Annotated in this window: 100 protein-coding genes, 1 tRNA gene and 1 pseudogene (1 of these 102 running past the window's edge); 49 read left to right on the top strand and 53 right to left on the bottom strand. The window is 49.9% G+C overall.

Annotated features, from left to right (window positions below):
* Positions 1-264, top strand: the end of a protein-coding gene (gene lptG / locus Q1B47_RS17550) for an LPS export ABC transporter permease LptG (RefSeq protein WP_299796489.1). Its footprint begins 795 nt before the window's first position; 264 of the gene's 1,059 nt are visible here — the last part of the coding sequence; its start codon lies off the left edge, out of view; it ends in the stop codon at positions 262-264.
* Between the two features lie 592 nt (positions 265-856).
* Here the strand turns inward: lptG and Q1B47_RS17545 are convergent.
* From Q1B47_RS17545 to Q1B47_RS17520, 6 genes are all read right to left on the bottom strand, one after another.
* Entirely contained in the window at positions 857-1,366 is a 510-nt protein-coding gene (locus Q1B47_RS17545) for an RDD family protein (protein ID WP_299796486.1), read from the bottom strand.
* A gap of 81 nt (positions 1,367-1,447) precedes the next feature.
* Positions 1,448-1,702 carry a DUF2960 domain-containing protein gene (locus Q1B47_RS17540; RefSeq protein ID WP_299796483.1) on the bottom strand — a complete coding sequence of 85 codons (255 nt, stop codon included), beginning with the start codon at positions 1,700-1,702 and terminating at the stop codon, positions 1,448-1,450.
* Positions 1,703-1,824: 122 nt separating this feature from the next.
* Positions 1,825-2,310, bottom strand: coding sequence for a GNAT family N-acetyltransferase (locus Q1B47_RS17535; RefSeq protein WP_299796480.1), 486 nt, complete (start codon positions 2,308-2,310; stop codon positions 1,825-1,827).
* 64 nt (positions 2,311-2,374) lie between these two features.
* A complete protein-coding gene (locus Q1B47_RS17530) occupies positions 2,375-3,865 on the bottom strand; it encodes a carboxypeptidase M32 (RefSeq protein ID WP_299796477.1) in 1,491 nt (496 codons plus the stop codon).
* Between the two features lie 170 nt (positions 3,866-4,035).
* A complete protein-coding gene (locus tag Q1B47_RS17525; protein ID WP_299796474.1) occupies positions 4,036-4,662 on the bottom strand; it encodes a DUF2913 family protein in 627 nt (208 codons plus the stop codon).
* A gap of 79 nt (positions 4,663-4,741) precedes the next feature.
* Positions 4,742-6,049, bottom strand: a complete 1,308-nt coding sequence (locus tag Q1B47_RS17520; RefSeq protein WP_299796471.1) for a DEAD/DEAH box helicase — start codon at positions 6,047-6,049, stop codon at positions 4,742-4,744.
* A gap of 374 nt (positions 6,050-6,423) precedes the next feature.
* Between Q1B47_RS17520 and Q1B47_RS17515 the strand changes: the two genes are divergently transcribed.
* Positions 6,424-7,623: an EAL domain-containing response regulator gene (locus Q1B47_RS17515; protein WP_299796468.1), complete on the top strand. Its 1,200-nt coding sequence runs from the start codon at positions 6,424-6,426 to the stop codon at positions 7,621-7,623.
* An 88-nt stretch (positions 7,624-7,711) separates the two neighbouring features.
* On the opposite strand, the gene Q1B47_RS17510 is transcribed toward Q1B47_RS17515, so the two are convergent.
* Entirely contained in the window at positions 7,712-9,499 is a 1,788-nt protein-coding gene (locus tag Q1B47_RS17510; RefSeq protein ID WP_299796465.1) for an aminopeptidase P family protein, read from the bottom strand.
* Between the two features lie 300 nt (positions 9,500-9,799).
* Between Q1B47_RS17510 and Q1B47_RS17505 the strand changes: the two genes are divergently transcribed.
* The 4 genes from Q1B47_RS17505 to Q1B47_RS17490 all read left to right on the top strand — a co-directional run bounded on the left by Q1B47_RS17505 (position 9,800) and on the right by Q1B47_RS17490 (position 14,883).
* Positions 9,800-10,996, top strand: coding sequence for an MFS transporter (locus Q1B47_RS17505; RefSeq protein ID WP_299796462.1), 1,197 nt, complete (start codon positions 9,800-9,802; stop codon positions 10,994-10,996).
* A 92-nt stretch (positions 10,997-11,088) separates the two neighbouring features.
* Entirely contained in the window at positions 11,089-11,868 is a 780-nt protein-coding gene (locus tag Q1B47_RS17500) for an ROK family protein (protein WP_299796459.1), read from the top strand.
* A 196-nt stretch (positions 11,869-12,064) separates the two neighbouring features.
* Positions 12,065-13,378, top strand: coding sequence for a phosphatase PAP2 family protein (locus Q1B47_RS17495; RefSeq protein ID WP_299796456.1), 1,314 nt, complete (start codon positions 12,065-12,067; stop codon positions 13,376-13,378).
* Between the two features lie 287 nt (positions 13,379-13,665).
* Positions 13,666-14,883 (top strand): Xaa-Pro peptidase family protein, encoded by a 1,218-nt coding sequence (locus Q1B47_RS17490; RefSeq protein ID WP_299796453.1) that lies wholly within the window; start codon positions 13,666-13,668, stop codon positions 14,881-14,883.
* Between the two features lie 75 nt (positions 14,884-14,958).
* Here the strand turns inward: Q1B47_RS17490 and Q1B47_RS17485 are convergent, their stop codons facing one another.
* A complete protein-coding gene (locus tag Q1B47_RS17485) occupies positions 14,959-15,429 on the bottom strand; it encodes an FKBP-type peptidyl-prolyl cis-trans isomerase (RefSeq protein ID WP_299796450.1) in 471 nt (156 codons plus the stop codon).
* Positions 15,430-15,645: 216 nt separating this feature from the next.
* Here Q1B47_RS17485 and Q1B47_RS17480 point away from each other — a divergent pair, with 216 nt between their 5' ends.
* Together Q1B47_RS17480 and Q1B47_RS17475 are read left to right on the top strand one after the other, a co-directional pair.
* On the top strand, positions 15,646-16,704 hold the full coding sequence (locus Q1B47_RS17480; protein WP_299796447.1) for an OmpA family protein: 1,059 nt from the start codon (positions 15,646-15,648) through the stop codon (positions 16,702-16,704).
* An 11-nt stretch (positions 16,705-16,715) separates the two neighbouring features.
* On the top strand, positions 16,716-21,731 hold the full coding sequence (locus Q1B47_RS17475) for an Ig-like domain-containing protein (protein ID WP_299796444.1): 5,016 nt from the start codon (positions 16,716-16,718) through the stop codon (positions 21,729-21,731).
* A 63-nt stretch (positions 21,732-21,794) separates the two neighbouring features.
* On the opposite strand, the gene Q1B47_RS17470 is transcribed toward Q1B47_RS17475, so the two are convergent.
* The 6 genes from Q1B47_RS17470 to Q1B47_RS17445 all read right to left on the bottom strand — a co-directional run bounded on the left by Q1B47_RS17470 (position 21,795) and on the right by Q1B47_RS17445 (position 28,218).
* A complete protein-coding gene (locus tag Q1B47_RS17470; protein WP_299796441.1) occupies positions 21,795-22,415 on the bottom strand; it encodes a DUF1294 domain-containing protein in 621 nt (206 codons plus the stop codon).
* A gap of 96 nt (positions 22,416-22,511) precedes the next feature.
* Positions 22,512-23,798, bottom strand: a complete 1,287-nt coding sequence (locus Q1B47_RS17465; RefSeq protein ID WP_299796439.1) for an ATP-binding protein — start codon at positions 23,796-23,798, stop codon at positions 22,512-22,514.
* Between the two features lie 2 nt (positions 23,799-23,800).
* Positions 23,801-24,499, bottom strand: coding sequence for a response regulator transcription factor (locus Q1B47_RS17460; RefSeq protein ID WP_299796436.1), 699 nt, complete (start codon positions 24,497-24,499; stop codon positions 23,801-23,803).
* Between the two features lie 49 nt (positions 24,500-24,548).
* Complete coding sequence (locus Q1B47_RS17455) at positions 24,549-24,920, bottom strand: hypothetical protein (RefSeq protein ID WP_299796433.1); 372 nt, start codon at positions 24,918-24,920, stop codon at positions 24,549-24,551.
* A complete protein-coding gene (locus Q1B47_RS17450; RefSeq protein WP_299796430.1) occupies positions 24,917-27,577 on the bottom strand; it encodes a reprolysin-like metallopeptidase in 2,661 nt (886 codons plus the stop codon). Before Q1B47_RS17450 ends, Q1B47_RS17455 begins: the two co-directional genes overlap by 4 nt.
* Before the next feature lie 194 nt (positions 27,578-27,771).
* Entirely contained in the window at positions 27,772-28,218 is a 447-nt protein-coding gene (locus Q1B47_RS17445; RefSeq protein ID WP_299796427.1) for a hypothetical protein, read from the bottom strand.
* A 212-nt stretch (positions 28,219-28,430) separates the two neighbouring features.
* Here Q1B47_RS17445 and Q1B47_RS17440 point away from each other — a divergent pair, with 212 nt between their 5' ends.
* Positions 28,431-28,862 carry a MarR family transcriptional regulator gene (locus Q1B47_RS17440; protein WP_299796424.1) on the top strand — a complete coding sequence of 144 codons (432 nt, stop codon included), beginning with the start codon at positions 28,431-28,433 and terminating at the stop codon, positions 28,860-28,862.
* A 10-nt stretch (positions 28,863-28,872) separates the two neighbouring features.
* Here Q1B47_RS17440 and Q1B47_RS17435 read toward each other — a convergent pair whose 3' ends face one another.
* Entirely contained in the window at positions 28,873-29,358 is a 486-nt protein-coding gene (locus tag Q1B47_RS17435; RefSeq protein ID WP_299796422.1) for a hotdog fold domain-containing protein, read from the bottom strand.
* Between the two features lie 210 nt (positions 29,359-29,568).
* Here Q1B47_RS17435 and Q1B47_RS17430 point away from each other — a divergent pair, with 210 nt between their 5' ends.
* Positions 29,569-30,501: a DUF368 domain-containing protein gene (locus tag Q1B47_RS17430; RefSeq protein WP_299796419.1), complete on the top strand. Its 933-nt coding sequence runs from the start codon at positions 29,569-29,571 to the stop codon at positions 30,499-30,501.
* A gap of 6 nt (positions 30,502-30,507) precedes the next feature.
* A complete protein-coding gene (locus Q1B47_RS17425; protein WP_299796417.1) occupies positions 30,508-30,702 on the top strand; it encodes a hypothetical protein in 195 nt (64 codons plus the stop codon).
* 62 nt (positions 30,703-30,764) lie between these two features.
* Here Q1B47_RS17425 and Q1B47_RS17420 read toward each other — a convergent pair whose 3' ends face one another.
* On the bottom strand, positions 30,765-31,109 hold the full coding sequence (locus tag Q1B47_RS17420; RefSeq protein ID WP_299796415.1) for a DUF3634 family protein: 345 nt from the start codon (positions 31,107-31,109) through the stop codon (positions 30,765-30,767).
* A 464-nt stretch (positions 31,110-31,573) separates the two neighbouring features.
* Between Q1B47_RS17420 and Q1B47_RS17415 the strand changes: the two genes are divergently transcribed.
* A complete protein-coding gene (locus Q1B47_RS17415; protein ID WP_299796413.1) occupies positions 31,574-31,756 on the top strand; it encodes a hypothetical protein in 183 nt (60 codons plus the stop codon).
* Between the two features lie 68 nt (positions 31,757-31,824).
* On the opposite strand, the gene Q1B47_RS17410 is transcribed toward Q1B47_RS17415, so the two are convergent.
* The 4 genes from Q1B47_RS17410 to Q1B47_RS17395 all read right to left on the bottom strand — a co-directional run bounded on the left by Q1B47_RS17410 (position 31,825) and on the right by Q1B47_RS17395 (position 36,054).
* On the bottom strand, positions 31,825-32,544 hold the full coding sequence (locus tag Q1B47_RS17410) for a TorF family putative porin (RefSeq protein ID WP_299796410.1): 720 nt from the start codon (positions 32,542-32,544) through the stop codon (positions 31,825-31,827).
* A gap of 148 nt (positions 32,545-32,692) precedes the next feature.
* Complete coding sequence (locus Q1B47_RS17405; RefSeq protein WP_299796407.1) at positions 32,693-33,055, bottom strand: cupin domain-containing protein; 363 nt, start codon at positions 33,053-33,055, stop codon at positions 32,693-32,695.
* Positions 33,056-33,128: 73 nt separating this feature from the next.
* The gene (locus tag Q1B47_RS17400; RefSeq protein ID WP_299796404.1) at positions 33,129-34,619 is read right to left on the bottom strand and encodes a CoA-acylating methylmalonate-semialdehyde dehydrogenase; all 1,491 of its coding nucleotides are present in this window, start codon (positions 34,617-34,619) and stop codon (positions 33,129-33,131) included.
* A 97-nt stretch (positions 34,620-34,716) separates the two neighbouring features.
* On the bottom strand, positions 34,717-36,054 hold the full coding sequence (locus Q1B47_RS17395; protein ID WP_299796401.1) for an aspartate aminotransferase family protein: 1,338 nt from the start codon (positions 36,052-36,054) through the stop codon (positions 34,717-34,719).
* 326 nt (positions 36,055-36,380) lie between these two features.
* Between Q1B47_RS17395 and Q1B47_RS17390 the strand changes: the two genes are divergently transcribed.
* Positions 36,381-37,892: an aldehyde dehydrogenase gene (locus tag Q1B47_RS17390; protein ID WP_299796398.1), complete on the top strand. Its 1,512-nt coding sequence runs from the start codon at positions 36,381-36,383 to the stop codon at positions 37,890-37,892.
* A gap of 141 nt (positions 37,893-38,033) precedes the next feature.
* Here Q1B47_RS17390 and Q1B47_RS17385 read toward each other — a convergent pair whose 3' ends face one another.
* From Q1B47_RS17385 to rihA, 3 genes are all read right to left on the bottom strand, one after another.
* Positions 38,034-39,254, bottom strand: coding sequence for a dicarboxylate/amino acid:cation symporter (locus tag Q1B47_RS17385; protein ID WP_299796527.1), 1,221 nt, complete (start codon positions 39,252-39,254; stop codon positions 38,034-38,036).
* Between the two features lie 429 nt (positions 39,255-39,683).
* Positions 39,684-40,589: a ribokinase gene (gene rbsK, locus Q1B47_RS17380; protein WP_299796396.1), complete on the bottom strand. Its 906-nt coding sequence runs from the start codon at positions 40,587-40,589 to the stop codon at positions 39,684-39,686.
* 155 nt (positions 40,590-40,744) lie between these two features.
* Entirely contained in the window at positions 40,745-41,680 is a 936-nt protein-coding gene (rihA, locus tag Q1B47_RS17375) for a pyrimidine-specific ribonucleoside hydrolase RihA (RefSeq protein WP_299796393.1), read from the bottom strand.
* A gap of 265 nt (positions 41,681-41,945) precedes the next feature.
* On the opposite strand from rihA, the gene cyaB reads away from it, so the two are divergent.
* From cyaB to Q1B47_RS17360, 3 genes are all read left to right on the top strand, one after another.
* Entirely contained in the window at positions 41,946-42,503 is a 558-nt protein-coding gene (cyaB, locus tag Q1B47_RS17370) for a class IV adenylate cyclase (protein ID WP_299796390.1), read from the top strand.
* 666 nt (positions 42,504-43,169) lie between these two features.
* Complete coding sequence (locus Q1B47_RS17365; protein WP_299796387.1) at positions 43,170-43,772, top strand: ankyrin repeat domain-containing protein; 603 nt, start codon at positions 43,170-43,172, stop codon at positions 43,770-43,772.
* A 99-nt stretch (positions 43,773-43,871) separates the two neighbouring features.
* Positions 43,872-44,162 (top strand): helix-hairpin-helix domain-containing protein, encoded by a 291-nt coding sequence (locus Q1B47_RS17360; RefSeq protein ID WP_299796384.1) that lies wholly within the window; start codon positions 43,872-43,874, stop codon positions 44,160-44,162.
* Between the two features lie 548 nt (positions 44,163-44,710).
* Here the strand turns inward: Q1B47_RS17360 and Q1B47_RS17355 are convergent.
* A complete protein-coding gene (locus tag Q1B47_RS17355) occupies positions 44,711-46,015 on the bottom strand; it encodes an FAD-binding oxidoreductase (protein WP_299796381.1) in 1,305 nt (434 codons plus the stop codon).
* A 203-nt stretch (positions 46,016-46,218) separates the two neighbouring features.
* Here Q1B47_RS17355 and Q1B47_RS17350 point away from each other — a divergent pair, with 203 nt between their 5' ends.
* The 13 genes from Q1B47_RS17350 to Q1B47_RS17290 all read left to right on the top strand — a co-directional run bounded on the left by Q1B47_RS17350 (position 46,219) and on the right by Q1B47_RS17290 (position 60,563).
* The gene (locus Q1B47_RS17350) at positions 46,219-46,767 is read left to right on the top strand and encodes a cupin domain-containing protein (protein WP_299796378.1); all 549 of its coding nucleotides are present in this window, start codon (positions 46,219-46,221) and stop codon (positions 46,765-46,767) included.
* 620 nt (positions 46,768-47,387) lie between these two features.
* On the top strand, positions 47,388-48,149 hold the full coding sequence (locus Q1B47_RS17345) for a gamma-glutamyl-gamma-aminobutyrate hydrolase family protein (protein WP_299796375.1): 762 nt from the start codon (positions 47,388-47,390) through the stop codon (positions 48,147-48,149).
* A gap of 3 nt (positions 48,150-48,152) precedes the next feature.
* Entirely contained in the window at positions 48,153-49,502 is a 1,350-nt protein-coding gene (locus tag Q1B47_RS17340; RefSeq protein WP_299796372.1) for a glutamine synthetase family protein, read from the top strand.
* A gap of 33 nt (positions 49,503-49,535) precedes the next feature.
* Positions 49,536-49,673 (top strand): hypothetical protein, encoded by a 138-nt coding sequence (locus Q1B47_RS17335; RefSeq protein ID WP_299796369.1) that lies wholly within the window; start codon positions 49,536-49,538, stop codon positions 49,671-49,673.
* A 130-nt stretch (positions 49,674-49,803) separates the two neighbouring features.
* On the top strand, positions 49,804-50,904 hold the full coding sequence (locus Q1B47_RS17330) for a polyamine ABC transporter substrate-binding protein (protein WP_299796366.1): 1,101 nt from the start codon (positions 49,804-49,806) through the stop codon (positions 50,902-50,904).
* Between the two features lie 99 nt (positions 50,905-51,003).
* Entirely contained in the window at positions 51,004-52,140 is a 1,137-nt protein-coding gene (gene potA, locus Q1B47_RS17325) for a polyamine ABC transporter ATP-binding protein (RefSeq protein ID WP_299796364.1), read from the top strand.
* A gap of 11 nt (positions 52,141-52,151) precedes the next feature.
* Positions 52,152-53,057, top strand: coding sequence for an ABC transporter permease subunit (locus Q1B47_RS17320; protein WP_299796524.1), 906 nt, complete (start codon positions 52,152-52,154; stop codon positions 53,055-53,057).
* Positions 53,054-53,881 carry an ABC transporter permease subunit gene (locus Q1B47_RS17315; protein ID WP_299796361.1) on the top strand — a complete coding sequence of 276 codons (828 nt, stop codon included), beginning with the start codon at positions 53,054-53,056 and terminating at the stop codon, positions 53,879-53,881. Before Q1B47_RS17320 ends, Q1B47_RS17315 begins: the two co-directional genes overlap by 4 nt.
* A 167-nt stretch (positions 53,882-54,048) precedes the next feature.
* Positions 54,049-55,335, top strand: coding sequence for an FAD-binding oxidoreductase (locus tag Q1B47_RS17310; RefSeq protein WP_299796358.1), 1,287 nt, complete (start codon positions 54,049-54,051; stop codon positions 55,333-55,335).
* A 411-nt stretch (positions 55,336-55,746) separates the two neighbouring features.
* Positions 55,747-57,540 carry an FAD-dependent oxidoreductase gene (locus Q1B47_RS17305; RefSeq protein ID WP_299796356.1) on the top strand — a complete coding sequence of 598 codons (1,794 nt, stop codon included), beginning with the start codon at positions 55,747-55,749 and terminating at the stop codon, positions 57,538-57,540.
* Entirely contained in the window at positions 57,537-57,668 is a 132-nt protein-coding gene (locus tag Q1B47_RS17300; protein WP_299796353.1) for a hypothetical protein, read from the top strand. The genes Q1B47_RS17305 and Q1B47_RS17300 overlap by 4 nt, the downstream gene beginning before the upstream one ends.
* Positions 57,665-59,494, top strand: a complete 1,830-nt coding sequence (locus Q1B47_RS17295; RefSeq protein ID WP_299796350.1) for a 2-oxoacid:acceptor oxidoreductase subunit alpha — start codon at positions 57,665-57,667, stop codon at positions 59,492-59,494. Before Q1B47_RS17300 ends, Q1B47_RS17295 begins: the two co-directional genes overlap by 4 nt.
* Before the next feature lie 16 nt (positions 59,495-59,510).
* Complete coding sequence (locus Q1B47_RS17290) at positions 59,511-60,563, top strand: 2-oxoacid:ferredoxin oxidoreductase subunit beta (protein ID WP_299796347.1); 1,053 nt, start codon at positions 59,511-59,513, stop codon at positions 60,561-60,563.
* Positions 60,564-60,692: 129 nt separating this feature from the next.
* On the opposite strand, the gene Q1B47_RS17285 is transcribed toward Q1B47_RS17290, so the two are convergent.
* Positions 60,693-61,391, bottom strand: a complete 699-nt coding sequence (locus Q1B47_RS17285) for a hypothetical protein (RefSeq protein ID WP_299796345.1) — start codon at positions 61,389-61,391, stop codon at positions 60,693-60,695.
* Between the two features lie 687 nt (positions 61,392-62,078).
* A complete protein-coding gene (locus Q1B47_RS17280; protein ID WP_299796342.1) occupies positions 62,079-62,495 on the bottom strand; it encodes a hypothetical protein in 417 nt (138 codons plus the stop codon).
* A gap of 505 nt (positions 62,496-63,000) precedes the next feature.
* On the opposite strand from Q1B47_RS17280, the gene Q1B47_RS17275 reads away from it, so the two are divergent.
* From Q1B47_RS17275 to Q1B47_RS17265, 3 genes are all read left to right on the top strand, one after another.
* Complete coding sequence (locus tag Q1B47_RS17275) at positions 63,001-64,323, top strand: hypothetical protein (protein ID WP_299796340.1); 1,323 nt, start codon at positions 63,001-63,003, stop codon at positions 64,321-64,323.
* A 30-nt stretch (positions 64,324-64,353) separates the two neighbouring features.
* Entirely contained in the window at positions 64,354-64,815 is a 462-nt protein-coding gene (locus Q1B47_RS17270; RefSeq protein ID WP_299796337.1) for a hypothetical protein, read from the top strand.
* A gap of 266 nt (positions 64,816-65,081) precedes the next feature.
* A complete protein-coding gene (locus Q1B47_RS17265; protein WP_299796335.1) occupies positions 65,082-65,273 on the top strand; it encodes a transposase in 192 nt (63 codons plus the stop codon).
* A gap of 118 nt (positions 65,274-65,391) precedes the next feature.
* On the opposite strand, the gene Q1B47_RS17260 is transcribed toward Q1B47_RS17265, so the two are convergent.
* The 5 genes from Q1B47_RS17260 to rpsU form a co-directional block, all read right to left on the bottom strand.
* Positions 65,392-65,468: transfer RNA gene (locus tag Q1B47_RS17260), tRNA-Ile, on the bottom strand.
* 206 nt (positions 65,469-65,674) lie between these two features.
* Positions 65,675-67,513 (bottom strand): RNA polymerase sigma factor RpoD, encoded by a 1,839-nt coding sequence (rpoD, locus tag Q1B47_RS17255; RefSeq protein WP_299796333.1) that lies wholly within the window; start codon positions 67,511-67,513, stop codon positions 65,675-65,677.
* A gap of 131 nt (positions 67,514-67,644) precedes the next feature.
* The gene (dnaG, locus tag Q1B47_RS17250) at positions 67,645-69,366 is read right to left on the bottom strand and encodes a DNA primase (protein WP_299796331.1); all 1,722 of its coding nucleotides are present in this window, start codon (positions 69,364-69,366) and stop codon (positions 67,645-67,647) included.
* 97 nt (positions 69,367-69,463) lie between these two features.
* A complete protein-coding gene (locus Q1B47_RS17245) occupies positions 69,464-69,907 on the bottom strand; it encodes a GatB/YqeY domain-containing protein (RefSeq protein WP_299796329.1) in 444 nt (147 codons plus the stop codon).
* Positions 69,908-69,913: 6 nt separating this feature from the next.
* Entirely contained in the window at positions 69,914-70,129 is a 216-nt protein-coding gene (gene rpsU / locus Q1B47_RS17240) for a 30S ribosomal protein S21 (protein WP_012323795.1), read from the bottom strand.
* Between the two features lie 282 nt (positions 70,130-70,411).
* On the opposite strand from rpsU, the gene tsaD reads away from it, so the two are divergent.
* Positions 70,412-71,425, top strand: a complete 1,014-nt coding sequence (tsaD, locus tag Q1B47_RS17235) for a tRNA (adenosine(37)-N6)-threonylcarbamoyltransferase complex transferase subunit TsaD (protein WP_299796521.1) — start codon at positions 70,412-70,414, stop codon at positions 71,423-71,425.
* Positions 71,426-71,602: 177 nt separating this feature from the next.
* Here the strand turns inward: tsaD and plsY are convergent, their stop codons facing one another.
* Entirely contained in the window at positions 71,603-72,202 is a 600-nt protein-coding gene (gene plsY / locus Q1B47_RS17230) for a glycerol-3-phosphate 1-O-acyltransferase PlsY (protein WP_299796302.1), read from the bottom strand.
* A gap of 306 nt (positions 72,203-72,508) precedes the next feature.
* Here plsY and folB point away from each other — a divergent pair, with 306 nt between their 5' ends.
* The 5 genes from folB to Q1B47_RS17205 all read left to right on the top strand — a co-directional run bounded on the left by folB (position 72,509) and on the right by Q1B47_RS17205 (position 76,340).
* Positions 72,509-72,862, top strand: coding sequence for a dihydroneopterin aldolase (gene folB, locus Q1B47_RS17225; protein ID WP_299796299.1), 354 nt, complete (start codon positions 72,509-72,511; stop codon positions 72,860-72,862).
* A complete protein-coding gene (gene folK / locus Q1B47_RS17220; protein ID WP_299796296.1) occupies positions 72,863-73,360 on the top strand; it encodes a 2-amino-4-hydroxy-6-hydroxymethyldihydropteridine diphosphokinase in 498 nt (165 codons plus the stop codon).
* Between the two features lie 74 nt (positions 73,361-73,434).
* Positions 73,435-74,235 (top strand): undecaprenyl-diphosphate phosphatase, encoded by an 801-nt coding sequence (locus tag Q1B47_RS17215; protein ID WP_299796293.1) that lies wholly within the window; start codon positions 73,435-73,437, stop codon positions 74,233-74,235.
* Between the two features lie 51 nt (positions 74,236-74,286).
* A complete protein-coding gene (locus tag Q1B47_RS17210) occupies positions 74,287-75,183 on the top strand; it encodes a methyltransferase domain-containing protein (protein WP_299796290.1) in 897 nt (298 codons plus the stop codon).
* A gap of 158 nt (positions 75,184-75,341) precedes the next feature.
* Positions 75,342-76,340 (top strand): L,D-transpeptidase family protein, encoded by a 999-nt coding sequence (locus Q1B47_RS17205; RefSeq protein WP_299796287.1) that lies wholly within the window; start codon positions 75,342-75,344, stop codon positions 76,338-76,340.
* A 206-nt stretch (positions 76,341-76,546) separates the two neighbouring features.
* Here the strand turns inward: Q1B47_RS17205 and Q1B47_RS17200 are convergent, their stop codons facing one another.
* Entirely contained in the window at positions 76,547-76,813 is a 267-nt protein-coding gene (locus tag Q1B47_RS17200; protein ID WP_299796284.1) for an Lpp/OprI family alanine-zipper lipoprotein, read from the bottom strand.
* A 198-nt stretch (positions 76,814-77,011) separates the two neighbouring features.
* On the bottom strand, positions 77,012-78,244 hold the full coding sequence (locus Q1B47_RS17195; protein WP_299796281.1) for a multifunctional CCA addition/repair protein: 1,233 nt from the start codon (positions 78,242-78,244) through the stop codon (positions 77,012-77,014).
* A 222-nt stretch (positions 78,245-78,466) separates the two neighbouring features.
* On the opposite strand from Q1B47_RS17195, the gene Q1B47_RS17190 reads away from it, so the two are divergent.
* Together Q1B47_RS17190 and Q1B47_RS17185 are read left to right on the top strand one after the other, a co-directional pair.
* Positions 78,467-80,077, top strand: a complete 1,611-nt coding sequence (locus Q1B47_RS17190) for an ExeA family protein (protein ID WP_299796278.1) — start codon at positions 78,467-78,469, stop codon at positions 80,075-80,077.
* The gene (locus Q1B47_RS17185; protein WP_299796275.1) at positions 80,077-81,081 is read left to right on the top strand and encodes a general secretion pathway protein GspB; all 1,005 of its coding nucleotides are present in this window, start codon (positions 80,077-80,079) and stop codon (positions 81,079-81,081) included. Before Q1B47_RS17190 ends, Q1B47_RS17185 begins: the two co-directional genes overlap by 1 nt.
* Positions 81,082-81,202: 121 nt before the next feature.
* Here the strand turns inward: Q1B47_RS17185 and nhaD are convergent, their stop codons facing one another.
* The 3 genes and pseudogenes from nhaD to Q1B47_RS17170 form a co-directional block, all read right to left on the bottom strand.
* The gene (gene nhaD, locus Q1B47_RS17180) at positions 81,203-82,450 is read right to left on the bottom strand and encodes a sodium:proton antiporter NhaD (RefSeq protein ID WP_299796272.1); all 1,248 of its coding nucleotides are present in this window, start codon (positions 82,448-82,450) and stop codon (positions 81,203-81,205) included.
* Positions 82,451-82,724: 274 nt separating this feature from the next.
* Entirely contained in the window at positions 82,725-84,011 is a 1,287-nt protein-coding gene (hemL, locus tag Q1B47_RS17175; protein WP_299796269.1) for a glutamate-1-semialdehyde 2,1-aminomutase, read from the bottom strand.
* 27 nt (positions 84,012-84,038) lie between these two features.
* Positions 84,039-84,587 (bottom strand): annotated as a pseudogene (locus Q1B47_RS17170) (aspartate carbamoyltransferase); the annotation flags it as partial.
* A 190-nt stretch (positions 84,588-84,777) separates the two neighbouring features.
* Here Q1B47_RS17170 and Q1B47_RS17165 point away from each other — a divergent pair.
* The 3 genes from Q1B47_RS17165 to aspA all read left to right on the top strand — a co-directional run bounded on the left by Q1B47_RS17165 (position 84,778) and on the right by aspA (position 87,264).
* Positions 84,778-84,963, top strand: a complete 186-nt coding sequence (locus Q1B47_RS17165) for a hypothetical protein (protein ID WP_299796268.1) — start codon at positions 84,778-84,780, stop codon at positions 84,961-84,963.
* A 97-nt stretch (positions 84,964-85,060) separates the two neighbouring features.
* The gene (locus Q1B47_RS17160) at positions 85,061-85,567 is read left to right on the top strand and encodes a hypothetical protein (protein WP_299796265.1); all 507 of its coding nucleotides are present in this window, start codon (positions 85,061-85,063) and stop codon (positions 85,565-85,567) included.
* A gap of 239 nt (positions 85,568-85,806) precedes the next feature.
* Positions 85,807-87,264, top strand: coding sequence for an aspartate ammonia-lyase (aspA, locus tag Q1B47_RS17155; RefSeq protein ID WP_299796262.1), 1,458 nt, complete (start codon positions 85,807-85,809; stop codon positions 87,262-87,264).
* A 103-nt stretch (positions 87,265-87,367) separates the two neighbouring features.
* Here aspA and Q1B47_RS17150 read toward each other — a convergent pair whose 3' ends face one another.
* Together Q1B47_RS17150 and Q1B47_RS17145 are read right to left on the bottom strand one after the other, a co-directional pair.
* Complete coding sequence (locus Q1B47_RS17150) at positions 87,368-87,928, bottom strand: NAD(P)H-dependent oxidoreductase (protein ID WP_299796259.1); 561 nt, start codon at positions 87,926-87,928, stop codon at positions 87,368-87,370.
* A 150-nt stretch (positions 87,929-88,078) separates the two neighbouring features.
* Positions 88,079-89,788 carry a chloride channel protein gene (locus Q1B47_RS17145; protein ID WP_299796256.1) on the bottom strand — a complete coding sequence of 570 codons (1,710 nt, stop codon included), beginning with the start codon at positions 89,786-89,788 and terminating at the stop codon, positions 88,079-88,081.
* A gap of 96 nt (positions 89,789-89,884) precedes the next feature.
* On the opposite strand from Q1B47_RS17145, the gene Q1B47_RS17140 reads away from it, so the two are divergent.
* Together Q1B47_RS17140 and erpA are read left to right on the top strand one after the other, a co-directional pair.
* Entirely contained in the window at positions 89,885-90,748 is an 864-nt protein-coding gene (locus tag Q1B47_RS17140) for a DUF6776 family protein (RefSeq protein WP_299796253.1), read from the top strand.
* A gap of 138 nt (positions 90,749-90,886) precedes the next feature.
* Entirely contained in the window at positions 90,887-91,249 is a 363-nt protein-coding gene (gene erpA / locus Q1B47_RS17135) for an iron-sulfur cluster insertion protein ErpA (RefSeq protein WP_012141442.1), read from the top strand.
* Positions 91,250-91,344: 95 nt separating this feature from the next.
* Here the strand turns inward: erpA and Q1B47_RS17130 are convergent, their stop codons facing one another.
* The 5 genes from Q1B47_RS17130 to Q1B47_RS17110 form a co-directional block, all read right to left on the bottom strand.
* Positions 91,345-91,785 (bottom strand): hypothetical protein, encoded by a 441-nt coding sequence (locus Q1B47_RS17130; RefSeq protein ID WP_299796518.1) that lies wholly within the window; start codon positions 91,783-91,785, stop codon positions 91,345-91,347.
* Between the two features lie 89 nt (positions 91,786-91,874).
* Positions 91,875-92,246, bottom strand: coding sequence for a DUF2750 domain-containing protein (locus Q1B47_RS17125; protein ID WP_299796246.1), 372 nt, complete (start codon positions 92,244-92,246; stop codon positions 91,875-91,877).
* Between the two features lie 195 nt (positions 92,247-92,441).
* Complete coding sequence (locus Q1B47_RS17120) at positions 92,442-93,848, bottom strand: alkaline phosphatase (protein ID WP_299796243.1); 1,407 nt, start codon at positions 93,846-93,848, stop codon at positions 92,442-92,444.
* 21 nt (positions 93,849-93,869) lie between these two features.
* On the bottom strand, positions 93,870-96,440 hold the full coding sequence (locus tag Q1B47_RS17115) for a prolyl oligopeptidase family serine peptidase (RefSeq protein WP_299796240.1): 2,571 nt from the start codon (positions 96,438-96,440) through the stop codon (positions 93,870-93,872).
* An 87-nt stretch (positions 96,441-96,527) separates the two neighbouring features.
* Positions 96,528-99,290, bottom strand: coding sequence for a TonB-dependent receptor (locus Q1B47_RS17110; RefSeq protein ID WP_299796237.1), 2,763 nt, complete (start codon positions 99,288-99,290; stop codon positions 96,528-96,530).
* A 355-nt stretch (positions 99,291-99,645) separates the two neighbouring features.
* Here Q1B47_RS17110 and Q1B47_RS17105 point away from each other — a divergent pair, with 355 nt between their 5' ends.
* Positions 99,646-101,781: a winged helix-turn-helix domain-containing protein gene (locus Q1B47_RS17105; protein WP_299796234.1), complete on the top strand. Its 2,136-nt coding sequence runs from the start codon at positions 99,646-99,648 to the stop codon at positions 101,779-101,781.
* Between the two features lie 43 nt (positions 101,782-101,824).
* Here Q1B47_RS17105 and Q1B47_RS17100 read toward each other — a convergent pair whose 3' ends face one another.
* The gene (locus Q1B47_RS17100) at positions 101,825-102,934 is read right to left on the bottom strand and encodes an anhydro-N-acetylmuramic acid kinase (protein WP_299796515.1); all 1,110 of its coding nucleotides are present in this window, start codon (positions 102,932-102,934) and stop codon (positions 101,825-101,827) included.
* A 146-nt stretch (positions 102,935-103,080) separates the two neighbouring features.
* A complete protein-coding gene (locus Q1B47_RS17095) occupies positions 103,081-104,517 on the bottom strand; it encodes a peptidoglycan DD-metalloendopeptidase family protein (protein ID WP_299796231.1) in 1,437 nt (478 codons plus the stop codon).
* A gap of 140 nt (positions 104,518-104,657) precedes the next feature.
* Here Q1B47_RS17095 and tyrS point away from each other — a divergent pair, with 140 nt between their 5' ends.
* Positions 104,658-105,854: a tyrosine--tRNA ligase gene (gene tyrS, locus Q1B47_RS17090; RefSeq protein WP_299796228.1), complete on the top strand. Its 1,197-nt coding sequence runs from the start codon at positions 104,658-104,660 to the stop codon at positions 105,852-105,854.
* Positions 105,855-105,979: 125 nt separating this feature from the next.
* Here tyrS and Q1B47_RS17085 read toward each other — a convergent pair whose 3' ends face one another.
* From Q1B47_RS17085 to mtnN, 6 genes are all read right to left on the bottom strand, one after another.
* Positions 105,980-107,614: a peptide MFS transporter gene (locus tag Q1B47_RS17085; RefSeq protein ID WP_299796225.1), complete on the bottom strand. Its 1,635-nt coding sequence runs from the start codon at positions 107,612-107,614 to the stop codon at positions 105,980-105,982.
* Between the two features lie 176 nt (positions 107,615-107,790).
* On the bottom strand, positions 107,791-108,270 hold the full coding sequence (locus Q1B47_RS17080) for a nuclear transport factor 2 family protein (protein WP_299796222.1): 480 nt from the start codon (positions 108,268-108,270) through the stop codon (positions 107,791-107,793).
* A complete protein-coding gene (locus Q1B47_RS17075) occupies positions 108,267-108,893 on the bottom strand; it encodes a trimeric intracellular cation channel family protein (protein WP_299796219.1) in 627 nt (208 codons plus the stop codon). The genes Q1B47_RS17080 and Q1B47_RS17075 overlap by 4 nt, the downstream gene beginning before the upstream one ends.
* On the bottom strand, positions 108,890-109,267 hold the full coding sequence (locus tag Q1B47_RS17070; protein WP_299796512.1) for a DUF2721 domain-containing protein: 378 nt from the start codon (positions 109,265-109,267) through the stop codon (positions 108,890-108,892). Before Q1B47_RS17070 ends, Q1B47_RS17075 begins: the two co-directional genes overlap by 4 nt.
* A 128-nt stretch (positions 109,268-109,395) precedes the next feature.
* On the bottom strand, positions 109,396-110,379 hold the full coding sequence (locus Q1B47_RS17065; RefSeq protein WP_299796216.1) for a cobalamin biosynthesis protein: 984 nt from the start codon (positions 110,377-110,379) through the stop codon (positions 109,396-109,398).
* A gap of 72 nt (positions 110,380-110,451) precedes the next feature.
* Positions 110,452-111,144 carry a 5'-methylthioadenosine/S-adenosylhomocysteine nucleosidase gene (gene mtnN, locus Q1B47_RS17060; protein ID WP_299796213.1) on the bottom strand — a complete coding sequence of 231 codons (693 nt, stop codon included), beginning with the start codon at positions 111,142-111,144 and terminating at the stop codon, positions 110,452-110,454.
* Positions 111,145-111,491: 347 nt separating this feature from the next.
* Between mtnN and Q1B47_RS17055 the strand changes: the two genes are divergently transcribed.
* Both Q1B47_RS17055 and Q1B47_RS17050 read left to right on the top strand, forming a co-directional pair.
* On the top strand, positions 111,492-112,793 hold the full coding sequence (locus Q1B47_RS17055; RefSeq protein WP_299796210.1) for a diguanylate cyclase: 1,302 nt from the start codon (positions 111,492-111,494) through the stop codon (positions 112,791-112,793).
* A gap of 539 nt (positions 112,794-113,332) precedes the next feature.
* Complete coding sequence (locus Q1B47_RS17050) at positions 113,333-114,307, top strand: nucleoside hydrolase (protein WP_299796207.1); 975 nt, start codon at positions 113,333-113,335, stop codon at positions 114,305-114,307.
* Positions 114,308-114,469: 162 nt separating this feature from the next.
* Here the strand turns inward: Q1B47_RS17050 and Q1B47_RS17045 are convergent, their stop codons facing one another.
* A complete protein-coding gene (locus Q1B47_RS17045) occupies positions 114,470-115,045 on the bottom strand; it encodes a sugar O-acetyltransferase (protein ID WP_299796204.1) in 576 nt (191 codons plus the stop codon).
* Positions 115,046-115,343 lie beyond the last annotated feature (298 nt).

Below are 115,343 nucleotides of genomic sequence, written 5' to 3'. Positions count from 1 at the left end.
GAGCTGGCACTCTGGCGTAAATTGTTGCAGCCGGTGACTGTTGCGGTAATGATGCTGGTGGCACTCTCATTCGTGTTTGGCCCGCTGAGAACCGTGACCATGGGGGCCAGGGTGCTGTTAGGGGTTATCGCCGGATTCAGCTTCTATATCAGTAGTGAGATCTTTGGTCCGCTGACCTTAGTCTACGGCCTGCCGGCCTTTATCGGCGCCGGAATGCCGGCGGTGATATTCAGCGTCGGCGCCGTCTACTTTATCAGGAAGTAGGGGAGAAGGTACTAGAGTGCTGAGACGCTCATTGCATGAGCTATTATACCAATCAGTATAAGAAAGTGATCTACTCAGAGTTATTTTTGGCAAACTAATTCAAGGCGAATAGATGATGCAATGGTGATCCCTTGTGAAGTTATTCAACGAGGAAGTAGGCAGCCAAAAATACTCCTGAAAGGCGAGTTTTAGCGCTTCTGATGCTGTGTTAACGAGCTTAAACGTAGAACAACTATGCTCTTCACTCGCTGCCTTGCCTCAGAAGCGTTAAACTCTCGCTGAGCGATCACATCTTTATACTGGTTGGTATTAGACGCCAGCAAAGCTGGCTGTAAAAGCTAAGACGACACTCACTTCGCGAGCTAGTTGACACCAGCGTTGTTAGCTTCTTGGAAAGAGGCATAGCTGAATGTTTTTCGACTTGTTCTCTTAGGAGCCTGGAGCAAGCAGCTTGTCTTTACCCAATAGAGCGCAGCTCGTCGAATAGGCGTAGCCGTCCACGAAGTGATAGGCCGAAGGCCGTCTTCTCTGCTTTGTTTTTAACTCGCAACTCGATACTTTCTTAGCTCTGTCTTAAACCTCGCGGCTGCTTTTAAACCCCATGCCAGTTTCGCATCTGGTTGGCTTCCTTCGACAGGACCACGACTTCAGAGCGGGTCATCATATCCTGCAGGGCGAGCTTGTCGCCGTTGATTAAGATCCACAGGTTACCTATGCCAAGCAGTGACCATACCAGCCTGGCCGCGGCGGTGATAACGCTCAGGCTCTGGCCGTTGGGATGCTGGATCTTGAGTCTCCAGGCGCGCATGCCTAAGGTCTGTCCGCCATAACTCCAAAAGGCGATGTAGAACGCACCGACACAAAGTGCTATCCAGAGTTGATAGATCCCTTTATATAGCGGGGTCGCATTTAGCAGGTCTGATACATGCTCGAACCCTCCCATCTCAATCAGACCCGATGAGGTGAGGGCGGTAAACACGCCGAAGCCTATGGCACCGGCTATCATATATACCGCGACCGCGAGCAGCAGATCGTAGACGATGGCACCGAGGCGACGGAAGAAACCTGCACGAGGAAAGTTGGCGTGTTCACTGTTAGGCATTGAACTCTCTTTCATTTTATTATTCTCTTAACTTCATTTGAGATTTCAGGGGCTTGTTGTGGCCGATTAGGTGACCTATGGTTACTGCTGTTTAGGATCGTCTTTAATGTAGTAGATGTCGCTAAAGCCCATTTTGGCAAACTCTCTGTCTCTGAAGTCCCGCACTGCTGACTTTCCTTTCGAGGTCATCATCACCTGCTGCTCCATCATATGGTAGCTGGTCAGGTCTATCCCTTCGGCCGCCGCAACAGCTTCATGGATATTGTTGAACTTGTCATAGGCGAAGTTGATCTCTTTCGCCTGATTTTTGAATTTATAGGTAATTCTACGAGCCATAACACCTTCTCTGAAACGAGTTCTCTAAATGTATTCAATAACCGAAAGCCATGAACGGACCTCCAGCTCTATCTATTGTATCTATTAAGCTTGAACTTAAGCTTAAGCGCTGAAATTCAAAATTAATCGTTTAGTGCCAGTACCATGTAGCAGGCGTCCGCAGTATAGCTATCCAGACTCTTCTCTATGGGGTGTGCGACAAAGCCTTGCCTGCGCCAGTAACTGTCAGCCCCCTGTACCGCCACCAGAGAGATACAGGGGAGATTTCTCTCTCTGGCCTGTTCGACTAAGGCGTTAAAGGCCAGGTTCCCGGCGCCTTTGCCCTGGGCCTTCGATGACAGGGCTATGTCATGCAGGTAGAGGGTGTCCGGTCTATCTGTCGCTATCAGAAGCTGCTCCAGTGCCGGCGGAGAGCCTGCCACCCAGGGGTGTGCGAGGCAATAGCCGACGACCTGATTATCAGACTCCATAACAAAGCAGGTTTGCGGTGAAACCCGCCACTTACTCTGCAATACTTCGAGCGATTCGGGTTCAATTTGCGGGTAGCACTCCTCCTGGATAACTAAGATCTCGTTCCAGTCGGTTGAGGTTATACTTCGAAGTCGCATCTCATCTCCCAAATCACCAGCCATTGTGATGGCGCTATAATACGTTATTTCACCAACCTTTGCCTTACTTCAGGTATCTCTGCTCAAGGTGTCGCTTGAAATAATCCGGGTTAAGTGTTTCACCGCTAGCCTCAGTTACCAACTCATCCGTGCTTAACAGACAGCCCCTGGACCAGATCTTCTGTTCGAGCCAGTTAAATACCTTATGGATATTACCCTGGGTAACTAAGCTATCGATTGAGCCTAAATCCGCCTCCATGGCAAAGCGGAACTGAGCCGCATACATGGCGCCAAGGGTGTAACTGGGAAAGTAGCCCAGCTCACCGACGGCCCAATGGATATCCTGCATGCAACCATCTTTGAAGTTGCCTTGGGTGTTCACGCCTAACAGCGAATTCATCTGCTCCGCCCAGAAATCCGGCAACTCGGCGACGCTCAGGCTGCCGTCAATCAAGCCTTTCTCGGCTTCGAATCTCAGCAGGATATGACAGGGGTAGGTGATCTCATCGGCATCGACCCGAATAAGGCCCGGATTAACCCGGGTGTAGATATTGGTCAACTGCTCGGTCGAGAGCCTGCTACCTAAGTGTTCGGCAATCTTTGGCTGTAGGTGGGAGAGGAATCCCGTACCTCGTCCCAGCTGCATCTCACAAAACAGGCTCTGACTCTCATGAATTGCCATCGAACGTGCCTGTCCGGCAGGCTGTCCCCGCCAGTTAACCGGCAGCCCCTGTTCATATCTGGCATGACCCGTTTCATGGATAACCCCCATCAGGGCACTGGTGAAATCCGCTTCATCGTAACGGGTTGTCAGGCGAACATCGCCGGGGACGCCGCCACAAAATGGATGACTGCTGATATCTAACCGACCCTGAGTAAAATCAAAGCCGAGAAAGTCCATCACCTCCCTTCCCAAAAGCTCCTGCGCCTGGCAGCTGCTTCTTTCTACATTAAACTTGGGTTCACCCGCTTGTTCATGTTGAACCCGCTGAATAAGCGAGGGGAGCCAGCTTTTAAGGTGACCAAATACCGACTCCAGTCGCTTGGTGGTCATTCCCGGTTCGAACTTGTTCAGCAGGGCATCATAAGGTGACAAGCCTTGCGCCTTTGCACGTATGCTCGCCTCCTCTCTAACGAGCTCTATCAAGGCTTCAAGGTTCGGCCTGAACCCTTCCCAGTCGTTATTTTTGCGTTGATCCCGCCAGGCATGTTCGCATCGGTAGGCAAGCCTCGTCTTCTCCTGTACCAGAGAGGCGGGAATGATGTTTGCCTGAAAGAACTGATAACTCATCTCTGTCAGGTTCGCCGCCTGTTCGGCGTTGAGTGGCTCCTCCCGGGCGAGCTGCAGGGTATCGGCCAGAAAGGGGGCCGTCTTCAGCTCATGAATATGTTTTGCCAGCTCCGCCATGGCGGCGCCGCGGGCTGCGCTGCCGCCCACTGGCATCATGGTTGCCTGATCCCAGTCACCCAGTGCACTTAAATGCTCGAAGTGAGAGATTGTCTGAAAATGGCGGGTCAGGGTGTCGTAATGGTTGGTCGGGCTGGGCTGGGTCATGGCAACTCAATATGGGGACATTTGAGGGTATGGTACTGACTTTTGCGACTACAGCCAACCTCACGAACATGAGGCCGGCGGGCGGATGGGCATGAAACGAACTGATTTTATATGACAGTAACTGCCCGGAGCGCTATTTGAGCTGAGATGAGCTCAGCTCTCCATGCTGCTTAGTCGAGCAGCAAGGCCAGGGAGGGTTGCTCATTATTCGGGAAAACCCGGTAGGCCTTGTGGTGCTTGATTAAGCTGGCTTTCTTATCGCCCTGACTGAGCAGAATATTATGCTTGACGGCTAGCCGGGCCAACTCCTGCTCGTTGGCTCTAACGAACAGGGTGATAGGCTTGATGAGGTGATTGCCATCGATATGGCCCTCGTACTGTTCGTGTGATATCACCAGGCTGCTCTCCCCATCGCTGTCGAGCTTGAGCTTAGTGCTGACCTCTTCGTCGAGAATAACGACCCAGTCATTGCCCTCTAACTCACTCAGAAACAGCTTGAGAGACTGTCCAAGCTGTTGATTGCTCATGGCGCTGCGGTACTGCTCATCTATGCGCGCCAGCAGGGAGGGAAGTTGTGCACCGGCTCCCATGCTTCGGCCATCGCGGATCCACTGGGTTAATTCGTTGGCGATCAGCTTGGAGAAGCGGCGCTTTTTCAGTGCACTGGCCATCCAGTTGCAGAGGAAGTGACTCTCGGCCGCGGCTGTTTTGATGGTGTTGGTTTTTGAGGCTCGCTCTTCCAGAGCTGCGATGCCAGCCTGAGCAAACTCAAGGATGGCCTGATTATAGCTGGTCATAATTTCCTCTGTATCGTTAACAAAAAATCACCGGCAGGCGGTGATTTTCAAGTATTAAGGTGTCATAAAAAGTCAAAGTTTATTTGATCTTCTTGACCTTTCCCGGTCCTTTGTTTGAAGAGTTTTTAACTTTTACCCGTCGACTGCCCAGATTCTTCTCTGCGATCATCTGCGCACCGGTATTATCTTCTCTCTGCTGCTTCTTGGCAAAGCTGCGTCGCTTCTGAAGTTGCTTGATAAGCAGATCACGACTACCTACCTCATATCCGGGAATCGTGATGCGGCGAATCTGCTTGCCGATCAGCTTTTCGATGTCGGCTAAGGTGCGCTCCTCTTCACGGCTGACCAGAGAGATGGCGACCCCGGATTTTCCGGCACGGCCCGTACGACCGATGCGGTGTACATAGTCTTCGGCCAGGAAAGGAAGGTCATAGTTGACCACGTATTCAAGATCCTGAATATCTAATCCGCGGGCCGCAACTTCTGTGGCGACCAGGGCGCGGATCTTACCCTCTTTAAATTCACGCAGTGCGCGGCGGCGGTTGCCTTGCGCCTTCTCACTATGAACCACCGACGATTTTATGCCGTCCAGGTTGAGCTCTTTTACCAGCTTATCTGCGGCGTCACGGGTAGCGGTAAAGACCAGTACCTGTTGCCAATTCTTCTTACCGATCAACTCAGACAGTAGCTCACGCTTACGACGTTGCTCTACGGGATAGACGACCTGGCTCACGGTGTCGGCGGTGCTGTTTTGGCTGTCGACACTGATAAGCTTAGGCTTGACCAACATCTCATTGGCAAGCTTCTTCACTGCACTTGAGAAGGTGGCAGAGAAGAGTAAATTTTGACGGTTCTTGTTGACGGCCTGAAGGATCTTCTGGATATCTGACACAAAGCCCATATCCAGCATACGATCCGCCTCATCGAGTACCATGAAGTCGACATTGGACAGGTTTAAGTTACATGCCTGAAGATGCTCGAGTAAGCGCCCTGGTGTAGCGACTATGATATCGGCCCCACGTTTGAGTTTCTGCGCCTGAGTCTCAAGCTTCACACCACCATAGATGGTTAGGACTGAGACTTGCATGTACTTGCTGTAGTCGTTGATATTGTCGGCTATCTGGCTGGCCAGTTCACGGGTCGGGGTCAGGATAAGCGCGCGAGTGTTTGAGCGCTGGGTTTCGCTCGGGTTGTCCAGCATCTTCTGCAGGATAGGCAGAGCGAAAGCGGCTGTTTTACCTGTGCCCGTCTGGGCGCTGGCTAAAACATCCTGGCCACGGCGAACAGCTGGAATAGCTTCTTGCTGAACCGGCGTCATTTTCTGATAACCACAGTCTGAGATAGCACGTAAAATCTCGGGAGCAAAACTAAAAGATTCAAATCTCATCTTGGGTTTCCTGTATTTAACCAATTCATAAGCCCTGCGAAGTTGCAGGCCAGTGTCACCATAAACAATAGTCGCCAAAAAATGACGGCGGCGGAATATAGCAAATTTGCGTAGATTTTAACAGCAAATACTATCAGGTATATCCAGATATTGATGAATTCTGTCAGCTTTATCCATTTTATTATCGGCCAGGTATGGTTAAAGGTGTAAGGCGTTTGACAGTTTTGGCTTCTGGTCTAGGCTTTATAATTCTGATGGCTTGGATTGCATGGAGGCAATATGACACGACTCGCCTGTATTCAAATGGAAGCGCTCGACTATCTCGCCGGCTTTTCTCTCTCAGCTCCTCTCTCTCAATTCAATGAGGGGGAGCAATGACAGTTAATGTTCTGATCATCGATGACTCACTCAGCTCCTGCCGGGTTCTGAGCAAGCACTTTATGCAGTTGGAAGTTGATCGTATCGAGTACTGCAGCGATGGGCAAACGGCCTTGAGGACACTGACTAAATACAGAGATGATTATCAGGTAATAGTGGTTGATCTTCATATGCCTAAGATGGATGGCATCGAGTTGTTAGTCAGGCTCAGCAAGCTGGGTTTCAAAGGCGGGGTTATCATAGCATCGGGCATGGAGAGCCGGATTATCGAGGCCGCTTCACAGGTCGTGGTGAACTCGAGGCTAAGGCTGCTGGGGGCTCTGATGAAGCCTGTCTGTGCCTCTCAGTTGAAGATATGCATCGAACGCCTGTTTATGATGGATAGCGAACTTGCGCCTAAGAAGCCTGTAATGGATGTGGAGGCGCTGCAGGAGGCGATTAACGCCGATAAGGTGATCCCCTATTACCAGGCGCAGATGGATGTTAAAACCGGCGAGATAAAAGGGTTCGAGGTGTTATGCCGGATTCAGCAGGGAGAGCAGCTGCAGCTTGTCACCCCGGGTTGTTTTATCGATCTGGCAGAAGAGCATAACCTGTTAAACAGCTTAACCGATAAGCTCATCAGCAGAGCGATGGATGAGTGGAAGGATATCAGGCAGATGAACTCCTGTGTGGGGAGCAGCATCTCCATAAACCTCACCCCCAATCAGCTGGCGCAGCAAAGCTGGCCTAATCGTCTTATTCGATACTGCGAAGAGAAAAAGCTGCACCCCTCTAAGGTCACCATAGAGATAACGGAAAATCAGGTACTCAACAAGCAGAGTCAGCACTCGAGTATAAGTCGTCTCAGGATGCATAACTTCGGCGTTGCCATCGATGATTTCGGGACCGGTTACACCAATCTGTCCCAGCTGTGCAAGCTACCTATCAGCGAGGTAAAGCTGGATATGAGCCTGGTGAAAGGGATACATCTGGATCCTATGGCTCAGACTATCTTAAAGTCTCTTCAGGATATCAGCCGGGGGCTGGGGGTGGAGCTGGTTGCCGAGGGCGTCGAGGATATCCGGGATCTGAACTACCTGGAGAAGATCGATGATCTGCGTCTGCAAGGTTATCTTATCTGTCGGCCAAAACCCTTCAGTGAGATCATGCGTTGGTTGAAGGCACATGAAAAAGTTGGAGGGGGCCTGGTTTAGGACGCTCAGCCGAGCAGGGACTAGCTACAAAATCAGAGAGGGCGAAGGACCCAGGTCTGTGCCCGTCGCCCTCTCTTCATCCTGCTGACTAAATCGCCTTGGTAGCGTTTGCCAGCCAGTCAAGCTCTTCACCCTGCATAAATGGCGACAGGGTATCGAATACCTGAGTGTGGTAATCATTAAACCAGTTGATTTCGGCATCACTCAAGAGGGTTTTATCTATGAGACGGGTGTCCATAGGTATCATGGTGAGTGCCTCGAACTCGAAGATTTCACGCTCGGCACCGGCCAGGGCTTCACAGGGGCGAACCGCCACCAGATTTTCCAGGCGTATTCCGAACTCATCGGCGCGATAGTAGCCGGGCTCATTAGAGATAACCATACCCGGAAGCAGGGCGACATCATTACTGTTTTTAGCGACTCGCTGTGGTCCTTCGTGGACGCTCAGGAAGTGACCGACTCCGTGTCCGGTGCCGTGATCGTAATCGAAGCCGTGCTGCCACAGGTACTGTCTGGCGAAGGCATCGAGCTGTTGTCCGGTGGTGCCTCTCGGGAAGCGGGCCTGATCCAGGGCGATATGACCCTTAAGCACTAAGGTCACCATCTTCTTCTGTTCATCACTGACCTGGCCGATGGCCAGAGTCCGGGTGACATCGGTGGTACCGTCGAGGTACTGAGCGCCGGAGTCGACCAGGTAGATGCTGTTATTGGTCATGGTTGCCGGGGTGCCGTTATTATGGTTGTAGTGACACATGGCGGCATTCCCCCCCACGGCGGAGATAGTATCGAAGCTGGGCTCACGATATAGCTCGTCTTCGAGACGGAAAGTTTCCAATTTATCGGCCAGGACGCCCTCATCATAGAAGTTACCGGCTGAGACCTCTCTGTCCAACCAGGCCAGAAAGCGACTGACTGCGACCCCATCGCGAACATGACAGGCCCGGAGTCCGGCAAGCTCAGATTCATTCTTCTGCGCCTTTGGCAGTGAGACAGGATCTAAACCGGCAATCAATTGCGCTCCGGCCTGCTCGGCTGTCAGTTGTGACCAGGCGTTAGCTGAGTTCGGGTCAGCCAGGAGTTTGCGACCCGCTAACTTATTGAGCGCCGTCTTGAGTGTCGCCTCGTCTGAGAAGGTGACGCCTGTACCCACATGCTCATCGATACCGGCAGGAAGCTTGCTCAGATCCGTGAATAGTTCCATATCGCCATTGGCGTGCAGCAGCGCGGTGCCCAATACAATCGGCAGGCAGGGAACATCATTCCCCCGAATGTTGAGCAGCCAGCAGAAGGAGTCGAGTGACGTGATGAGCGCAGTATCTGCCCCGGCTTTGGCCACGGCTGCTCCTATCTCCAGTCGCTTTTGCAGGCTGGTCTTACCCGCACTCTTATCGTCAAAGAGTACCACAGGTGAAGTGGAAGCTGCGGGCCTGTTCTGCCAGTGAAGGTCGATTGGGTTTTCATCGACAGAGACTAACTGTATCTGCGCCTTAGCCAGTTTGCTTTCGGCACTCTTTTGCCAGCTGAGAGGGTGAAGACGCGAGTCGTAACCCACACGCGCATCACTCTTGAGCTTGTCGCTGAGCCACTCTATCTGTGGGTTGTCCGTCAGGCTGAGGTATTCAAACAGTGTTCCATCGACCTGCTGTTTAACCTGAACTGTGTATCTGCCGTCGACAAAAATAACGGCGCTCTCTTTAAGCACGATAACCATACCCGCAGAGCCGGTGAAATTACTGATCCACTGCATACGCTCATTACGCTCAGGAACATACTCTCCAAGGTACTCATCGGCACGTGGAATGATAAAGGCGTCAAGGTTGGCTTTGGCCATTTCAAGGCGGATGGCTTCCAGGCGAGCGGCGGTTGTTTGTGTCATACATACTCCGGTTATCACTGACCGTTTTGTGGGGAAATGCAGGTCCAGTGTTTATTGTAATGGAATGTTCAGCCGTCGATTATCGCAGCTCGGTGGAGGAGAGGGAAGCGAGCTGAGATATTTTCAACTAAGTGAGGCATTTTTCTTTCAAGTGTGAAGAGCTGAAAACTTTGAACCATTTAACCTGTTACATTTCGGCACAGATCAATTAGATTAGTGCAATAGGGAAGCATTCATCTCTTGAGCGGGGTTATCCGGCTCTTAGCCAGGTGTGCATGTGTTTTTTTCAGGAGTTAATTAATGCCGTTTAATGTTTGGGTGCTGACACTGGCACAAGCGTTCGCCATGAGCGCCGCTCCTATGATGATGTTACTTGGGGGGATAGTTGGTGTAGAGCTTGCTCCCAGTCCGTCCTTAGCGACTCTGCCTATCACCTCTATGGTTATTGGGGTTGCGATATCGGTAATTCCGGTAACCCAATTGATGAAGCGTTTCGGCCGAAAGAGAGTATTTATCAGTGGCTCACTGTTGGCAGCTGTGGCTGGTCTGATAGCGGCCTACGGAATAGATGAGCGTAATTTTACACTTTTCTGCTTAAGCGGCGCGATGCTCGGCATTGCCGGTGCTATCGTTCAGCAATATCGGTTCGCTGCCATGGAGGCGGTAGCGCCCGCTTTGGGCGCTAAGGCCGCATCTCGGGTGTTGCTCGGTGGCCTGGTCGCCGCGTTTCTCGGTCCTGAACTGGCCCTGCTGGGCAGTGAGCTGGTGGCGACCCCCTATGTCGGAGCCTTTCTGTTTCTGTCGCTGATTTGTATATTGGCGGCGGTTACCCTGATGTTTTATCGTGAGTCTGTGGCTATCGATCCTCTTCATGAGCAGAGGGTTTCTGCCTGTCCGAGACCCCTGCAGCTGATTTTGAGTCACACCCAGATATGGGTCGCGATTGCGGGTGCCATCATAGGCTTTGCCATGATGAGCTTCGTGATGACCGCGACGCCTCTGCATATGCATCATATCGAGCATCACTCGCTGGCCGATACTAAATGGGTGATACAGAGCCACATTATTGCCATGTATCTCCCCTCACTGTTTACCGGCTTCTTAGTGGCAAGGTGGGGAGTCGCCAGGATGATGTTGTTGGGGTTAATGGCCTATCTGGTGACTATCGTAATCGCCTTGATGGGAAGCGAGCTACTCAACTACTGGTTGGCATTAGTCTTGTTGGGACTTGGCTGGAATCTACTGTTCGTTGGAGGAACCGTACTCTTACCCCGCTGCTACGGTCCCGGAGAAGGCTTCAAGATACAGGCGGTTAACGACACCTTAGTCTTCGGAGCCCAAGCTTTCGCTTCCCTGAGTGCCGGTTGGGTCATTCACCAATTAGGTTGGGAGTTATTATTGATCATCTGTTTACCATTTATCGCTTTTCAGCTGTTGTTAATGACCTGGTGGAAATTCAGTCAAAGCAACAATTTAGAGGAACAAGTGAGCGATTAAGTCACACTCTTACTCTGTGAATTCATGTTAGAATTTTTGTTTAAATTAAGTATTTTTCTCTTTCTAAGATGATGGAAGCGGTGGTTGAGTAAATGCAAACAGTAACGGTCGATATCGGTGGTACCACAGCATTATTTGAGATGCATCTAGATGGTCGGGTCGAGCAGTATAAAATTGCGACAGGTGAAGGGTTTAATATCGCTAGCCTAAATCAGCATTTAAAGGAGTTAGAAACAGACTATGGATTTGAGGAGTATCGACTGGGGATAGCCCTACCGGGGTTGGTTCAGGATAACCGGCTACTCTCCAGCAGTTCGCTGCCGGGGTTAAGCGGCCTCACCCGTCAGGATATCTTGAGCCGGGCTAAGAACATCATTATCTCAAATGATATCGATGCCGGCATACAGGCCATCAGCGATCCTAAACACGCGTGCGAGCTGTTGATCATGAGTGGCAGCGGGATAGGGATGTCCATAGCCATGAATGGCAAATTGTTTACAGGAGCATCCGGGGTCGCCGGAGAGTTGGGTCATTGCCGGGTGATGACCGAGTCCGGTGAGTTTAGTCTCGAGCAACTGGCCTGTGGCTACTCAGACCAAGCAAGGGGAGTCGACGCCTCTGGGGAGCTGTTTCGCGCCGGAAGTTACCTGGGGATGGGGATCGCATGGTCCGTGAACCTGCTCAATCCGAATCGAATCTGGCTTGCCGGTAGCATGATGAACAGTAATGATTACTACAAAGGCTGTATCGGCGCACTCAAGGATATGGCGTTAACGGCTCCCTGGTCTCAGGTTAAAGTATCCCGTGTACATGATATGGAAACCTTAGTGTGTCGTGGATTGAAAGAGATGCTTACTCAGGATGAGAGTTAGCCTCTCAACGCCTCTTCCGCCAACTGACTGCGAGAGTCAGATGGCAGGTGGGGCGTCGGCGTCATAGTGGATATAAATCACATTTCTATATTTTCATTTAGAGACTGGATGCCACCTATGTTACATGTGTTACATATGTAATATAGGTGAATTAATACCCAATGTAGATTTAACCGCTTCCCTCGAGTGAATAACAATGAAAATAAAGATAAAACAGATAGTCGCAGCAATATCGACTGCTCTCTTGAGCACCTCGGCGATTGCCCAAAGTGAGATCTTTGCCGGCCAGTCCGGCACCTTCTCAGACATCGGAGATGTGGTTCAGATCCTACTTCCTGCAGGAGGATTGGCAGGAAGCCTCTGGATTGGCGATACCGAGGGCGCCTGGCAACTCACAAAGGGGGTTGCGACCACCGCAGCTATTACCCATACCCTGAAGTTCAGCTATGCCAGACTCAGGCCCGATGGTAGCGAGCATAACTCCTTTCCTTCCGGGCACACCTCGGCGGCATTTTCCGGAGCCGCATACATACATCACAGGTATGGTAATGCCTGGGGGATCCCGGCATACGGTGCGGCCGCGTTTGTGGGAGCCAGCCGTGTATGGGCGAATCGTCACTACCTGGATGATGTGATGGCCGGCGGCTCCATCGCCGTGCTCAGTAGTCTCTACTGGACCGAGCCATATAATCGGTCCGATTTCGTGATAACTCCTACCATAGGAGAGGGGAGCGTCGGGCTGGCGATGAACTATACGCCGGGCAGAGCCGGGCCTAAATCCGCGATCGAATCTAAGCATAAGAGTGACTGGGGTAGCGTCGATAAGAGCTATCGCAATAGCTATGAGCTGTTTATCGGCGGCGCCGACACTAAAGAGAACAGCATTCAGGACACAGGCAATCAGGCGTTCGATCTATATGATTTCAGCCGCGAGAGTGAACCTCACACCTACTCCTCGGCCAGAGTTAAGTGGGGAGTGGATGAAACTCAGTACCTCTATTTCAGCTTAACGCCGTTCGAAGCCAGAGACACCGTCAAACTCAATGAAGATATCCACTTCGGGGGAAAACAGTATCGCGCCGGCAAGGAGGTCGTTTCGGCTTATCGCCTGTATGGTCTGACCGCCGACTACCTGTTTGAGTTACTGCCCAACAGTGACTGGAAGCTCGATGTGGGGGCCGGTTTGAACATTAATCACCTCTCGATACGCTTAGATGATATCGAAGGTGATAACCTGAGTGAGCGTGATGACTGGTTTATTGCTCCGGCGGCCATGGCCGAGCTGGGATACCAATTTACCGACACTATCTCAGGGAGTATTGGCTACCGTGCATCATTTTCCGGTACGGCTGACTCTCAGGATGTTTGGGTAAGCTTAGGCTATCGGTTCGATGAGCGTTGGTCGGCCTCTTTGGTGGCCGGTCAGTTTGAGCAGCAGGTTGAGACGAAAGAGTTAGTTAATGATCTATCTCTGAGTTATGGCGGCTTCACCGTGGCATATGCCTTTTAGAGATTATTGCTCTCTTAGATAAATACCAGCTTGATTGGCCGGTATTTTTTTGCCTGTTCCAGGCCTTAAGAGGAGTTCTGCACCAGTTTCATTTACTCCCGTTCTGCCTGAAATTCAGCCATCCTATACCCATCTGAATATATTTCTACTGATACTTTGTATATTTTATGCTAGAAAGTGGTTCTGATTTCATGGCTGGTTCGGTAGCTCGAGCCTGACCTGAGTAATATGAGGTTAAAGTCGGGGGCTTGGTGTGATCCCGGCTAATTAAAGATGAGGGGAATGAGATGACCTTAGGTGTAGGCGGTTCAACCGTAGAACAAGAGCTGGCGAAACTGACCGATATGACCGAAGGTACCCAACCTATTGGTCGTGTGGAGTACCAAGCCCGCATAGAAAAGGCTCAGGAGCTGATGATATCTCAGGGGATTGAGGCTATCTACGTCAATGCCGGTACCAACTTATACTATTTTACCGGCACACGCTGGTATGCGAGCGAGCGCATGGTCGGCGCCATCATTCCGGCTAAGGGAGCGGTCGAATATATCGCACCGGCCTTTGAGGTTGATACGCTCGAGGGCTTTATGGCTATCGAAGGCCGGGTCAACACCTGGCAGGAGGATGAGAGCCCCTATGAGTTATTCGGCGCTGTATTGAACAATATGGGGATCGCCTCGGGTAAGGTTGGTATCGATGAGTCAGCTGCTTTCTTTATCTTCGATGGTGTACGTCTCTCTCATCCCGGGTTCGATTATGTTAACGCGAAAACGGTTACCGCAACCTGCCGCATGATCAAGTCAGAAGCTGAGCTTAGCCTGCTTCAGCGTGCAAAGGATATGACGCTGGAGGTGCATAAGGCGGCTGCGCGCATTTTGCGTGAAGGGATCACAGTTGCCGAAGTCGAGGCCTTCATCAATGAGGCACATAAGGCGGTGGGGATCCCCGCAGGCTCCTATTTCTGTATCGTACTTTTCGGTGAGGACAGCGCTTACCCTCATGGTGTTAAGTCACCTAAAGCCCTCGAGTTGAATGACACGGTACTTATCGATACCGGATGTCAGCTACAGGGTTACAACTCGGATATCACCCGTACATATGTATTCGGCACGCCGAGTGCTCGTCAACGTGAACTTTGGCAGTATGAGCAGGACGCGCAGATTGCCGGCTTCGAAGCCGCCAGAATCGGTGCGCCGTGTTCGAGTGTTGACAAGGCAGCAAGGGATGTACTCGTCGCGGCGGGATTTGGCCCCGACTACGCTGTGCCGGGTCTGCCACACCGTACCGGTCATGGCATCGGTCTGGATATTCATGAATGGCCCTATCTTGTGAGGGGCGATGAGACGCCGCTCGCCATTGGCATGTGTTTCAGCAATGAGCCTATGCTCTGCGTTCCGGGGGAGTTTGGTGTCCGCCATGAAGACCACTTCTATATGACAGAGCAGGGCCCTGTATGGTTCACCAAACCGGCACACTCCATCGATGACCCGTTCGGCTATGAGGCTTAGATGAGTCATTAGCCTCTAAAGCTAAAAAGCCCCGCACAGTGACCTGTCCGGGGCTTTATGCTTATTTGCGGGCAATTAATCTATGCTGATTAACTCGACATCGAAGATAAGTACCGAGCCGCCGGTAATTTTACCTGTACTGCGGTTGCCGTAGGCCAGCTCGCTTGGAATGAAGAAACGGGTCTTCTCACCCGCAACCATCAACTGAACCCCTTCAGTCCAGCCCTTGATCACGCGGTTAAGCGGGAAGGCAATAGGCTCACCCCGCTCTACCGAGCTGTCAAAGACGGTGCCATCGATCAATGTGCCATGGTAATGCACAGTTACGGTATCGCTCGCTTTCGGGTGAGTCGTACCATCCCCTTTGACTAATACCTGATACTGCAATCCGGAATCGGTTGTGACCACTCCCTCTTTGAGCTTGTTCTCGCTCAGGAAAGCACTGCCTATCTTGATATTTTCCTGCGCGGCCTTTTGATTATTCATCGAGGTGAAGTAGTAGAAGATAACACCCGCGATGACGACAATAGCTAATAGTATTTTCATTATAATTTTCGGTTAGTCAGATTTCGTAGCTCATGATAACCAATACCTTGTAAGAGGTAAATTTAGAAAAAAGGAAAGTCAGTCTTGTTTACGGTTGGAGATATTTGCTGCGCTAATGAGAGCTATTGCTGAGACAAATAGTTTATCTGGTGTAGAATCGTATATAGTTTAATGTTTTAACGTTGACTCCAATCATAAACTGTCAGGGAAGCTGTTATGTCAAATATTCGAATATCGTCTGTTTTTCCTCTTTGTGTGTTAGCCCTTTCAAGCTTGTCCTTTGTCGCTGTTGCCGATGAGCCCCGTTCCTCTCAAGCTCAGGATTCAGCCTTTTCCTCCTATTTTTATCTGGGCGGCAAGCTGGGACAGATGCACTACCAAAATGCCTGCGAACCCTGGAGTCTCAGTTGCGACGGTAATGACCTGAGTTTCGGCGCTTCTGCCGGGTATCAGCTGTGGGAACATATCGGTTTTGAGGCCGCCTACCTTGACTTAGGAGAGGCGGTGGCGGTATATCCCGAAAGTGGCGTTAATCAGACCTACATCGGCAGCATGTCGGGTATTGAACTGTCGGTATCGGCGCGCCTGCCGGTCAGTGAAAATTTTGACCTGTTTGCCAAGGCGGGCACATTTCACTGGGATGGTGAAAACCAGGGGCCTGTGAATCGTAAAACTGACAGTGATTGGGCACCGATAGCGGGCCTTGGTCTGGAGTATAAGTTGTCAGCCTCCTGGGTGGCGAGACTCGAATATCAATATATCGACAGTCTGGGCAGCGACTATATCGGCGGCAGTAATGGTCACCTGACTACCTTAGGCTTGAGCTATCGATTCGGCCAGGGTAAGAGTCAGCCTGAGCCAAAAACTCAGCCTGTGACCTTGCGGGTAGTTGTTGAGCAGGAGGTCATTCCCGCCCCAGTCGTGCTTGCGGCCATCTCAGTGACAGCCCTGTTTGATTTTGATAGCAGTGCCATAAACGATCCCCTCCAGTTTCAGCCTGTCATTGAGCGACTCAATAGTGAGCCTCATGTCAAGGTGTTGATAACCGGATATACCGACTCTAAGGGAAGCACGGATTATAACCTGGCCTTGTCTCAAAGAAGGGCGCAAAGCATAGCAGATCACTTGATGGCAAATGGCGTTATGCCGGAGCAGATAGAGGTGCGCGCTCTTGGGGAAAGCTCTCCGGTTATCGATAACTCGACAGAGTCAAACAGGCATAGGAACCGCCGCGTGATGGTTCATGTTCCCTCAACCACTACAGATGAGAGATAAGGCCGGTATAGATGAGACACCTTAAAGCGATTAATACCTATTTTATCCTGCTGCTGACCTTCCTGCTGGCAGCATGTAACGGTGATAACGATGGCTTCCCATCTTCAGAGTGTGGCGGTAGTGATAACCCCTGTCCGGCATATGCGATAGCCCTGAATATCACCCCCGAGATTAATACGCTGGCGGTAAATACCAGCGATCAATATGTTGCCATCGCTACATTCAGCGATGGTGAGAGAAGAGAGGTCACCGGGCAGGTAACTTGGTCAAGCAGTGAGCCGACTATTGCCGACTTTCTTGTTTCGGGAGGCGCTTCGGGAGTGGCGACCGCCCTGTCGGTGGGTAAGACCAGGATCACCGCAACCCTCGAGTCGGAGCAACCGGGTGGTGAACGGCTTTCTGACTCGGCTGAGCTGATTGTTACCGATGCCGCCCTTGTTGCCTTGAGCATTGAACCGGCGCAGCTTGAGGTGCTGGTTGATATGTCCAAGCGCTATAGAGCCGTTGCGCTGTTTGCAGACGCTCATAAACAGGATGTGACCGATTTTTCTGATTGGAGTATTGATGATACCGCTATCGGTTCGGTGGCAAATCAAGCTGATCAAAAAGGGCTTGCTACGGGCATAGCGCCCGGTGTCACCTCGGTCAATGCCGTCTACCTTACAGGCCGCGCCGAGGCGCAGTTGGTGGTGTTAGGTTCGAGGCCACAGAAGTTAGTCATCAATCCAACAGATATCACTGTGCCAAGAGGCACAAGCACGCAATATCAGGCCCATCTGGTTTTAGATAATGGGGCCAGTATCGATGTTACCGGGCAATCTTCCTGGCAGTCGAGTGTGAGCGATATTGCAGCTATCGACGCTGAAGCGGTATTGAGTGCACAAGAGATAGGTACCACGCGGGTGAGTGCCAGTCTGAGTTTTGCGGATATCTCGCTAAGTGACAGCACCAACGCTACCGTTGTTGCGCCACAAGTGACGGCATTGACAGTGACTCCGGCTAAAGTTAAATATCCGGTGGGTACCGAGGGAGATTATATTGCTACCGCATATTACTCCGACGGAAGCGTGGTTGATGTCAGCCGGGATGCTGTTTGGTTTGTCGAAGATAAGCAGGTCGCAGCTATCGTTGCCCAAGGGGAAGAGGCTGGTCATGCGACGGCATTGACCCCCGGGGTGACCGAGGTGTATGCCGAGTTTAATCAGCTCTCTGCTTCCGCTGTCGCCGAAGTGACCTCCGCCGTGATTGAGAGCATCGAGATATTCCCCATAGATTTCGTGACACCTGCCGGTACCTATGTTGATTATAGCGCCAGAGCCAGGTTCTCCGATGCCAGTGTGCATGATATCACCCTGCTGGGATACTGGCAGAGCAGTGAGGCTGATGTCGCAACCATAGGTGTTACTGGCGCCAAGGCGGGGAAGGCCAGAGCACTCTCACCAGGCGTTACCGACATCTCTATCGACTATATGGGGATGAGTAGCACCACAACACTAACCGTTACAGAGGCTGCAATTTCGGGTCTTCAGATAACGCCCAGAGATCTACAGGCGCCGGTCGGGACTCAGGGACAGTATCGGGCAATAGCCTATTTTTCCGATGGTCATAGCAGTGATGTAACAAAGCAGGCAACCTGGAGCTCGGGAAACAGCGATATCGTCAGCATTGTAATCTTGGGTGATATGGGCGGTTATGCAACTGCTCACACGGTTGGGAAGACAGATATCTCGGCGAATTATGCAGGATTTGATACCAAGGCTGCAGCGCTTAATTCGGAGCTAAAACAAGAAAACCCAGCCGGAACGACTTCGTCAACAACGACGGCCACGGTAACCGATGCTGTGCTTAAGTCACTTATCATCTCGCCCGCCACAGCTACTGTCGCCGCGGGAAATAGCCAGCAATACTCGCTAACGGGGATCTTCTCAGATGGCAGCAGTAAGGAGCTGACAGACTTCGCCGCCTGGCAGGTGGAGAACACCTCTGTTGCACAGATAGACGCTCACGGGCTGAGCCTGGGGTTAGTGGCGGGTGAGACAGAAATTATTGCCAGTTACTTAGGTATTAAAACCACGGCTAAGCTTACTGTTACCGATGCCGTCATTACCGGCCTACAGGTAACGCCAGTCAGCTCTATCTTAGCAGCCGGGTATCACCGGCAGTTGGTCGCCACGGCATTTTATTCCGATGGACACTCGAGTGATGTGACCAGGCTTGCGATGTGGAGCTCCGATGATACCGGGATCGCCGAGGTGGTCTCTTCAGGCATTCAGGCGGGGTATGTCACTGCCGCTGCCGTAGGGGATACTCAGGTCCGGGCAAATTTCGATGGTATGTCGGCGAGTGCAGGGATCCGAGTGACCGATGCCATTCTCGAGTCGGTTAGCCTATCGCCGGTGAAGCGGACCATAGCTGCAGGTAATACTCAGCAATATCAATTTGTTGGTATCTTCTCCGATGGTACTAATATCGATCTGACTCAACTTGCGAGCTGGCAATCGAGTGTGCAGGATGTTGCCACGGTAGACCGTCGTGGGTTAGCCCTGACTTATATCAAGGGAATGACCCGGATCTCGGCATCCTATATCGGCTTCACTTCGGATGCGGAACTGATTGTCACCGATGCCACTGTTACCGGTTTGCAGGTGACCCCGGCAAATGCCACCGTGCCTAAGGGAATTTCGGGCCAGTATAAAGCTGAGGCATTTTACTCAGACGGTCACAGCAGTGACGTGACTCAGTTGGCGACATGGAGTGCCGTAGACCCAGCCGTCATTAACATAGTCGCCGTGGGAAGTTCGGCCGGATTCGCCGAGGCGCTAGCCGTTGGCGAGACGAAGATTGAAGCAAGTTATAGCGGTGAGCTGGCTCAGGCTAACATTGAGGTCACCGACGCTATCTTAGAGAAGCTGGTCGTCAGTCCGATAAGAGCCACCGTCGCGGCGGGCTTAACCCAGGCCTTTGAAGCAACTGGCGTGTTTTCCGATGGCAGCAGTAAAGATCTGAGCCTGGAATCCGATTGGCAGAGCTTGGATATATCGGTTGCCAGCGTCGAGCGAGGTGGATTAGCCAGCAGTTATCTGGCCGGTGAAACACTCGTGACGGCAAGCTATGCCGGGCTCAGCGATTCATCTACACTCACGGTAACAGACGCTGCTCTGAGCTATATTCAGGTCACTCCGGCTAAGGTTAAGGTGCCTGCGGGGACTGAGGGGCAGTTTGAAGCCAGAGCCTTCTATACCGATGGTCGCTCTGAAGATATTACCGGGGTTGCAAGCTGGATAAGCTTAGATCAAGCAATAGTTCATATTGGAACCGGTAGCCTCGATGGCGGCTTCGCTAATGCGATAAGCAGAGGCAACATTCAGATCGAGGCTCAGTACCTTGGTATGAGCTCCTCTGCCGAAGTTGAGGTCACGGCCGCCGAGCTGGTTGAGCTGACCGTCACGCCAGCCGATGCATCCGTAGCCGCCGGGTTGGAACAGCCCTATCAGGCTTTTGCCCGTTTCTCAGACGGCAGCAGTAAAGAGGTGACGCTGGAGTCGAGTTGGCAGAGCAGCAGAACCGACATTGCGACAATCGACTCGACAGGCACAGCTCATACTCTCGTTCCTGGCATGACCGAGCTCCAAGCCAGTTATAAGACGTTAACGGCAAAAGCCTCACTTTTTGTGGATGAAGCCGTTTTGACACAACTGCAGCTGACACCTGTTACCTCGACGGTGAATATTCATGAGACGCAGCAGTATGTTCTGAGGGCGTTTTACTCCGATGGTTACTCGGCCGATGCGAGCAGCGCAGCTACATGGACGCTTGCCGATGATACCATTGCCCATGTCGTGACATCCGGCTTCATGGCCGGACGGGTGACGGGGGATTCTCAGGGGAAAACCCTAATTAATGCGCATTACAATGGCATGGATGCTCAGGCCGAAGTGGTTGTGAGCGAGTTTGAGTATCTGGGAGTGCAGGTTGAGCCGGCCGACGGCTATGTGATAGTTAATAAAACCACTCAGCTACAGGCCTTCGCCGTTTACCGGGACAGCAGAGGCAATATCACTCAAAAAGATGTTACTGAACAGAGTGATTGGAGGCCGGGAGACAGGAGTAAGCTCTCTATCGGCCCGACCGGGCTTGCACATGGCATTGAAGCAGGTGTTTCCGCTACTTTTGCTATCTTTCAGGGAATAGAGGGAGAGGGGAGGCTGAGTGTTTATGACAGTGAGGTCAGAAGCCTCGAGGTGACACCGGACAACCTCGAGGTTCCCGTTGGTACCAAGGGGCGTTATAAGGCGACGGCGACCATGTTCAATCTGGAAAGAGTCGATATTACCGATAAAGCCACCTGGTCATCGAGCCAGCCGGATGTGATCCATATGGTGACGACCGGGACCGATGGTGGTACCGGCATCGCCAGAGCCACAGGGAGTAGCGAGATCACGGCGCAATATGAAGGGGTCAGTGATAAGGTGACAACAAGCGTTACCGATCCTGTACTTGTGAGTATCGAGATCACACCGGGAGATGATGTTATCTATGCCGAGTGGCCATTCCAATTTACAGCAATGGCACACTTTTCCGATGGCCGAAGTGTCGATGTGACTCTTGATGCCAGCTGGAAAAGTGATTCACCAGGCAATATTCTGATACAAACAGGCAACTCCCGCGCCGGTGAGGCGATGGGGCTAAATTATGATGTGTCGGCCACGATTAGCGTGAGCTATCAGGGCAAGCTTGACTCTCGTTTGGTTTCGGTGGTGAAAAACAGTGTTAAGACGGTAGAGGTGGCACCATCGGATATTACACTGGAGGTCGGTGGGTATCAGCTTGTTGAGGTCTGGGTTACCTATGCTAACGGCACCTCTGAAAATTATGCCGACTATGTCGACTGGAGCAGTGATTACCCGGATGTTGCCACGGGATGGAGGGGGGAGATAGATGCTCATGCGGTGGGCAATGCCATAGTTACGGCGACGTTTGATGGGCAGAGCGGCACAGCCAATGTAGAGGTGATTCCAGCCAGTTAATGTTTCTGAGTAGGCTCGCTAAGCGGTAAAGAAAAGGCGCATCGTGCGCCTTTTCTAATCGATTCAAATTAACTCAAGTTGCTGAAGCAGTGCCTGTCCTGTCGCTGAAAGCAGCCATAATAAGCTTGATGTATTCATTGCTATCATCAACCAAAGCATTAGCCGGAAGCTTGTTTTCTGAGACTTGTGCCTCAGCCACCTCTGGGCCAGCAGTGCTCCGGGCCAACCGCCAATAAGGGCCATCAGCTGCAGCGTACTCTCTCTGGTGCGCCAGCACCCTCTGCGCGCCGCGGATTTATCCAGGCCATAGGCGAGAAAGGTGAAGGTGCTGACGACAAGGTAGAAGGGGGCTATCTGATAGGGAAGCATCTGTTGAAACAGTGCTATGGTAATAAGACCAGCTAAAGCCAGAATAAGCAACGGGCCAAGGGCGCTTTTGTGTCTGGAAGGCTTTATAAGCTTTGGCCTCATCTTTTCTCCTGCTAAGCAAGCCTGAACGGCGCAGTCACGTCCCTGCTTATCTTTGGAGCGGATGAAACTGATGATATCGTTGAGTTCAGGGCGCCTGTCGCGATGGCCGAAGGCCTTGATATGGATAAATATCCTCTCCTGCCCGCCTGTGAGTGTAATGAAACCAAAGCCTCTGTCGTCATTCCATTGGGTCAGCTTCCCTGTGATTCTCATCTCTGCTCTTTGCCATTTAGTGATTGCTACATGCCTGAGCGGCTGATTATATCAAGATTTATAGCAATCGGGATTAAGGCACTGTTGCCGGGGCGGTTAATCTGAAACTGGTTTTGCCAGTGTGATGATAAAATTTGCCCCGCCAATCGGTGCATCCTCAACCTTGATACTGCCATCATGTTTATGGACAATCGACTGAACAATTGCCAGGCCCAAGCCATAGCCACCCGAGTCTCGGGAACGGCTGGGGTCGAGACGGGTAAAGGGTTCAAATATCTGCTTCTTCTTGCCCGGAGCGAGCCCGGGGCCATCATCCTGAATACTGATGGTTAAGGTATCATTGTGGCTCTCTACCGTGATAAGGCATCTTGTGTGTGCAAAGCGCCCCGCATTTCTTAAGATGTTCGACAGCGCAATCACCATCAATTTGATGTCGCATCTAAACTGGCACTGACTCAGATCATCTATGTTAAAGCGGATGTTGGGATAGAAGTGTTGCACCTTTTCAACCGAGCGTTCGATAAGCTCTGTGCTGCCTATCGAGTTCAGTTCCAGCTCAGCTCCATCGTGTTGAAGGCGGGAGTAGCGTAATACCTGCTTGACCAGCTCATCGAGCTCTTTAATCGAACGCTCCAGCTGCCCCTTAAGCTGTAAACGCTTATCTTCATCGGCCTCTTCGAGCAGCTCGATGGCGAACTCCATGCGAGCCAGAGGACTGCGGAATTCATGGGCGACCCCGTGTAGAAGATCTCTCTGTGTGATGAGTAACTGATCCAGCGCGGTCGATTTTTGTCTGTTTGTAACCGACATCAGCTCCGCCTGAGCCTGCAGAGACTCGATACTTAACTGTGGGGGGGAGGGCGTATCTCCAATACAGAGCGAATCACTGAGGCGTTTGAGCGATTTTTTATCCTGATAATCCAGCAGAATAAATGTTGCGATTGCGGTAAGCAGGGCAAAAAGCCAGGTGAATATCTCCGCCGCATAGGCCAGGGTCATATCATCGAAAGGGCCGACGGTTAACGCATATTCTGCCGATACCGGGTAGTAGATGAGCCCCATATCCGGATCGATAATGCCGTTATCGCCTATGGGGGAGTAGAGCTGCTCCAGGATATCCTCGGTGAAGTTGGTCAGATCCCGTTTATCCAGATAGACCGGGGTGTTTAATTCATCCGACAGTCTTGCCGTCTGTTGCTGCCATAGATTAGGGTTGCTCTCTTCGACGCTGCTTTTGATCTGAGCTTGATATTCAAGCAGATTATCATTGAAGGTACTCAGCGCTAATCTGTCTATGGTGTCATAGAAGATAGCCTGACTCAGTAAGGCTGCAATGGCAAAACTGAGCGTTAATGCCAGCACCCCGCGAATCGATCTAGTCATTATCATCTCGCAAGCAGGTATCCCCTGTTTCTGACTGTCTGGATAATATTTCCCGACTCCGAATGTTGGTTTAACTTGTTTCTTAGTCTGGATATGCGCAGGTCTATCGAGCGCTCTATGCCATCATACTCGAAGTTGAATATGGTCTTATGCAGTGCATCCCGGCTGACGACCTCACCACAGTGCATGGCGAGTTGTAACAGGACATCGTACTCGGCGCCGGTGAGTTCGACTGGCTGGTGGTCTACGGTCACAGTTCTGTTGGCAGGATTGAGCACAAAACATTGATTGCCAAATTGTATGTTTTCCTGTTCCCGACGCTTTCTGTGTTTCTCAAGGTGTCTGAGCTGGGCCCTGATATGTGCGAGTAACACTCGGGGCTTGACCGGCTTGGCCAGATAATCATCGGCGCCGACCTCCAGGCCGGTAACCTCATCGATATCATCATCGAGCGCGGTTAACATGATGATTGAGCCATGGTAGTCATCTCTCACCTGTTTGCATATGGTGAGGCCATCCACATGGGGGAGCATCAGATCGAGTATGACAATATGAGGAGCCTGATTGAGGATCTCCTTCGCGGCGTTGAGACCATCGTTGAGCACACTGACCCGGTAATCGTTTTGGATCAGGTAGTCCCGGACAAGCTCACATAGCTCGATATCATCATCGATGAGTAGCACGGATAATTTATCTTTCATAAATATCTCCGAGGCAGGCTCCCGTATTACTACGGGAGCGACCTCAGTGTTAGTCAGCCTGTTTCTTCTTACAGATCTCGAATATAACCCGATTATAAGCGGTCATAAAGTCTATGAGTTGCTTACGTTTCTCTCTTTGCTCTGTGGTGGATATGAGATCTCCTGTCCCCGCCATATACTGTACGCCACATAGGGCCTTGGCCTGCTCAACCTCCTCCTGAGCTATTCCCGGCAGGGTGGCTCTTCGCCCTGTGGTGGCAAAGAGTCTCAGGTCGCCAAGGAGTCTGGCCTCCTCGACTGCCCGTTCGACTCTGGACTCTGTCGAGGCGTCGTCCGCCTCTTCGCTAAGGTTACAGCCGCTAAGCTGAGTGGCCATCAGCAACAGGGATAAAATGAGTGGATAGCTGCTTACTCTTTTCATTGGGCTCTCCCCCCTAACAATCTTACGCCGAGCAGCGGTAGTAAGATAAATAACCATCCCCCTAGGGCGCCGCCTGATGAGCCTCCTCCTGTTTCGCCTCCGCTACCACTACCACCTTCTGTGCCGGTGGCCTTCACTGTGATGGTGACAATTGCGCCGGCGCTGGCCTTCGAAGCGTCCTGCAGGATATAAGAGATGGTTTCGCTGCCCGAAAAGCCTGCGGCCGGGGTGTAGCTTATCTTGTTATTAACAATGCTGGCTACCCCTTGTCCCGTGTAGTTGAGGCTTAACAGGCTCAGCGTGTCGCCGGTATCGACATCACTGTCATTGCTTAAGGGGTCGATAACATTGTTTGACGAGTCCTGATTGACATTGGCTGTATCATTGACCGCCACGGGACTATCGTTTACCGCTGTGACCGAGATGGTTGTTGCAAAGGGCTCACTCTTCAGATCACCATTGTGGGCGATGACAAGGACAGATAGCTCACCGTTAAAGTCGGTGGTCGGCGAAACCGTCGTACCGTTTACCTGATAGTTACTGCCGCCTTGCAGGGTGAGACTGGTCGCAGTGAGACCTTCATACTGATACATGTCGGTCGACAGCGTCAGCTCGCCATCCTCACTCATGGTGAGGGGAGTCTTAAGGCCGGTGATCTTGATGCTTTGGGCGGCAGGTCCCGCCGTGACAGAGAAGTTGCCGTTATTGACCGCAAAGAAGATGTTGTCGGCGCAGTCGATTTTAACACGAGCGTTATTGCTGCTGAGCTGAGGCAGAGTGACTTCATGGCTGCCGTCGTTGTCGACGCCCATTGCCAGCTCGGTATCGAAATGGCTTCCCCCGTCGACGGAGAGCTTGATGTTTACCTTAGCGCATGAGATCGGCGCCGATGCGGTATCGGCCACATTCCAGCTGACGAGTTGGCTGCCGTTGGTCCAGCTTGAGCCCGCTGCAGGCTCGATTACCGAGAAAGCCTGGTTGGTATCGATAACGTTGACTTTCATGGCGTCACGGGAGAGGCCCTGGTTGCCGTCTCTCACCACCAGGCGGAAGTTGAGTTCACGGGTGGTCAATGGATAGGTTTCGCCTAAGCTAAGCTTATTGTGTAAGATATCTTCGAGTCTTGGGAAGGTACGGCTGGGTTGGCTGCTGGGGTTCCAGACCCTGAACAGCGGCCGCTTACCGTCGTCAATCTGCTCGGCAGCGCTGGCGCTGGCCGGACCTAAATCATATTGCTGCCAGTCATAGGAGAGAGTATCGCCGTCAGCGTCGGTTGCACTGCCCGTCAACACGAAGGGGGTGCGGGCGGGAATGGTGTAGTCGGCACCGGCATCGACCACAGGATTTGTATTAGTGCTTGTGCTGACCTGTGCGCAGCTGCTGCCGCTACCTGTGGTGATATGGGCCTGTATCACGTCTATCGAATGGGAATGGAAATAGGGGTTAGAGTTATCCTGAAGGTTTTGCTCACCGCATATCCCCGCATAACTCATCACAGTTGAACCACTTCCCGGCTCATATGCACTCGTGTCTGCCCGGTTGCCATTGCAGGAGTCGGTCAGGCCATTGAAGGTATGATCGGCGCCAAACTGATGGCCTAATTCATGGGCGACATAGTCGATATTAAACGCATCGCCTGTGGGAGTGGGACTGCCGGTCACACCGTCGCCCTTAGCCGTAGCGTCACAGATGACCCCCAGTGCTGCCAGCCCACCACCGCCGGTGCCGACAACGTGGCCGACATCGTAGCTGGTGTTGCCGATCGCATTATCTATGATCCCTGTGTTGGCTTCGCCATCGGCATCGGTGTTTTCGAACGGGTCACTACCCGGGTCGACAAAAATCAGCTGGTCATTATTGGCAACCAGCTCCAACCTTACCGCCAGATCAGCCTGATAAACATCGTTAACCCGGTTGAGCATAGTGACCACGGCCGCAAGGCCCCTCTCCCTGGTCCCGCCGTGGAACTGGGTGTACTCCCCCGTGGCGGAGATGGCTATCCGGTAAGTTTTCAGTTGCGTCGCCTGAGCCTGAGCGTCCTTGTTTCGGTAAGCTATGGCTTGGGAAGCCATAGCCGTGTCTGTGTGGGCATGGCTGTTGATTGTTTGTTCGCTCTTGCCTCTGATTTTTGGCGGTAATCGTTTGGGCATATCGGCCTGGTTTAGCGGGACGGCATCTTTGCGAAAATAACTGATGTAGCGGGCATCGCTGTCACGGTATTGCGGGTCGATAAACACCGTCTCCCCGCCGTACCTGAACAGGCCATGAAACCCCTGAGGGGTAATATCGAAGCGGCCGTGATTATCCGGATTACCCAGCTCATGACCGCTGAAGGTTTTAATATTGGGATACTTTTCAGCGAGCACGCTCTCGACTATGGCTGAGGGCTTAAGCTCAAAGTCGGCAAAGTTACCGTTGGGCAGAGGCAGCGTCACGATAACGGCGTCGCGACTGGTCAGCAGTATCTGATTCAAGGCGGCGATATTTGTGCTCAGCTGTTGGCCGGAGGTCGCCTGGCTGTTGAGCCCCGTGGCATCGTGTCTGTTAGCCACTTTTTGCCATTCGTTAAACTGGCTCGCGGACTGAATTTCGGCTACGGCGCTATGTGAAACAGCCGCTGCGATACACAGGCTCAAAACCGTCAATACTCTTTTCATGGTGGATCCCCTTTACCGAATGAAGAGTTACCACCTTAATGTAATAAGAGTGTTAACTTCCTTGGCAAATTGTAGCCGTTCTGTCTCGTTTGATACAAACGGATACAAAGAGGACGCGACTTCGGGCAAGGTGTTTAGACCTGATTGGTTTAACAGCTGGGTGTCTGAGCAGTTTTTTCCATGTCTACAGCCTCTTAAATATAGCGCTTCCGGTTTGCCGTTAAGCGTCTGCCCGATGTTGCATTCTTTGTTAACAGGTAGAGGTTTGTCGCACCTGCAATCAACTCAAGTCCCTGCAGAAGGTAAAATGGGAGCTCGAACTGACCGGCCTGTGCCCAACGATCCAGAACTATTGCAGCAGGAAGCAGCACTAAGACACCGTTAGCTGTGGCTAACTTAGTTCTCATTAGCTTCTGTTTAATCACCTTACTTCTGCCTCCCTCTGCCAGCAGGTTGCCGGTGATCCCGGTGATGGCCATGGCGGGAATCAAGATAAACAGTCCCGGGAAAACGATGCTGCTCTTGACCTGAGCGATAAAGGCGTGCGTACCAAACAGCTCAGCTAGCAGGCTGAAGCCAAAGAAGGTAGCGATAGAGAGTGTGGCCGTGATGGCGGCAATCAGATGTAGTTTCGTTTTCATGGTGAGCTCCGTGGATCTGGATCGTCTGTTGATAGTGATGTTTGACTCATATCTGTAATTATTTTTGACAGTGTGTTGTCATTTTTACCTATCTTGCATTTATGACAGCAGGTTGTCAAGTTTGACAGCGTGTTGTCATTTGATTAATGTTGAGCCTATGATGGTGTGAGTAAATGGCGAGAGAGTTAATACGCCGAAATTTAGGATTTGAAATGACAGAACATGAAGGCTTCACCCAACTGGTACTGAGTGTATTCAGGCTGAACGGATTATTGATCACCGAAGGGGATAGCTTGAGCCAACCATTGGGGCTAACCAGTGCTCGCTGGAAGGTGTTGGGGGCAATTGAGCATGCACCGCAAACGGTATCACAAATTGCGAGAACCATGGGGCAGACAAGGCAGAGTGTTCAGCGCATCGCCAACGAGCTGGAAAAGTTGGCCATTGTATCGTTCGAGGATAACCCGGGGCATAAGACGGCAAAACTGATACAGCGCACCGAAAAGGGGAGAGAGTTATTTGACCAATTGAGCGAACTACTTCCGCCCTGGAGCGAAGCGGCGCTCGAAGGGATCACCGAGCAGGAGCTGGCGACAACGCTGAAGGTCGTCGCTAAGCTTGTGTCTCACTTTGAAAAGAGCTGATTACCAGCTGTTAAGCATTTTGCTTGGGGGGCTTAGCCGAGATCCATAGCTTGATATGGCCCTTTACGACCACGATATCATTGTCATCATAGGCGGTCACAGGGACCAGCAGATCGCCCTCAACCCATTGCTCGGGTTTTACTTCTGCCACGCAGCGAATATCGCTGCCCGCCTTGGCGGTATAATCCAGGCTCATCCCCTTGGGGATCCATCTGAGGTGACCGGGAATCGAAGCCTCCGCCATGACCCCCATGGCCATCTCGAGTCCGTTACAGATGGCGATCACATGAACAGTCTTGATATGGTTATGCACGGCGCGTCTCTTCTTGATTAAACACTCGCAATAGTGGGGTCTGAGCTCGGTGATCAAGGGTCTTATGCTGCCAAAGTAAGGCGCCATACGAGATACCATGAGGGAGAAGATCTTATTGCCATAGGGTAGGCGGGTGACTCGATTGTAAAGCTTCATCACTTTGGTTGGTTTCTGCTGCGCCATGGGTATCTTCCTGAGTTATAGTTATTCTGGTCGGATGAGTTTAGACTAAATGAAAAACAGGTGAATAACAAATGATTAACAATAGTGTTTTAAAGGCGGGAATTTTTCGATGATGAAACAAACTTCATTTTCACTTGTCTCACTTTGGTACGTATAATCCTCCTGCTTAGCTGAATACAGATTTAGCCGAATTTACATTAAGGACAGAAATTGAAATACCTGCTTGTTTATCTGAAAGGGATGGCGATGGGCGCCGCCGATGTGGTTCCCGGCGTATCCGGCGGAACGATTGCGTTTATCACAGGTATTTTAGATACCCTGCTCGAGAGTATTCGCCGTATCAACCCGACCTTGATCAAGGTGGTTAAGGAGCAGGGGCTCAAAGGTGCCTTCATGCATATCAACGGCCCTTTTCTGGTCTGTGTATTCGGTGGCATCTTAACCAGCATCTTGACCCTGGCTAAGTTGATCACCTACCTGTTGGCTACCTATCCCATTCCGGTCTGGTCCTTCTTCTTTGGATTGATTGTGATATCCGTTGTACACATGCTCAAGCAGGTTAAGCGCTTTTCTGTTTTGAGACTCATGATCTTTGCTGCAGGCGTCTTCTTTGCCTGGGGCATAACTATGCTGAACCCTATCTCGATGGAGATGACCTATCTGAATGTGTTTATCGGGGGAAGCATAGCTATCTGCGCCATGCTGCTGCCGGGGATCTCCGGTAGTTTTATCCTGTTACTCTTAGGCCTCTATACCTCGGTGTTGGGGGCCGTGAAAAGCCTGGATCTGGTGATCCTGGCCATCTTTGCATCGGGGTGTGTTGCAGGCTTGCTCACTTTCAGTCACCTGTTGTCGGCACTGCTGAGAAAGTATCACGATGCGACACTTATTTTCCTGACCGGCCTGATGTTGGGGACCCTGGGTAAGATCTGGCCATGGAAGGAGGTACTGACCTGGCGCAGTAACTCCAAGGGGGAACAGGTCCCCCTGCTGGAGCAGAACCTTTCCCCCATGCAGTTTGAACAGTTAACGGGACAACCTGCACATATTGCCTGGGCCGTTGGCGCACTCGTGTGTGGGATCTTATTAGTATGGGGGCTTGAGCAGTTTGCAGAGCGTAGTGGCATAGGGCGCGAGGATTAAACGCATATGAAAAAGGGATTATTGGTTCTTGCATTGATGAGTATATCGGCTTGCTCAACCCTGGAGTTTGCCCCTATAGATATCAACATTGAACCTGAGGCCGATGAAGGGGTCGTCGATTCCAGGGCAGACCCGATGGCGGACAACAATGAACGCATCATAGATGAAGCCAGACAGGATGGCAGGCTGGAGAGAAAGTAGAGAGGCGCTATTAGCAGCTTTTCCTAGGAACAGGGCCCTAGGATCTCGTCTCTTATCAGCGTTTAACCCGCCTGACGGCTGTTGTCGATCTGCTTCTTATCGTAATACTCGAACGGAAATTGGTTGCGGATCCTTTGAGTGATAGCGTCACTGACATTGGCCGATACATGAAGCCTGACTGTGCCGGCTTTTTCACATCTGACTGAGCAGGTCAGCTTTTCAGCCTTAGCGATGGCCCGGCACTCTCTTTGAAACTTTTCCGGGATCTTTCCCTTATGAGAGGCTAATCTGCCATCCTTAAAATGCATCTCAAAAATTGTGAGTCCCTTCTTGCCGCTGAATATCAGTTTGTAGGCGAGAAAAAGCCCGACAGCGATAAAAATAATCTTCAATACGGTAGGCGTCATCTAGTCATCCTTTTAGGCTCATTTTCTTAAAGATACTCCTGCCGCTACTGTTTTGGTAGTAGATAATACCAATCAATATAAAGATGTGATCGCTCAGCGATAATTTAGCGCTTCTGAGGCAAGGCCATTAATTGCTCCTGCATAAATGGCATTCACAACATCCATGTTGCTCGCAACGAGTGAAAAGCATAGTTATTCTACGTTTAAGCGCGTTAACGTAGCATCGGATGCGCTAAAACTCGCCTTTCAGGAGTTTTTTGGGCTGTCTACTTTTGCGTTGAATGACTTCACAAGGGAGCAACCATTCTCTCATCCATTCGCCTTGAATTAGTTTGCCAAAAATCACTCTGAGTAGATCACTTTCTCATACTGGTTGGTATTTGATCACATTTGAGCGAGTTTCTGTTAGACTTAGTAGCAGATAAGGATTGTTTGTTTTACTCATCAGAGTTAAGGATAACGCTATGCACCTATCTAATGCTGAGCAGTGGGCTCAACTATGTCACAGACAGGCAGAGCTGGTTGAAAGCCTCTCAAAAACCTTCCCGGAACGTCGTGAGAACCATACCGATCTAGGTCTTAGCTGGCGACGGCTGGAGCAGCAGGTCATACGCGGAGAAATACCGCGAATCGATGATCTGAAGTAGTGATATATTTGAGGTTTAAAAAAACCGCCATCAGGCGGTTTTTTTATAACTCAGGGAGATTAAGCTTATTAGAATGCGTAACTTGCGGTGGCTAATACCGTACCTTCATTCTTCCAGGGACCATCATCAATCATGTTATCGTCGCTGAGGTTGGTATCTAACCAAGCCAACGACAAGCCTACCCCGGCAAGCTCCGTCGAGACACCGATGGAGTAATCCATATAATCTTCGCCCCAATCAAGGTCGGCACCATCGCCATAGCTATAACCTACATGAGCATCGATACTCCAGTTTTCGATAAACTCATAGGAGTAGTTGAGCTCTGTGTAGTGAAGATCTACATCTGCGTTGGCATAATCGTTGGTATACCACTGTGCAAGGTGGAAGCCCGCATAATAGAAGCCGACATTGGCCTCTAAATATTTACTGCTCTCATCCTGGCCCGGATAGGTGTAGTAGGTCAGGGTGACGTCGTATTCGAACTCCTCATCTTCCCCGATAGCTCCCCAATAACCGGCATAGATATCTATCTCAACGTCGGCATCATAGCTTTCATCATCAACATTACTCGCCCAGGCTCCGACGAAGAAGCCATTTTCGGCGCTGTAGTCGATGCCGCCCTGAATGGCAAAATCACCTGCCGTCTGTGATACCCCGCGAAAACGGTAGTCACTGGTGACCCCGATTTCACCCGATACTTCTGCCGATACCATAGGTGAGATTAGCGCTGCAGCCAATGTTAGGCCGGTAACCTGGGCAATCCGTTTTTTATTGAATTTTTTATACACGGTAGTTTCTCCATTTTACTTTATTGACATAAATGACTTTGATAAGTCCATTTCATGTGTACCAAACAGCAGCTGAGTTGCTGTACCTCATGGTGTCGATTATGAAACATCAGTTTCAATCTTGTTCTACTTCAAATTTTTAGACTTCTCACTCTTTCTGCTGGAAGACCACATAGATCTTCTTACAGGTGTCGAGCACCTCCCATGTGCCTTCAAACCCTGCGGGGATCACAAACTTATCGCCTCGGTTAACATGCATCGATTGGCCCCGGCTATCTGTGATGATGCTGGAACCGTCGAGGATCTCGCAGTACTCATGTTCGGTATAGCCGACCTTCCAGGCCCCCTTATCACCACTCCATATACCTGCATCGAACTGCTTGCAGGGGCTGGAGTAGTGATTTTCAATTCGTTGCAATGGCTCGCCGGATAAGATCTTCTCCTGCTCCGGCCTGTAGTGCTCGACATCAGCCTGACTGTTAGAAAAGTTAATGATTGAGTCAATATTCAAGGCTTGCCACCTCCATCTGAGTGCATCTTTACTGTTAATTGCAAAGGCGCAGACTCGGCTGCGCCCTTGTGATTTATTTCATCGTCGGCATGACAAATTCAGCCCGGGCATGCTGTGGCTTAGGCCAACGGGCGGTAATGGCTTTACGTTTGGTATAGAAACGAACGCCATCTGGTCCATGCATATGTAGCGGCCCAAACAAGGAGCGCTTCCAGCCACCGAAGCTATGGAAGGCCATAGGCACAGGGATTGGCACGTTCACGCCGACCATGCCTACCTGAACGTGATGGCAGAAATGTCTCGCCGCTTCACCGCTTTGGGTAAAGATGGCGGTGCCATTGCCAAACTCATGTTCGTTGATGAGCTCCAACGCCTCGGCGTAATCCTTAACCCTGACTATGGCCAGTACCGGTCCGAAGATCTCCTCCTTGTAGATGGTCATCTCGGGTGTGACGTTATCGAACAGGCAGCCACCGAGGAAATATCCCTGCTCATGATCTGCTACCGTTAACTGCCGACCATCGGCGAGCAGGGAAGCGCCTTCGGCTACGCCGGTTTCGATATAGTCGGTGACTTTGGCCAGATGCTGCGCCGAGATCAGAGGCCCCATATCCATCTCCGGGGTGATACCGTTACCCACGCGTAGTGCTTTTATCTGTGGCAGCAGCTTTTCAACCAGGGCATCACCGGAATTGCCGACTGCCAGTACCACAGATATCGCCATGCAGCGCTCACCGGCAGAACCATAGGCAGCACCCATCAAGGCACCGACGGCTTGATCGAGATCGGCATCAGGCATGAGTAACATATGGTTTTTCGCGCCGCCCAGTGCCTGTACACGTTTGCCATGTTTAGATGCGGTCTCATAGATGTACTCGGCGATAGGGGTTGAGCCGACGAAACTCACGGCTTGAATATCATCATGGGTCAGCAGGGTATCGACCGCCTCTTTATCACCATTGACGACGTTGAATACGCCGTCGGGCAGGCCGGCTTCAGTCAGGAGCTCCGCCAGGCGCATCACTGAGCTCGGATCTTTCTCCGATGGTTTCATGATGAAGGTGTTACCACTGGCAATCGCGATAGGAAACATCCACATGGGAACCATGACCGGGAAGTTGAACGGCGCGATACCGGCTACGACACCGAGTGATTGATTGACATGCCAGGCATCGACGCCGCTACCGACCTGTTCGGTGTGCTCGCCTTTGAGCAGATGTGGAATGCCGCACGCAAACTCGACCACCTCGAGGCCGCGGATGATCTCGCCCTTGGCATCATCCAATACCTTGCCGTGCTCACGGGTGATAAGTTCGGCAAGCTCATCGATATTGTTTTCAACCAGCGCCTTGAACTTAAACAGGATTCTGGCCCGGTTTAGTGGCGAGACCTGAGACCAGCTCTTATGTGCGCATTTAGCCAGTTCAATGGCACCGGCAACTTCGGCGGCACTGGCCAGGGAAACCGTTGCCGTATGCTCTCCGGTGGCGGGCTCGAATACCTGAGCCGTACGCTCACTCGTGTCTGAATAGCTACCGTTGATGAAATGGGTGATCGTCTGCATCTTACTTAATCCTCTATTTCCTGCGTTGCAGGTATAGTCATTTACTGTCTATTTCAGGCGCTGGGCCGGAAATATCTGTGTTCAATTTATCTGGTCGTTAATCCACGGCCCGGATGGCATCGCCTAGGGTGTTCACTATCTGATCTATCTGCTGCTTATCGACGATCAATGGCGGAGAGATGGCGATGATATCTGCGGTTGCCCTGACTAAGGTGCCGTTGGCAAAGCAGTGTTCGAATATGTCAAAGCCCCGCTTTCCTATCCCCTTCTCGCTGGGAGAGAACTGAATGCCGCCTACTAATCCTATGTTGCGGATATCTATGATGTTTGGCAGCCCCTTGAGGCTGTGAACGGCCTCCTCGAAATAGCCTTCGAGTTCCCGGCTACGTTCGAAAAGTTGCTCATTTTGGTAGATATCCAGGGTCGCTATGGCCGCGGCCGCAGCGACGGGGTGGCCGGAATAGGTGTAACCATGAAACAACTCGATCCCCTCAGGGCCCTGCATGCAGGCATCATAGATGGCGTCGTCGATAAGTACGGCTCCCATAGGGATCGCCCCGTTGTTGAGCGCCTTGGCTGTGGTGATCATGTCCGGGGTGACGCCCCAGCGCTGGCTGGCAAATGCATCGCCTACACGACCGAATGCGGTGATCACCTCATCAAAAATCAATAAGATGCCATGTTTCCTGGTTATCTCTCTGAGTCTTTGCAGGTAACCTTCCGGCGGCAAAATGACCCCAGCCGATCCCGACATCGGCTCGACAATGACGGCGGCGATATTTTCGGCCCCGTGAAGTGCGACCAGCTGCTCTAAAACGTCTGCTTTTTCGGCGCCGGTCTTGGGCATGCCACGGCTGAAGGCGTTATCCTGCATATCCAGCGTATGAGGCAGATGATCGACCCCAGGCAATAGCTGTTGACTGAAGGTCTTACGGTTACCGCCGATGCCGCCGACGGATATGCCCCCGAAACCGACACCGTGATAACCCAGCTCACGACCGATGAAACGGGTTCGGGTCGATTCACCGTTAGCCCTGTGGTAGTTGATGGCGATCTTCAGCGCGCTGTCGACCGACTCTGAGCCTGAGTTAGTGAAGAACACCTTATTCAATCCTTCGGGACTGATCTGCGCCAGGCGCTCGGCGAGCTCGAAGGCCAGCGGGTGTCCCATCTGAAAAGAGGGCGCATAATCCATCTGGTGGATCTGTTTACTGACAGCTTCTGAGATCGCTTTGCGTCCATGACCCGCATTACAACACCATAGTCCTGCCGTGCCGTCGAGTACGGGTCTGCCTTTGGTATCTTTGTAATACATGCCTTGAGCTTCGGCGAGCAACCTGGGTTTCGATTTGAACTGCCTGTTTGCCGTAAACGGCATCCAGTAGTGTTCAAGTGATTGTGCTTCGCCTTGCATATTTGTCTGACTATCTGACATAGCATATACCCCGATTCAATGTTATTCGTTGTTATTGTGAGCGGTTGATATTTTCCATGCTATGTTAGAAATAATGAACATGAAAGCTTTTTGTTCATTTATTTATAGCAAAATGTGAATTTTTGTAAAATATATTGAAACTGATGTTGAAAAATGGTCGGGTAAAGGCGTAATCTGGTGCTCGGAAATCTTTACTGTGCGCTTGGTCAGAGCTTGGAGGGGTGGCGCTGGAGTCGCTTCTTGGCAGTAAGAATGACTCAGCATCTTCCCCGTTAGTTGGTATCGGCGAAGCTATAAATTATTAAATCACCCGTTAAGAGGTCATCATGAGTACACCTACAAATCGCGAACAGTGGCAAAGCTTAGCCGATAAGTTAATCGATGAAGGGGGGATAAAATCCGCAGCATTCATCGATGGCGAATATCAGCCTTCGGTATCGGGTGAGACCTTTGAGTGTGTGAGCCCCATCGATGGCCGGGTACTGTGTCAGGTAGCGAGTTGCTCACCGGAAGATGCAGACATTGCCGTCGATAGCGCAAGAAAAGCGTTCGACGAGGGGAGCTGGTCTATGCTGCCACCGGTGAAACGTAAGCAGGTATTGATACGTTTCGCAGATTTACTGGAGCAAAACCGGGATGAGCTTGCACTGCTAGAGACCTTAGATATGGGGAAACCCATACGTTACTCGGGCAGTGTCGATGTGGCCGGTGCCGCACGCGCTATTCGCTGGTCCGGTGAGGCAATCGACAAGGTCTATGATGAGATAGCCCCCACGTCGCACAATGAGATTGGCATGATCACCCGTGAGCCCGTTGGTGTGGTGGCGGCGATTGTGCCGTGGAACTTCCCTATCCTGATGGCTTGCTGGAAGCTTGGACCGGCGCTGGCCACGGGTAACAGTGTCATCTTAAAGCCCTCGGAAAAGTCGCCGTTAACGGCGATTCGTATGGCTCAGCTCGCTGTTGAGGCCGGGATCCCCAAGGGGGTGTTGAATGTGCTTCCGGGATTCGGTCATACCGTGGGTAAGGCGCTGGCTCTGCATATGGATGTAGATACCCTGGTATTTACCGGGTCGACAAAGATAGCCAAGCAGTTGATGATCTACGCCGGCGAGTCAAACATGAAACGGGTTTGGCTTGAGGCGGGGGGCAAGAGCCCGAATATTGTCTTCAACGATGCACCAAACCTGCAGAAGGCCGCCGAAGCCGCCGCCTCAGCCATCGCATTCAATCAGGGGGAGGTCTGCACCGCGGGTTCCCGATTGCTGGTCGAGGCGGGCGTGAAAGATGAGCTGCTTGAGCTGATCGCGAAAGAGCTTAAGGCCTGGCAGCCGGGTCATCCGCTGGATCCGGATACGACCTGTGGCGCCGTTGTGGACAGGCAGCAGCTGGACAATGTGCTGAGTTACATTCGCTCCGGCGTCCAGGAGGGAGCCGAACTTGTATTAGGTGGCGCTCAGGTGATGGCGGAAAGTGGCGGTGTGTATGTCGAACCGACCATCTTCTCAGGGGTGAATAACGCAATGACGATCGCTAAAGAGGAGATATTTGGTCCGGTACTGTCGGTTATCAGCTTCGATGGCATGGAGCAGGCGATAGAGATAGGTAACGACAGCATCTATGGTCTGGCGGCCGGGGTGTGGACATCGGATATCAGTAAGGCTCATAAGACGGCCAAGGCGCTGCGTAGTGGTATGGTCTGGGTTAATCATTATGATGGTGGCGACATGACGGCCCCCTTCGGCGGTTATAAGCAGTCGGGCAACGGCCGTGACAAGTCGCTGCATGCGTTCGATAAGTACACCGAGATCAAGGCAACCTGGATTGCGTTGGATTGAGTTCTAAGTTCTAAGTTCTAAGTTTTAAGTTTTAAGCACTAGCTCCAAAAAAGCCCCTCTACCTTTCGGTAGAGGGGCTTTTTTGTGTCAGGAACACTTATAAAGGTTTGCCATGGATACAAACCTTCGTTGTGGCTGTGACTACTTATGTTCAGGGTTGAATCTGTCCATCACCACGGCACAGACGGCGTCGCCTGTGATGTTGAGTGAGGTACGGATCATGTCAAATACACGGTCCAGGGCGAACAGGAGCGGCAGGCCATCGATTGGGATCCCGGCTGCCAGCAGTACCGCCACAACAAGGAAAGAGGGGCCGGGTACACCGGCTTGTCCGATAGCGCCCAGTGTCGAGGTAAAGATGATGGCGGCGTAGGCCATCATGGTCAGATCGACATGGTACATCTGGGCGAAAAACATGGCGACCAGGCCATAGTAGATGGCGTTACCTGTCATGTTGATGGTCGCGCCAAGGGGCAGTACGAAGGCGGCGGTCGCCTTGGATACATCGAGCTCCTCTTCACAGGTTTCCATGGTGACCGGTAGAGTCGCCATAGATGATGCGGTAGAGAGTGCCATCGCCTGGGGCTTTTTCATCGCCGAGACAAACTTCATTGCCGGGACGTTGGAGAAGAACTTCACCACAAGCGGGAAGAAGATGAAGGCATAGATAAGAATCGCCACCACGAATACGACGAATAGCTTTAACACCACCTCCAAGGCCTGAAAACCAAATGAGCCTACAGATTCCGCCATCAGGCCGAAAACCCCGATAGGGGCGATGATCATCACGCAGTTGATCATCCACACGAAGGCGTCGACTATGGTGTTGAGGGCACTGATGATAGGCTTGGCACCGTCACCTTTAACCTTAGTCAGTGCGATACCGAAGAAGATACAGAACACCAGGATCTGCAGGATATTCCCCGAGGTCATAGATTCGAACACATTGGTTGGGATCATGCCTATCAGGGTATCCATGGCACCGGGCAGGGCGCCCTGCTCCGCGGTGACCTTGGTGAGAGATTCACCGTGGGCGGTGAAATCGACACCGGCGCCGGGTTTGAATATGTTGCCCATCACCAGTGCGAGTGTGACTGCTATGCCGGAGGTGATAATAAAGAAGGCGAATGTACCTATACCTATCTTACCGGCAGAGGGGCTGTCGCCTAAGCTGGCTGCGCCGGCGATAATAGATACCACGACTAAGGGGATGACCAGCATCTTGATCAGATGAATAAATATGGTACCCAGAGGCCCGAATACGGCGGCACTCTCTCCCATGAAAAGGCCCACTAATGCACCTATTATCATGGCGATAACCACCTGAAGACCTATGTTGTGCATTAAGTTTTTATTTCGAATTCCCACGCTGGCTCCGTTGTTGAACTGATCTGTTAAGCTTTTTTTGAAGGGGCGTAAAGTTATCACACAAGTGTATCTGGCACTGTGAAACAACACTTATACAGGAGCTTAATTTACCCTTTCATAAATAAATCTCGCTCCTGCTGAATTATTCTTAAAAAGTATAGGTAAAATTTTATGAATCGTTAAAATGAGTTGGGAAATAGCGGGACTGATTCTGGTATCTCTATTTGCCGTTCTATATTTGAGCTCAGATCTGCAAGCTTTCTTAAACGCAGCCTCCTCCGGTAGCTCAGGCTTTAGCCTGTGCCAGCGCCTTTGGTCAATCAGATTGAGCTATCGAGATTGAAAAGCTGGAGTAACAAAAGAGGTGAAAGTAAAAAATAGAAAGCACTGAAGCGAAGTGCTTTCTATCTGTCTGTCTGCAGGTCAGAGCTCGTGACGGTAGGGGATACTTCTTTGTGCTCCGGGCCGGGTTACCGCAATGGCTGCGGCGCGGTTAGCAAACTCTACCGCATCACGCATCGCCATATCTTCACTCAGGGCTACCATCAAGGCACCGTTAAAGGTATCTCCGGCGCCGACGGTATCTATGGGTTTAACATCGACGCCACCGACCATCCCCTCAAACTCGGCACAGCTTAAATACGCTCCCCGGGAGCCCAGGGTGATGATCACTGTCTCTGGCCCCAGCTGGTGAAGCATTTGCGCCGCCAGCTTTGCCGTACTCTCATCACAGACCTCTATTCCCGTTATCGTCTCGGCTTCGGTCTCATTTGGGGTGATAATATCGACCCATCTGTAGATCTCGGTGCCAAGTACAGTGGCGGGGGCTGGGTTTAGCAGGGTGTTCGCACCATGTTTCTTTGCTGATTTGAGTGCCTGAGCCACGGTCGTGGTCGGGGTTTCCAGCTGCACCAGTAGCCAATCGGCATTGACCAGTAACATCTGGTGTTGCTCGAGCGCTTGTGTGGTTAAGCTGGCGTTGGCGCCAAGTGAAACTCCGATACTGTTCTCGCCATCTGCACCGACAAAGATCATCGCCGTGCCGGTGCTCATGCCTTCGACCTTAGTGATACCCTCGGGGTGAATACCATCATCACACCAGCTTTGGGTCATCTGATCGGCAATTGCGTCGGCTCCCAGATGGCAGATAAAGTCGACCCTGTTTCCCGGTTGGCGCAATCTGGCACAGGCAACGGCCTGATTTGCCCCTTTGCCGCCGTGCTCGAGCCGGTAATCCCGGCTCATCAGGGTCTGCCCCGGAGCTGGAAGATAGTCGAGTGACATCACATGGTCGGCATTAGCGCTACCTAAGATGACGAGTCTGCTCATGATTTTCCCCTATTCACTATGTCCCTGTAGTCGAGCCATCCACAGCTCCGGCAGTCGGGCAGCTGATAGCAGGTAATCAGACAGAGCTTCGTCTGTCTAATGACGATATGCCTGTAGCCGCACAACAAACAGAACGACAGATTATTGTCCGGCTGTTAGTTATATGCTTGTAACCGTTCAACTAACAGGTCGACAAACCCTTGTCGGTCGAGGTTAAACACTACTGTGGCGTTAGTCTCATTACCGGTGAGTTGATGGCGATCGACAACTGTCATCCCTTGAGTATGCTCGCCTTTTGTCTCTATGCCAACCCAGCACTCCTGGGTCTGGAACAGTTCAGGCTTGAGCAGCCAGGCGATGGTGCAGGGATCGTGCAGTGGTGCCCCGGTAAAGCCCCACTTAGGATCTCTGTGATAGAGGATGAAGAAGTCCAGAAGTTCAGCTACGCATAAGGCGATAGGGTTATCGATTGCACGGATCCGCTCGATGTCCTCATCCATGATCTGCGCTTCGTGGGTTACATCCAGACCACACATGGTGATGGGGATGCCGGATTTAAAGACGATATCGGCGGCTTCTGGATCGACATAGATATTAAATTCTGCGGCCGGAGTCCAGTTGCCTACGCCGGCGGCACCGCCCATGAGCACGATACGTTCTATCTTCTCGTGCAGCTCGGGATGACTGGTGAGCAAGATGGCGATATTGGTCAGCGGACCTGTGGGTACCAGAGTTACCGGAGCCTGACTTTCGCGAAGCTTTAATGCCATCAGCTCAATGGCCGTCATAGAGACCGGCTCAAAACCGGGATCGGGTAGCTCGGGGCCATCGAGTCCGGTTTCGCCGTGAACGTTATCGGCGATGATCAGCTCTCTCGAGAGAGGTTTAGGTGCACCCGCCGCGACAGGGATATCGCCTCTGTCTAAGAGTGTTAACACCCTAAGGGCATTGTTGAGCGTCTTATCCGGTGTCTGATTGCCGGCACTGGTCGTTACAGCAAGTGGGGTGAATGCGTCGCTGCTTAAGGCGAGAATGAGCGCTATTGCATCATCGTGTCCCGGATCACAATCGAGAATAATTGGGCGTGTCATGGTCATACTCCTTCAATTGACTGTAAGGCAGGTTAGCACGACAGATTAATCTACCGCCTGTGATAGTTGTTTTTTTGTGAGGCAGGAGCCAATAAAGCCATAATAAGGTTAGTTTATATGTAATATTGACCCACAAGTCGCTGTCACAAAATTCACTCAAGATTTCCAACGCCATGAATTATCATGCTTATAATGTTTGCCCTATGGATTATTTCACTCGAGCATCCATTCAATTAACCCATTAAAACCAGAGGCTGAAACGGTTATGTCAGAGCACTTCAAAGGCAGATATGAGGTGGAATTTAAATATCGTCTATCCTCAAGAGTTCAGTTTCTGTCGCGTCTTAAATCCATGAGCCCAGAGATCATGCTGGAAGATAATCTGGAGCATGATAGGTATTTCGACCTGCCTGCTGGGGAGTTGAAGGGAGAGAACAAGAGCGTTTGTATCCGCAATATGCAACCCTCGGGGATCAAGCTCTGGATTGTAAAGGGCCCGGAAGCGGACAGGTGTGAGGCGGTAGATATTACTGACGCAGAGAAAGCCTGCAGCATGTTGCAAACCATGGGGTTTGAGCGTGTATTAGAGATGAAGAAGATCCGCAGCATCTACTTTCTGGGTGAGTTTCATGTGACAGTGGATCGCCTCGAGGGGATAGGGGACTTTGCCGAGCTTGCCATCATGACCGACGATGAGCACAGGCTGGCCGGGTATCGGCAGCAGCTGCTTGAGCTGGCAGCAACTCTGGGGCTGGATTCATCTCAGTTGGAAACCCGCTCTTATCGCGAGTTACAGGCTAACTCGAATAGCCTTTCTGACTAGTCATCCTGAACTTATTTTTTGTAAAGGGAGCCAGCTTGAACCTTCATGGCTATCTATCGCCTCCGGCGGGTGCTGTATAGGGATATACAAATGTCGTGGTCACATGGATGTGAATGAACGACGTATGTGCAGATACTTCTGTGGCACGGTGAATAGAAACCTCAGGTTTCTGAGCTTATGAACGAGAAGCATGGATGCTGAACTGGCCTTTAGGTATGGATACCGTTGCAAGTACATCTGACCGCCATGGATGGTGAGAATGCCGTGAAATGTAGGGAACATTTTCGGCCTTGTAAGCTCGACGATGGCAAACAACCTCCATGTTTAAATGCCAGTTCGATATCCCTATCTCTCGCTCGGAGAGTATCACTTAGTGATACCTCGCCAAGCTGTCAACGGCCACAGCCGCATCTACACCGGGTTGTTTCTCTCTTCGATGAGGCTTTGCCGTTAACCATAAGCTTTGTTGTTAACACTAAGCTTTGGGGTTACATATCAATGCGCATTTTTCGATTAAGAGTGCTCGTTTTTTCTACGCCACTCTGATAGAGTGCTTATTAATCAATAGCTTTGCTAAGGCTAGGCTTAGATAATGGGTTTAATAAATGTGCATGCGCGTTTTACCAAATATACGCGTATGCGCACTATACAAATGTTAGGCATTTCATGAAGATATTTTTGCTATTCATATTCTCTACTATGTCCTTTTGTTCATTTGGAAATGAATCAGAATCAAATTTAGGTATTGAGCTATTAGTTTCAATTAGAGAAAGTAATTTGGAGAAATTTGAAGAGCTATTGAAGTTAGGTGTAGATCCAAATTATAGGGATGAGAATGGAGAGCCTAGCCAGAGACCTGTTGTGTTGGAGTTGGCAGCCGTCCATAGAGACCCAAATTATCTAAAGCTAGCTTTAAAGTACGGTGGAAATCCAAATACGCTAGATGGCTATGAAAGTAAGACTATTCTTTTTGAAGCGTCTAAACACTCGAGATTAAGCAATGTGAAAATTCTTGTGGTTGCAGGAGCCAGACTAGACGAATTAGATGATAGTGAAGGAACAGCTCTGCACACAGCCATTGCTGTTAAAAACTTTGATATCGCACACTACCTAATTATGGCTGGAGCTTCGTTAACCCATAAAAACAAGTGGGGATATACTCCACTGGACATGCTTAGAAAGTATGGTAATGCTGGAGTAAAAAAATATAGTGAACAGTATCAATGGTATTTAAAAGTTGTGCAAATTACCGGTATAGAAAATGTTTAACAAGACTCTGAATTCAGATTCACCAAGGCTGTCACGCCATTTGCAGAGCAAATCGCCCGCCAGCAGCGGTTAACTTATTAGCAGGGCGTTAGATGAACCATGAATCCGAGTAAAGTTGTTCGTGAAAATGTTAGGAGGCTCACTGACCTTCCAAATATAGGTAAGGCTGGTGCCGCCGATCTGGAGTTGCTTGGTATAGAGAAGCCCGACGATCTTGTGGGGCTGGATCCGTATGAGATGTATGAGAGGCTCTGCATTTTAACCGGCTGCAGGCATGACCCGTGTGTCATCGATGTGTTTATTTCAGTTACAAGCTTTATCAATGGTGATGACCCCAAGGTTTGGTGGGCTTATACGGCAGAACGGAAGAAAGTGCAGGCTGCGAAGTAGAATATTACCTAACATGAGTTTAGCTAACAGCTTGCTCCGCTTCATATTTTTGCAAACAATTATCTGCCCATTATTTGGGCGTTATCGCACATACGATTGCCACATTTTTTCTCATTTATGTCCAAAATCGTGCTAGTAACCATATAACCAATATCGAAGAGATTACTTTCTCGAAACCAGAGTCAGGTGTAAACACGGCTGGGGGCGTTGGCGGCATGGCGAGGTTTCACATAGTGAAACTCTTCGAGCGAGAGATAGGGATATCGAACTGGCCGTTTAACAGGGAGGTTGTTTGAGACCGCAGAGCGTATAGGGATAACTCTTATGAAATCAAGAACCAGCGTACCGAGAGATTGCTTGCACTAAAGGTCGTTCATTCACATCCATGTGATCACGACGTTCGTATATCCCTATACGGCACCAGCTGCAAGCAATAGGTGTAAGTAGGGTTATGGTTTCCCACGAACCAGCCAAATACCCAATCAGCCCAAATAACCCATAAAAGATACTTCAAACTTGTTATCCGACAAGCAGACTAAAACTTGTTATCAAAAGATATCCAGGAACCTATGGTAGAGCATCCCTGCCGCCAGCATGGGCGATCTGAATGTGGGCCCGCCGGGGAAGGTCATATGCTGTATCTTATCGAAGATATCGAATCGGCCCGCCTGTGCCGTTAACGCCTCTGCGATGAGTTTTGCCGCCATATGGGTGGCGTTGACGCCGTGGCCGGAGTAGGCCTGTGCATACATGATGTTAGGACAGTCCGGCAGACGACCTATTTGAGGCAATCTGTTGGCTCCTATGCCTATCATGCCACCCCATTCGAAATCGATTTTGACCCCCTTAAGCTGAGGGAACACCTTTTCCAGGTTCGGGCGCAGTGCGGCCTCGATATCTTTAGGGTCTTTACCCGAGTAGGTACACAGGCCGCCGAACAGCAGGCGGTTATCTTCTGACAGGTGAAAGTAGTCGAGATCGATACGCATATCGGCGAAGGCCATATCTTTGGGGATGATATCTTTGCACTGTTCATCGGTGAGCGGCTCGGTGGCCAGCAGGTAGCTGCCCGCGGGGAGTACTTTACCACCCACATAGCCATCAAGCTCATGGCCGATATAGGCGTTACCTGCCAGAACCAGGTATTGACAGTTCACCTCACCAAATTGGGTGATCACCTTAGGCTTATCTCCCTTGATGATCTTCTGCGCCGCACTGTACTCATACATCTTTACCCCTAACTCGCGGGCGACTCGTGCCTCTCCCAGAGCTAAGTTTAACGGGTGCAGGTGGCCGCTATTCATATCGACCAGTGCACCTTCATAACAGTTAGAGCCTATGACCTGACCCATATCCTTCTTTTCCAGCAGGGTGAAGCCTTCACGCCCCTGAGAGATAAGATCTTCATAGTCTTGCTTTAACTCTTTCATATGGCGGGGACGCATGGCCAGATCGCAATAACCCATCTGCAGATTACAGTCGATGTTATGCTCGGCAACGCGTTGTCTGACGATATCTACCGCCTCGAAGCCCATCTGATGAATGGCATTGACGCCCTCTTCACCAATGACACTCCTGAACTGTTCGATATTATGACCAATGCCGCGAATAAGCTCACCGCCATTTCTGCCTGAGGCGCCCCAGCCAATCCGCTTCGCTTCCAGCAATGCAACACAAAAGCCTTTCTGCGCCAGTTCAATAGCGGTATTGATACCGCTGAAACCACCGCCGATCACACACACATCGACATCTATTTGCTCCCTGAGCTGGGGATGTTCGTAAAGCTCTTTTGCCGTATCGAAATAGTATGATGAGGGATACGTGTCACTGTGCACCGGACTTTTAGTTTGCATCATCTCTCCAAATTATAATTTTTGTTATTGAGTGCTCATTACCGGGAATTAATAGGACGCAGGGCGGTATACTTTTGGCCTTAGTCATATATAATTCACGGGTGTTGATTATATTTAACATGCTTTTTTGTTCGATACAAATTACTATGTAATATAATTTGAACACTTTTAATAATATTGTGACATTTACAGGAGAGATGCATTTGGATATTGGCGCTAGCCTGAAGGCTGTCCGTAAACTAAAAGGTCTTTCACAACGGGAACTTGCGAAAAGAGCCGGAGTGACCAACAGCACTATCTCTATGATTGAGAAGAACAGTGTGAGTCCCTCGGTGAGTTCGTTGAAGAAGGTGTTGTCGGGTCTGCCTATGTCATTGGTAGATTTTTTTGCCATGGAAGATACTACGACGGCAGAGCCCAAGGTGGTCTATCGCAGCGACGAGTTACTCGATATCGGTGACGGCAATCTGGACTATAAGCTGGTGGGCCGCGACTACCCTAACAGGGCCATGTCGGTCATGAGTGAAACCTATCCACCGGGTTCAGATACCGGTGAGGAGATGCTCAAACATGAGGGCGAAGAGGCGGCCATGGTCATCGAAGGTAAGTTTGAACTCACCGTCGGCGATGAGGTGTTTATTTTAGAGGCTGGTGATAGCTATTACTTCAACAGTGAAACGCCCCATAGGTTCAGAAATCCGTTTGATGAAAATTGCCGAATCGTCAGTGCGACTACGCCGGCTAACTTTTAACCCTCCTGTAAAACTTAACGTACTATTCGGCTTTTAGTTTATTTTTTAGTGACGACAGATGGGAACAAGGTCTGTCGTCATCCGGGGCCAGAGCCTCTTTCGTGAGCGTGCAAGATGCAGGCGCGAAAGGGGCAAAGCTCCCAGTTTACCTCCTCTGTTTTAAACATCTGATTTTCTCATTGTGCTGTTTCCTGAACAGGCTAAGATTTTTGCCCGCAAATTTTAGTTTTTTATGCTGAATTCACTCAAAAAGTGTTCAGTTTTCACTGATTAACTCCCTATTTATATCAATTTCGATAAGCATGCTTGTAAATAATATTGGTCATGCCTGCTCGCTTTTCGTGATGTGCATCATGGTGGTGAGCTCGGTTAATGCCCGCGGCTGATGAAGCAAAAACTGAAGTAAATGTGAACTGTGAATTTTTACTTTTTCTCTATCTTGTTGAATTTAATAGTTGTTGTGATTTTGTTGCTGTCATTTTAAATTGTATCAACTTCTCCTCTTGCCTGTGTGCAATTTTCAGTGTAGTGTTTGAAAAAGTGAACAGGGTTTAAGCTCTGTTCATATGTAAGAACAGTTACCAGAAGAACAAAAACTAAAATAACCAAGTAGGTGATCTATGTCGGATGCAGGGCTTGCTGTCATTGGGGTGACGGCGTGCAATCAGGAGTTAGGCTTACATCCCTTTAATATTGTCGGCGAGAAGTACCTTCTTGCTGTTGCCGATGCGACTAAGGGGTGGCCCTTGGTGATTCCCTCGCTGGGGCACTGTCCGGGAGAGCTCATTCTGCCTCGTTTAGATGGCATTCTTTTCACCGGTTCTCCCTCAAATATCGAGCCACACCATTTTCAGGGGGAAGCGAGTGACGCCGGTACCCATCACGATCCCAAGCGGGATGCGACAACCCTTCCGTTGTTGAAGGCCGCTATCGATGCCGGTATTCCCGTTCTGGCTATCTGCCGTGGATTTCAGGAGATGAATGTCGTGTATGGCGGAAGCCTGCATCAGAAATTGCATCAGGTTGGCGGTTTTATCGAACACCGGGAAGATAAGAGTGCACCACTGGATGTGCAATATGGTCTCTCCCACGAGGTACAGATAGAACCTGGAGGACTGCTTCACGAGGCGTGGGGCCGTAGCTCTGCAGAGGTTAACTCTGTGCATACTCAAGGCGTCGATCGTCTGGGAGTCGGGTTACGGCCAGAAGCGTTTGCCCCGGACGGATTAGTAGAGGCGTTCTCTATTAAAGAAGCAAAGAATTTTGCTCTTGGCGTGCAGTGGCATCCTGAATGGAAGGTGTTAGATAACCCTTTCTACAGTTCAATTTTTAAGGCTTTCAGCGATGCATGTGAGCGTCGAGCAAATTCCCGAGTGAGATAAAAAATGAAGAAGTTAACTGCTTATTTAAACGAACAGAAAATTACAGAAGTCGAGTGCGTTATCAGTGATATGACGGGTATCGCCAGAGGTAAGATCGCTCCGGTCGGTAAGTTTATCGATGAAAAAGGGATGCGTATGCCGGAAAGCGTGCTGTTGCAGACGGTGACCGGCGATTATGTTGAGGATGAGCCTTACGATACCCTGCTGGATAATGCCGACATCGACTTTGTCTGTGTTCCCGATGAAAACGCTGTCTATAAGCTGCCATGGACTATCGAAGCCACGGCTCAGGTTATTCACGACACCTTCGATAAGATGGGCAACCCTATCGAGCTTTCGCCAAGAAACGTGCTGAAGAAGGTGTTGAAGCTCTATGAGGATAAGGGGTGGAAACCCGTAGTCGCGCCGGAGATGGAGTTCTACCTTACCCGCCGTAATGAAGATCCGGATCAGCCCCTGATCCCACCGGTTGGACGCTCAGGTCGCCAGGAGTCGGGCAGACAATCATTCTCGATAGATGCGGCAAATGAGTATGATCCCCTGTTTGAAGATATGTATGACTGGTGTGAGTTACAGGGGCTGGATATCGATACCCTTATCCATGAAGAGGGCACCGCCCAGATGGAGATCAATTTCAGTCACGGCGATGCATTGTCGATGGCGGATCAGGTGTTTGTATTCAAGCGTACCCTCAAGGAGGCGGCGCTGAAACATAATGTCTGTGCCACCTTTATGGCGAAACCTGTGGCGGATGAACCGGGTAGTGCCATGCACCTTCATCAGAGTATCGTCGAAGTTAAATCCGGGCAGAATATCTTCTCCATGAAAGATGGCACCAAGAGTCCGCTGTTTTACAGCTACATAGGTGGGCTGCAGAAGTTTATCCCTGAACTTCTGCCTCTGTTAGCGCCGAATGTTAACTCTTTCAGACGCTTCCTGCCCGGCACGTCGGCACCGATTAATCTCGAGTGGGGTGAAGAGAACCGTACCTGTGGCTTGCGTATTCCTGAGTCATCGCCGCAGAACCTGCGCGTCGAAAACCGTATCGCCGGTGCCGACTCCAACAGCTACCTGTCTATCGCCGCCAGCCTGTTATGTGGCTATATCGGCATGGTCGAAGATGTTAAGCCTTCGACACCTGTGCAGGGGCGAGCCAACGAGTCGCGCCAGAGTATCAGCCTGCCGCTGACACTGGAGGAGGCACTCGGCGCCATGTCCGAGAGTGTTGCCTGTCGTGAGTATCTTGGGGAGGCGTTTACCACGGGCTATATCGCGGTGAAGCAGGCCGATCTGGCCAGCTTTAAGCGTGTGATCAGTTCATGGGAGCGTGAGTATCTGTTACTCACAGTGTAGTCGGGGAGGGAGGCGCTGCGCAGGCGCCATTTATTGAATCAGTTTGGTCTTTCTGAAGGTTCAATTGGGGTTGAATCGTCAGCTGCGAAGGGGGGGGGAGAGTATTCGCAATCTTATGCGCTGCCGGATTTTTCGGGAGTGTATCAGGGGGCGTTAGCAGTAGAGCAGTAGCACACTGCCGATGCGGTTTTAAGGTGTAGCATTGGTTAAAAATTAAAACTAAATCCGGGAATTACCGGTAACACAATGACAGACAGCGGTGATGTGACTCACGGCTGCTACGCTAAATCAAGGAGATAGCATGAAGCTTTTAAAGAAGATGACGACACTGGCGCTCTTGGGGGCCGGGGTGTTAGCAAGCAGTAATCTGATGGCTGAAGAGGTGGTTCGGGTCTATAACTGGTCCGATTATATCGCCGAAGATACGTTGGCAAACTTCCAGAAAGAGACCGGCATTCGCGTGGTATATGACGTGTTCGACAGTAACGAAGTGGTGGAAGCTAAGCTACTTTCCGGCCGCTCCGGTTACGATATCGTCGTCCCCTCAAATAGCTTTCTGGCTAAGCAGATTAAAGCCGGGGCGTTTCAAAAGCTTGATTCAAATCTGCTGCCTAACCATAAGAACCTGAACTCTGAGTTGATGACTCAACTGCAAACGGCCGATCCGGGCAACCAGTATGCTGTGCCATATCTATGGGGAACAAATGGTATCGGTTATAACGAGGCGAAGGTGAAAGAGGTATTGGGTGAAGATGCGCCGGTCGATTCTTTAGAGCTTATCTTTAACCCAAAATATGCGGCTAAAATCTCTAAGTGTGGTTTCTCTTTCCTCGATTCCGCCGATGAGATGGTGCCGATGGCGCTAATCTATCTGGGTCTGGACCCTAACAGCACCAGTAAGGCTGACTTCAAGCGTGCCGGTGAAGTATTGGAAGCGATACGTCCGCATATCACCTACTTCCACTCATCGCGCTATATTACCGATCTTGCCAATGGTGATCTCTGTGTTGCCGTAGGTTACTCAGGGGATATCCTTCAGGCGGCTACCCGCGCCGAAGAAGCCGGTAACGGCCATGTTATCAGCTATGCGATACCCAAAGAGGGCGCAAACCTCTGGTTTGATATGCTGGCCATTCCTGCCGATGCCGCGAACGTGAGTAATGCTCATACCTTTATCAACTACCTGCTTCGTCCTGAGGTGATTGCACCTATCTCTAACTATGTCTCCTATGCCAACCCAAATGAGGCGGCCCAGGAGCTGGTGGATGATGAGATCCGTAATGATCCGGGTATCTATCCGACCGAAGAGGTATTGAAGCGTCTCTATGTGGGTGAAGTTCGCCCGATGAAGGCGCAGCGTGCTCTGACCCGAGTCTGGACCAAGGTTAAGTCGGGTTACTAAAAGCTCCCCCGGGGCAGGTCACTCCTGCCCCTTTTTACCTTTCAACACATTTAAATTGCCGTAGGTGCCTGAAGGTGGTGCCTTTTGTGGAGAAGTTATATGGATAGTACCTCTGGCGTCACCAACAAACCAACAACAAAGACGCAAGCCAAAGTCCTGCTGAAAATAGAGCGGGTGAGTAAATTATTCGATGAAGTTCGCGCCGTCGATGATGTTTCATTGAACATCAACCAGGGAGAGATATTTGCCCTGTTAGGCGGTTCAGGTTCCGGAAAATCGACCCTGTTGCGAATGCTGGCCGGTTTTGAGAAACCGACCGAGGGCCGCATCTATCTCGATGGTGAAGATATTACCGATATGCCCCCCCATGAACGTCCCATCAACATGATGTTTCAATCCTATGCCCTGTTTCCCCATATGTCGGTAGAGCAGAATATCGCGTTTGGTTTGAAGCAGGATAAGTTACCGAAAGATGAAATAGCCTCCCGCGTCAAAGAGATGCTTAAGCTGGTGCATATGGAGCAGTATGCCAAGCGAAAGCCGGCCCAACTCTCCGGTGGACAACGTCAACGTGTGGCTCTGGCACGCTCACTGGCTAAGCGGCCCAAGTTACTCCTTCTCGATGAGCCCATGGGGGCGCTGGACAAGAAGTTGCGGACTCAGATGCAGTTAGAGGTGGTCGATATTCTCGAGGAGGTTGGGGTGACCTGTGTGATGGTGACTCACGATCAGGAGGAGGCGATGACCATGGCGGAGCGAATCTCCATCATGAATGAGGGCTGGATCGCTCAAACCGGTTCGCCGATGGATATCTATGAGAGTCCGACTTCAAGAATGGTGGCCGAGTTTATCGGTTCGGTGAACCTGTTTGAAGGTGAGATTGTTGTCGATGAGGCGGACCATGCGATTATCGAATCGCCGAGGCTGGAGCAGCAGTTCTATATCGGCCATGGTGTCTCAACTAACGTCGAGGATAAGAAGGTTTGGCTGGCAGTAAGACCCGAGAAAGCCCGTATCAGCCGTGAACAGCCACAAAATGACTATAACTGGTGTCATGGTGAAGTCGAGGATATTGCCTATCTTGGCGGCATCTCAGTCTACTATATCCGTCTGGCTAACGATCAGGTGATTCAGTCGGTGATGACTAACCGTGACAGACGCTCCGACCCTCCTACATGGAAAGATAAGGTCTTCATCAGCTGGGAGGCCACCAGCGGTGTGGTCCTCAGATCTTAGGAGGACAGATGATGAAAAAACCACTGAAGTTTAGATTGCCAAAAGGCCAGTGCTGGACGATAGGAGTTCCCTACTTCTGGTTATTACTCTTTTTCGCATTACCATTTGCCATCGTACTCAAAATCAGCTTTTCGACGGCAGCCATCTCTATTCCACCCTATGAGTCACTATTCAGTTACGCCGATGAATCTTTGCAGATATTGCTGAATCTGGGTAACTACCTGCTCATCTTCGACGATGAACTCTATATCTATGCTTATCTGGGCTCGTTGAAAATGGCCTGTGTAACGACTTTAGGTTGCCTGCTTATCGGCTACCCTATGGCTTATGCGATCGCCAGAGCGCCGAAACAGCAGCAAACCCTGCTGATCCTGCTGGTGATGTTACCCTCCTGGACCTCTTTTCTTATTCGGGTCTATGCCTGGATGGGAATATTGAGCAATAACGGTTTAATCAACAATATGCTGCTGTGGCTGGGGGTGATCTCTGAGCCGCTTCAGATGCTCAATACTAATTTTGCGGTCTATATCGGCATCATCTACAGCTATCTGCCGTTTATGATCTTGCCTCTGTATGCCACCCTCTCTCAGCTCGATGGCAGCTTATTAGAGGCGGCTTCTGATCTGGGCTCGCGTAGCCTGAATACGTTCTGGAAGATCACACTGCCCCTCTCCAAAGGCGGCGTGGTGGCTGGCTCCATGCTGGTCTTTATCCCTGTGGTCGGTGAGTTTGTTATTCCTGAACTGCTCGGCGGTCCGGATTCCTTGATGATAGGTAAGGTGTTATGGCAGGAGTTCTTCAATAACCGGGACTGGCCGGTCGCTTCAGCGCTTGCCATCGTGATGTTAGGCCTGCTGATTATTCCGATAACCCTGTTCCACCGTTATCAGTCCAGAAGTATGGAGAGAGAGGCATGAGTAGCAAATCGGGTAAGTTAAACTTTTCTACCATAATGCTGTGGGCCGGAATGCTCTTCCTCTATGTCCCAATGTTTATCTTAATATTCTACTCATTCAATGAGTCGAAGTTAGTGACGGTTTGGGGCGGCTTCTCTGCTAAATGGTATGCAGAGCTGTTTCGTGATCAGCAGATATTGGATGCGGTGTGGACCAGTTTGCGGGTGGCATTTTTTGCCTCATCTATGGCAGTGATACTCGGGACCATGGCGGCATTTGTGATGACTCGCTTCTCCCGTTCATGGGGGAAAATGACGCTGTCGAGCATGATCACCGCCCCCTTGGTTATGCCGGAGGTGATCACGGGTCTGTCACTGTTGCTACTCTTCGTTCATATGGCCGATTACTTCGGTTGGCCGGCCGAGCGCGGGATGTTTACGGTATGGCTGGCGCATTCTACATTTTGCGCCGCCTATGTGGCGGTTGTGGTGTCGGCGCGTCTGCGTGAACTCGACTCCTCCATCGAGGAAGCGGCCCAGGATCTGGGGGCTACCCCGCTGAAGACCTTTTTCTTTATCACGGTTCCAATGATATCTCCCTCTCTGATGGCGGGGTGGTTACTCTCATTCAGTCTCTCATTGGATGACTTAGTGATAGCCAGTTTCACATCCGGGCCGGGAGCGACGACCCTGCCTATGGTGGTGTTCTCCTCCGTACGCATGGGGGTATCACCTAAGATAAACGCCTTGGCGACGCTGATAATCCTGACTGTCTCCCTGATTGCATTTATCTCCTGGTACTTTGCGCGTCGAAGTGACAGAAAAGGCCTTCCGCCAGCCATGTGATGGGCTATGGCGAAGGAGTAAGAAATAAGTAGAAACTGTGTGTCACCAACCGATAGAGCTGGTGAGGTGGCACACCTATCCATATAAATTGGTCTGATAAGTAAAGTCTCAGAAAGAAGATAGAGGCAGGCTCTATGACCAAACAGATAAGAAGGTAGGGCAGAGAAATGAGCAGTGTACCTCACGCAGAATCCTATTATGCAGCTTCTGCAAACGATAAAGTCGAACGTCCTCAGTTAGCTCAAAACTGTGAGGCTGATGTTTGTATCATTGGCGCCGGTTATACCGGGCTGTCGACGGCGATACACCTGTTAGAGCTGGGTTTCAGCGTCACAGTACTGGAAGCCGCGCGCATAGGATGGGGCGCATCGGGCCGTAACGGTGGCCAGATAGTGAATAGTTTCAGCCGTGATATCGATTCGATTGAAAAAACCGTAGGCAAAGAGAGTGGTAAGTTGTTCGGCGAGATGGCATTCGAGGGTTCTCGCATTATTAAAGGTCTTATTCATAAATATAACATTCAGTGCGATCTCAAAGAGGGAGGCGTGTTTGCCGCGTTAAACTCAAAGCAGATGGGTCATCTGGAGGCACAAAAAGCCCTGTGGGAGAAGCATGGTCACATGGGACACCTGGAGTTACTCGATAATAAAGGGATCCGCTCCGTCGTCGACTCTGAGCGTTATGTAGGCGGACTGCTGGACAGAAGTGGAGGGCATATTCATCCGTTAAATCTCGCATTGGGAGAGGCACATGCGGTCGAGTCGTTAGGCGGTAAGATATTTGAGGATTCTGCGGTCATTAAGGTCGAGCAGGGCGACACTCCGGTCGTACACACGGCAAAAGGCTCGGTAAAGGCAAAGTTTGTGGTGGTAGCGGGCAACGCCTATCTCAATGGCCTTATGCCGCAGTTGCAGGCTAAGTCTATGCCATGTGGTACTCAGGTGGTGACTACCGAGCCCCTCAGCGACGAGCTGGCTCACAGCCTGCTACCGCAGGATTACTGCGTCGAAGATTGTAACTATCTGCTGGATTACTTCAGGTTGTCAGGCGATAAGCGACTCATCTATGGCGGTGGCGTGGTATATGGAGCACGGGATCCGGCAAATATCGAAGCCATCATTCGCCCTAAAATGTTGAAAACTTTCCCGCAACTGAAAGATGTGAAGATAGATTACACCTGGACAGGAAACTTCCTGTTGACCCTGTCACGCTTGCCTCAGGTCGGCCGTATCGGCGACAACGTATACTACTCACAGGGCTGCAGCGGACATGGAGTGACCTACACTCATCTGGCCGGCAAGATTCTGGCCGAGGCGATACATGGGCAGGCGACCCGCTTCGATGCTTTCGCCGGCTTACCCCATTACCCCTTCCCCGGCGGGCATATGTTCAAGGTTCCCTTCAGTGCCATAGGAGCCTGGTATTACACCATGAGGGACAAGCTGGGTATCTGATCACTATCGCTATGACTATCAACAATCTGCCTCGAAGCGTAATCGAGGCAGATTGCATCTAAAGTCAGTGTATTTCTAACCTGAAAGCTAAAGCGGGCCGGAGACAGTAACTATGGCACTCGGTCTGTGGCTGTTATGTTTGCAACCAACTTCAGTTATTTTGCGGGAATATGGCTCTGTCAGGAGTGGCAATGAGCTTCTTTCTGTCTGATAACGTCCCTCCACGGCACCTGTATCGCTGCTTCATCACTGCCGAATAATCAATTTAAGGCGGAGCGGTATAAGGCTGGAAAATAACAAAAAAAAGTTCCTTGTTGGTAATTATGATGTACATTAAATATACAGGAAAACTTTGCTCTCATTAAATTAAGTTGTCATTAACTAAGTCTGTCATTAACCAAGGTTGTTACTTTGAAAAAAACAGATACTTCCAACTACCGACACTTTCTCAAAGTGGTTGACTGCCAACAAGCCTGCCCTGCCCATACGCCGGTGCCCGAATATATTCGTCTGATTGCCGACCGAAAATACACCCAAGCCTACATGCTCAACTGGGAGTCGAATGTCTTTCCCGGCATTTTAGGCCGGGTCTGTGACCGTCCCTGTGAGCCGGCCTGTCGTCGTGGACGCGTCGAAGATGAGCCTGTAGCCATCTGCCGCCTGAAGCGTGTCGCGGCAGATTATAGGGGGGAGATAGAGTCGCTGCTGCCCAAGATCCCCAGAACTAAAAATGGTAAGCATATTGCCCTGATAGGTGCCGGCCCCGCCTCTTTGACTGTTGCGCGGGATCTACTGCCGCTGGGATATAAGATCACCCTGTTTGAACGCGACCTGCAGGCCGGTGGCATGATGCGTAGTCAGATCCCGGCGTTTCGCCTGCCGGAAACGGTCCTCGATGAAGAGCTGGAACTGATCCTGCAGATGGGGCTTAAGGTGCGCTATGGCGTTGCGATCGATAGCATGAAAGCCATGCTTGAGGAGATATTTGATGTGGTTTTCGTGGGAACCGGAGCGCCCAGAGGCCGGGATATCAATATTCCGGGGCGCCAGGAGGCGAAGGCGCATCTGACCCTGGGAATAGATTGGCTGGCCAGCGTTGCATTTGGCCATACCTCGAGTATCGGTGAGCGGGTACTGGTGCTGGGGGGCGGTAATACCGCAATGGACTGCTGCAGAACCGCTAAGCGTCTGGGAGGAAAGCAGGTAAAGGTGGTGGTGCGTTCGACTTTCGAGGCGATGAAGGCTTCTCCCTGGGAGAAGAGTGACGCCGCCGGTGAAGATATCGAGATCATCCCCAATCACACCCCCATAGAGTTCATCATGGAGGAGGGGAGATTTAAGGGGGTGTTGTTCGAGGAGCTTAAGTCCAGTTATGACGAGAAGGGAAAACGTACGCTTACACCAACGGGAAAAACCGTGATGATGGAGTGTGATGAGGTGTTGATCGCAATAGGACAGGATACCGCCTTTCCCTGGATAGAGCGTGATATCGGCATCGAATTTAATGAGTGGCAGCAGCCCGTGCTCAATGAGACTTCACTGCAGTCTACCCTGCCGACGGTTTTCTTCGGCGGTGATGCCGCCTTTGGTCCCAAGAATATCATTACCGCTGTGGCTCACGGGCATAAGGCGGCCATCTCTATCGACCTGTTGTGTCAGGGTAAAGACCCTGTCACGGAAAGGCCGGTCAGTGATTTTAACCTTGTCAGTCAGAAGATGGGGATTCATGAGTGGAGCTACCACAATAAGATAAAACCGGATACCCGCTATGCCGTGCCGCGTCTCGATTGGCAGGAGGCGATAGAGAGGCTGGCAACTGAGGTCGAGCTGGGCTACGACGAGAAGCTGGCCCTGGGTGAAGCTCACCGCTGTTTGAACTGCGATGTTCATACCATCTTCACTGAAGCCATCTGCATCGAGTGCTCCGCCTGTGAGGATGTATGTCCGGTGGACTGCATCAACTTTATCCCGGCTCAAGCCGAGGGCATTGAGGTAAGAGATCCCGTAGTGGTTAACAGGCTCAGGGTCAGTGATATAAATCCCGATCAGGAGCTATTTGTGTCAGGGCCACTGAAGACGAGCCATCTGATGATTAAGGACGAGGATGTGTGCCTTCATTGTGGCTTGTGCGCCGAGCGCTGTCCTACGGGAGCATGGGATATGAAGAAGTTTATCTTGAATGATGCGAAGGCTACGATCGAATGATCTGGCATCAATTTCAAACAGCAGAAGTTCACTTCGGTGTGGACTGTGTGCCGGGCTTGGTTGTTTCAATAAGCGCCAGGGAGATGGGGAAGTTTACTTTGACTAATGCAAAGGCGGCGATCAGATGACCCAATGTAAATCAATCAATGAGTTTGTGGTGCGCTTTGCCAATACCAATGGTACCGGTTCAGCCAGTGCCAACAATATGTTCGCCAAGGCCATCATGCGAATGGGACTGCCGGTAAGTGCTAAAAACATCTTCCCATCGAATATTCAGGGGATGCCTACCTGGTTCGAGGTGAGGATTAGCGAGAAAGGCTTCCTGGGGCGGCGCGAGGGGGCACCGGAGATGGTGGTGGCCATGAATGCCCAAACCCTGAGTGATGATATCGACTCGGTTAGGGTCGGCGGTTATCTGCTCTATGACTCCAGCAGCATGTTACCTAAGCGTCTGGAGCGTGAAGACATTACCTTTCTGGGGATGCCTATCTCCGAGATCTGCCGCACCGAATACAGCGATCAGCGGCAGCGACAGCTATTTAAGAACGTGATCTACGTGGGAGCGTTGGCCGCGCTGCTGGGGTTGGAGTTTCAGGTGCTCAAACAGTTGGTGTCGGAGCAGTTCAAGGGCAAAGATAAGCTAATTCGTCCAAACCTGTACGCTCTGGAACTGGGTTTTCAATTTGCTATTAAGCAGTTTAGCTGTCCGTTGGCCATTCACCTCGAACGCCGGGACCTGGTGGGCGACAAAATCATGGTCGACGGTAACACCGCCTGCGCTTTGGGGGCGGTCTATGGCGGGGCCACCGTTGTCGGTTGGTATCCAATCACTCCCTCAACCTCTGTTATCGAGAAGTTTTCATCATATTGCCAGCGCCTGCGTATCGATCCTGCCAGCGGACAGAAAAACTACGCCATTGTTCAGGCCGAAGATGAGCCAGCCGCCATAGGCATCGCCATGGGAGCCGGCTGGAACGGTGCGCGCGGCTTTACTGCCACCAGTGGTCCCGGAATATCACTGATGACTGAGTTTCTGGGGCTGGCTTACTTTGCCGAAGTTCCCTTGGTGCTAATCGATGTTCAGAGGGCCGGGCCCTCGACCGGGATGCCGACCCGCACCCAGCAATCGGATATGCTGAGCTGTGCCTATGCCTCCCATGGCGATAGTAAGCAGGTGCTCTTAATGCCATCATCGCCATATGAGTGCTTCGAATTCAGCGCGTTGGCGTTCGACCTGGCCGACAGGCTACAGACCCCTGTCATATTGATGACAGATCTCGATACCGGAATGAATCACCATCTCAGCCGTCCCTTCAACTGGGATGATGCGCATAAGTATGATCTGGGGAAAGTACTCAATGCCGATGAGTTGGACGAAGTTGCCGCCTTCGCCCGTTATGCCGATGTCGACGGGGATGGGATCTGCTACCGCACCCTGCCAGGAACTCACCCTAAGAAAGGGGCTTTCTTTACCCGGGGGACCTCACGTAATGAGCTGGCTGCGTATTCAGAGAAGGCTGAAGATTACACCAATAATATGAAGCGTCTGAATCATAAATTTGCTACCGCAGCCAAACTCCTGCCTGAGCCGGTGATTTCGCTTACTGCTAAGACGGCATCTGTGGGACTGGTGTTTTATGGCTCGACTCAGGAAGCGATTCCGGAGGCGGTAGCACTGCTGGCTGAGCAGGGGGTAAAGACGAATACCATGCGTGTGAGAGGTTTTCCTTTCGCTGCTCAGGTGCTCGACTTTATCGATAGTCATGATCAGGTCTTTGTGATCGAACAGAACAGAGACGGACAGCTCAGAACACTGCTATGTAATGAGTTGATGATAGACCCGGCGGCGATGACGCCCGTCCTTCATTACGATGGTTTAGCCATTACGGGTGAGTTTATCGCAGATTCTGTGCAGGAGCAGCTATCGGCGCAAACTAATCAAGTGGCAGGCTAAAGGAGAGGAGTTAGGTATGAGCTATCGAAAGCCACAGTTCAGGCACCCACGTCTGCAGGTGAACGACTTAGGTTTAACCCACAGGGATTATGAGGGGGCCCTGTCGACCTTGTGCGCCGGTTGCGGACACGATGCCATTACTGCCGCTGTGACCCAGGCCTGCGCCGAGCTATCACTCCCGCCTCACCGTATTGCCAAGATATCCGGTATTGGTTGCTCCTCCAAGGCGCCCAACTATTTTCTCAACCACGCGCATGGATTTAACACTGTGCATGGACGTATGCCGTCGGTGGCCACGGGTGCGAATATGGCTAACAGAGATTTGATCTATCTGGGGATGTCGGGTGACGGAGACAGCGCATCTATCGGTTTCGGACAGTTCGCCCATGTGGTTCGCAGACGACTTAATATGATCTATATCGTGGCCAATAACGGAGTCTATGGACTGACTAAGGGGCAGCTTGCAGCCACGGCGGAGCAGGGGATGAAAAACAAGGCCGGTGAAGCCAGTCTGTTCACCGATATCGATCTGTGCGTCAGCGCATTGCAGTTTGGTGCGACTTTTGTGGCCCGTAGCTTCTCCGGTGATAAGGCTCAGCTCGTCCCCCTTATCAAGGCGGCGATAAGTCATAAGGGCTTCGCCTTTATCGATATCATCTCTCCCTGTGTCACCTTTAATAACACCCCGGAGTCGACGCGCTCCTATGACTATGTTCATGACCATATAGTCACGGCTTCGGTAGCGGACTTTGTACCGGTTAAACAGGAGATCCGCTGTGAGAACAGCGATGCCGACAGCGAGGATATCTGCCTCCATGACGGCTCGATATTGCGCCTGTCTAGAATTCAGCCCGATTATGATGCCCACGACCGTCTGCATGCCATGGCCAGAATTGAGCAGGTGAAGGCCGAAGGAAAGATACTGACAGGTTTAATGTATATCGACCCGGAAGCCGATGATTACCATGAGATAAACCAGACGACTGATACCCCGCTCAATGCCCTGAAGCAGGAGACGCTCTGTCCGGGTAACCATGTACTTCAGACGATAAATGAGAGCTTCAGATAAACGATACCTTAGTTATTACTAGCGGCATTTCCGGGCAGAGCTAAAATGCTACAGGCTAGGAGTTCGGGTTACCTGTAGCATGATTTTTCGTAACTGCCCCCAGTTTGTAGAAGTCATCTACAGAAGGAATTACTCAACTGAGTTAGAACCGTGCACCTCCCAGACCGTCAGTGTGCCCTTTCCTAGAGAGGCGTTGGCACTGGAGTTTGCCTCCGGAGTAACAACCTCATCGTTCCAGGTCAGCTTGGCGTAGGCATCAATGGTATGAGAGCCAGAGCCTATATCATAGGCAAGGAAGTTAAAGGAGTGAGCCGCGGTAGTATCCAGTATCAGGCCTATCTCCTCATCGGTAAGGTTACACTCATCGAAGCCGATGATCCCATCGGGTACACCTGTGTCAACCTCTACTTCATCGACACAATCGAGCACTCCGCCCAGGCTGGCAAATAGTGTCTGTTCACGCCTGTCAAATACCACATTTCCGGGTTCAACCATTTGGCCGTCTACATACACCTTCATCTCTATCGTAGCTGCCGCTGTAGCCGAAGATTTATTACCACCCTTGCTCCTCACCACAGTCTCAGTAAATAGAGTGGTTTCAAATGAAAGACCTATGACCAGATCTTTGGGGGTGCCTGAGTTTTTCAGCTCCGTAGTCAGGACTTTGGTATAACCATCGGGCGTAGCTAATTCGGCCCTGTTGGCTACGGCACCGAATATGGCTGTTCCAGGTTTGGTAAATGAAGAGGCCGAATTGTCCGCATATATGTTTGGTGTCATCATGATGCCAACAACTAATGCTAGCGAGCTGATTTTTGAACAGTTCATGTTAACTCCTAATTATCCATGAGTTTCTGTTGTTGATATATTAAACAATGAGTAATGATAAGTGTTACTAGAGCTTGCTCACACAGTTTTTGCTCAGAATTTATATTAAATTCAAGCTGGTAAACTAGTGCTTTATGTCCAGTCACTAAAGTTTAGATGAGTTCGATGACGGGGTTAGTTCAATTGAGAATTTAAAATGTTCTATTATCACGATAACGTCTATAAGGTGTTAATAATGCCGCTAATACTTCTTCATTGAAAAGCTGGTTAAAACAGTGTGTTAGCGTTTGTTTTGAGGGCGGGGCTGAAATGGTGTTATATTTAAAATGTTAGTTAAATATATAGAGTTAAAGCATATTTAAAATATGATAGTGTCAAATTAACGTTGCTTTAAATATGTTTTTGATAAGTATTTCTTTAGTGCTTTTTATATTCGTATATGATATATGTTAGCTTGTTTATAGAACGCGCTTACTTAAGGTAAATTCGTTTTAGCTTCTTTCTACTTTTTATTTATTATTGAAATAAATAAAATGCTTGGTCTATTGATATGACGGTGTTGGAGATTTTTAATATTAAAGTATGAAAGAGATTTATTCTGTATATTATGATGATAGCGCTTCAGCTGCTCGGCTGAAGCGCTCATACTCGATGGGTTAAATGTGGATTTAGCCGATTACAGAGTCGCTAATGCCGTTCAGCAACAACCTTCTGTTTGATGCTTCCCTTTACCGGGCGGGCAACAAATGTCCGCAGTATTAAATTCAATGAGAAACGCTCACTGCTGTTCCAGGGGAGCAGTGAAACGAAGCGTGCCATGGCGCAGTAACCGAAGAGTACTTGAGCCCAGGTGCCGATTGCCGGGATCCAGTATATCCAGTTGAGCCCGTCGACCTGTGCGAGCAGCAGGAGTGACAAGTACCATACGCGAACCTGTATCGGAAATGCGGTGATACTTCGTTTACTGACAATGAAGTGGAGCAGATGAACCAGGGTAAGGCCTATTGCAAGCGTAAAACCTATAGGATCTGCGGCCACTCCGTAGGTGAGCAGTGCAGCCGTTAGCAGCCAGTATCTCCAGCCGGTATCATTTAACTCAATCATGAACATCTGTAACTTCTCCGTTTTACTCTCTATTAAATGAGATTTTTCTTATGGATGTATATGTTACATTAGTTTTATCTTTTGAATAGTGGAGTGTGTCACTAAAAACCGAATGGCTTATAAAAAGCCATAATCTGTACATCTGTCGATGGTAACAGAGGAGCCTGTAACTATAGATTCTGAAGAGGGGGAGTGAGGGCTGTTATTGTTTAAATCGATTCTACTCACTTGGTTAGTTAATGGCTCAAGAGGCCCTATCGGGGAGTGATAGCTGTGGAGATTCACTGGGCAACTCTTGATCTACCTTTAAAGACAATACAAGTATGTAGCCATAAACTTTCAATTTCCACGACCCTTTCCCCTTATGTTCAATAGTCTCTCGACACCTTTGTTTTACATTCCCTATCAATGAATCACACATAGGTCACATTTTAGTCAACCTTAATTGACTTGCTTACATTAGAAAACTTTAATGGTTAAACCTTAAACACATGGAAGTTTAATAATGAAACCACTTTACCTACCTGTCGCTCTCCTGCTGCTCTCAGCCTGCAACCAGGCTCCCGAATTTGGGCGGATCGACACCAAGAACTTCGACCATGCTGAAACCATCATTCTTCAAACCAACAAAGAACAGATAGACAAGGCTAATAAGCAAATTCAAAACCTATTACTCGATAGGGACCAACGAGATATTGATTTAGGTAGAGAAGGCCTAAAGCAAGCTTTAAATTCTGGCCTAGAGTTAAGGTACCGTAACGAGGCCCAAGATGCTTTTGTCCTGACACTCGAAGACGTAGAAATTAATCTGATTAATCAAAACAAGAATGATATAGCCAACGTTAAGAGCCAGATCAAGGAGTATGAAGAATTCATAGCTAAAGAGTTAGCAGCTAAAGAGTCCATAATCGCAAGAGGTGATAAATTTCTTGCAAGGCAAGACGAACTGAACAAGTTACGAGCCCAATCCATTGCTAAAAAAGAAAAGGCTAAGAAGGAAATTAGTGAGATTGGAGCAACGTTAAGCCGCACCAAAAAGGCCTTCTTTGATGCAAAAAGACAACCTTTACAAGACAACTTTTACCCAACAAGAGAAAAAGGCTCAAAACCCTGCCATAAGAGCTGGTGGCAGGAAGACAACAAGTATAAAGCCGGATCTGCAAGCTTTTATCTTGGTGAGATCGAACACGGAAATGTGACCCTCTGTGCATACTACATGGTTAAGAAAATGAGTTACTCGTTTCAGCGAGAGAAAGAAATCATCGCTGATATACGTAAGTTATATGGAGAAGAACGGTTAAATAAAGTCTTAACACTCGCTCTGAAAGCCTCGAAAGGGCGCTCTGACTCCAATCTTTATGATTCATACCTGTCTACCCCCACGAAAGACCCTCTTAGCTCTGATACTCATGATGTTGGCCGTGAATGGCGTTTTGGCGAGCCTAGTGCACTCTTTGGCTATCGAAAAAACTTAGAGTTCGCTCAGAAGCATCTAAAGGCACTTTCAACAGAAGTCATTACCAAAGAGAAAGTAAAAACAGAGCTCGCCAGAATTCAAGAACGGGCACTACCCATGGATGAAGTACCGGCAATTTATTTGGGACTCATTGGTGAGAAAATACCAGTCGATACTGGTGGTAGGTTCAAGATGACTGATAGAAGCAGTACCCATCTGGTCATACTGCAGAAGCCCGGAACTCGTTGGCAGGAAATGGCGATTTTAGATTTAGAGCCATTCCAGGAAAGAGATGAGATTATAGTCTTGGAGAATGATTTTGTGACCATTCAACAACACGCATCTCATATAAAGGCATCACAGAAATTATAAGTTTAATAACAACTAAAAAGGATATTTAGAATGAAATGTGAAATTTGCCAGTCTGATACACGGATCAACTATGGTGTTGCCAATGTTGTTTGTAGCTCTTGTGCCGGCACAGACAAAGCCAATGAACTCATAAACCGCTCCAAGATGAAAGCCGCTAAAAAGCCTATGCAGAACCATTCAATACCAATTCAAGGAATAGATATAGCTAAACTAACACAAATGTTGCTCTGGGGCGGCGGTGCCATAACATTCTGCGCCTTCCTTTGGTGGGCTAACTTCTATGGCCAAGTTGTAAAGGAGTTTGGCGGGCAGCTTAGTGAAGCTGCAACTTGCCTCTATTCCTCAAGTGGTACTTGCGCTTTGGTTAGTGGTTTAGCACAAATGGGTGGGGGTACTCCATATGACCCAGTAGTTTTTTGGGGTGGAATCGTAGTGCTTGGGCTTGGAATTCTCCTTTTTTTATCGGCAACAACAAAGAACAGAGCTAATTAAGTAAATATCAGCGTTCGAGGTTCACTAACAAAAGGGGCCATATCTCGTGGCCTCGCATCTTTAAGGTTCAGCCCTAAACACACGGAAGTTTCAATGTGAAATCAATATATTCGCTAGCTTTAACACTCCTATTGTCTGCATACAATCAATCACCTGAATTCGGCCGGATAGAGAGTAAAAACAGAGACCACACAAAAAACAGGTGAATCGGCCAGCCTCATGTAGACACGGATTTGATTTACAATCAGAAGTCCACAGGAGGACAAATGAACAAGCAATTTATCGAAGAAATCAAAATCCAAGCCGCTAAGCAAGTCATCGAGCAAGGGCATACTGTAGCAAGTGTGTCAGAGCATCTTGGAGTCTCCACCAATAGTCTTTACAACTGGATAAAGAAGTATGGCTCAGACAGCAAGCACTATCAGCAAACAAGCGGGCAGGAAGCTCGGATAAGGTAGCTCGAAAAAGAGTTGAAACCTGTGACGCAGGAACGCGACATATTAAAGGAAGCAACAGTAGATTGAATTTCAGACACAAAAAAGCCCATTGTTTCAATGGGCTTTTTTGTTTTTAAATTGGTGGCCCCTCACAGACTTGAACTGTGGACCTGACGATTATGAGTCGTATGCTCTAACCAACTGAGCTAAGGGGCCTACTTAAGGAGGTCGTCACCACCGAAAGCGAAAAGAAGTATACGAGGTTTAAATGCCGTTGTCACCCGTGATCTATGAAGAAATCACAACTTTGAATTCAACTGCTTATCTGTTAATCAAAAAGAGTTAGCTTTAGTCGAATTTCAATCAAAAAAAACCTGCCGTTGAGGCAGGTTTCTATAGATGCACAGTGAGCTGGCTAAGCGTTACTCGTCCAGGAAGGACTTCAAGATCTCAGAGCGTGAAGGGTGGCGTAGTTTACGCAGTGCCTTCGCTTCGATCTGACGGATACGCTCACGTGTAACGTCGAACTGCTTACCCACCTCTTCAAGAGTGTGGTCTGTGTTCATATCGATACCGAAACGCATGCGCAGTACTTTCGCTTCACGGGCCGTCAGGCCTGCAAGTACTTCGTGAGTCGCGTTCTTCAAGCTTTCGCCTGTAGCCGAGTCCAGTGGTAGCTCGAGAGTGGTATCCTCGATGAAATCACCTAAGTGCGAATCTTCATCATCACCAATCGGCGTCTCCATAGAGATAGGCTCTTTGGCAATCTTAAGTACCTTACGGATCTTATCTTCAGGCATCAACATACGCTCGGCCAACTCTTCAGGTGAAGGTTCGCGACCCATCTCCTGTAACATTTGACGCGAGATACGGTTCAGCTTGTTGATAGTCTCAATCATATGCACAGGAATACGGATCGTTCTTGCCTGGTCGGCAATAGAGCGAGTGATCGCCTGACGGATCCACCATGTTGCGTAGGTCGAGAACTTATAACCACGACGGTATTCGAACTTATCTACCGCTTTCATCAAGCCGATGTTACCTTCCTGAATCAGATCCAGGAACTGCAGACCACGGTTGGTATACTTCTTAGCGATAGAGATAACCAGGCGCAAGTTTGCCTCAACCATCTCTTTCTTAGCGCGGCGGGCCTTAGCTTCACCGATAGACATACGACGGTTGATATCTTTGATAGCACCAATCGCGAGTCCGGTTTCCTCTTCAATTGAGTCGAGTTTAGCGCGGCAACGGCGGACATCCGGCTCTACCATCTCTAAACCTTCGACATATGGCTTGTTAGAGGCAAGTTCGTCGTTAAACCATTCGATACTGCTTTCGTTGCTGGTATAAACCTTAACGAAATTCTTCTTCGGCATCTTAGCTTGTTCAACACAAAGCTTCATGATGAGACGTTCTTGAACACGTACCTTGTCCATCATAGCGCGCATGTTCTTGACTAAGCGGTCGAACTGCTTAGGCATCAGGCGGAACTCTTTGAAGATTTCACCAATCTCAAATAGTGCCAGAGTAGACTCTGGGTGACCGCGGCCCTTAAGAGCGATGGTCTTAAGTGTGTTTTCGTGCGCTTCTCTTAGCTGCGTGAAACGCTCTTTGGCTTCCTCTGGGTCCGGTCCCTTTGGACCGTCTTCATCATCGCCTTCTGCGTCTTCAACTTCTTCATCGTCTTCATCTTCAAGTTCTTCATCGGACAACTCAGAGCCGACGTGTGTCGCAGTAGGCGCAACATCTTCGGCGTTAGGATCGACAAAGCCTGAGATGATATCAGACAATCTTACTTCTTCAGCTTCGTAGCGGTCGTACTGCTCAAGGATCATGGCGATCGCTTGCGGGTACTCGGCAACCGAAGCCTGAACCGTATTGATTCCCTCTTCGATACGCTTAGCGATAACAATTTCGCCTTCGCGGGTAAGCAGCTCAACGGTACCCATTTCACGCATATACATACGGACCGGGTCTGTTGTACGACCTAATTCGGCTTCTACAGTTGCAAGTGCAGCGGCAGCTTCTTCGGCAGCATCTTCGTCGGTGCTGTCTTCAGACATCATGATTTCATCAGCATCCGGCGCCTGTTCATAGACGCGAATACCCATGTCATTAATCATCTGGACAATATCTTCGATCTGGTCGGCGTCGACCATATCTGCAGGCAAGTGATCGTTCACTTCTGCATAGGTTAAGTAACCTTGCTCTTTACCTTTGGCAAGCAACAATTTGAGTTGCGACTGAGGAGTTTGCTCCATAGATATCATCCAAGTTGGGTAACTGTTAAAACAACGCGCAAAACATTGCTGCGCAAATCGTCAATTATAGCCTTGTGCGCTTCCTTGTGCCAGTCAAAGTGCTTACTTTTGAGACAGAAACTGCCTTAATTTTAGCCTTTTATGACTGAGATTAGCTTAGTCAGCTGAATCCTTTCTTCTTTAGTGTGGTTCTGTTTTAGACTCAATTCCTGATAGCGTTGTTCAATGTATTGATTGTTCAACCAGATCAGGGTTTTTTTGAACTCTTGCTGTAAGTTTTCATCCGCCACTTGATGATCCCATTGGGTCAGTTTTTTCAGGGTGCTAAGTTGTTTATCGCCCCTGAACTGCTCAAGTAGTTGTGCGCTGCTTTTTACTTTGGCACGAGTTTCGTCTAATAAGAGGATCAGCAGTTCAATGCCGGCCATCTTCAGGTGTTTAAGCGCTGGTTGCTCAGGCAGTCCTTCACCAAGTCCAGGATGTTGTACTAACAAGGCGATGGCTAATCGCAGTGGTGTTCCACGTCCTTTCAACGCTTTGTTTTGAAGAGGTTTTACTTGCTCTTTTGAGGAGAAACCAAGTTTCCTCTTCAGCTCTTCCGCACCGTTCATGCCCAGTTTATAGGCTAAGTTCTCAAGTAATAAACTCTGTAGAACGGTATCTTGTATCTTCTCTGTCAGAGCAATAGCTTGCTTGGCCAGGGTCCCTTTATCTGAGCCATATCGTTTGGCTAAGGTTTCAAAAAGAAACTCGGGCAGAGCCTGCGCACCATCAATCTGATTTTCGAATGCTTCTTTACCTACCTGGCGAACCATAGTATCCGGATCTTCACCTTCAGGCAGGAACATAAATTTAACCTGGTTCCCAGGTTTTAGTAAGGGCAGTGCTGTTTCGAGAGCGCGCCACGCCGCTTCGGCGCCGGCTTTATCTCCGTCATAACAGCAGATCACCTCTTTGGCACTACGTAGCAGCAATTGAAATTGATCTGCCGTGGTTGAGGTCCCCAGAGACGCGACCGCATAGTCGACGCCAAACTGTGCCAGAGCAACCACATCCATATAGCCTTCAACAATGAGTACCCGTTGGGGATCTCGATGACGCTGTTTCAGCTCATAGAGTCCATATAACTCATTGCCCTTATGAAATATGGGCGTTTCCGGAGAATTCAAGTATTTTGGCGTACCATCGCCTAAAACTCGACCACCGAAACCGATAACCCGGCCTCTTCTGTCCCGAATGGGGAACATAAGCCGGTCACGAAACCTGTCGTAACGTTTGCCATTATCGTTCTCGATAACCATTCCGGCGGTGAGTAACTTGTCTTGTGCATCCTGATTCTGACGGTAGCGGCTCAGTAAGCCATCCCAACCGTCGGGTGCAAATCCAATGTTGAAGTGGCTTACCACCTCACTGGACAGGCCTCGATGAGCTAAATAATCGAGCACCTTTTGTTTGTCATTATGTTGTCTGAGTTGATTCTGAAAATAGAGGCTGGCCTCTTCCATCAACTGATAGAGATCGCGACTCAGTCCCTGATCACGCTTTGGACCTGTTCCTTGTTCCCGCGGGACTTCAACACCCAACTGTCCGGCAAGCTCTTCAATTGCATCGACAAAGTCGAGTCGGTCATACTCCATGACAAAGTCGATAACATTTCCATGGGCACCACAACCGAAGCAATGGTAAAACTGCTTATCCCGGCTTACGGTAAAAGAGGGCGATTTTTCGCTATGGAACGGACAACAGGCAGAATGATTCTTACCCGCTTTTTTCAGAGGTACTTTTGCGTCAATAAGATCGACTATGTCGATTCGAGCTACCAGCTCATTGATAAAATCACGAGGTATCGCCATTAGTTCAGTAAATGCCGCCTTTCGCGAAGATAAAAGAGAAACAATATAAACAAACAAGCCGTGCAAGAGCACGGCTTATTCACGCATCAAACACTAATTACTTAAGTTTAGCTCTGATCAAGGCGCCAATTGCCGCCATATCAGCTCTTCCTAAGACCTTAGGTTTTAACGCTCCCATTACTTTACCCATATCCGCCATGGAGGATGCACCCATTTCAGTAATAGATGCATCAACTAGCTCTGCAATTTCCTCTTCGGAAAGAGGCTTAGGCAGGAAGTGTTCAAGAACTTGAATCTCCTCTGCTTCACTTGCTGCCAGCTCATCACGTCCGGCTGCACTATATTGTGCAATCGAGTCGCGACGCTGTTTAACCATTTTGGTTAAGACCGCTATAGCTTGGTCATCAGTCAGAGTTTCGCGGGTATCCACTTCAATCTGCTTGATGGCGGCTAATGCCATACGAATAGTCCCCAAGCGCACCTTTTCTTTGGCACGCATGGCTTCTTTCATCTGGTCTTTTAGCTGATCAACTAGGCTCATAAGAGATTAGTATAAACGTACGCGACGCGCATTTTCGCGAGAAAGCTTCTTAGCAAGACGCTTAACTGCAGCGGCTTTAGCACGTTTACGTGCAGTAGTTGGCTTCTCGTAGAATTCACGAGCGCGAACATCAGCTAAGATACCGGCTTTTTCACAAGAGCGTTTAAAACGACGTAGTGCTACGTCAAATGGTTCGTTATCGCGTACTTTAATTATTGGCATACGCCATCACCCCTTAGGTGTAGTTTGTAATGAGTCAATCACTTGACCCAAGTTAATTTAAAAATGGTGCGGAATTCTATACCGACTTAACACCGTTTGTAAAGCCCCTATTGCGATCCTATTTTAAGATCTTTTTTCGAGTCCGATCTTTTCTCAGATCCGCACGCTATCGCTGGGGCTCTAAATTCTATCCGATGAAAATAGAATGAGTAAGTCTATTGGTATAATTAAAGCACAGGAGGTAGAATTAGCAGCCTTTATATGACAGTTTGACGGGATATGATGCGGGTTTTAGGTATTGAAACATCTTGCGATGAAACAGGAGTCGCTGTTTTTGATGACGAGCAGGGCTTGTTGTCTCATACACTATATAGTCAGGTAAAGCTTCACGCCGATTACGGTGGTGTCGTTCCTGAGCTGGCTTCCAGAGACCATGTAAGAAAGATAGTTCCACTGGTTAAGCAAGCGTTAGCCGATGCAAATTGTACCCTGGACGATATTGATGGGGTTGCCTATACCAAGGGGCCGGGTCTTGTCGGTGCCTTGTTAGTCGGAGCCTGTGTGGGGCGTTCACTAGCTTACTCCTGGGGAAAACCTGCCGTCGGTGTACACCATATGGAAGGTCACCTGCTTGCGCCTATGCTTGAAGATGATGTGCCTGAATTTCCTTTCTTAGCTCTGCTTGTTTCCGGCGGACACTCTATGTTGGTCGGCGTCGAGGGAATTGGCCGGTACGAGGTGCTTGGTGAGTCTGTCGATGATGCGGCCGGTGAAGCCTTCGATAAGACGGCAAAATTGATGGGGCTCGATTATCCGGGCGGACCGCGTTTGTCAAAGCTTGCAGCTAAAGGTGAGTCGGGTCATTATCGTTTTCCAAGGCCGATGACTGATAAGCCCGGGCTGGATTTCAGCTTCTCCGGACTTAAGACTTTTGCTGCTAACACAATCGCCAGTGAACCCGATGATGAGCAGACACGCGCTAACATCGCCTGTGCTTTCGAAGAGGCGGTCGTCGATACTCTCTCTATCAAGTGTCGCCGTGCACTGAAACAGACTGGATATAAGCGTTTAGTGGTTGCCGGCGGCGTGAGCGCCAATGCCCGCCTGCGTAAGACCTTAGCCGAGACTATGCAGGCTCTGGGTGGAGAGGTCTATTATCCCCGTGGTGAGTTTTGTACCGATAACGGTGCCATGATTGCCTATGCCGGTTTGCAAAGACTCAAAGCCGGTCAGATTGAAGATCTGGGTGTGAAAGGAGAGCCACGCTGGCCACTGGATACGCTACCGGCGGTATGATGCTGGGGAGCCTGGAGCTATAATGAAGCACCTCGTCTTTAACAGGCGGGGTGTTTTTTTATGTTTGGAGAGCTTAGAACTGGGATCAGAGGCTTTAACTTTTTCAGGCTTTCTTTACCATTGACTCGCAACTCGCAACTCGCAACTCGCAACTCGCAACTCGCAACTCGCAACTCGCTACTTTCTCTTTCGCGACACCTTGGACTCTTCCCCTTTGAGCAGCCTGCGAATGTTATCTTTATGGCGAATGAGGATTAGGGTCGATAGCATGGCGACAGGAATGGTAAACCTGTCATCCATATACCAGGTATAAGCCGGGGCTAATATTGCCGTGGTGATAGCTGCAAGGGATGAATAACGAGTTATGAGCACCATGATAATCCAGGTCAGCATCAATGCCAGAGCCAGCTCATGGCCAATGGGGGCCATGGCACCAAATGCAGTTGCAACCCCTTTTCCGCCCCTAAATTTAAAGAAGATGGGAAAGATGTGTCCTAAACAGGCTGCAATAGCGATAACACCGAGCGCGACGTGATCTATGCCTAAGCGAAATGCCAGGTAGGCGGGAAGGGCGCCTTTGAGCATATCGAAAAATAGCACCATGGCGGCTGAGCTGGCACCGCCTATTCGTAGTACGTTGGTGGCCCCCGGGTTGCCGGAGCCCTCCGTTCTGGGATCGGGTAGGCGACGCAATCGACATACTAGCACTGCGCTGGAGATCGACCCTGCCAGATAGGCGGCCAATATCATTCCCAGGGTGAGTATAGTTATGGTCAAATTGGTTTCCTTTCCCTTCTTAAGGTATCATCGCGCCACAAAAAGTTTTGCTCAATATTTACCGTCTCTCGCTCTTGTATAGAGAGTGGTTTGTTTGGGCTGTAAAATCTCTCTATAGAAGCTTATCCTACTTGGGTTTTATCCCGTTAGAAAGAGAGATCGAACAATATCACTGATTAGGTTCGGATTATATCCTCTTTATCCGATTTAGCTTATCTGACCTCAGTGGTAAATGACCAAATATTTATGACCTCATTGAAAATGATTATCAAGAGGTCATAGGCGGCGTTCACATTCGGAGAAGTCATGGACAAGGTTTTAATACGACAGTTAAAGGTTGAAACTGTTATCGGAGTTTATGAGTGGGAAAAGAAGATTAATCAGAGTCTGGTTATCGATCTGGATATGGCCTGGGATAATACGCCCGCCGCAGCGACTGATGATTATCGACACGCACTTTGCTACGAGACCGTTTCCAACAGGCTCACCGCTCTTATTACCGAAAAGCCAATTGAGTTGATTGAGACGGTAGCGCAGATGATAGCCGACTGTTTAATGACCGAATTTAATGTGCCTTGGGTAAAGGTGACGGTAATGAAGCCCGGAGCCGTACCGAGCGCAGCTGCTGTGGGTGTGGAGATAGAGCGGGGTCAATGTTAAATGACCGCGCGAGTCTTTATCAGCTTAGGCAGTAACATTGAGCCGGAGCGTTACCTTAAGGCTGCCTTAAGTGAGCTCAGCTACCATTTTGGTGAACTGACACTCTCATCTGTTTATGACAGTGAAGCGGTCGGCTTCGATGGCAGTAATTTCCTTAATATGGTTGTTGCGGTCGATACGAGTTTGAGCATTGCTGAGGTGGTTGCGTTATTTAAACGAATCGAGAGAGCTAATGGCCGTCAGGTTGGGGCAAAGAAGTTTGCACCTAGAACGTTAGATCTTGACCTGCTGCTTTATGATGACGTCGTGACTCAGGTGCCGGTGGAGCTTCCAAGGGCCGAAATTACAAAGAATGCCTTTGTTCTCTGGCCTATGGCCGAGATTGCGCCTGATCTGGTGCATCCGCTATCAGAGCGGAGTTATCAATCCCTTTGGGATGATTATGATAAGAGTTCGCAGCAACTTTGCCCGGTTCCCTTTACCTGGGCGCCGTCCTAAGTTTTGTTTCTATTTCGGATCTGGTTTTGTTTTCAGCTCTGTTTTTATATTTAGCAATTTTTTAAAGGATAACTATGGATACCTTTCAGGTCATAGTCTTGGCCCTTATTCAGGGGTTGACCGAGTTTCTGCCTATCTCCAGCTCTGCACACCTAATCTTACCGTCGCAACTGCTTGGCTGGGAAGATCAGGGACTCTCATTCGATGTCGCCGTTAACACAGGTTCACTGCTTGCCGTTGTGATCTATTTCAGGCTCGAGCTTTGGTCTATGTTCAAAGCGTGGACCGACAGTATTATCACTCGAAAACAGACCGATGAGAGTAAACTTTCCTGGTGGATTATCCTTGCAACCATTCCGGCCGTTATTGTCGGATTCACCGCGAAAGAGTTTATTGAAACTTACCTGAGAAATACCGCAGTCATTGCAACAACCACTATCGTGTTTGGTTTGCTTCTATGGTGGGCGGACAGGATGTTCAGGCCGGGATTTACCGAATTTCAGGTTGGTTGGAAAAAGGCGTTGGTCATTGGTCTGGCTCAGGCTATGGCATTGATTCCGGGAACCTCGCGTTCGGGGGCGACAATTACCGCCGCATTGATGCTGGGACTCAGTCGTGAGGCCGCCGCGCGATTTTCATTTTTGATGTCTGTCCCGGTCAGTTTAGGTGCGGCCATATTGGTGACTAAAGATCTGTTATCCAGTGGCTTGGCGATAGATTATGAAGCTTTGTCTCTGGGCATAATCGTCTCCTTCGCTGCGGCCTATACTTGTATTCATCTGTTTTTAAAACTTATCGCCCGCATTGGGATGACGCCATTTGTCGTCTACCGTTTGGTGTTAGGCGCAATACTTTGTGCATTTATGTTTGCCTAAGCAGATTATTATGTGAAGAGCAGTGTGCTCATCGCCGTTGAAAGAGAAATTATGAAAAGTATCTATCTGTGCCCCGTGTGCGATCAACCTCTGTTAATTCATGAGGCATCCGGTGGGCTGCATTGCTGTAAGAAACACCACTTTGATAAAAATGCCAATGGTTACTGGACCTTTAGTCAGGCTAAGAAGCCGCAGACCGATTCCAGACAGGTAATGCGCGCCAAGCGTTTCCTGTTAGAGTCGGGGATCTTTATGCCGGTTATCGAAAAGCTTGAGGCGATGCTGATCGCGGCAGAGTTGAGTGACGGAGAGATTCACTACCTCGACTACGATTGTGGCGAGGGCTATTACCTGCGTGAACTCAGAGCTAAGCTTGCGCAGAGTCACTATGGTAGGAATATAGCCAAGAGACTCTGCGCTTATGGGATCACCGAGGCCGAGAATGCACTCTTCTCTGCCGCTAAGATTCAGTCAGAGGCTAAGGCCGCAGTTGATTCAGGTGAAACTGATATCGGGTGTGACAAGAAACAAGATACGACCTTTATTGTCAGCACGTTAAAGAAGCTGCCTCTGGCCGATGACAGCCTTGATCTGGTGACTCTGATTGATAAGCAGCTCAAAGGTAAGGAGCTGCTTAGGGTATTAAAGCCGGGAGGAGTGCTGATACAGGTATCACCGGCTCCTCGTCACCTGTGGCAGCTCAGAGAGTTTATCTACCCAGATATGCAGGAGAAATCGCTTAATATTCCTCAATCTAAAGCGTTGGAGTTGCTTCAGACCGAGCGGGTCAGTTTTAAGCTGGCACTTAATGGTGAGCAGGCCATTGCCTTGCTGGAGATGACACCCTACGCCTGGAGAGCCAACGATAAGGTGCGTAAGCAGATTGCGGCCGCATCGTTTGAGGCGCTGGAGATCGATTTTGTTATCACAGTGTCGAAGAAGCGATAGCGTGTGGCCTATTTTCTCCTAGGCATTAGCGGACACTCAGGTTAATCTTTAGGCTCAGGTTGTGATACCGCTTTTCACTCGGCACTGTATGTAACAGATGCGTGAGTCGCAGCCAAAACTGGTAAATAATTTAAACAGAACAGGAAGTAGAAATACCGATGATGCGAGTAATTGTGTGGTTCATCTTAAGCTTAGCTCCTGCAGTAGCCATGGCTAATGTGTATCAGTTGCCGGAGAAGGGAGGCCGGCTTATCGGTGAGGTACAGGAGCATGTGGTAAAGAAGGGAGACTACTTCCAGACCATAGCTAAGGAGTACAACATAGGGATTCTGGAGCTGATGGAGACGAATCCTGGGGTAGACCCGTTTCTTCCTACAGTCGGGACTAAACTTGTTATTCCCACTCAGATGCTGCTTCCCGATGTTCCCAGAGAGGGCATAGTGATCAACTTGCCTGAGCTGCGCCTCTATTACTTCCCGACAAATGGTAAAGAGGTGCATGTCTTTCCCGTGGGTATTGGACGTGTCGGCCGCGAAACCCCTGAGATGGTGACCAAGATTAAGTCGAGGATCCCTAATCCCAGCTGGACGCCACCTGCGAGCATTCGCCGTGATCACTTGAGAGAGCGTGGCGAGGTGTTGCCGCCTGTCGTCCCAGCCGGCCCCGATAATCCATTGGGTAAGTACGCTATGCAGCTATCTTACGGAGACGGCAGTTATCTGATCCATGGTACCAATAAAGATTTTGGTGTCGGCATGCGTGTCAGCTCCGGCTGTGTTCGCTTGAACCCTGACGATATAGAGTGGTTGTTCCATCAGGCTAAGTATGGAGACTCGGTGAGAGTGATCAATGAAACCGTTAAGATCTCCTCGGAGCCCGACGGAAGCCAGATCATCGAAGTACACTCGGCGCTGTCTAAGTCTGAATCCGATAAGCATCGTGAGAAGGTCGTATCGATGAAGGCGGGAGTTGTGAAGTTTATCAGCCAGGAGGGGATAGATAGCTTCAAGGCTAATGATGCCCTGCTGGCCCAAAACGGATTACCGGTAAATATTCGCCAGACAGATGAACCGCAGGATGTTAAATCAATATCGGGCATTGAGTCGACGGCGAGCAGCGAGCCTACAGACGAGAGTGAGCCTTCGGCCAGCTTATAGCTTTTGCCGGTGGTTCAGAAAGAGATTTAAAAGAGCGTCCCTGGTGGGCGCTTTTTTATGGGCGAGCTTCGGCCAAAGCCTGAAATCCAGCGGTTACAAGTAATGAGTGCAGAGAGGCGTGATTTGGTATTGAGAGTGAGGTAAAGAGTGATATAAAAAAGAGGAGGAGATATCGGCAACACTAATGCATTGCCGATACAGACAAATTACTTCTTGTAAGAAGAAGCAACGTTGTCAAGACGATCGTTTGCGCGCTTAGCTTCTGCTTGTGCGTCCATAGCAGCTGCTTTTGCATCTTTAACGTCTGCAGATAGAGCACCTTGCTCTGACTTCAGAGCGCTAACTTCAGATGATAGTTGGTCAACTTTGTTGCCAAGGTTAGCTACGCTTTCTTCAAGAGCAGTAGTGTTTGCACAGCCACCTAGAAGGGCAGTCATTGCTACACCAGCAATCATCAGTACTTTTTTGTTCATTGGGAAATCCCTTTATATTAGGTTGGATTGGAATGGAGCAGTAGTAATATACGACTGCAACTTGTTAATTATGTCATAGCTATTTTAATTTGCTATGATTTTTCACCCTTAGGTTTGAATACATTAACGAATATCGGCTTAAATGCAAGTTGAAGGACTGTTTTTTAAACATCGTCCCGATTTTTGACTATATAAGCCCTATATTTTATTAATGCTTTGTTTAATTTCTGCGACACTTTCAATACGTTTTTGTTGCAGTTGAGCTTTAATCTCAGCCCCTTTAAAGCCCGCCTCAATGATGGGCTTCACCGCAACCTTGTTCGCAGCCTCAAAACACTGTCTGAAATAGTCTGCTTGCGGATAGACCCACTCCTCTTGCCCCAACCTCCCCTTGGCGTCGGCTTCACAGGCGAGCGCTATCTGCTCGAGTCGTTCGGGTTTACGCCACAGGTCTGCCTTATCGAATATCTTCACTAAGGTATCGGGCCTGAGTTCTTCAATCTGGTGGATATTCTGATGAAGATCGCACACCAGCAGGGCCAGATCTCTATAGTCATTGGGTACCCGTACTCTGTTACACAGCGCCTTTATGAGGGCTAATCCTTTCTGGCCATGACCGTGGTGTTTAGGCAGGTGCTCTTTCGGGCTTAAGGCTTTGCCCAGATCGTGAACCAGAGCGGCAAATCTTACCGCGTTATCATCACTCAGCTTCGCGGCCTGCTCTAATACCATGAGGGTGTGTATGCCGGTGTCTATCTCGGGGTGCCATTTTACCGGTTGCGGCACACCAAATAGTGCATGGATCTCGGGAAAGAGTATGGCCAGTGCTCCGCATTGGTTGAGTACATGGATAAACAGATGAGGGCTCTCGGTTGCCAAGGCCTTATCCAGCTCGAGGAAAACCCGTTCGGCAGTCAAGGCCTCGAGTTCACCGCTGTGGCTGATCTGTTTCATCAGCGCCAGTGTTTCCTCTGCAATTGTGAAGCCCTGTCGGTGAAAACGAGCGGCAAAGCGCGCCACTCTGAGCACTCTTAAGGGATCTTCGACAAAGGCATCGGAAACATGCCTTAAGACTCGGTTATTGATGTCATCTATGCCACCGTAAGGATCGTATAGCTGCCCCTGTTCATCCTGAGCGATGGCGTTTATGGTCAGGTCGCGTCTCAGGAGGTCCTCTTCGAGGGTGACATCGGGGCTGGCATGACAGCTGAAGCCTCCATAACCTACACCGGTTTTTCGCTCCGTACGGGCCAGGGCATACTCTTGCTGCGTCTTTGGGTGCAGGAAAACGGGGAAGTCTTTGCCGACCTGACGATATCCCAATTCGAGCATCTGCTCCGGGGTTGCACCGACGACCATATGATCGCGATCTTTGACTGTAAGGTTAAGCAGGTTATCGCGAACGGCGCCGCCGACGAGGTAGAATTTCACTGGTAATTCGCTTTTGTTGCACAGGTGAGATTAACCTATGATTATCACGCATTGTCTATCGAGCCGCAACAAAACACGATTGAGTCACGTTCATTTGTAAAATATGCGTCTATTGACCTCATTTTCTCCCGCATTTTTTGACATGATGAGCCGTTAGCTTTAGTTTTAACTGTTTTTTAATCTTTACTATTAGCCGGACCGGTAATAAGGATAGATAGCTGCATGTACAAGGCGTTTTTTGGATTAAGCGATAACCCTTTCTCTATCGCACCCAACCCCCATTACCTCTTCCTCAGCGACAGGCACCGCGAGGCGCTGGCTCATTTGACATACGGGCTGGGAGAAACCGGCGGATTTGTACTCCTGACCGGCGAGGTGGGCACAGGGAAAACCACTGTGTCGCGCTGTCTGCTGAACCAGTTACCGGAAAATACCGATACGGCATTTATTCTTAACCCCTCTCTTACCGAGCTTGAACTACTGGCTACTTTGTGCGACGAACTCGCTATCGAGTACGAGAAAGAACCCAGTCTGAAACGGCTGACGGATCTGCTGAGCAATTTCCTGCTGGCCAACCATGAGAAGGGGCGCAATACCGTTCTTATTATCGATGAGGCTCAGCATCTTCGTGCCGAAGTGCTTGAGCAGCTGCGTCTGTTGACTAACCTGGAGACAGATACGAAAAAATTGCTTCAGGTTATCCTTATCGGTCAGCCCGAACTGCAGCAGCTGTTAAGGCGACAGGAGCTGCGTCAGCTGGCACAGAGGATCACCGCCCGATATCACCTGCTTCCCCTGACACCTGAAGAGGTGGGGCTGTATGTGCAGCACAGGTTACAGGTGGCGGGCCGTCATGAGCCGCTGTTTAACACCCGAGCGATCAAGGCCCTGCATAAATATAGCGGTGGCATTCCCAGGCTGATCAACCTGCTGTGTGAACGGGCGCTGATGGCCGGCTACGCTCAGTCTAAAGTCCCAATCGACCATAAGATGGTAAACAGCGCAGCATCTGAAGTGTTGGGCGAAGATATTAAAGAGACCAACTACCTGCTGCCATTGGCGGGTATCACAGCGCTAGGATTAACTTGCGTGTTGGGTTACCTGATTTTTAACCAGATGAACTCTGTGTCACAGGACGGAGTAGAGCATCAAGCCGTGCCGGTGGCGGCTCAAGCTGAGCGCCGTGAAAGTGCGCCCCCTGCAAAGCTTAACTCCGGTCAACGAGTGCTCAACGCCGCAATAGAGAGCAGTCGCAGCATAGACAGCGCCTATGCCAGCATTCTCGGCCTATGGGGGAAGGTGCCCTATATTGGTCTTACGGCGTGTCAGTCGGCCCAGCAACAGGGCTTGTCATGTTTTCAGCAACAGGGAAACTGGAATTCCCTTGTACGGTTAAACTTTCCGGCGGTTGTCTACCTTGTAGATGATCAGCAGCGTTCCTTCTATGGCACAGTAGTATCTAGGCAGGGAGACCAACTGTTATTGCAACTCAATGAGCAACAACTTTGGGTCGAGCGAGATTGGTTTACCCGTCACTTCAGTGGTACCTTCGAGCTCCTCTGGCAGGCGCCTGCAGAGCAACCCGGAGAGATCGGCAGGGGTTCTAACCCTGCACAGATACAGTGGCTGGAGAATACCTTAGCGCATATCGATAACACGGTTCCAAGATTGGTCAACCGCTTCGATAGCCAGCTGGAAGAGCAACTTAAGCGCTTCCAACGTGAGCACGGCCTCAGGGCCGATGCGATTGCAGGCAGTCAAACTTTGGTGCAACTGAACCTCTACCTGAGTGCTCAGGGCCCGAGGCTGGTAGAAAGTAAGGGGCAGTACTGATGTCCATATTGCTCGAAGCCGTCACGCGCTCGAAACAGCAGGAGCTGGAGTCAGATCTCGATCCTGTGTTAACCCCCCGGGCCCAGTATGATGACTTTACCAAACCCAAAAAGAACATATTGATGTTATCTCTTATCATCATAATATTGAGCCTGTTGATCGTCATCGTCTGGCTGGCCAGAGATCACTTCACATCAGGTAATGTTCATACTACTCAAGTGTCGGTTGATGCCTTAACTGTTAAGACCCGTAACTCAGAACCCTTAAGTGGTGTAGCTCATGACCTTAACTCACACAGGGGAGAGCAACGTGGCTCCGCTTCGGGCGGTGGTGAGCAAGTTAAACTGGCCGGAAAAGTTGCTCTGCCTCTGGCTGTGGCGCTTCCGGTCAAGCCTGTCGATATCGAAAATTCATATTCTCAGGCTGAAGCTGTGCCGCAGAATAGGGCTAGGGTCGTCGAAGTGGCAAAACAGCCTACAGAGGTCTCGCCAGCTATGGATGAGGAGCCGATTATATTAGGCGCGAACAGTAATCAGAGAGGCCGGGAGGTGCTGGAGTCGCTTAAGTCTCAGGTTGATGCAGCTGCTTCAGAGCTGGGCATGGACAACAGTTCCACCGAACCTGTGGCTCCCGGGCAGAAGAATGAGTACCAGAGTAAGAACAAGCTGCTGGCGGCATTTGAAGCGGCGCTAAAAGAGGTTGAGGTAGAAAAGTCTGTAGCCAGCTCCGTGACGGAGCCCAAACTCGACCCTATCCCGGTACCAAAGCAGGATAACTTGCCTAAATATGGTCAACTGCCGGCAGGGCTGCAGCTACAGGTACCAGAGTTTAATATTCACGCTCATGTGTATGCGAGCGATCCGGGTAATCGTTGGCTCAATGTTGATGGAGCCGAGTTACAGCAAGGCGATATGATTAGTGGCAAATTGGAGATTATTGAGATACGCCCCAGAGATGTCGTGCTGGCGATTGAGGGAACTCAGTTTAAGGTACCGGCGATATAGCGGCGGTTATGAGGTGCGAGGCTCTTGTTACAAGTTATCGTACCTCACACCTCACACCTCACACCTCACACCTCACACCTCACACCCACACTTGGGATCTCACCACTGGAGTCTCATACCTCTAGCCATAAAATTGATATGCCAGCAGCAAGGTTAAGCCATAACCTAAGCTGTAACACAACAAGAGTGCCGGGACATATTTCAGGTAGCTGACGAACGTCAACTCTTTAACCTTACTCATGGCGATTATCCCCGCCGCCGAGCCAATCACCAGCAGAGAACCACCGACACCCACCGAGTAGGTCAGCCCCAGCCACTGAGGGGGATTGAGAATCGGCTCGGCCTTCAGCAGCGCCGCGGTCAGTGGCACATTATCCAGCAGTGCCGAGCCTATACCGGTCACAAAGTTTGAGATATCAGGGTCAAACTGAGTGTAGACCTGAGTAAGAAGATCCAGGGTGCCTATCTCTTTCAGCATACCGACCAGCAGGAGTATGCCGAGGAAGAAGAGCAGGGTGTCGTACTCTACCTGGCGTATATATTCGAGGATCTGCAGTTCCTCCTTGTTGCTTCGGGAGTTGTGACCGACCAGGAACATCACGGAGAGGCCGGTAAGAAACGTTAATACCGGTGGCACGTTAAACAGTACGTTCAATGCCATTGTCGCAACGATTGTAGAGAAAAAGATCGCCGCAATGACCAGATCGACCCTGCGATAGTCTCTGCTTATTGGTGTCGTGCTGACATGGCCTTCGGCCTTCAATGAAAATAGCAGGGCGAGTAACATCACACTGACGGCTGCGGGGATAAATAGCAACAGCAGCTCAGAGATCTGAAGATGTCCACCGAGGAAGATCATTAAGGTGGTGACATCTCCGGTGATTAATGCCACTCCGCCTGAGTTAACCGCAAAGATGATAAGAACCGCCATACGGCGGCGCATCTGAGAGTCGAGTTTGAATGTCGTTAACAGTCCCAGTGATACCAGAGTTGCGGTGACGTTGTCACAAATGGCAGACAGGAGCAGTGCGAATAGGGCCACCTGCAACATCAGCATCCGTACTGAAACTTTTTGAGGGAACAGCTTCTGTACTAAGATCTGGATCATCCCTTTGGCATTCAGATAGGCAACGAAGGTCATTGTCGACATCAGAAACAACCAGAGTGTGGCTATCTCCAGCAGGTTTTCGTTGAGTTCGGCTTCTACGATCTTCTCATGGGCCGGCGAGCCGGCACTCATAAACAGGACAACCCAGGAGACACAACCAAAAAATAGTGTGGTCTTGGCCTTATTCAGGTGGGTGACCTCCTCGAATATGATACTTAACAGGGCCAGAACGGCGAGAGAGAGCAGAAATAGGTAGAGCATAGATCAGTTCCTACAGCAGATTAATCGTTTACCCCACGAGGCAAACTGTGACTAAAATTAAGGTTTGATTAAGCTTGGTGTGATATCGGTGCGGATTAGGCCATAGGAGCATAGATAAAACAAGTGTTAACTACATCTTATTTTAAATAAAAAGTGTGAACTCGGTCTTTGTTGAGGCGGTGAGCTCAAATGTCAGAAAGCGGCGGCAATAAAAAAGGACGCCTATGGCGTCCTTTTGGTTTCAGCTAGCTGGATGTTAGTCAGCTATTAATACTTATTTAGCCATCTTAGCGAATACTCGCTCAGCTGCTGCTAGTGTTGCTTCAAGCTCTTTCTCACCATGTGCAAGTGAGAGGAAGCCTGCTTCATAGGCGCTCGGCGCAAGGTATACACCTTCATCTAACATGCCGTGGTAGAATTCAGGGAACTTGTCAGCATCACATTTAGTGACCTGTTCGAATGTCGTGACCTTCTCCTCTTCGGTGAAGAAGAATCCGAACATGCCGCCAACATAGTTGATAGACATTGGGATGCCATGCTTATTGGCCGCAGCCTTGAAGCCTTCGGCAATGCGCTTAGTCTTAGCCGCTAACTCTTCATAGACGCCATCTTCACAAAGTGCGTCCATCTGAGCCAGACCAGCAGACATGGCGATAGGGTTACCCGACAGTGTACCTGCCTGATAAACCGGACCTGTTGGTGCAATAAACTGCATCACATCTTTACGACCACCAAACGCGCCAACCGGCATACCGCCACCGATTACTTTACCCAGTGTCGTCAGATCAGGGGTGATGCCATAGTGACCTTGAGCGCCGCTCTTAGATACGCGGAAACCTGTCATCACCTCATCGATGATTAGCAGTGCACCGTACTGATCACAGATGGCGCGCAGGCCTTCAAGGAAGCCCTCAACCGGTGGAATACAGTTCATGTTGCCGGCAACGGGCTCAAGGATGATACATGAGATCTCTTCCGGGTACTGCTCGAACAGAGCCTTGACAGACTCCAGGTTGTTGTAAGTCGCTGTCAGCGTGTGCTTGGCAAAGTCTTCAGGGATACCCGGAGAGCTTGGCTGACCAAGTGTCAGCGCTCCGGAACCTGCTTTAACTAAAAGACAGTCGGCGTGACCGTGGTAGCAACCTTCAAACTTTAGGATCTTGTCACGGCTGGTGAAACCACGCGCCAGACGTATCGCACTCATGGTCGCTTCGGTACCAGAGCTCACCATACGGACCTGTTCCATTGAAGGTACCATCTCGATGACCTTCTCAGCCATAGTCACTTCAAGTTCTGTCGGAGCACCGAATGAGAGGCCGTTCTCGACCGCAGCCAATACAGCTTCACGAATTTTAGGGTGGTTATGGCCTAAGATCATAGGGCCCCAAGAGCCAACATAGTCGATGTATGCTTTACCGTCGGCGTCATAGATATATGCACCATCGGCTTTTTCGATGAAACGTGGTGAGCCACCTACACCGTTGAATGCACGTACTGGTGAGTTAACACCACCTGGGATGGTTTTTTTAGCCTGTTCAAATAGGGTGTCGGAACGGGTCATTATTAATCCTTAAAGTCAGTCGCCAAATTAAAAGTCGGCTTTTCGTGAATACCAATTAACCGGACACTCATACTGCTGGAGTTGCGCATCAACGCCGAGTGTCAGTGCAAACAGCGCCATGCGGAGTCAGTAGTCCGTTATCTGCCTGTCTAAAGATGGCCAATTTGGGATGACGATTAGGGTCATTGTCCATTTCGTTGGCCTGCTTGCGCGAGTCTCTAGCTGGCGGATGCATGATCACAGTGTTTGACTTGCAATGCTGTGTATAAATATTGCGATTAAGACGGAACTTACCGCGATACTTGTTCGATTTTTCTTGTGAAGGAAATCGCCCTTCCTGAATGCGAGTCAGGTAGAGTATATCAGTCTGATCTAAATTGTCTTCAAGTTGGTCTGTTATTGTGATCTTTTGCCCAGCATTTTCAATGTTATCGATCACATAGTCAGGCATTGATAACTCTTTAGGCTAAACGGGAGTATAACTCACGTCTTTATACATACATAGCAAACGAGAGAGGGATGAAGTGTGTGCCTGAACTTAAGGTCTCTTGTCGTGCCAGTAATGGCTGAATAAATGACAGAACGGTAAATGTAAGCGATGCCGAGCTTTTTGATTAACTATCCCTGCGAGTTAGTGACTCTAGGTGATATTTGCTCTATGTTGGTTGCTGTCTATGAGTGATGGTGACTCGATGTGAGAGGTGCTTTACCGGCTGAGGGAGAGAGCTGCGCTATGTATATTAAGTTTGATGTTTTCGGGAGAGCTATGTCCGTTCTGCGTCAGGATGAGCAGTGGCTGTTGTTTACAGATTCGGGAACGGGGATGCGAACCCGGGTATTTGATGTTGTGATCCCTCCTCACCTGAAAGAGGATGAGTTAGCTACATATTTAGACGATATCTTTCACGAAAACGCCAGTGAAAACCACCCCCATGTCGTTCATGTGAGTTAAACTGTACCTGAAGTTTTAGCTTCGCATTCAGTCTGCTAACTAACTCGGGTATAGATGCGATACGACATGCTTGGGTTGCAAGTTAAAGGAGTGTCTTGTGCAATTTTTCTATATATTAATCCCTCTGGCTCTGGTGCTGATAATCTACCTGGAGCGGAAATATATCAAAGAGCAGGATGAGAGGTACTTAGGGTTTCACCTGGTGACTATGTCTATCTTCGCCTCTGGGATCACCTGGTTTGCTTCGGTTGTCGCTCTGGTATTGCTGGCGCAAACTTTTGTCGATCCTCCCAATAGTATCTTAGGCCATCTGGCATTCGCGGCCTTCTTTGTCCTGTGTGTCATAATTGCGGTACAAAACCGCACATATCGGCTCTATTTTGATGAGCGTCAGATAGTATGTACACGGATCATGGGGGAACCTGTGACATCGTCACTTGCTGCGCTGAAACGGGTCGAGCTGAAGTCATATTCAGATTCAAGCTCTGAGACCTACATTCTTACCTTTACCGAAGGCAAGCCCCTTAAGATCCCGATAGGTATGATGGAGGGAGAGGGCATAGATAAGCTGAAGTCAATGCTGGGTAGGTATACTTATTCGTAGATAGATGGTGCCTGTTTCATCTTGCTGTTTGTTGATAAAAGATGGGGGGCCTCTTTGTGGCCTTGCCACTCTCTGACTGGCTAAAACTCGTAAAAGTGAAATGCCGGATCCGGCATAGAAATTATTATTCTGAAAAAGGCGGTAAATTGCCTCTTCCCCCCTTGAAGTGCCTGCTATGACTCATGTATAAACGGTACCTTCAGACCTTCTTATCGCAATTAAAAAAGTAGAACTAATCAATGACGGTAATGTATCCAGATCTCACCGAAAATACCCGCTGTGAAACCGACCTTTTGGGAAGCAAGTCAATTCCCGGAGAGGCATATTACGGGATCCATACCCTGAGGGCGATGGAAAACTTCGAGATAAGCAGCGAAAAAATTGGTGATTGTGTCGAGTTTGTTCGCGGCATGGTGAAGACAAAAAAAGCGGCGGCGATGGCCAATGGCCAGCTAGGCACCATCTCTCAAGATATTGCCTCAGCCATCATCCGGGCCTGCGACACCCTGTTAGCCAGTGACCGCTTCTATGATCAGTTTCCCATCGATGCGTTTCAGGGGGGGGCCGGCACATCGGTGAATATGAACACCAACGAAGTGATAGCCAATATTGCTCTGGAGCAGATGGGGCATGTGAAGGGGCAGTACCAGCATATTAATCCTAACGATCATGTGAATAAGAGCCAGAGCACAAACGATGCCTACCCTACGGGTTTTCGTGTTGCCCTGTTTGAGCGCACTAATACTGTGCTGTCGGCGCTTACTCTGCTTATCGACTCTTTTCTGGCTAAGTCTGAAGAGTTCAGTGATGTACTTAAGATGGGGCGGACGCAGTTACAGGACGCTGTCCCTATGACGCTGGGTCAGGAGTTTCGTGCCTTCGGTATCACCCTACGGGAAGAGATTAAGAGCATCAGGCGTTGTCAGGAGCTGCTTTTGGAGATAAACCTGGGGGCCACGGCGATTGGTACAGGCTTGAATACACCCGATGGATACTCTGAACTGGCCATTGCTAAGCTTGCCGAGATCACGGGGCACCCGTTTACTCCGGCAGAAGATCTGGTTGAAGCCACATCTGACTGTGGTGCCTATGTGATGCTATCGAGTGCGCTGAAGCGTTTCGCTGTAAAGTTATCTAAGATCTGTAACGATCTGCGTCTGCTCTCATCCGGGCCACGCAGCGGCTTGAATGAGATTAACCTGCCTGAGATGCAGGCCGGTTCATCTATCATGCCTGCCAAGGTGAACCCGGTTATCCCCGAGGTGGTGAATCAGGTCGCCTTCAAGGTGTGCGGTAACGATCTCACAATCACCATGGCGGCAGAGGCGGGGCAACTGCAGTTGAATGTGATGGAGCCGGTTATCGGTCAATCCCTGTTTGAGTCATTGTCTCTGCTGGAAAATGCCTGTGTTACGCTGAAAACTAAGTGTATCGAGGGGATCACCGCCAATCGTCAGGTGTGTGAGGATTTTGTGCTTAACTCCATCGGTATCATCACCTACCTGAATCCGTTTATCGGACACCATGAGGGAGATATCATAGGTAAGATCTGTGCCGAAACCGGTAAGAGTGTTCGTGAGGTCGTCTTGGAGCGTGGCCTGTTATCAGCTGAGCAACTCGATGAGATCTTCTCTATAGAGAACCTGATGAACCCTCAGTACAAGGCGCAACGTTTCGCTCAGGTCACATCCGGTTAATCTGGGCCGTTTACCATTGACGTCGCGGGTGACGCCCGCGACGCTTAAATCCGCTCGATTCTTTTGCCTCTCCAGTTGCTGCCGGCTGGCAAATTAGCTGAAATCAGCCATTGAGTGTGTTCGATATCGCGGCCTTGACTCTATCGGCGTGTTCGATGACGAGTCGGTTCACGGTATCGACATTTCCCCCCTCGTTGACGTCAGAGTTCATATTAAAGGTAACAATATTGTCGACCAGATCCACCTGCGCCGCCTTGAGTGGGTGAAGGGCCGATTCCAGGTATTTATCCAGAGGCATAAAGTTAAAATCGCCCTCGTTGTAGGATTCGGCCGTTGCCCCGGCGGTGATAGAGAGGATAACCTTCTTGCCTTTTAACTTATCGCCCTCGGGCCCGAAGGCGAAGTTATAGGTGAATACATCATCGAACCATTTCTTCATTATGGCCGGGTAGGTTGACCAGTAGAGCGGAAATTGAAAAATGATAAGGTCGGCGCTCTGCAGTGCGCTCTGCTCAGTGGGGATATCTATCTTGTAATCCGGGTATAGCTCATCGAGGCAACGGACATGAATCTTATCTAGTGTACTGAGTATATTGATTATTTTTGAGTTCGCCATCGACTCTTTAAGGTTTGGATGGCCTGAAATTACGACTATTTTACTCATGTATACTCTCTGTATTGAACGTTTGCTGGCATAGCTGAGATGATAACCGAAAATCTCCGGCTTACGAGCCCGGTAAGTTGCGATCGCTCACACTCTTTGAAATCGGCCTGACATCAGGCAGAAATGCCTTTAGCGTTTGTGATTGACCAGCTACACCTGCCCCTCCCGTATCTCCTGCTGTAGAGAGGCCCAGCTTATCACCCCGACTATGTTATCTGTCTTATCCTGATAGACATATACCTCACCGCGCCGCTCCCTGCAGAGGATGCTGTAGACCTCATTAAGGGTCGCCGTATCCGGCAACCCTTCGATAGGGTGTCTGGTGAGGGCACTCTCATGATCGCGGAGTTGCATCTCCAGTTGCAACATCTCCATCTGCCCCAGCTTATTCCGGACCAAAACTGAACGTCCGGCCGCGCGCTTGAGTACTTCGAGTAGCAGCTCGTCATCATCCTTTACGATAACGACCCGCTTATCCATCAAGGCCCTGACACCGCGTTTCTGTAAGCCAAGTTCCAGAGGTGAGACCTTATAGCCAAGGCCCATGATCTCTAACTGCTCCAGGAAGAGGGACTTGGACTTGAACCCCTGGTGAGCCACCAGAAAAGCCGGAATGCTGACAAACATGGCCGGAAGTATGATGGAGGGGTTATTCGTCATCTCCAGCAGGGCGACTAACGCAGCCAGTGGTGCACTGAGGCAGACACCCATGATTGCGGTCATGCCTATGGTGGTATAGAGACCGATATAGGAGGCGATAGAGGGGAATATGATGGCGCTGGTTAATGCCAATATGGCGCCGAGCAGTGCGCCGATACCAAAGAGCGGGCCGATGATCCCACCGGGTATACCAAGGCCGATGGCTGCGATGGTGGCGATGATCTTACCCAGCAGCAGGGCGAGCAGAAACAGTATGCTGGGGTGCTCGCTAATCGCTTGTTCGATGGCCAGTTCACCACTGCCCAGAGATTCGGGCAGGAAGATACCGACGATAGTGGTGACCACCCCGGCCAGCATTACCCGGTAAAACAGCGGCCAGTGTTGCCCCTTCGCCGTGACACCGAGAAGAGAGAAGTTAAACAGCGCCGCAACACATCCGAGAATGACGCCGCATATCGCTAAAATCGGGTATTGTGATAGTGGGATCTGTATAATGCCAATCTGTTCATATTCGTGGATGTTACCGAACACGAGCTGGGATGATACCGCGCCGCAGATGGCGGCGAGTACGATGGGGAAGAAGTAGTGCACCTTGTATTCGCGTAAGATCACCTCGAAGACGAATATGACCGCGGCAAGTGGCGTGTTGAATGTGGCGGCGATACCGGCGGCAATGCCACTGGCACACATGATACGGACGCTGTTATCCGGCAGCTTGAACTTCTCAGCTAACACACTGGCGGTAACGGCGCCCAGATGGATCACCGGTCCCTCACGGCCGACCGAAAAGTTAGTGACCAGGGCAAACAGAGCCTGAAAGAATTGACTGGGTGCCGACTGAAGCGGCAACTTACCCTGGTGCAGTTTTATTCTGTGCAAAACATAGGCGATCCCCATCCGTTTATAGCGTTTAGATCCCATTCGTGCGACTAACCAGATTAAAACTGAGCCTAACAGGGGTAATAACACTCGCCAGTCGTCGATGATCTCAGTAAAATCCAGCTCACTGGTTTCTGTATAACTGTTAATCCAGATGAGTAATAGCCTGAAGAGCAAGATCACCCCCGAGGCCATCAGGGCAAACAGCAGAGCGAGCAGAGAGAGTTGCAGACTGATCTTAGCTTGGGAGAGCGTATCTTTTAGTTCTGTTCTCTGGTATCTCAGCCAGCGGGTTTGTGTCTTCTTTAATCTGTGTCGCACCTGAACCTTCTGTATATTGAGTTGCTCATTGCCGAAATGAGTCAGGGTTAAAATATAAGAAACTATTCAAACAAAAAGAGAAGAGGTTGTTAGTTAATGGCAAATTATCATCGTTGGGTCGATCGCATTCAAGTGATAGAGAGATCGATCAGGCCATCAAGCGTATATCTATGCCTTTTGATGTTAGTCGCTTTCACCTTAGGGGGAGTGAGTTACGATCTCTGGTCAGAACATAATCAGCCTGTGATAGAGAATAACACAGAACAGACTGATGCATTGGTTAAACAATTGAAAAATCAGGCTCAAGTCATGGCATCGAAGAATCTGGAGTTGACTCTGGAGCGTGAAGCAAATGACAAGATGCAACAGCTGTTTACCGAGCAGCATAAGAAGCAGCGTGAGCTGGAGCGGGAACTCTCCTTCTACCGCAGTATCATGGCACCGGAAAATAACGCCGAAGGCGTCTCTATTAACGGGCTCGAGTTAACGCCCGGACTGTTGCCGAGGCAATATCGGGTTAAGCTGATTTTGACTCAGCTACAAAAGCGCAAACAGTCGCTGAAAGGCAGGGCCGAGATCAAGCTTGTCGGGGTGCAAGCAGGTGAGGCCATGGAGTTAGACCTGACTAAGCTTGCCGATCTTCAGCTCAACTTTAAGTTCCGATATTTTCAGATCTTAGAGGGGGAGTTTGTGCTGCCTGAAGGATTTGAACTGTCTCATGTTAAGACTAAGGTCATAGTGCCTTCCAGCCGTTGGACCAAAGGATCTCAGGCCGAAATTGAGTTTGCCGCCGCCGATCTGTTAACGCCAGCCCCCGCCTCAAAAGCATCTGAACTCCTCGATGGAGCTTCAGAGCCATCGGGCGGGGAGAGTATTGAAGATGAGCTTAATGATGAGAGTAAGGTTGAGATGAAACCTGCCGCAGATGATCCTATATCGAGCAGCGAAGCGGTACAGTAAAAACCACAAATAAAATAAGGGATTTAGCCGACCTGAGTGCGGTTTTATCACAGAAATCAGATCGGGTGCGCATATTACTTGAACAAATTGGTCAGGTATCGGATAATCCCGCTCAGCAAACAGATGTAAGAGGTACTCATGACTGAACAAACGACTGAACAAGCTGAAGATGCAATGCCGATTCAATTTACCGATGCGGCCGCTTCTAAGGTAAAAACCTTGCTTGAAGAAGAGGAAAATGATGCGTTAAAGCTACGCGTATATGTGACCGGTGGTGGTTGTTCTGGTTTTCAGTATGGCTTTACCTTCGACGAAAAAGTTAATGAAGGCGATTTCACCGTTGAAAAACAAGGTGTTCAGTTAGTCGTTGACCCTATGAGCCTGCAGTATCTTGTGGGTGGCGAGGTGGATTACACCTCTGGGTTGGAAGGTTCTCGCTTCTTCGTTAAGAACCCTAACGCGACTACGACCTGTGGTTGTGGAGCCAGCTTCTCGGTATAAGTGAGTTTGCGGGAGCATCCCGCCGCTGCTGAATGATTAAAAAGCCAGTTGTTAATGCAACTGGCTTTTTAATGCTTACCGTATACTGGTTGGTATTAACTCATAATGTTCATATTTACCTTAGTGTTAAAGTAGGCTTTGACCTTCGGGGTGAAGGCTATCCATACCTGTAACATAGATAATAGGATCAGCAGAGCGAAGATGATGTAGTCGGGGAGCTTCCCCTGTAACTCACCGATTTGAAAGGTCGACGGGTTACCGACAACCAGGTTACCGGGATCGTACAGGATCACAGGCAACATACTGACCAGGAGAAGTTGGATTAGGGTGTAGCCCTGCAGCATGTACATAGCCGTTCTTTGCCGTCCAAGAACAGCCACCACCATCAACAGGGTGAGAATGCAGAAGAGTACGCCCTGTTTGGCGACGATGCCGCTTATCGAGGCGATGGCGAGCAGGGCACATAGGGCCGCGAGTCGTTTGGGTAACTTAGGTTTCACCTTTGTTGCCGCGACCTTACTCTCTGCAGCAGTAATATCCTGTGCTCTTATTTCTCTATCCCTTTGAGTTACGGGCTTTTCTGAATTCGTAGACTCGACGGCTTGCTTTTCCAACTTGCATCTCCTTAGTGACGTTGTTTTGGTGTCAGCCTCTGTTCGACTTCGTAGGGTTCGAGCACGACTCCGAGGTCTTCCTGTACCGGGAAGACGGCGACAAACAGATCATCATCCTGCATGCCCGGTACCCAACGCTCGAGCCACTCAGCCACTGGGATTGAGAGGGGAGTACAATCTTTCCAGTCGTCGACAGCCCAGAGTTTGGCTGTTTCTTCACTAGGCCACATAGGAATGCAATCTTCCTCTTCGGTGGTTAACATGACACAACCATCGTTGTCTTGTAGTGTCCAGAGGGTTTTATGCTCTTTAGCTTGCTCGATAAAATAGTCGTAGCGGGCTTCCGGAGTCATCTGGCTTGCATCTTTCGGGCTTTTGCTCATGGTGTCATCTCTTCATTTTGGTGGCTACTTAGCCGACTGCTGCCGATAATAGCATCTCAGGCGACGGAAATTAAAAGATTTTGCCTGGCGGGTGACTTTTTCAACCCCTTAAGGCTTAAATTCTGCTGGGATAACCGGGGGCTGAGAAGCTGTCGGGCTCAAAGTTCGTTATCAGAGCCCGACGCTTAAGGGGGACTAAATCCTGGGTTCGATAAGCAGTGGGGTATTGTCGACGGGTTTAGCATTGATCATCTTTATAAGGATTGCCGCTATCTCCGTATTATCCATATGACCGGTGAAGTAGTGACTCCCCTTACCGTAGGCAAAAATCTGCACGTCGATAGCATCGTGACCCGAGGTCGTCCACCCCGTGTAGCTCAGGGCATCTATCGTCGCTTTCAGCAGTGTCTCTACTCCATCCCGGGGCTTGTCCTGTTGCAGCTTAGCCAAGATCTGCTCTCTGAGTTTGGCTTGCTCCTCACTCGACAGTGAGAATCCGATATGTTCTGCCCAAAATGTGGCGAATTTTTCTGGTTTCTCAAGGGGTTGTGGTGATGCTATGAGTCTGGCTGCGATATCCCGGGGCAGCTCTGTGATCATCCGTAACTGTTTTCCCTTCCACTGATATGTGCCCTCTCTGCCTAAGGTTAGGCCGCCGGTTGAATGATCGGCAGTCGCGATTAACAGGGTGTCGGGATGTTTGTCTATATAGCGTTTCACGCTTTTAAGGGTGTTAGCGAAATCGTGCATCTCTGTCATGGCGCAGACAATATCATTGCTGTGACCGCACCAATCTATCTGGCTGCCTTCAACCATCATCACAAATGGATCGGCTTGAGCCGATAGCAGCTTCAAAGCCTTATCGGTCATGGTGGTTAGCCTGAGAGGGTCATCACTGCCTAATGCGGCCGGTAGTCCCGATGGTGCCAGTAAGCCCAGCGCGGGGAGTGCCTTAATACTATCAAGCTCACTGAGCTTATCGATATACTGATAACCGAGCGCCTCGAATTCTTTGGTGAGATCTCTCTCCTTTCGAACAAAATATTTAGTGCCCCCCCCCAGCATCAGGTCGGCAAAGGGGCGGCCATTGAATAAGTTGGTAAGGTAGCTGTCGGCGATGGCGTCATAATTGCTCCGGCTCTCGTTGTGAGCCAGAAAGCTTGCCGGAGTCGCGTGATTTATCTGCGATGTCACCACGATTGCCGTTTTCTTCCCTCCGCGTTTGGCCATCTCCAGTAACGTGGGCAGAGTTTGATGTTGGTGATCGACGGAGATGGCTCCGTTATAACTCTTGGTGCCTGTGGCCAGTGCGGTGGCGGCGGCAGCCGAGTCGGTGACATAGGTATCATCATCGGGATAGGTGCTTGCCATTCCCGTGAGTAGCTCATCGAATACGGTCTTTTCGACGTGCTTCGTATTTGGGTTGTCTGAATAATAACGGTAAGCCGAAGTATAGGCTGGCCCCATACCATCACCGATCAGATAGATGATATTCCTGGGCAGGTGTTTATCTTCGATGACGGCCGTTGTGGCTGTTGCCTGAGTCGTTAACAGGCTGCAACTCAATCCCCAGAGCGCTAAACCGGCTGTAAAAGCACGCATATCTATCTCCTATGCTGATGTTCAATGAAATGAGGCGCTGGTGCCTAAGGTTGTCTCACCTTTATTGTTCGTGCTATTCCCCAGATGCTGCTCTAACCAGTTTTCCTGCTCCCACAGCATGTGCATCAGAGACTCTTTGGCCTGATAGCTGTGACTCTCGAAGGGGAAGGTCACCAATCTGGCATTGCCTCCCAGGCCTCTTATCGCCTTAAAGAGCCTGGCCGATTGCATGGGGTAAGTACCCGAGTTGGCATCCATTTCGCCATGCATCAATAGCAGTGGCTCATCAATCTTATCGGCATGAGTGAAGGGGGAGATCTGCTGATACAGGCTGGGAGCCTCCCAGAAGTTACGTTTCTCGTTTTGAAAACCAAATGGGGTCAGGGTGCGGTTGTAGGCCCCGCTTCTGGCTATGCCTGCGGCAAACAGATCCGAGTGAGCCAACAGGTTAGCAACCATGAAAGCCCCATAGGAGTGACCGCCAATGGCTATCTTATCTCTGTCTGCCACCCCCATCTCCACTAAGGTATCGATTGCCGCGTTGGCATTGGCGATGAGTTGGCTGCGGAAGCTATCGTTTGGCTTCTCTTTTCCCTCTCCTACGATAGGCATGGCGACCCGATCGAATACCGCAAACCCGTTGGCAACGAAGGGGACCGGCCCCTTGGCGCTGATGTAGCTGTATTGGTTGGGAGAGTAGTTGAGCTGAGCGGCCACCTCGGCATTCTTGTATTCCCTGGGGTAGGCCCACATCAGGACCGGCAGCGGGCCATCTTCCGGCTTATACCCCGATGGCAGGTATAAATTACCCGACAGCGGCAGGCCATCTTCACGGGTGTAGGTCACAAGTTGCCGACTGATGCCTCTGAATGCGGGCAGCTCGCTTGGTTTTTGCTGTAGTATACGCTCCGTACCGGTTTGTACGTCGAGCAGGACTAAGTGAGGTGGTGTATCGATCGATTGCCTGTTGATAATTAACCGCAGTGGCTGACGACTGAGCAGGTAGCGAACACTCTCCAGCTTGTCACTGGCTGATTGCCACAGTGTCGCAGAGCTGGCTGCATCGATAGCTGATTTTACCTGTATCACCGGGCCGTCAGCCCTGGTGCTTACATTCTCTTTAACCGGAACATCACCGATGGCAGGAATAGCCGTGGCGCTGAGAAAGGGTTGATATCCTTGAGCCGAGGCGCCGAGTCCATAGTGAAATACGCGCCGATTATCGACGGCGAAAATATCTCCAAGCCCTGCAGGGTGCGGGTGTTGATAGAGGCGACCGGGATCCTTGTAGCTGTCTCTGAGTGCTTTTTGGTACCACAGCTGCATTGCTTTGCTCTGGCCGTTTACAGACTCTTCTGAAGCGGGGCTGTCTGATACAGATTCTGTGTCGAGAAAGCTGACTCTCATCTGTTTTTTGGCTGAGTGTCGCTCAGTGATGAGTGCCAGCTGCTCCTCTCCCCACTGAATATCGGCTATTCGCCAGGGGGTTTTTACCAATGTTTGTGGGGCAAGGTTAAATGGGGCCGCCAGCTGTCTGAGTCTATCCCGGTATTGGGCTTTTTTGTTGCTGTCTCCTCCATCGAGTGCCTCGACAAAGGCCAGCGTATTGGGTTTACCGCTGCGCCAGTGGATATATCTTGGCCCCTTCCTGACCGAGTCACTGCCTGATGGCCGAAATTCGCCACTCTCGAGTTCGGCCAGCGTCATAAGCTTTTCGCCCGAGCGATGAAAGATCTCTACCGACTGGGCAAAATCGCGATACTTTACCATATGGGAGAAGGGGGGCGTGATGCGTTTAACCAGCATATACTTGTCGTCGGGAGAGAGGCTGAAGCCGATGTTAATAGCAGGTTCTCCCACCGCTGTGAGCTTGCCGTCCAGACCGATAATGGTGAGCTGACTGGTGGTCAGTTGGCTGAACTGTGCTTCATCCCGGGCGTTTTTCAACAGATCCTGATAAGTGCGTCTCGGTGCCTTTCTTCCCTGTGTGACACTGATGTTAGGACCTTGAAGCTCAGCTATAGCAGGTGAGTGTTTACTATCAATGGCAATGTTGGTTGCCAGGCCCCGACTATTATGTAGCCATTGATATTTCAGCCCCATACTGGCATTGAGGCGTACCTTGTTCAGTTTACGGCTTTTTCGGGTAGCTATCTCGTAGAGATAGAGGTCGGCACCATGGTTTGATATGCCGATGTAACTGAGAAAACGGCTATCGGGGGAAAACTGCACCTTAGCGATACTCATACCTGCAGGTGGAGTAATGGTGTCAGGTTTGTCTGAGTCATCTTCCAGGTTGACCAGTTCGAGCTGCCTGTACCTATATTTTATTCGGCTTGGGAGCAACTGCTCTGGTGACAGTCGCAGACCCGCTAACTTCAGCTCTTTTCTGGCTAAGCTTTGGATATCGATATATGACTCAGGCGTCAGTATTGCCAGCCACTGTTTATTGTCCGATAAGCGAGTGCTCACTTTTTTACTTTGTTCTACGATCTGTTGCAGTGGTTGCGAGGGACGCTGGTATTGAGCGCTCATTGCCGAATGACTAAAAAAAGCTATCAGGGCAAACATAAAGATGGGGTGTACCGGCATTTTTATCTCCTGATAAAAGAGGGATAGCACTGTAATAGAGAGGAAAAGCGCCCCGAGCAGGGCGCTTTGATTTAGATGTCGCTTCGATTAGAATTTCTGTGAATAACCCAGGAACAGGCTACGACCCTTGGCAGAGTAACTGCTGTTGTCATCTTCATAGAAAGGCCAGTCGTTATGCTTATCGTTACGCACATCGTACAGTGGTGGCATTTCATCGGTTAGATTTCTCACACCGGCGGTGAACTTACCCTCCCAGGGGGTGTAATAGCTCAGGGTAATGTTGATTGTCTGATAGGGATCTAAGGTATCAGTTTCAATCGACTCAACATCTTCGCCATCGGCATCAAGGTACTCAAAGAGATCGGTACCCGAAGCCTCACCTGTGTAGTAGTAAGCAATCGTGGCACTAAAGTCCTCGTAGCTCCAGCTTAGACTGGCATTACCCTTCCACTTAGGGAAGTAATCGGTCTCAGTCTGCTCTTCAATCGGATCTCCCTCTTTCTCCTGGTACTCTTTCTTGAGCAGGTAAGAGGCAGCAAGCTTAAATTTAAACTCACCGGCAACAGACTCAGGGAACAGGTAGTTGAAGCTCGCATCGATACCTTCCGATGCTTCATAGGCACTGTTGATCGGCCCTTTACGCATACACTTTATATTTTCGATGCCATCATCATCGAACTCATTGAGGTAACCCACTTCTGACATCTCTGTACAGTCGTTGTATTGCCCTGTCTTGTTATACTTAGGATCGTTAATCACATCGTAGCTGGAGATGGTCTTGACCGCCCCTTCGAGCTCGATATTCCACCAGTCAAGTGTCAGATCGGCATTGTCGGTTAAGTTGGCTACGACCCCCAGGTTCCAGAATTCGCCCTTCTCCTCTTCGAGGTTAAGGTTACCCGAGTTATACGAGACGTAATCATCTTCGTAGATATCATTTGGATCTGTCGGATGGGGAACATCGATACTGCTATAGCCGCGAGTTAGTCCTGCATATAGGCGGTGCATATCCGGTGCGCGGAAACTCTTACCCCAGTTAGCGCGTACCATCACCTCGTCGACAGGGCGGTAGGTCAGACCTACCTGTGGGGTGGTTGCGCCGTCTACATCTGAGTCATCGAGGTATTGGTCATAACGCAGCGCCGCCGACAGGTCCAGAGATTTTACGCCTGTGATGTTGGCAAGCAGGGGAACTTGTAGCTCGCCGGCAACGGCTACCCGGTCACGGTCACCCTCACCACCTGTACCGCCCATGCCGATTAAACCGCCGCTCATGGTGGTTTCATCTAATGTATCTTCATAGCTTTCGCGTGCCCACTCTGCCGTGGTTGCAAAGCCAACTGTCCCCGCTTCCAGCTCCATCAAGTCACCGGTAAATACCACCTGGAACTGGTGCATGCTGGAGTCTGAGTTTTTAGTCGAGTCAGCAATAAGCATATCGGCTTGTTCAGAAGTTAACTCGTTGAGAGGGTACCATTTAGACACATCGGTATCGTTGGGATCGAAGGTGACGATATCCAGCAGGGCATCGGCACGAACCATATGGTGGTTCTGCTTCTCATATTTGTTATAGCTACTGGACCATGACAGGTCTAACTCATAATCGCCTATGGTTCCATTAGCACCGAAGGCAAGCGATGCCTTAGTATTTTGCGTGTCGTAGGTGCGTGGTCCGGGATACTCCTCCATACGACGGCGCACCTGGAACTTGTTGTAGTCATCGAAATCGGAACTGGCGTAACTTAAAGCACCCGTGGCTTCATCTTCGTAGATATTGACGCCGAAACCTTTCTCATCTTTGTATTTGGTTGACTCTTTATAGGAGGCATTGAGCATACCGTATAATTGCCACTCATCATTGAGATCATATGTACTGTTAACCACTAAGTTAACTCTGTCATACTCTGACTGTAGCCCGCGATCGGCATACTTGTCATAGTAACAATCATACTTTCCAACCGGCGTGTAGATGCCCTTATCGCCGAAGAGGTTAGTGCACTGTGCCTCATCTAGAGGGCTATATTTATCATCGGTATACACCTTAGAGTAATCCCTAACCCATGCAGCCCAGCTGGAGGGGGATGCGTCACCGAAAGGACCCGCACCCCAACGAGTATTTCCATCTTCATCTTCATAGTAGGCAGGGCTGTATAGATCGTCACGCTGATAAGTCTGGATAGCGCCGACCTGCTTGTATTCGAGCATGATCAGAGTTTGGCTGTTTTCGGTATTAATTCCCTGAAGGTAAGATAGATCAAACTGCTCTCCACCTCCCTGGGTTGTATCTGAGTACTTAGCTTCTGCTTTGGCACCGTCATACTGCTTCTTGAGGATGATATTAACCACACCACCAACAGCATCGGAACCATAGATTGCCGAAGCTCCGCCGGTGAGGATCTCTATACGCTCGACTGCGGCGGTTGGGATGTCCGAGGTATCGACAAAGTTTGAGGTACCGCCTGCCGCCGATGGGAATGAAGCCTGACGACGACCATTGATCAGTACCAAGGTTCTGTTTGCGCCCATGCCGCGAAGGTTGACTGAGCTTGCACTATCGGTAAAGCCGTCACTCTCACCGTTTAGGGAGCCACCGTTGTTAGCCACCGATGATTGTAGTACTTCGGAGATTGAGCTTAGGCCACTGTTAGCGATCTCATCTGCCGAGATCACGGTTACAGGTGCGACACCTTCGAAATCGGCACGCTTGATTCGGGAACCCGTCACCTCAATCTTTTCAATTTTCTCATTTGCGCCATCTGTTACGGCAGAACTCTCTGCGGCCAGTAGCGATGACGGCGCTAGTGCCACCATAGCTAGGGTTAAAGCCGATAATTTCATCTGTGATTTCATCTGATTGCTGTCCTTATTTTTATAATTTACCTAGCAGTTTCACTCTTGGGCCTCCGTCACCTTTTTTGGAGGGAGAGGTATCTCCAGAGGAGTGATGTCGATTAGCACTACACCGAGTCGCAAGCTGTCAACCGGCATTATTTGTAATTAATTTGTTATTTGGCAGCAATGTTCGACGTGTCGTTTATTTGTTGTTTATATATCTATTTAATATCTATTCTTTTTTAAAACAGGTTGTTACGCTTCAACTTTGGCGAGGTGGAGACTTGTTTTACCATGTTGGTTAGTTGTAAGCTTTCAAAGGGGGAAGTTGAACAGATATTAACAATAGATTCGACGGCTGCAGGAGATTTGAATGATAGAGATAGATAAAGAGGCGATTTTCAGGCTGGGGGACTGTGAAGTGATCCCCAACGAGAATAGCCTTAACTTCTCTGAGCCGCTCCCGCAAGGTGTGAGCCATGCAAAGGTCTCTATTCAACCAAAGTTTATCGAATTACTGAGTTTACTGGCGCGGAAGTATCCGAATGTTGTGACCAGAGATGAGCTTATCGATTGCATCTGGGAGGGGAATCGTTATGTCGGAGCTAAGGCGCTGACTAATGCTGTCTGGCACCTGAGAAAACAGCTTAACCCCCTGCTTGGCGGCGAACAGGCGATAGAGACGGTGAGAAAAACCGGCTATCGATTATTGATTGAGCCTGAATTCGATGCCTCCGACCTGGTGGATAAGCCGGATCTGCTGCGAGCCGAGCAGGCTAAGGTTAAGCGTCTGAGCCGTCAGTTACGTTCCGGTGTATGTGTCGCGATAACCCTGCTGCTGATTCTCTGTGGCGGAGCCGGCTTTCACCTGTACCAAGACAGTCAGCGTTTGTTGCAGACGGAGCTGATTCAGTTGACCCGTTCTGCGGGAGCAGAGCTGTATCCTGCTGTCTCCCCCGACGGACGTTGGTTAGTTTATGGGAAACGGTCTAACTTATACCTCAAAGACTTAGCGTCTCCGGCCCAGACGCCCAAGCGGCTGACATCGAAACGTACCCGCGAACTGAGGGCCGTCTGGGCTCCTGATGGCAAGTCGTTGATCTACCCCAGTGAAGACAGCCAGACCCGTGAGTGCAGCATGAACCGCCTCATATTGGAGAGTCATGAAGTGAGTCGGCTGGCAGAGTGTTACTCCTATACCTCAGCACTGGATATTTCGACCGATGGAGGAACCCTTGTCTATATCTGGCGGGAGAGAGAGGAACTCGATTCAGGTCTATACCTGCTTGAGCTGGAGGAGGCGGACTCAGCCCCGGTTCGATTCTCCTGTGAAAGTAACTGCGGTTACCGTGATAGGGATGTTGCCTTCAGCCCCGACGGGAAGTGGATAGCAATAGCGAGGCGCTATGGCACCATCTCTGAAGATATTTTTATACAGGATATCTTAAGCGGTGAAGAGGTGCGCCTGACTCAGGGGTTAGAGGATATTAGGGGCTTGAGCTGGGGGCCTGATAGTCAGACGCTGGTTTTCAGTACCGAAAATTCCGGGATAAGGGATGGCTTTGTTGTCGATATCGAGTCTAAAGAGCTATTACCGCTGTCGATTTCAGGGTTCAGCTACCCCAAATTCATTCCTCACAGGGATGAGCTGGTCTATTCCAACTATATTAAAGATTTTAGCCTTGCCTATCTGGCCTTAGATCAGGATATTCCTTCTACCGTATTTCCCATCTCTCAGGCGGAATACAGTTACCGTAACCCCGATTACTCATCTGTTACCAAGCGAATCGCCTATGTGTCCAATGAGACCGGGTTCAATGAGGTGTGGACTTCAGATCATAACGGGTTCAATCGGGTGCAGCTCACCGATCTCAAGAGAAGGGTCGCCTATCCATCGTGGTCACACGATGGCAGTAAAATTGCGTTTCTGGCCCCTGACGATAAAAATGAGGGCAATAAGATCCACATCCTGGATCTCTCCAGTGGTGGCATCAGCATATTGCCCTCAAGGTTTTTAGATCATAGAAGGCCGGGTTGGGCATGGGGGGATGAGTGGGTGCTATCATCGACGCATGAGGGGTTAACTGCCTTCTCGCTGCACAATGAGGCGCCAAAACATCTGAGCTCCATCGATGTACGTTTAAGTAAGATGACAGACGCTAATACCATACTGTTTACCCGTTATGATGAGTATGGCCTCTGGAGAATGGACATTTCGCAGCCGCAACGGGTAGAACCTGTGATCGCAGCCGAGGATTTCAGGGAGAGCTATAACTGGACTGTAACCGATAAGGGGGTGTACTTTCGGGAGGTACACACGGGATACCAGTTGATAAACTATCGCAGCTTTACTACGGATCTCACCACGCCAATTTTGAAGTTGCCATCGAGCAGTCTGAGCTCCTTTGGGGCCATGAGCTATATCCCGGGTGAGAGACGTTTATTGATGACCCTGTCTGAGTATTCGAAACGTGATGTGATTAAGCTCAAACATAAGTTATTACATTGATTGATTTTTATTGGCCGCAGTGGGATAGCTGCGGCCATGTTAATTATGCCGCCGGGAACAGAGAGCCCAGCACCGCCTCTCTGGAGGCTCCGGTTACAGCGGGCAAGTTGCCGGGCAGACCTTGATGGTGACGCATTGCCAGCCAGGCAAAGGCAATGCCCTCAACCCATTGGGGGGCAATGCCCAGCTCCTGAGTCGTTTCGAGCCTGTATCCGGGTAGTAACTTTGCCAGACGTGACATCAATTCGGTGTTAAACGCGCCCCCACCACAGACAAACATCTCCCCTCTGGGCGACAGGGCACGGGTCTCTTTGGCTATGCTGTGACAGGTGACGTCAAGCAGGGTGGATTGAATGTCGGCTTCATTGAGGTATCCGAAATCGGCGGCTTGCTGCTCGAGCCAGGCTTGATTGAACAGCTCACGCCCGGTGCTCTTAGGGAAAGGTTGAGAGAAGTAGGTGTGTGAAAGCAGGTGGTTAAGCAGCTTTTCATCGGTCGTTCCGCTTGCGGCCCAGATACCATCTTTGTCGTAGGGCAGATCTTTTACCTGTTGTATCCAGGCGTCGATCAGGGTATTTCCGGGGCCGGTATCGAAGCCTATCACATCATCGGTATTACCCGGCAGGTAGGTGAGGTTAGCTATCCCTCCTATATTGAGGATCACCCGGGGAGTGTCCGGCCTGGCAAACATCTGTTGGTGGAACGCAGGAACAAGCGGGGCTCCCTGACCGCCGAGTGCGATATCTTTGCGCCTGAAGTCTGCGATGACATCAATGCCGGTTTTAACGGCTATGGTATTAGGGTCGCCGATCTGAAGTGTAAAACCCATGTCCAGATTAGGCATGTGTCTTACTGTCTGTCCGTGGCTGCCTATGGCTACGACCTGTTCGGCGGATACTCCCGCCTTATCCAGAAGTGCGTTGACTGCGGCGCCAAATAACAGGCCAACACTGCGGTCTAACTGGCCGAGGAGGTTGATCTCATCATTGCCTGGTAAACAGAGTCGCTGTAGGTTTCTCAGGGTGTGCTTAGGAATAACCTGGCTGTGTTTGGCAAGCAGCCTGGGATTTTTTGAGCCAAAGTCGACCAGTACGGCATCGATACCATCCATGCTGGTACCCGACATTAACCCTATAAAATAGTTTGTATTCATCATTATTATCCGTTGTCGGCTGGGCATCGGCATGTTTCATCGCTGTCTATCCCAGGTTGAATTCTTGAAACCTGTCTGGCATATCCTCCGGCTCGGTTGACCCGGAGGATTGGCGGGGTGGTCACTGTTTAGCGATTTGAGCCTGATTACTGTGACGCCAGATAAACTTGTTTGTTATGTTGAAGTTTAGCCATGATCTGTTTGCTAAGCGCCATAAACTTAGGTTTATCTTTCTTGGCAATGGGCAGTGATTTAGGGAGTTTTATGGTCCTCGGATTACGGTGTACCCCGTTGACGATGAACTCATAATGCAGGTGGGCTCCGGTGACACGCCCCGTTGCGCCTAATGTGCCTATGACTTGTCCCTGTTTAACGGTTGCGCCCTGCTTAACTTTGCGCTTTTTCAGGTGGAGGTACTTAGTGGTATAGGTGTCATTATGTTTAATAAAGACATAGTTACCATTGTATTGATTGTAGGCTGACTTGATGACTCGCCCTTTACCTGCGGCCTTGATCGGGGTTCCTACCTTGGCGACGTAATCTACGCCTCTATGGGCCCTGACCTTTCCTGTGACAGGATGGAGACGTTTTGGATTAAAGCTTGAGCTTACGTATTTGAAGTCTACCGGAGAGCGGAGGAAGGCTTTACGCATGCTGTGTCCCTCTTCGGAGTAATAGTTACCGTCGGTATAGCGCACCGCCGTATAGCGGTCCCCCTGGTTACTGAATTCTGCCGCTAGAATATTGCCGTTCCTCAGGAACTCACCGTCGGCATACTCCTCTTCGTATATGAGAGCGAAGTGATCGTCCTTTCTGAGATCCAGCGCGAAATCTATGTCCCAGCCGAAGATTGTGGCCAGTTGCATGATCTGATTTGGTGTCAGTCCGGCTCCCACTCCGGCGTTCCAGAAGTTACTGCTAATGGTCGCACTGGCGAATTTTGTGCGACTCTCTACCTGCTTTTCGCTGATACTCTCTTTATAACCGGCGTCGCTTCTGGTGATGACCAGAGTCGATATCGGGTTGAGCTGGTATTTTAGTTCAGCGAGTTTCCCGGCAGCATTTTTGGCTATGATGAGTTCTTCGCCCGGCATTATCTTCAGCAGATTTTTCTTTGCCTTGGGCAGCAAGGTTATCTCGTAGACATCTCTGGAACTAAGACCGGCACGATTAAAGAGCGCCGCTAAGGTATCTCCGCTTTTTACCTTGAAATGTTCCACATCCAACTTCTCGGTCCGCATCGCCTCCGGGCTTTTCGCAGTGTCTTCATCTATGGAGTGAATCTCTTTCGATGCAGCCGTTTGAGAATCCGGGGATGAAGCGATCCCAGCTGGTGGGGCGGGTTTACGAAATGCCAGCGGTAGCTTTAACTGCTCTGCGTTTCTGTTTGCGATATCTGAAGCCGTATTATCCGAGCCGTTGCCCAGATCTATGCTGCCGGAAAGCTGAGTGTTGGTGTTTTTCGATGCCTGAGCATCATCGGCGGGAATAAGAATGATGATCAGTGTGACCAATACCAGAAGAGTCAGTAGTATCTGATGCAGCCTAGGCAGTAATTTTAATAACGTGATAACCTTTCCCATCGACCCCTTTCCCGTCACACTAAATAGCATTTTTTGTCGCTTATACCGATCCCCTTAGTGTACACACTTTCATTTGTGCTGGCTAACAAGTAACATGACTCTCTTTATTTTGTAATAGGCCCTTTGGAGTAGCTGGCGAGATGGCTGATTTAGACCAAGCATTAGCAGAAATTAAACGTGGTACCGATGAGATTTTGCTCGAAGCGGATCTGCTGGAAAAATTAAAAGAGGGGCGCCCCTTGCGTATCAAGCTTGGAGCCGATCCTACCGCGCCTGATATTCATTTAGGTCATACCGTGATCCTCAATAAGATGCGCACCTTTCAGGAGCTGGGTCATGAGGTTATCTTCTTGATCGGTGACTTTACCGGTATGGTTGGTGATCCAAGCGGTAAGAACAGCACTCGTCCTCCTTTGACCCGTGAGCAGGTATTGGCTAATGCTGAAACCTATAAGCAGCAGGTCTATAAGATCTTAGACCCGGCAAAGACGCGTATCGAGTTTAACTCAAGCTGGCTTGAACCTATGGGCGCAGCCGGCATGATCCGTTTGGCATCCAAGCAGACCGTTGCACGTATGATGGAGCGTGATGACTTTAAGAAGCGTTATGCTTCGGGTCAGTCTATCGCGATTCACGAATTTATGTACCCGCTGCTACAGGGTTATGACTCAGTTGCACTGGAGTCTGATGTCGAGCTGGGTGGTACTGACCAGAAGTTTAACCTGCTTATGGGTCGTGAGCTGCAAAAGTCAGAAGGGCAGAAGCCGCAAACCGTTATCATGATGCCACTGCTTGAAGGCCTCGATGGCGTGAAGAAGATGTCTAAGTCTGCGCATAACTATATCGGTGTGAATGAGCCGGCCGGTGAGATGTTCGGTAAGATCATGTCTATCTCTGATGAGTTGATGTGGCGCTACTTCGAGCTGTTATCATTCCGCCCTCTTGGAGAGATCGAGCAGTTTAAGGCCGATGTTGAAGCCGGTGCTAACCCCCGCGATATCAAGATTGCGTTGGCGAAAGAGATCATTGAGCGTTTCCATGATGAAGCCGCTGCCGATGCCGCCCATCAGGAGTTTATCAACCGCTTCCAGAAAGGTGCGATTCCTGACGATATTCAAGAGTTGGAGATCGCCGCCGGTGAAGGAATCGCTATCGCTAACCTGCTTAAAGAGGCTGGGCTGGTAAGTTCGACTTCCGATGCGATGCGTATGATCAAGCAGGGCGCAGCCAAGATAGACGGGGCAAAGATTGAAGACACCCGTTTACAGCTTAGTGCCGGAACCAGCGGTGTGTTTCAGGTAGGTAAGCGTAAGTTTGCTAAGATCACTCTGGTTTAAAACACAGATTTAACGTCTATGTGTTAAAAGCTGAGGCGGGGGAGATTAGCCGCTTCAGCTGGATGAATCGATAAACGGCCTGCATCTGCAGGCCGTTTCTATTTCAGCCTTAAACTTTTCAGTGGTTAACGAACACCGTGCATACCCCGCGTCAGTATCGGTGAGATAAGGATGAGAAAAGCACCGCAGAGTAGGCCGGTCCACATCAAAAATTCAAATAGCTGTGTGTAGGTCTGTGCGGCAAGGGTGATATCCATATCGACACTCGCCGATCTGTCGATGGCTGCCAGTTGTCCCAGACGCATGGCCAGAGTCTCCGAGAGTGCCGTTGCAAGAAACCAGACGCCCATGGAGAGGCCGACGACCCGGTGAATGGCCAGCTTAGTCACGGCTGAAAGCTCCACGGGAGAGAGGCAAAGCTCACCCGTGGTATGGAGCAGGTAGGCCAATACCAGCCACCACAGACTCATCTTTCCCGCCTCATCGGGGAAATGGGAGCCAAGCACGAGTACCCCGAATCCAAGCCCGGCCTGAATGATCCCAAGGCCAAACTTTACCGGGATATTGGGGTTGAGCTTAAACTTGTCCAGCCAGACCCAAAAAGCCGCAAAGGGCAGGGCGAGTAACATGATGAATCCTGCATTGAGAGAGCCAAATTGACCCGCTGCTATCTCAATATTCAGAATGTTACGGTCAACCACTCTATCGGCGAACAGCGTCATAGAGCCTGCAGCTTGTTCGAACAGCGCCCAAAAAACTATGGTCGATGCGATGAGTACCATCAGAACGCTCATCTGGTGCATCTCCTCTCTGGTGCCCTTGTATGCGGCATAGCTAATCAGGCCTATGCCCGATACCACGAGTACAATCTGCTGAGCGGTAAAAACCAGAGTCTCGTGCTGGATCACGAGCCAGATAAGCCCCAAACTCAGTATGGCTGCTATGTAGATCATCAACTCACGGCTGACAGGCCCCAGCACTTTCTCTGAAAGCAGCTCTGGCGCATGGGGCTCGGCTAAGCCCCTCAGAAATTTCTGTCCTTTGAGGAAGGTGAGCAGACCGATCAGCATGCCGACTCCCGCGCAGCCGAAGCCATAGCCCCAGCCGAATGTCTCGCCCAGGTAGACACAGATAATTGTCGCGGCGAAGGCGCCGATATTGATCCCCATATAAAATATGGTGAAGCCCGAGTCCCGCCGGATATCGTCTTTATCATAGAGCTGGCCCACTATGGTGGAGATATTGGGTTTTAAAAAGCCGACACCTACCACTATCAGGGCCAAGGCCAGATAGAAGATGTTGAGGGCGGCCAGGTCACGAATATGAACCGTTTCGGTTAGCACAGTGCCGGCCAACAGAAGCGTACCGTCGCTGAGGGTTATATCTGAGATGAGTTCGCTGCCGGCAGCGTACTCAACGGCCTGGTGTCCTTCGACAGCCATCAACAGGTGGCCAACACATAGCAATATTCCGCCGAATATGACGGCCTTGCGCATGCCTAAGTATCGGTCGGCTAGCATACCACCTATCACCGGCAGTGAGTAAACCAGGCCGGCGTAGGCGCCCAGGACCTCGAGGCCGGCTCCGTCGGAAAACAGGTGATACTTGGTCAGGTAGAGAAGTAGCAGATACTTCATGCCATAGAAAGAGAAGCGCTCCCACATCTCTGTGGCAAAACAGATATACAGGCCCTTGGGGTGGCCAAATAACTCCTCTTCGGCTAAGGGTCTTTCCCCCGTAAGTTCTGTCACCGACGCCATATATAGCTCCCCGAACCATGAGTACAAAAATGGCTGTAGTAATAATATTAGTCGATGGTTATCAGGAGGGGCCGTTTAGCCGGGTTTAAGAGTTGTTATTATTGAAAAATCGCTTCGAAGAGAGGTGGGGGAGCTAACCCTGCAAGGTAGCTGCCCCTTCGCTAAGCGCAGCTGAGTCACTGAACCGCTAACTGGTCCGCCATGGTTTGGTAATCCATCAGATCTTCATGCTCCTTGACCCTATTGGTGTCCATATCTAATTTTACCGTTGTAACCCCAGGGATCGCTAAGTCGATAATTTTTCCGGGTTTACCGAACTGTTCACCGGGTCCTTTATAGTGATAGTTGCCGATCATGACGACAAGGGAGCCGGAGTTAAACATATGCTCAATATTAAAGCCATATTCGAGAACGCCCTGATGGGCACGCTTAAGAAAGCTGAGTATATGACGTCTTCCGGTATACTTTTTGCTCGCAGTCCTGTCATTGAACACGCTGTCCCGGTTGTAAAAGTTGAACAGAGTTTTGTAGTCATGATCGGTCAGTGCCTGAATATACCTTACGGCAAGCTGTTGCTCGACAGGCATCTCTCCGCTGTTGGCCATCGAAGGAAGGCTGAAAAAAGTAAAAATTAACCAGAGATATCGCAAGTTCATTGTTTGTTCGTCTTCAGATCAAATGCAGGTAGAGAAAGGTGCCATTTTATAGCGGCCAACCTGATGGCTAAGGCGGCTATCATCGCAAGCACCAGAGCTTGTTTGTCGACAGCCCCTAAGTGAATACTCAGGCTGTAGCTGATCCCGCCAACAATAGATGCGGTGGCGTAGATCTCGGTTCTTAAGATCATGGGGATCTGACGGCACAACAAGTCTCGAATAATGCCTCCTCCGACACCGGTTATCAAGCCCATTACTACGGCTATCATCCCCCCGAGTTCGAGACTGAGTGCCTTCTCGGCTCCAATTACGGTAAATAGGGCGAGTCCCAGCGCATCGGCTATGGGAAGGGTGTGTTGCGGCACTTTTTTTGGCTTTCGCACAAAGAGCATGGTTAAAAGGACGGTGAGTAGTATGACTATGATGTAGTTGGGGTCACGTATCCAGAAAACCGGTGTGGTGCCCAGCAGGGCATCACGAATGCTGCCACCGCCCACAGCAGTGACAGAGGCAAGAACGATGACACCGAAGGGATCCATTCGATGGCGGCCCGCGGCGAGCGCTCCGGAGAGTGCAAAAACGGCGGTACCGCACAGATCGAAAAAGTAGATCCATTCGCTCATTGATCCATCTCTTTAAGATGGTGGTTGAGTGCATCGACCGAGATACGTATCTCCTTCACCGACAGAAGCAGGGAGTAGAGCAGAAGTAACAGACTACAACCGAAAATAAGGGAGCCTATCTTGTTGAGCCCGACATAGATGAAGATCATACACAGCACGCACAGTGCGAAACTCAAGACACCGGATTCCTGCATGCGCCTGATGATGATGATCCTCTGCCTTAAGTTCTTTAACTGTTCACTGTGAACCGGCTTACCGTCATTGCTCAAACTTCTGATCAGCGCGGCTAAGGAGAAAAAACGGTTGGTATATGCCAGTAACAGCAGTGAAATTGCCGGAAACAGGAGTGCCGGAGTGGTTAAAGATACATGAATATGTTCAAACAAAGTTGACTGCCTGTAGCGGAAATTGAGGTGAATGAGGTGAATAATACCAATGGAATTTGTGAATACCAAACAGATTAACTTGTAAATAGGAGGTGATGACTGTTTTACCTGAAAGCTCAGCCCTGTAGATAGCGTAAGCCGGCCCAAATCAGTGGGATGCTAATCACGAAGAAGAGCCAGATGGCATAGGTGACATTGGTCAGTTTGATGGCTGAGGTTATCGACTCGCCATCGGGCTTGGGGCCATAGCTTAGTCTTGGCGTATCAATCTTGGTCCCGTTAAACTTCATCGGCCCCCCCAGTTCTATGTTTAATACGCTTGCGGCGATAGAACAGGTATGGATGCAGTTATAGAAAGGCTGATTATTGGGCAGGGGCTTAAACAGGCTGAGAATACTCTTAGGCCCTCCCTGAATTGCCATGCTGATATTCCATAACCAGCCGGGAATGAGGAAAAACAGGGTACTCAACAGGTAGACCGGTTTCCCGAAGTGAGTAAATTTGGGATTGATGGCTGGCCAACATAGCTCAAGCTGCTTGAGCATTCTGGTTATCAGTACCAGAGGTGCACCGCCGATGCTGAAGAAGATGATGGTCGATACCGTACCGTAAACTGGTGTAGTGACCAGCTTCTCTATGGTTGCTTTGGCAATACCAACTTCGCTCAGTTGTCTGGTATCCCTGTAGAGCCAGGGTGAGAGTGTGGACCTGGCTCTTCCCTTCTCCTCCCGGCTCAAGGCTTGTTTTACCTCTATGGCGGTCTGATTGAAGTTCTCATCGTTGAGACAGATATATAGGGTGATAAACTCAAAGAACCAGGGGAAGGCGGCAAGTTGCATCAGGAAGGTCATGATCGCCGAAAAGGGCAAGACCAACAGGGCACAGGCTAAGGTACCAGCAATGAGTTGTTGCGATGGTGCACGACCCGGGCGATTGACCTTGGCCGCAAGCTCTTTCGCCAGAAACCCAAACCAGACGATAGGCTGGTAGTCCCGTGGCAGGGGGGCGACTTTTGAGAGCAGCAGGCTGATGATAAGGATCATGGCTCCCTGATACAGAGGAGTGTCATTGAGCAGTTGCGTCGCAAACTCTGGAACCATGATCTTTACCTAGAATGGCGTTATGTAACCCATTGTGCTTGTTGCATAAAGCCTGTTAAACAGCGGTGTCTGTTAAAGTTGCTTGAGAAGTGCTATCACCATTAATGCAGAATGGTGACCCGCCTTGACTAAGTACTCATCGAAATCGACGGGTGAGTCATTGTTAGCATTATCAGAGAGAGAGCGAATAACGACAAATGGTACATCGAACTGATGACATACCTGGGCAATCGCGGCACCCTCCATCTCACATGCCGCCATGGTCGGGAAGTGCTCCAACATAGTCTTAGTGCGGACCGGATCGCAGATAAAGCTGTCACCGGTGCAGATCAAACCTTCGATGGCTTTGACTTCGCCCAGGCTGGCTACGGCCTTTTGTGCTGCACCTACCAGTTTTGCATCCGGGATAAACGCCGCCGGTTGCTGTGCCATCTGCCCTATCTCGTAGCCGAATGCGGTTACATCGACATCGTGATGACGTAGTTCAGATGAGATAACGATATCGCCGATAGCCAGTTCGTCGGCGAAACCACCCGCAGAACCAGTATTGATGATCGCGTCAGGTGCGTATTTTTCGATGAGTAACGTAGTTGCTATGCTGGCGGTGACTTTGCCGATACCGGAGCGGGTGACGACAACCTCTTTGCCCGCAAGCTGGCCCGCAACAAATTCGATCCCCGCAATTGTTGTAGAGCTTGGGTTTTCCATCGACTCGACTAAGTGCGCAACTTCCGGCTCCATAGCGCCAATAATACCGATCTTCATTTATTAACCTTTTTGACTACCTGACTGAATATGGGCGCTAATATAACATGGGGGATCGGATTTAGTGAAAAATGTCTGACTTCGGGCCCGGCTCTGATTTATCCCTCTTGGTCAGTTATCTGCCTCATCTTGCTTTGTTTCAGATCCCGTATTTATCCGTTATCCCTGAAAGCTCTATATATTGCCTGATATTTCAACTATTTTTGAGCCTGTAGGTTATAATGCTAATAAAAAAATATTACAGGGTGTGACGATTTTGTCCGGATATTGTTTCTGCTCTTAGTTGCTACTGGGAGATATTCCGAATCCGTTTATTTTTGTATTTTGGAAATACAGGGAGAGTCAGCTTGAGTATTCGCTTAAAGCTATCGCTATTGTTGGGTTTGCTTTTTTTAGCAGCAATTTTCAACTCGATTTTTACCTTCCAGTTAGAGAGCTATGGTGAGGAGAAGCTGAGGTGGGTGATCCATACGCACGAGGTACTGAATGAAACACAGGTGCTGTCGGGAGCGATGAAAGATGCCGAAACCGGTCAGCGGGGATATCTGCTGACTACCAACTCCGCTTATCTTGAGCCCTATCATAATGGCGTGCTTATCGCTAACGAGAGCTTTATCAGATTAAAAGCGCTTACCTCTGACAACCCTGATCAACAGAAGATCTTAGACTCAATTGAAAAGCAGATGCAGCTTAAGTTTCAGGAGTTGGAGGAGACCATAGAGCTGGTTCTGGGGAGTGATAATCAGAGTGCGATTCAGATAGTACGTGACAACCGGGGTAAGCAATATATGGATACTATCCGCAGCCTCTTCGGTGCATTTATCAATGCGGAGAAGGTGCTGTTGGAGCAGAGAAAGGGAGATTTCAGAGAAAACAGGGCCCAGATAACGACACTCATAGCGGTTGAGATAGCCCTGTTCATTGCGCTCTACTTCATGACCATCACCTTTTTACGGCGCAGCTTCTTCACTCCTCTGGAGTTGCTGCTCTCCAGCGTTAAAAAACTGGAGGAGGGACATAAGCTTGAAGTGAGTGATGTGGTTAAAAACGATGAGATGGGGCACTTACTCTCAACCTTCTTTGTTATGAGTGAAAAGGTCTATGAACGGGAGCGGGATCTCGGTTTCAAGGCGCATCATGACGAGTTGACCGGATTAAAGAACAGGCTCACCATGCCCCAGGAGATAGAGACCGTTATCGATGAATTACAGGAAACCGGAGAGATGATCGCCGTGCTGTTTATCGATCTCGACCGCTTTAAGCAGATCAATGACCAGCATGGGCATCACGTCGGTGATTTAGTGATTAAAGAGACCGCTTATCGTATTAAGTATGCCGTACGCGACAGCGATACGGTATTTCGGGTGGGGGGGGATGAGTTTTTGGTGATCGTAAAAAATATCAAAAATATCACCGATGTTCATAATGTGGTCAATAACATAGTTAGTGAGTTTAAACATCCGGCGAGTATCGAGGGGCGTGAAGTCGATATATCGATCAGCGTCGGTGTCGCGGTGTCTCCTGATGATTCTCTTGATAGGAAAGAGATAGTGAAATTTGCCGATGTTGCCATGTATGCGGCCAAGCAGGATAAGGCGGCCAGCTACAGGATGTTCGATAAGGGGATGCTAAGGCGTGGCAGCGATTGAAACTCGGGGCTCTCGTAGAGGGGGGAGCAAATCATTTTTCCATCTTCTCCTGCTACCGAACCATTAAATAAAACGGCATAAGGCCTGAGCCCTATACCGGATTCGTTGGCAGCAAGCCAAAATGAGCCGATGGCGAGAGCGCCATATCATTGGAACCCTAGGGAGTTCAACTTCAATAGCGGGGGAGGCCACTCATTGAAGCCATAGATGAGTGAACCGAATAGCTTTCGGCTTATGATGGTGAAGGCTCTGCAAAAACGAACAGACTTGTTCTCTTTTTTGTGTAAGTTTCAGGACCTATCACACTCATTGATTCAGGCTTCTCGTATATTGGTTTTCTTGATTAAGCTTAAGTTTCTCGCTATCTGTATGGGCTTTCGGCTACCTCTGATTGGAGGTTTACCGGGGCTGAATCAGACTGATAAAGTTAAGCTGTTATATTTATTGATTCACTCTTCTACTCCAAAGAGCCCTACGACTGAAGTCGGAGAGTGAAGCATGCAGATATCGGCATACCATTAAACAGGATGAAAAATTCAATGACAAAAAAAATCATATTAGACACAGATCCGGGTATCGATGATGTAATGGCGATCCTGTTCGCCGAGGCGCACCCTGAGATTGAGCTAAAGGCGATTACCACTATTTACGGTAATGTGACCATTGAAGGGGCGACCCATAATGCGCTTTATCTCAAGCAGAAGTATCAACTGGAGGCCGATATTGTCCAGGGGGCGAGTAAACCCATAGTGCGCCCTCCGGTCGGCCCTACCGTGGTCGTGCATGGCGAGAGTGGCTTCGGGGATGTGGAAGTTCCCGCCGAGGTCGAAGGTGAGGCCGATGCTCGCCCCGCTTATCAGTATATTATCGATGCGGTAAAAGCCGAGCCTAATGAGATCACTCTTGTGGCAATCGGTCCTCTGACTAACCTGGCTTTAGCCCTGCAGGCCGAGCCGGAAATTGTCAACCTGGTCAAAGAGGTTGTGATCATGGGAGGCGCATTCGGCGTCAACGATCACCGGGGGAATGTGACTCCCTATGCCGAGGCTAATATTCATGACGACCCCCATGCGGCCGATATCGTCTTCAGTGCCGCCTGGCCTGTGGTTATTATCGGTCTGGATGTGACCGAGCAGAGCTTCTTTACCGGAGATTATCTGGACAAGCTTCGTGACGATGCCGGTGAAGTCGGCCAATTTATCTGGGACGTCAGTCGCTACTATCTTAAGTTTTATAAAGAGAAGGTGGGCCTCGATGCCTGTCATGTGCACGACCCGTCAGCCATCGCCTATGTGATAGACCCTGAACTCTTTACCCTCAGAGAGGGGCCGGTACGCGTGGTGACCGATGGACCCGCCGAAGGGATGACCATTCAGAAGTTTGATGGGCGCAAGTATCTCCATGATGAGTGGGAGAAGCATACGCCGCAACGTGTGGGCGTTGCCGTAAAGGATGCCGAGCTGCTCGAGATATATCGTCAGAGCATCATAGATTACGGCCGTAAAATGAGTTGAGCAATTATGAATTGCATCGATAATAACTCGGTGTGAACGTTATCTCAGAACATCAGAGGCGGAGTGTCAAACACTCCGCTTTTTTTGTTGGCCTTTGTAACTCATTTCAGCCCATGGCTGTAGGCGCTACATAAGATTTTGGAAAACTCCGTCCCTTATAGCCTATTCGTTCTCATGACCCTGTTCATTTTCATGAATCATCCTGATTAACTTAGCAGGCGTTCCACCAAACAGTGAATCAGGCGGCACATCTGTATTAACGACTGAGTTAGCCGCAATCACAGAGCGCGCACCTATGGTCACACCTTTGTTGATCACAACATTGCCACCAATCCACACATCATCCTCAATGGTAATAGGATCGCAGATGGTTTCCCAGTTACGACGTTTGAGATAGTTCAAGTCGTGGCTAGCACAGTAGAGCTGCGTGTTCGGGCCAATCAACACGTTATTGCCAATAGTAATTTTTGCGCCATCCAACATAGTCACATTCATGTTGATGAAGGTTTTTTCTCCGATCGAAATCGTCTTGCCGAACTCACAATAAAATGGAGAGCGGACGATACTAGAAGTTGAAATATTGCCCATTAGCTGTTGAAGCAGTTCACCACGTTGAGAGTTATCTGTATTTTGGTTAATGGTCAGCAATAAATTCGAAGCATTTTGACGGATATGATTAATACTTTCTGCGCCGCCGTCAAAGTCTTCGCCCGCAAGCATCTTTTCGAATTCGGTCATCTTGTCTCTCAACTTTATTGTATAGGTTTGTTGAAACAACATTGTATCACTTGCGGTATCACCTACTTATCACCCCATTCGTAACTTAGCACTAGTGCACATTTCTTGTTAATTACGCGCAAAAAGTACCGGAGTACGCCAATGCAGAGTGTCTCAAAGTGGTATCACAACTGTGTTGGTAAGAAAGTATTGCCCAGCTGTTGGTCAGGGCAACTCAGTTTTGCCCCATTACGTGTTAACTAGTGACATATCGCCACCAATGAACAGCCAATATAGCCTTATGTTTTTTATCAATGGG

The organism is uncultured Shewanella sp. (assembly GCF_947501225.1).
Lineage (GTDB): Bacteria > Pseudomonadota > Gammaproteobacteria > Enterobacterales > Shewanellaceae > Shewanella.
This window is presented reverse-complemented; position numbering and strand designations above follow the sequence as displayed.

Bases quoted from the DNA above. Each gene is read 5' to 3' on its own strand.
- Q1B47_RS17545 (WP_299796486.1), bottom strand. From the start codon at position 1,366: ATGCCTAACAGTGAACACGCCAACTTTCCTCGTGCAGGTTTCTTCCGT.
- Q1B47_RS17540 (WP_299796483.1), bottom strand. From the start codon at position 1,702: ATGGCTCGTAGAATTACCTATAAATTCAAAAATCAGGCGAAAGAGATC.
- Q1B47_RS17535 (WP_299796480.1), bottom strand. From the start codon at position 2,310: ATGCGACTTCGAAGTATAACCTCAACCGACTGGAACGAGATCTTAGTT.
- Q1B47_RS17530 (WP_299796477.1), bottom strand. From the start codon at position 3,865: ATGACCCAGCCCAGCCCGACCAACCATTACGACACCCTGACCCGCCAT.
- Q1B47_RS17525 (WP_299796474.1), bottom strand. From the start codon at position 4,662: ATGACCAGCTATAATCAGGCCATCCTTGAGTTTGCTCAGGCTGGCATC.
- Q1B47_RS17520 (WP_299796471.1), bottom strand. From the start codon at position 6,049: ATGAGATTTGAATCTTTTAGTTTTGCTCCCGAGATTTTACGTGCTATC.
- Q1B47_RS17515 (WP_299796468.1), top strand. From the start codon at position 6,424: ATGACAGTTAATGTTCTGATCATCGATGACTCACTCAGCTCCTGCCGG.
- Q1B47_RS17510 (WP_299796465.1), bottom strand. From the start codon at position 9,499: ATGACACAAACAACCGCCGCTCGCCTGGAAGCCATCCGCCTTGAAATG.
- Q1B47_RS17505 (WP_299796462.1), top strand. From the start codon at position 9,800: ATGCCGTTTAATGTTTGGGTGCTGACACTGGCACAAGCGTTCGCCATG.
- Q1B47_RS17500 (WP_299796459.1), top strand. From the start codon at position 11,089: ATGCAAACAGTAACGGTCGATATCGGTGGTACCACAGCATTATTTGAG.
- Q1B47_RS17495 (WP_299796456.1), top strand. From the start codon at position 12,065: ATGAAAATAAAGATAAAACAGATAGTCGCAGCAATATCGACTGCTCTC.
- Q1B47_RS17490 (WP_299796453.1), top strand. From the start codon at position 13,666: ATGACCTTAGGTGTAGGCGGTTCAACCGTAGAACAAGAGCTGGCGAAA.
- Q1B47_RS17485 (WP_299796450.1), bottom strand. From the start codon at position 15,429: ATGAAAATACTATTAGCTATTGTCGTCATCGCGGGTGTTATCTTCTAC.
- Q1B47_RS17480 (WP_299796447.1), top strand. From the start codon at position 15,646: ATGTCAAATATTCGAATATCGTCTGTTTTTCCTCTTTGTGTGTTAGCC.
- Q1B47_RS17475 (WP_299796444.1), top strand. From the start codon at position 16,716: ATGAGACACCTTAAAGCGATTAATACCTATTTTATCCTGCTGCTGACC.
- Q1B47_RS17470 (WP_299796441.1), bottom strand. From the start codon at position 22,415: ATGAGAATCACAGGGAAGCTGACCCAATGGAATGACGACAGAGGCTTT.
- Q1B47_RS17465 (WP_299796439.1), bottom strand. From the start codon at position 23,798: ATGACTAGATCGATTCGCGGGGTGCTGGCATTAACGCTCAGTTTTGCC.
- Q1B47_RS17460 (WP_299796436.1), bottom strand. From the start codon at position 24,499: ATGAAAGATAAATTATCCGTGCTACTCATCGATGATGATATCGAGCTA.
- Q1B47_RS17455 (WP_299796433.1), bottom strand. From the start codon at position 24,920: ATGAAAAGAGTAAGCAGCTATCCACTCATTTTATCCCTGTTGCTGATG.
- Q1B47_RS17450 (WP_299796430.1), bottom strand. From the start codon at position 27,577: ATGAAAAGAGTATTGACGGTTTTGAGCCTGTGTATCGCAGCGGCTGTT.
- Q1B47_RS17445 (WP_299796427.1), bottom strand. From the start codon at position 28,218: ATGAAAACGAAACTACATCTGATTGCCGCCATCACGGCCACACTCTCT.
- Q1B47_RS17440 (WP_299796424.1), top strand. From the start codon at position 28,431: ATGACAGAACATGAAGGCTTCACCCAACTGGTACTGAGTGTATTCAGG.
- Q1B47_RS17435 (WP_299796422.1), bottom strand. From the start codon at position 29,358: ATGGCGCAGCAGAAACCAACCAAAGTGATGAAGCTTTACAATCGAGTC.
- Q1B47_RS17425 (WP_299796417.1), top strand. From the start codon at position 30,508: ATGAAAAAGGGATTATTGGTTCTTGCATTGATGAGTATATCGGCTTGC.
- Q1B47_RS17420 (WP_299796415.1), bottom strand. From the start codon at position 31,109: ATGACGCCTACCGTATTGAAGATTATTTTTATCGCTGTCGGGCTTTTT.
- Q1B47_RS17415 (WP_299796413.1), top strand. From the start codon at position 31,574: ATGCACCTATCTAATGCTGAGCAGTGGGCTCAACTATGTCACAGACAG.
- Q1B47_RS17400 (WP_299796404.1), bottom strand. From the start codon at position 34,619: ATGCAGACGATCACCCATTTCATCAACGGTAGCTATTCAGACACGAGT.
- Q1B47_RS17395 (WP_299796401.1), bottom strand. From the start codon at position 36,054: ATGTCAGATAGTCAGACAAATATGCAAGGCGAAGCACAATCACTTGAA.
- Q1B47_RS17390 (WP_299796398.1), top strand. From the start codon at position 36,381: ATGAGTACACCTACAAATCGCGAACAGTGGCAAAGCTTAGCCGATAAG.
- rbsK (WP_299796396.1), bottom strand. From the start codon at position 40,589: ATGAGCAGACTCGTCATCTTAGGTAGCGCTAATGCCGACCATGTGATG.
- rihA (WP_299796393.1), bottom strand. From the start codon at position 41,680: ATGACACGCCCAATTATTCTCGATTGTGATCCGGGACACGATGATGCA.
- cyaB (WP_299796390.1), top strand. From the start codon at position 41,946: ATGTCAGAGCACTTCAAAGGCAGATATGAGGTGGAATTTAAATATCGT.
- Q1B47_RS17365 (WP_299796387.1), top strand. From the start codon at position 43,170: ATGAAGATATTTTTGCTATTCATATTCTCTACTATGTCCTTTTGTTCA.
- Q1B47_RS17360 (WP_299796384.1), top strand. From the start codon at position 43,872: ATGAATCCGAGTAAAGTTGTTCGTGAAAATGTTAGGAGGCTCACTGAC.
- Q1B47_RS17355 (WP_299796381.1), bottom strand. From the start codon at position 46,015: ATGCAAACTAAAAGTCCGGTGCACAGTGACACGTATCCCTCATCATAC.
- Q1B47_RS17345 (WP_299796375.1), top strand. From the start codon at position 47,388: ATGTCGGATGCAGGGCTTGCTGTCATTGGGGTGACGGCGTGCAATCAG.
- Q1B47_RS17340 (WP_299796372.1), top strand. From the start codon at position 48,153: ATGAAGAAGTTAACTGCTTATTTAAACGAACAGAAAATTACAGAAGTC.
- Q1B47_RS17330 (WP_299796366.1), top strand. From the start codon at position 49,804: ATGAAGCTTTTAAAGAAGATGACGACACTGGCGCTCTTGGGGGCCGGG.
- potA (WP_299796364.1), top strand. From the start codon at position 51,004: ATGGATAGTACCTCTGGCGTCACCAACAAACCAACAACAAAGACGCAA.
- Q1B47_RS17320 (WP_299796524.1), top strand. From the start codon at position 52,152: ATGAAAAAACCACTGAAGTTTAGATTGCCAAAAGGCCAGTGCTGGACG.
- Q1B47_RS17315 (WP_299796361.1), top strand. From the start codon at position 53,054: ATGAGTAGCAAATCGGGTAAGTTAAACTTTTCTACCATAATGCTGTGG.
- Q1B47_RS17310 (WP_299796358.1), top strand. From the start codon at position 54,049: ATGAGCAGTGTACCTCACGCAGAATCCTATTATGCAGCTTCTGCAAAC.
- Q1B47_RS17300 (WP_299796353.1), top strand. From the start codon at position 57,537: ATGATCTGGCATCAATTTCAAACAGCAGAAGTTCACTTCGGTGTGGAC.
- Q1B47_RS17295 (WP_299796350.1), top strand. From the start codon at position 57,665: ATGACCCAATGTAAATCAATCAATGAGTTTGTGGTGCGCTTTGCCAAT.
- Q1B47_RS17290 (WP_299796347.1), top strand. From the start codon at position 59,511: ATGAGCTATCGAAAGCCACAGTTCAGGCACCCACGTCTGCAGGTGAAC.
- Q1B47_RS17285 (WP_299796345.1), bottom strand. From the start codon at position 61,391: ATGAACTGTTCAAAAATCAGCTCGCTAGCATTAGTTGTTGGCATCATG.
- Q1B47_RS17280 (WP_299796342.1), bottom strand. From the start codon at position 62,495: ATGATTGAGTTAAATGATACCGGCTGGAGATACTGGCTGCTAACGGCT.
- Q1B47_RS17275 (WP_299796340.1), top strand. From the start codon at position 63,001: ATGAAACCACTTTACCTACCTGTCGCTCTCCTGCTGCTCTCAGCCTGC.
- Q1B47_RS17270 (WP_299796337.1), top strand. From the start codon at position 64,354: ATGAAATGTGAAATTTGCCAGTCTGATACACGGATCAACTATGGTGTT.
- Q1B47_RS17265 (WP_299796335.1), top strand. From the start codon at position 65,082: ATGAACAAGCAATTTATCGAAGAAATCAAAATCCAAGCCGCTAAGCAA.
- rpoD (WP_299796333.1), bottom strand. From the start codon at position 67,513: ATGGAGCAAACTCCTCAGTCGCAACTCAAATTGTTGCTTGCCAAAGGT.
- dnaG (WP_299796331.1), bottom strand. From the start codon at position 69,366: ATGGCGATACCTCGTGATTTTATCAATGAGCTGGTAGCTCGAATCGAC.
- Q1B47_RS17245 (WP_299796329.1), bottom strand. From the start codon at position 69,907: ATGAGCCTAGTTGATCAGCTAAAAGACCAGATGAAAGAAGCCATGCGT.
- rpsU (WP_012323795.1), bottom strand. From the start codon at position 70,129: ATGCCAATAATTAAAGTACGCGATAACGAACCATTTGACGTAGCACTA.
- tsaD (WP_299796521.1), top strand. From the start codon at position 70,412: ATGCGGGTTTTAGGTATTGAAACATCTTGCGATGAAACAGGAGTCGCT.
- folB (WP_299796299.1), top strand. From the start codon at position 72,509: ATGGACAAGGTTTTAATACGACAGTTAAAGGTTGAAACTGTTATCGGA.
- folK (WP_299796296.1), top strand. From the start codon at position 72,863: ATGACCGCGCGAGTCTTTATCAGCTTAGGCAGTAACATTGAGCCGGAG.
- Q1B47_RS17215 (WP_299796293.1), top strand. From the start codon at position 73,435: ATGGATACCTTTCAGGTCATAGTCTTGGCCCTTATTCAGGGGTTGACC.
- Q1B47_RS17210 (WP_299796290.1), top strand. From the start codon at position 74,287: ATGAAAAGTATCTATCTGTGCCCCGTGTGCGATCAACCTCTGTTAATT.
- Q1B47_RS17205 (WP_299796287.1), top strand. From the start codon at position 75,342: ATGATGCGAGTAATTGTGTGGTTCATCTTAAGCTTAGCTCCTGCAGTA.
- Q1B47_RS17200 (WP_299796284.1), bottom strand. From the start codon at position 76,813: ATGAACAAAAAAGTACTGATGATTGCTGGTGTAGCAATGACTGCCCTT.
- Q1B47_RS17190 (WP_299796278.1), top strand. From the start codon at position 78,467: ATGTACAAGGCGTTTTTTGGATTAAGCGATAACCCTTTCTCTATCGCA.
- Q1B47_RS17185 (WP_299796275.1), top strand. From the start codon at position 80,077: ATGTCCATATTGCTCGAAGCCGTCACGCGCTCGAAACAGCAGGAGCTG.
- nhaD (WP_299796272.1), bottom strand. From the start codon at position 82,450: ATGCTCTACCTATTTCTGCTCTCTCTCGCCGTTCTGGCCCTGTTAAGT.
- hemL (WP_299796269.1), bottom strand. From the start codon at position 84,011: ATGACCCGTTCCGACACCCTATTTGAACAGGCTAAAAAAACCATCCCA.
- Q1B47_RS17165 (WP_299796268.1), top strand. From the start codon at position 84,778: ATGTCCGTTCTGCGTCAGGATGAGCAGTGGCTGTTGTTTACAGATTCG.
- aspA (WP_299796262.1), top strand. From the start codon at position 85,807: ATGACGGTAATGTATCCAGATCTCACCGAAAATACCCGCTGTGAAACC.
- Q1B47_RS17150 (WP_299796259.1), bottom strand. From the start codon at position 87,928: ATGAGTAAAATAGTCGTAATTTCAGGCCATCCAAACCTTAAAGAGTCG.
- Q1B47_RS17140 (WP_299796253.1), top strand. From the start codon at position 89,885: ATGGCAAATTATCATCGTTGGGTCGATCGCATTCAAGTGATAGAGAGA.
- erpA (WP_012141442.1), top strand. From the start codon at position 90,887: ATGACTGAACAAACGACTGAACAAGCTGAAGATGCAATGCCGATTCAA.
- Q1B47_RS17125 (WP_299796246.1), bottom strand. From the start codon at position 92,246: ATGAGCAAAAGCCCGAAAGATGCAAGCCAGATGACTCCGGAAGCCCGC.
- Q1B47_RS17120 (WP_299796243.1), bottom strand. From the start codon at position 93,848: ATGCGTGCTTTTACAGCCGGTTTAGCGCTCTGGGGATTGAGTTGCAGC.
- Q1B47_RS17115 (WP_299796240.1), bottom strand. From the start codon at position 96,440: ATGCCGGTACACCCCATCTTTATGTTTGCCCTGATAGCTTTTTTTAGT.
- Q1B47_RS17110 (WP_299796237.1), bottom strand. From the start codon at position 99,290: ATGAAATCACAGATGAAATTATCGGCTTTAACCCTAGCTATGGTGGCA.
- Q1B47_RS17105 (WP_299796234.1), top strand. From the start codon at position 99,646: ATGATAGAGATAGATAAAGAGGCGATTTTCAGGCTGGGGGACTGTGAA.
- Q1B47_RS17100 (WP_299796515.1), bottom strand. From the start codon at position 102,934: ATGAATACAAACTATTTTATAGGGTTAATGTCGGGTACCAGCATGGAT.
- Q1B47_RS17095 (WP_299796231.1), bottom strand. From the start codon at position 104,517: ATGGGAAAGGTTATCACGTTATTAAAATTACTGCCTAGGCTGCATCAG.
- tyrS (WP_299796228.1), top strand. From the start codon at position 104,658: ATGGCTGATTTAGACCAAGCATTAGCAGAAATTAAACGTGGTACCGAT.
- Q1B47_RS17085 (WP_299796225.1), bottom strand. From the start codon at position 107,614: ATGGCGTCGGTGACAGAACTTACGGGGGAAAGACCCTTAGCCGAAGAG.
- Q1B47_RS17080 (WP_299796222.1), bottom strand. From the start codon at position 108,270: ATGAACTTGCGATATCTCTGGTTAATTTTTACTTTTTTCAGCCTTCCT.
- Q1B47_RS17075 (WP_299796219.1), bottom strand. From the start codon at position 108,893: ATGAGCGAATGGATCTACTTTTTCGATCTGTGCGGTACCGCCGTTTTT.
- Q1B47_RS17065 (WP_299796216.1), bottom strand. From the start codon at position 110,379: ATGGTTCCAGAGTTTGCGACGCAACTGCTCAATGACACTCCTCTGTAT.
- mtnN (WP_299796213.1), bottom strand. From the start codon at position 111,144: ATGAAGATCGGTATTATTGGCGCTATGGAGCCGGAAGTTGCGCACTTA.
- Q1B47_RS17050 (WP_299796207.1), top strand. From the start codon at position 113,333: ATGACAAAAAAAATCATATTAGACACAGATCCGGGTATCGATGATGTA.
- Q1B47_RS17045 (WP_299796204.1), bottom strand. From the start codon at position 115,045: ATGACCGAATTCGAAAAGATGCTTGCGGGCGAAGACTTTGACGGCGGC.